The following is a 115,343-nucleotide window of genomic DNA, read 5'->3' as shown; positions in this document are numbered from 1 at the left end:
TTATATGCTGAAACAGATGGATGCAGTTTATCCATGCTCTGAGGATGGAGCAGCATACATCCGCAAATATTTTCCAGAATACTGTAACAAAGTTTCTGTACAGCGTTTAGGTACTAATAGGCATGAACAGGTATCATGTAGCAGAACTCCTATTTTTCATCTGGTTTCTTGCTCGGTGATTCGCAAAGTGAAACGTTTAGATAAAATTGTAGCAGTAATTGTTGACTTATTAAATAAAGGGTATTTCATAAAATGGACACATCTTGGAGGAGGACCTGAGTTCAATAATATAAAAAAAGTAATAACAGAGACTTTACCATCAGAAAGTTTTTGCTTGATGGGACAAATGAAAAATCAGGATATTATTAAGTGGTATATGTCTAATGCTGTTTCTTGCTTTATAAATCTATCTGATTCAGAAGGTGTGCCTGTTGCAATAATGGAAGCAATGTCTTTTGGAATACCAATTGTTGCAACAGATGTTGGAGGAAGTAGGGAGATAGTCTTAAACGGTAAAAACGGTTATTTAGTAAGTCGAGACAGTTCTATAAAGGCTATTTCAAAGTGCTTGGAAGATATAATTCTTATGGAAGAAGGTAATTATAATTCGCTTTGTAAAAATAGTTTTAAAATTTGGGATGAGCGTTCAAACGCTAAGAAACTGTATGAAATGTTTTATATACAGCTTCGCAATTTTCTGAATGAAAAATAAACTTTCATTTTGTAGTATTAAAAAAAGCAAAATATGATAGAAAGTTTAAAATTATAGGGAGAGGGAAAAATGAATCATGTAGTTGATGTGATTGTACCAGTTTATAATGTAAAAAATTATTTAATTAAATGTATAGATAGTTTGTTGAATCAGAATACAGTATGCAGCTATGGAATAATTTTAGTTGATGATGGGTCAACAGATGGCAGTGACAAAATATGCGATATATTTGCGAAAAGGTTTCCGTATATGATTAATGTAATACATAAAAAAAATGGAGGACTTTCAGAAGCCAGAAATTATGGAGTAAAATTTTCGAATGCACAATATATCATTTTTGTTGACTCAGATGATTATGTTGACGGCAGATTTATACAAAGTTTATATGATGCTTTAGTAAAAGAATCCGCTGATATGGTCGTCGCACCCATTTGTAAGGAATATGTAAATAAAGATGGTAGCATATGCAGAAGTCCTAGCCGTTATGCAAAAAAATTGATTATGAATACTAAAGAAGCATTAATCGAATTGTGTTATGAAAAGTATTATGGAAGTTATGCTGTTAGTAAAATAATAAAAACATCTATATTAAGAGAGATTTCATTTCCATTGGGGAAATATTTTGAAGATTCATTTACAATCTATAAATTTATTGCAAAATGTAAAAGAATAGTTTGCATTCCAGAGGAACATTATTATTATTTACAAAGGAATGGTAGTATACAACACCGTGAGTTTGAAACTAGGCACATGGATCTTGTATTCGCATCCGTAGAATTATTGCATTTTGCTATGAACTATAATGATGTTTCATTGACAGAAGCCGCAGAATATAAAGTGTGCAAATCTTTGCATATAACATTGCGCCATGCAATAGATACTCCTAATTTTAGCGATATATATAATTTATTGATTCCGTATTGTCGAAACTGTCTAAAAAATGTATTACATAACAAACGGGTTATATTTCATGAAAAAATAATTTTTATGTTAATGCTGTCAAATAAAAGTTTATATAAAATATTATTCAGAATAGTAAAAAGAAAGAGTGAAGAGCAATGAAAATAAAACCGCAAACTATAATGATAGTTATTATAGACTTAATTATTTTACTTTTAACATCTTTGCTTCAATTTAACATATTATTTTCTATGGTAATGATATTGTGTATTAGCGTTATTTATTTCTCGATTATTGATCTTAATAATAAAAGTATGCTCTTAGCTTTTGTTATATCTTTTTTTACTGTACTACTGGCGCGAGAAATGATGGAGGTTTTTTTTCAGTATCAAGTTGAGTCTTTTCCGGAGAAAGTTAACCAGCACACATATAGAGTGCTATTAATTAGTTTGAGTATAATTCTTTTATCTTATATGTTTTTCTATCATAGATTTAAATTAGATAATAAAAAAAATGGTCAATATGAAATGTCAATATTTTCTAAATCCGTACAAAATGTATCTTTATTCCTTTTTGTCATTTCTGCGTTATGTTCAATAGCATATTCTCTGGTTGTAGGAAGTGTTCTTATCAGTATTGGATATACAGGTACGTATACAATAGAGTTTGGAAATTATTTAAATGGCAATTTCTTATATATAATAATTAGTAAGGCAGAACAGACTACGGCCATATTTTTGTCGTTTTTCTATGCATCTATGCCGTCAAAAAGGAAATGCAGAATTGCTACCTGGTTATATATGATATATTTATGTACTACGTTGCTCTCAGGACAACGATCAACAGTAGTGCTCGGCTTTTTGTGGATTTTTATATATTATGCTTATCGGAATAAAAATGATACCGAGCAGTCATGGATTAGCAAGAGAATGCTATGTTTAATTGCATTATTAGTTCCTTTTGCAATAGTATTTTTGTCGCTCGTTTCTGCTTGGAGAGAGGGAATAAAAATATCTATAGATGGTTTATGGAATGAAATTCAAGATTTCTTTTATCAACAAGGAGTTAGTATTAATGTTATAAAACGTTCATTTCAATACGAGGCTCTATTGCCAGAAGGGAAATATTATTCGCTAGAATTTCTTTCGACTGGAGTAATTGGGAAAATTTTGGGCGCAGAACCATTTGTTGGCAATAGTGTTGAACATGCAACAAATGGTTTCAGCTTGGCACATGCGCTAAGCTATGTAACAATGAGAGGTGCTTATTTGACTGGTCGAGGAACTGGAACATCTTATATTGCGGAACTATTTCACGATTTTGGATATTTAGGAGTTGTTTTTGGCAATATTCTATATGGATATATTATTGCATCAATGTCTAAATTAAAAGGTAAAAATTTATTTATGACAGCAATAAAGCTTATCATTATTCAACAAATATTGTGGAGTCCTAGAGGTGGTTTTTCTGATTTTATTATAATATTAAATCGTCCAGCAACACTTATTGCAATATGTTTGATTTACATTATTGCCTCAATTCTTAATAGAAGGAAGGTGACTAAAGCGTCTGTAAATACAGTTCGCAGTTGGAGATGAATAAAGAAAATATTATTACTAAATCCATAAGCTGGTCATTCATATCAGAAGTAGCTGTTAAGTTTGTTTCACCAATCTCTAATATGATATTGGCAAGAATTTTATCTCCTGATGCATTTGGTGTAATTGCAATTTGTAATATGTTAATTAGCTTTATTGATTTGATTACGGATGCTGGTTTTGGAAAATTTTTGATACAACATGATTTTATAGATGAAGAAGAAAAGGAGCAATATGCAAATGTGTCTTTTTGGACTAATTTGCTAATTTCTTGTATAATTACTGTATTTATAATTTTTTTTCGTTCTTTAGTTGCAAAACTATTAGGAAATCCAGAATATGGGGATGTTATTGCTGTAGCCAGTATACAGCTTATTATTACATCAGTTTCTAGCGTACAGTTGGCATTATTTCGTAGAAATTTTGAGTTTTCCAAACTGTTTATTGTTAGAATTGCGGTGGCTTTTGTTCCGCTTTTTATCACCGTTCCATTAGCGATTTTTTTTAAGTCATATTGGGCTCTCGTTATTGGAAATTTATCAGGTGCAGCCATTAATGCTGTTTTATTAACCATTTTTTCTAGATGGAGACCCCAAATTTTTTATAAAATTTCGATTCTAGCAAATATGTTTAATTATAGTTTCTGGTCATTATGTGAAGCGTTAGCAAATTGGTGTATTTTCTGGATGGATACATTTATTGTAGGCCGTTTTTTTGGTGAATATGAATTGGGTCTATATAAGAATTCTACAAATATGGTTCAATCATTGATGGGAATGGTTTCATCAGCAGTAAGTCCTGTACTACTCTCTACATTATCCAGATTAAAAAAAATAAATAAGGATTATATGAAATCATTTTTTATAATACAAAACTTTGTTTTATGTTTAATTCTTCCTATGGGAATAGGGCTCTTTCTATATAGAAGAACGGCAACGATATTACTTTTTGGAAAACAGTGGATTGAAGCAGCTAATATTATCGGAGAATGGGGGGTGATGATGATGCTCAGCGTTATTTTTTATAGTTTGCCAGCAGAATTATATAAATCAATAGGGCTACCCAAATATCTGTTTTTATCCCAAATTATTTATTTGATGTGTATGGTTCCAATGTGTTACATTGGAGCATTGCACGGATTTTGGACAATGGTATTCTGCAGATGCTTTAGTATTGTATTTCAAATTGTTATTAGTATAGTGTTTCTTAAAATTTATTTTAAAATAAATTTACGAAAATATTTTTATACATTTTTATATCCTTGTATTGCAACCTTATGTATGACTATATTTTCTGTAATTTTTAACAGTTGGTTGAATGGAATTTTAGAAGACATACTGGGGATTGCTTTAAGTATAATTATATATCTTGCCGTACTCTTGACTGTTGCTAAGAAACAAATTAAAGAAAACTATCAATTTATAAAAACAAGAAAAATGTAATGGTTGTTGTCATTGTTAGGGGATACAAAAAATGAGAATGTGTGTTATATTGAGAAAAAGTGTGCTAAACGTAAAAGAGCAGGCAAACTCGTAAGAGTCTGCCCGTCAGATGTGTCGGTTGAAATTATTTACATCAGGATTTCTACCTGCTTTCTATAGTGGATCGGTTGTCAGGACAAAAAATTAAGATTTTTATAATAAATTGATATGATAGATAAGTCATAGGGAATAGGTGTAGGATGGTGGAATACTACCCTTTCCATATGCGTCAAACTGTATAAGACAACAACATTGCCAGATAAAATGAGAAATTTTCTCTCATCTTAACTTACTAAGAACAGTTTGTTTGCATGTGCCTGATTATATAGCTTTTCAAAGTCATTTGGCGACATGAAATTGCGATGCCTATAATCCGTTTAGTATTATAAAGAGCTTCAATATACTCGAAAATCAGACGATATGCCTGACGATAATCACGTATTTTAAACCGATTCAGCCATTCGTTTGATAAGCGTATGAAAACGATTCGATACATGCATTATCTCATGAAAGGCCTTTTTCGAGTAGCTGCACCGCAGGCTGGGGGATGTGGACAAAAAGTTGGACTCCACAAGGACTTCGAAAGGAGCTTAATTTAAAATGTATTTGCAAGAGAAAATTGATGTCTTTTTAAAAGTATATCATCAATGCGGATCGGTAAACACCATCATTCGAATCTTTGGTTATCCGACCAAGCAGGCACTTTACACATGGATAGTCAATGAAGGAGCGTCAAGTTGGAACGAAAACCCTTGAAACTGGCGAATACATCAGAGCATCCACAGCATCTGCATCCGATTTTTATCTATTACAAACTCAGATCAGAGGTATGCAGATGGAGATTGATATTTTAAAAGAGACGCTCAATGTTTTAAAAAAGATCCCGCATTGATCAGACAGCTTTCAAAAACAGGGAGAAGGAAGTGATTATCGATGCCCTGAGGAGTAAATATCCACTGCCTGATTGGTTGAATGGAGATTATGGGATTCTGGTGTTGGATTATGTGGTAGAAAATGTAAAAAGGTGGCAAAAATTATCCAGAGCTATACCGGCGTTGCCAATAAGCTGTGCAGCGGAAAATGGTGCTAGAATCTACATTAAAATGTAAGGAAGGTGTGATGAGAAATAACTTTATTGCATCAGTCGGTAAAACGGCAGTGAAAGGTTTCAGGGATAAAATCAAAGCCCTGGGGACACATAAGAAAACCGGGAACGAGATAGATATGATTGCAGTATTGCTGAATCCGACGATTAGAGGATGGATGAATTATCTTGGGAAATTTAATCAATTTGTCAGCGATGAAATATGTACTACAGTGTATTGAACGCAGACTGATAAAATGGGCAATGTGCAAGTATAAAAGCTTTCGTGGACGCAGACGAAGAGTGAAGAAATAGCTCTCGTCTATCAGAAAACGAGAGCCGGAGCTGTTTACTCATTGGAGCAGAATGTATTCGTATTGTTAAATGGATAAGAGCCGTATGAAGGGAGGCCTTCACGTGCGGTTCCGTGAGAAGTTTGAGGTAAAAGTCCTCTTATTTACTCGATTGAGAGGAAGTCGGCTGAACACCGACTCCTGCTCGATTAGTAATCATAATGAAATTATGTTGCCAACGAGATGATAATATTTAAGAAGAAATAGTGGTTTTCTCATTAATGTAGTGATAAAGTTTGATTCCTCAAAGAAGAACATGATTTAAAAATTAATGGGAAGAGTAAAAAAAGGAAGGTAAATATGTATACAAATGATTTAGATTTTCAGAAAGATTTACTTGTCCACAAGGTGTACTCGTCGTGGCAATTTATCACATATACGAGAAAAACTTAGAGATAGTTAACTATTGTTGCAATACGATAAATTCTACCATTGAAAAAATGATTGTGAAAACAACCCGATGGGAACAGGATTTATTTTCGGATTTTGTCGAGGAGACAATGTCTGATGGGCGAAAAGTAAAAAAGGTATTAGTGACTGCGGAAAACCAGCCTTCGTATGAATTGCGAGTTGAAGGAGAAAAAGTTGATTCTTAGTTTTTGTTTGACAAATTACTGAGAGATTTCTATCAATACAGTATGAATAGTTTTGATTCTATTAGACGGATTGCTGATGCGGGATTATTGGCAAATAAGGGGAAAAAGTAGACGCTGTGGATTTCCAAAGAATGTCTTCGACATTCGCACAGCAGACTTATAAAATAACTTTTCCAGAAACATCAAAATGGTTTGAAAATATTAGCGAATCTTCTGAGTTCAAGTATATTGAAGCCATTAATAATAGGACAAAGCACACAGCTGATATTGTGAATAAACTGTCAATGGGAATTTTAGGGAGCTCAAATACTACAGAGATTGGAGCATTTTTTAGAAAAGATGTTCAGCATGGTAAGAAAGAATTGGCAGATCAGTTACAGGCAACAATAGATTTTTTAAGTAAATCATGGGAAGAGTTTCTAGACTGCTTTTGTGATGAATTCCTATTGGACACATATACAGAGAATCGTGCGCATACAATCGGAGGTGTATATCAATAGAAACTGAATGATGAATCAAACTCGAATTTATCTTATGCTTTGATACAGACAGAAAATGATTTTGATAACATGCCCAATGAGATGTATGTGCTTTTGGCGCGTGAAGATGGAGATAAAGTGGCAGCTCATGTTTGTCCTTTTAAGAATATATTAATAAAGGGGAAAAGAATATTCTAGGTAGATATGTGGCTGAGGACGCAGTAGGAGAGGACTGTTTACTAGAATATAGAAAATATGTGAAGGACAAAGATATTACAGGTTGGGTTTGTCTTTTTCATGAACAGTGTAAGAATACACAATTCTATCGTAAAAATCCATTCTTTAATGTCGATATTGTGTTAAACGACGATGCTTTCTTGGCAATGTGTTCATTACCGATATGACATATCGGTATATGAGATAGCACTGCTGCGTGAGTATCATCAGAAAACAGCTTTTAGATTTGAAAATATCAGGGGATTAAAGGCCTTTATAATATATATAGAGTATTTAGATGATAAAGCGGCAAAATTATTTTCAAAAGAGCTCTATAAAGCAACACAGGAGGAGAAAGGGAACATTGCGCTCTCGGACGCATTAGCAAGATTTGTTATATTCCCAATAAGTGGAACCGGAATAGATAAATGTCTTGAACGACAAAGAGAGAATTTAAACGCTACCGCAATGAAGATTCTTCATACAATATTTTTTATAAAAGAAAGTAATAATATATATTGTGTTTTAAATTTATGTATGACGGATAACATGTCATTTTTGGTAAAAGGGTCTCAAAATATAGATTTTTATTCCGAAAAGATGCCATTAACATTGATAGATGAGAATGGAGACTCAGATACTTTGTAAATGAAGTTTGGGACATATTTTCTTCCCATTTAGATTTCAGCTAAATGGTGCAATGCAATTGGTTATGTTCTCATTATATGTAAATTCAGTATTTGCAAACACTCCCAGAGGAGGGATTGCAATTATAGTGGGATTTCTATTCCTATCATAGATCTGTGATAGGAAAACAGGGGAGAGAAAATAAGAAAGTCGCAGTAGCTGGTGCGGGTCATGTTGGCATTTCCATCACTTGAGAACGCCGAAATTGTGGTTATCGCCACGCCGACCAATTATGACAGCAAGAAGAATTTCTTCGATACTTCTGCTGTGGAAGCGGTCATTCAGTTGGTTATTGAGAATAATCCTGATGCAGTCATGGTAATTAAATCAACCATTCCGGTTGGATATACCGCCTCTGTCCGGGAGAAATACCATTGTGATAACATTATTTTCAGCCCGGAGTTTCTGCGGGAGTCCAAAGCGCTGTATGATAACCTGTATCCTTCCCGTATTATTGTCGGCACTGACGTGCAAAACGCCAGACTGGTGAAGGCAGCCAATACATTTGCCGGCCTGCTGCAGGAGGGGCCATTAAAGAAAATATCGACACCCTCATCATGGGATTTACCGAAGCGGAGGCGGTCAAGCTCTTTGCCAATACATATCTTGCCCTCCGGGTCAGCTATTTTAATGAGCTGGACACCTATGCGGAGATGAAGGGACTGAACACCCGGCAGATTATCGAGGGCGTCTGCCTGGATCCGCGTATCGGTTCCCATTACAATAACCCGTCCTTTGGTTACGGCGGCTACTGCCTGCCAAAGGACACCAAACAGCTGATGGCTAACTATCAGGATGTGCCGGAAAACCTCATTGAGGCAATCGTGGAGAGCAACCGGACCAGAAAGGATTTCATCGCGAACCGCGTGCTGGAGCTGGCCGGGGCTACGGAGCCAACAGCGAATACGACGCCAACATGGAAAAAGAGGTCGTCATCGGTGTATATCGCCTCACCATGAAGAGCAACTCTGATAACTTCCGTCAGAGCAGTATCCAGGGCGTCATGAAACGGATCAAAGCCAAAGGAGCTACGGTCATTGTTTATGAGCCGACGTTGGAAGACGGCAGTACATTTTTTGGCAGCCGCATCGTCAATGATCTGGAATCTTTCAAAGAGCAGAGTGCGGCCATTATCGCCAACCGCTATGACAGCTGTCTGGATGATGTGAAAGAGAAAGTATATACCAGAGATATTTTCAGGAGAGATTAATTGTAAAAACTGTCAATGGTATTAGAGTTGAGTTATACGAAAGATAGAAGTGTGTGATGTTTATATCTGAAGCCAGAGCAAAAGTTAGAGACGCTATCCTGTCGATACATCATTTTCCAGTTGGTATGGAATTATTCAGCGCATCTGATGAAGAGCAATGGCAGATCATCCGGACAAGTTTGTTGCATTTAAAAATCTTGTGAAAACCGGACGGATGGTAGAGTGGTGGAAGGCAACAGATGAATTAGCTCAGAAAGTGACGGTCGCGCTTTATAAGCAAATTACATGCAACGATGGAACAGCAAAAGCTACGGATGTATCAGTAACAGTAGAATTCCCCAAAGAAATATTGGCTTTTGATATAGATGATGTCAATGATATAAAAGAACCTAAGGCTCCTGAAAAGCCGCAGGATTTACAAGAGGTTGTCTATGAGAAAGCGCAAAAATCAGAGGTGGCTCTAAAAAATTTATATTCACAGTTGGAATTTATGAATGCATATTCTTCTGCAATATGGCCTACTATAACACCCACGATTTCCAGGGTTGATTTTGGCGAAAGCATAGATATTTCTGATAACGTTGTTGAGCTTGAATTGAAAGGCATTGTTCATACAAAATTTGGGTGGTTTTCTGGTATTCGAATTGTACCGATGGTGAAAGGTACATTTAAAGCGAAAGTCATATTAATGTGTGTGGAATATGAGAAGCCGGATGAAACAGAGATTACATTTGTGTGCGAGTGATGCTGGCCTATTGTAAGCACCTAATCTCCCGTACGAATTCCCAGTTTCGGATTTCTGTGCTATAATTCATAAGCAAGCATTTTGACCTATTTTTTGCCGGAGAACAAGCGTTTTACTTTATTTATGGGAAGTATCTTATGCGAGCAAAACTTATTCTAACTTGAGGAACTGGTACTGGAATGCTGCCAGAGTGGACTCTCTGACTATCGTTGGTGTCTGAGAGATTAATAATAGAATCAGTAATTGACTAATGATTAATTCATCAAGAAATACGAGGAGGTTCGATATGCCAAATAATTCATTAGAACTTAAACAATTTGTTAATGATGCTGAGTTTATAGAGAATATGAATAGGGCATTTTCTGACTTAAGAGCAGATTATGAATTATCAATGGATTCTTCTTATGAAAAGATCAAAGAGTTACAGGCGTTGCATGTGGATGTGAAAAATCATTTATCTGATTTAACAAGTTGGTCACGAAATTCCAGTGGTGTTATTTCTGGATTAAGAGGAACAGGGAAGACACATTTAATGATGTTGGCGCGAAGAAATTTAAATTCTACACTCTGGGATAGTGAGCATAATAATATATGCATATATTTGAATTTGAAGCGTTTATGCTTACCTGAGAAATTCGATCAGGATTTATTCAATAGAGTTTTTAGCGTATTTATTTACGATGAAGTTTCAAAACAATTATTAAAAATTCTATCTGAGTTGCTTGACGAGGGAAAGCTGCATAAATTTCTTTTCTTTTTTAAATCGAAGAAAGTAAAGATTAAAGAAAAATTGGAAAAAGCTATTTTAACTTTATATGAATTAAAACAGATTGCACATAGTGGTAATGAACGGTTTTCGGAGTTGGATGTCGGCTCCTTAGAGTCAGAAAATTATGAACGATCATTACATGAATTTTCTGATAATTTAAATGCAGTGTTTGCTACTGCTAAGACGAAAATTTCTCTGGACTTATCGAGTAAAATTACGGAAGAAATAGATAATAAATTAAAAACAGATAATACATATTTGCAATATCTCAATATTAAAAGTGTAAGAGAACAAATGATTTCTTTGGTATCATTATTGGAAGTAGACAGTATAACTTTTTATGTAGATGAGTGGGAAAAAATCAGCTATAATTCTGATATTCAAAAATATGTGGCTTTCTTTATTGATAGAATCATTGATACACCCATTTATTTTTGGATTAGTATAGTTCCTTATAGAGGATATTTGTATGCTCTTGATAATGGTGCGGATTTACAACACCAGATAAATCTTGATGATAGTTTGGTTTTTGAATCTTCTTTTGCGGATAGAACGCTGTGCATGAACTATTTTAAGGAGTTAATAAACAGACGTCTGAGTTATTATTTTGAAAATCCACAAATCAATTTTGATCTTTTATTTAACAACAATGCTAATTTTGAAAAATTAGTGTTGGCCAGTATGGGGAATACACGTGATTTTGGTACTATGTTATTAAAATGTTGGTCTGAATATCAGTCTTATAGAAATTCTCCATTGACTCAGGGACGACCATTTAAGTATATTTCTTTGCAAATGGTTACAGAAGCTATTAAAGAGAATGGTGATAAAAAAATTAGTAATTTAAATAATGATAATAATACTTTAGCGGTTTGGAATGATATTCTGCATTTTTGCTTGTTAAAGAAATCCAGTCACTTTGCCATAAAAGAGTCGCGAACAGAATTAGAATGCTTGAGAAAACCAGAATTTTCGAATTTAATATATCATAGGTTGCTCCATTTTAGAAAAGCACATGTTCCTACCAAGGATGGAAGATTAACAGATAAATTGTCAATTTATGCCATTAATTATGCTTGTAGTTATAATTTGCATTCTGAAAGAAAAATATCGTATATAACAGAGTATAAAACAATACATGATCGTGTTAGAAGATATATTTATCAGCCTTCAAAAGTATTGCAGGATCTTCAGATTAAAAGTGGAGAGATTTTTCCGTGTGTTAATTGTGGTGAGGCAATCAATATTAAAAGAATGATAGCGGCTTGGGAAACAAATACTTGCCCGTTTTGTGGTAAAAAGATTAGGGATGAGGTTGATTGAATTTCAGGTGAGAGGTAAATTTGGCAAACGTATCCGGGGATATTTTAGAAAATTGGATAAGTGCCCTGTTAGATGTGCTTATGAAACTGGTGCGTGTTTATTGACTATATATCTGATTAGAGTTATAATAAATCATATTGTTTGGTGATTTTTTATAAATATATGATTTATAGAATGGATAAAAATGAAATGTATACTAAAAAAGATATAAAATATTTACAGGAATATAAGAAGAAAGTAGCTAAAAATTTGGCAAGTCAATTAAATATTACAGTAGAAGTGGCTGACAAAGTTTTGAAATTACTTGAAACGGAGGATTTGCTAAGAATAGAAGCTCCCGAACCTGAAGAACGATCTGCAACGGTATTAATAACAGATAAGCGTTTGATGAAGAATGAACTCGGTATTACGAGTCATAAAGTGGGAAATATCATTTTAAATGCTTATCTGGATTGGAAAGAGTTGGCATTTGTCGTGCTTTCTTCTATTGGAACAGGAGCGGCAATGGAAAATGAACACCCTTTTTTGACAGTGGTTAATATTATGTCGGCTGTTCTTTCCGCGTCAGCTCTTACTGATATTAAAATTTCAGAAAATGGAACAGCGATTATATTAGCGCTGCAAAAACATAAAAAACATAAGGTGTATACTGCTACGGAGAAACTATGTAAGAAAGAGGCTAATGAAATACTTACGCTTTATGGATATGATGAAATGGATGATAGAACATTTCAAAATGAGATTACGAGATTAATTAAGTATCGATGCATTGAAAAGAACAATAGTATGATTCATTTGAGAGAAAAAGTGATTTCCCATTATTAATTTAGAAGAATAAATGTGGGGGAAGAGTAAGTTATGGAGAAGTTAAGTAAAAATATAAGTTTTGAAATATTGCAAGAAGAGTCTTATGAGCAATTTTTCTTGGATAATAGTTGGCTAGATAAAGATAATTTTTTTGAAGTTTGTTCGCGATATGGATTCCCTGATAATCCGCTCACGGTAGTTATTGAAGATTATTACGTGGAAGCTGCCTATAGAGATATATATTATCATTATTGGTCAAAATCGCATTTTAGTTGGCCAAGATATTGTAAAAGAATTTTTTTATTTCAAAATTCTCATTCTCAGGAGGAATTTTTTGATTCGGGGCATAGAGGTAAACTAAATGATGATTTCCTCGGAACCATTGTTGTACGCCCCGCATACTCCAGAGAAACGAATCATACATTTGGACGCACGCTTTTAAATCCATACAAAATGTTCGTTATGGATGGCGAAAACCAAAAAGATAATCCGTTTGTGTATCTGAAAACTGCAGAATATAAAGTTCATTTATTGGGAAACATTTTTATAACAAAAGCATTTCCCTTCTCAAGTCAGGACGGGGTTGCCATGAAATGTGCCGAAACGGCCATTTATGAATTATGTGATTATGCTTCTGCAGCTTCCCCTTTATTTGCCAGGGTGTTGCCAAGTGATATTCAAAAGAGGTTACAAAAGCGTTTACCGGAAAGAATTCTACCTTCGCAAGGATTGTATTGTAATGATATTTCCTATTTGTTAAGAAAATTTGGTTTTTCTCCCATGATATATGCGGGAACAGGAGATTCAGAGCGAGCAAGGGATAGCCGAGAATGTATAGAATTTCAGGATTTGAGAATTGGACTGATTGGTGATAATATGTTGTCAGAAGAGCAGATTGTTTCAGAAGAACAGAATTGGGATTATCAACATACGACTGATTATAAGTATTGGTTTCATTATTATGTAGAGTCAGCGATTCCGATTTTGGCAATTACTGCTCCAAATCAGGAGGTAAATAAGCATGCGACATTAGTCATTGGTCACGGAAAAATCAGGAAATCTATAGATGACTGTAAAATATATCAATTAGGAAAACTGCCTTGTATAGATACTGCTGAGCTTTATGACTATTATATTGTTCAAGATGATAATCAAATACCGTACTCGTTAGAGAAGATGGATCGATTTACAAAATTAGAAGACTATAAACTTGATGCTTATATTGTTCCTTTGGAAAGACATGTATTTTTAGAAGCTTCTTCAGCTATTAGTATTTGTGATACAGTGATTACTGAAGAAAATAAAATGATTGAGGAAGCTATACAATATATAAGTAGTCAATATCGCAGCTGTGCGGATAAGGAGATGGATGATGCGTTAAGGAATCAGTATTCATACTTAGTTGATGCGATGTCAATATCTGAAGACAATCCTATAACGGTGAGATATTACCTTGTTAATAGTGCGGAATATAAACAATTTCGTATCTCAACGGGGAATACAGAGCATGACAAGAAATTTTATGCCGATATACCCATGCCAAAAGCAGTTTGGATTGCTGAAATTTCAACGTATAAATTTTATGAACAGGGATATTCTTTTGCAGAAGTAGTACTTGATGCGACAGCGTCAAATCTGTCGAAAGTGAACAGTGTAATTTTGCTTAGGACAGCGCATTTCGGAGTGTACAGATTGCCAAAAGAGTCATATAATGACTTTGAGGATAAAATCAAACAGAAAAAACAACATATGGGTTTATCCCCGGTTTTTGAAATGTTTAGTAACTTTATCAATGATGAAAATTGATTTTAGCTTTGAAAATTTTGAAAAGTGTTTTGGAAGAAGGGAGACTGGGTTCCAATGAATTTGAAAAAGTCGGTAATTACCTCAATTAGAACAAGCGGTAATTTCAGTACAGATGGATTGGTGAAGCATACATCTGAGATGAACAGGAGGATAGAAAAAAATATTCAAAAAAATGAAAGGAAGATTGCACTTGGTTTGAAACGAACAAAAAGTATGCAAACCAAATGAATACAAGTAAAGGGCTGTCTGAAAAGAGACTAACGTAAAACATAAAGATTATTATATAGGACTTTCTCGCATGTCTTTGATGTATATCTTACTGGAGACACAATAATATAGGAAAGATTTGAATCCATAATTGCGTTTCGTTAGATAGACTATGAAGTTGGCATCATCTTGATGAAAACCAGGAAGTTGCTGATTACAGACGATATATATTATACAGATTAGAGTCGAATGAGCTGGATACCTATGCGGAGATGAAGGGACTGAACACCCGGCAGATTATCGAGGGCGTCTGCCTGGATCCGCGTATTGGTTCTCATTACAACAACCCGTCCTTCGGCTACGGCGGCTACTGTCTGCCAAAAGACACCAAACAGCTGCTGGCCAACTATCAGGATGTGCCGGAAAACCTCATTGAGGCAATCGTGGAGAGCAACCGGACCAGAAAGGATTTCATCGCGGACCGCGTGCTGGAACTGGCCGGGGGCTACGGCGCCAACAGCGAATACGACGCCAGCATGGAGAAAGAAATCGTCATCGGTGTATACCGCCTCACCATGAAGAGCAACTCCGATAACTTCCGTCAGAGCAGTATCCAGGGCGTCATGAAACGGATCAAAGCCAAAGGAGCTACGGTCATTGTTTATGAGCCGACGTTGGAAGACGGCAGTACATTTTTTGGCAGCCGCATCGTCAATGATCTGGAATCTTTCAAAGAGCAGAGTGCGGCCATTATCGCCAACCGATATGACAGCTGCCTGGACGACGTGAAGGATAAAGTATATACCAGAGATATTTTCAGGAGAGATTAAAAATTATAATTGTCGGCAGTTTCGGCTGCCGGCAAATTTTTTTGTCCAGAATACGTTTTGACGTATTGACAGACAATAGGACGAAAAGTATAATGATAGTAAAAATATTACACTCTTAGAAAACAACCTTCTGTTTGGCCAAGCTGCGCTAAACAGGAAAAGATGATACATCACATTTAAAGAGTCAGGAAGGGATGAGATAGAATATAACTGGTGAGGGCGCCTTTCCATAGACAGAAATAGAAGACGGGCACAAAGGGGGAAGGAGGCCATCGGGACGGAAAAGAAAAGGAATATTTTGATTGCAGATGTATCATCGGAAGGTGAGATAGCGAAGAGATATGAAAGGTACAAGGATATCATTAAGAACTTCACATTAATGTCTGATACTTTCATGAGAAATGTGTTCAAGCACATAGAGTGTGTGGAGTATGTTCTTCAGGTGATCATGGGCAGGAACGACTTGCATGTGGTGGAAAGTGTCGTACAGAAAGATTATAAGAATCTGCAGGGGAGGTCGGCTATTCTGGACTGTGTAGCCCGGGATGTCGAAGACAAAAGATATGATGTTGAGGTTCAGCAGAAGAACGAGGGGGCGTCGCCCCGGCGGTCGCGGTATCACAGCGGTCTTGTTGATATGAACACACTGGAAGCGGGACATGACTTTGACGAACTGCCGGACAGTTATGTGATCTTTGTCACGAGAGGAGACACGCTGGGATGTGGACTCCCGCTCAGTAGAATTGAACGGACGATTGGAGAGACAGGAGAGGAGTTTGCGGATGGCTCGCATATCATATATGTGAATGCAGCGATGAAAGACGAGAAAACAGAACTGGGGCGCTTGATGCATGATTTTCATTGCAAGGATGCCGATGAGATGTACAGTGAAGTGCTGGCGAGGAGAGTACGGGAATTAAAAGAAACAGAGAAAGGGGTGTATAGCATGTGCCAGGAGATGGATGAGATTTATAACGAAGGAATCATGCGTGGAGAGCAAAAAGCCAAAAAAGCCACAGCGATTTCTTTGGCGGAAATGGGTCTGCCGGTAGAGCAGATAGCCAGAGGGGTGAGGGAAAGCGTGGGAATTGTACAGGGGTGGATTGCAGAAGGGATGACAGTGTTGAAATAATCTTTCTGTGATAAAATAGTGAGGAGAAACAGTAAACCAATATCCAGGAGAGATATTTTCTGATGAAGAACTGTAAAGGCGTTATCGGCGATACAGGGATATCATTAAGAACTTCACATTAATGTCTGATACTTTCATGAGAAATGTGTTCAAGCACATAGAGTGTGTGGAGTATGTTCTTCAGGTGATCATGGGTAGAAAAGACTTGCATGTGGTGGACAGCGTTGTACAGAAGGATTACAAGAATCTGCAGGGACGGTCGGCTATTTTGGACTGTGTAGCCCGGGATGTCGAAGACAAAAGATATGATGTTGAGGTTCAGCAGAAGAACGAGGGAGCGTCGCCCCGGCGGTCGCGGTATCACAGCGGTCTTGTTGATATGAATACACTGGAGCCGGGACATGACTTTGACGAACTGCCAGACAGTTATGTGATCTTTATTACCAGGGAAGATACTTTAGGATGTGGACTTCCTGTCAGTAGAATTGAACGGGTAGTAGGAGAGACAGGCGCAGAGTTTGAAGATGGCTCTCATATCATATATGTGAATGCGGCGATGCAGGATGAAGAAACGGAATTGGGGCGTTTGATGCATGACTTTCACTGCCAAGATGCCAGTGAGATGTACAGTGAAGTGCTGGCGAGGAGAGTACGGGAATTAAAGGAGACAGAGGAAGGGGTGTATAGTATGTGTCAGGAAATGGATGAGATTTATAACGAAGGAATGATGCGTGGAGAGAGAATCGGAGAAGAACGCGGAGAGAAAAAAGCCAAGAGAGCAACGGTGATTTCTCTGGCGGAAATGGGTCTGCCGGTGGAGCAGATAGCCAGGGGAGTGAAGGAAAGTGTGAGTATTGTGCAGGAATGGCTGGCAGAGGGGATGATACCGCTGAAGTGACACACTTTCCTACATAAAATGCATTTGTATAATAAGGTAATGTTTGGTATAATCAATGCGTTTGGGAATGGATAACTGTGGATTAGGATAGGAAAATATACAGCAGACGGAAAGGGTTGTCGTTTGAGGTTTCAATTTTTATGGGAGTTCATTAAAAATAACTGTTATGTGATGTTACTGGTGTGGCTGCTTTTGTTTGTCTTTTTTAAGATGGCGGCAGCAGGGAGGGGCGGAGTGCCCCGGATCACAGGGAAAATGTATCGGTATTTTATTGGACTCTCTTTTCTTTTTTATATACTGATTTTATTGTATGTCACGATATTGAGCCGGGAGCCTTTCGCGGAGAGAAGGGTGATGCTGACTTTTTTGTGGGAGTATCGGCTGGCGCTGGCAGGAAGTCTGTTCTGGGTTTTCCAGATTCTCAATAATATCATTTTGTTTGTGCCTATGGGAGTGATGTATGGAGAGCTGGGGAGGAAAAGCAGCTGGTGGAGGGCGGTTCTGGTTGGTGCCGGAACATCTGCTATGATCGAGGGGATGCAGTTTGTGTTGAAGGCCGGGCTGTGTGAGACCGATGACGTGTTTAATAATACCATCGGGATGATGCTTGGGTATACTTTTTGGTTGTTTTGTGATAAAATATTGCGATAGTTGTTAGAGTTTTATAAAGGAGAAATACTATGTGTGGAATTGTTGGATACGTAGGGGATAATCAGGCGGCGCCTTTACTTTTACATGGACTTTCTAAGCTGGAGTACCGGGGATATGATTCTGCCGGAATTGCAGTGCGGGAAGAGGGCAGCGAGAATATCCAGATCATCAAGGCAAAGGGGCGGCTCCATGCTCTGTCGGAGAAGACCGATGACGGGCATGCCGTGGCCGGAAATTGCGGGATCGGGCATACCCGCTGGGCGACACATGGAGAGCCGTCGGAGACGAATGCTCATCCGCATTGTACGGAAGATAAGTCTGTGGTGCTGGTGCATAACGGCATCATTGAGAATTATCAGGAGCTTAAAGAGAAACTTCTGAAATCAGGATATACCTTTTATTCGGAGACAGATACGGAGATCGCAGCGAAGCTCATTGATTATTACTATAAGAAGACAGGCACTCCGCTGGAAGCGATCACCCGTTCCATGCTCCGTATCCGTGGTTCTTATGCCTTTGGTATCTTATTTAAAGATCATCCGGGAAAGATCTTTGCGGCCCGCAAGGACAGTCCGCTGATCATTGGAAAGAATGAGACCGGATATTTCATCGCTTCTGATGTGCCGGCTATCCTGGACAGTGTGCGGAACGTATATTATATCGACAATATGGAGATCGCGGAGCTGACCAGGGAGGAAGCGCATTTCTATGATATTGACCGCAATGAGGTCGAGAAAGAGCTGGTGGAGATCAAGTGGAATGAAGAGGCGGCGGAAAAGGGCGGCTATGAACATTTCATGTTAAAGGAGATCTTTGAACAGCCGAAGGCGGTCCGGGATACTATGAACGCGTATATTAAAGACGGGCAGATTGATTTTTCTGCAGCGGGGCTTTCTGATGAGATCATCGAAGGGCTGCAGAGGGTGTATATCGTGGCCTGTGGTTCTGCCTATCATGTTGGCATGGCAGCCAAATATGTCATGGAGTCTTTGAGTGATATCGCGGTGGAAGTGGATCTGGCGTCAGAGTTCCGGTACCGGGAGCCGAAGCTGATGAAGGATTCCATGGTCATTATCATTTCCCAGTCCGGGGAGACGGCGGACAGTCTTGCGGCCCTGCGTCTTTCCAAGGAGAAGGGAGTGCCGGTCCTGGGCATTGTCAATGTGGTGGGCTCCAGCATTGCCCGGGAGAGTGACTATGTACTCTATACTTACGCCGGTCCGGAGATTGCCGTGGCGACCACCAAGGCGTACAGCACCCAGCTGATTGTCTCTTACCTGCTGGCGGTGCAGGCCGGATATGTGCAGGGAGTCATCACAGAGGAGCAGTATGCGATGTATCAGAAAGAGCTGGAGACCCTGCCGGATAAGATCCAGAAAGTGCTGGATGATAAGGAGAGGATCCAGTGGTTTGCCAGCAAGTACGCCAATGCGAAGGATGTGTTCTTCATCGGCCGTGGGCTGGACTACGCCATCTGTCTGGAGGGCAGCCTGAAGATGAAGGAAGTCAGCTATATCCATTCGGAGGCCTATGCGGCCGGGGAGCTGAAACACGGGACCATCAGCCTCATCGAGGATGGTACTCTGGTGGTGGGCGTCCTGACCCAGAGCCGTCTGTTTGAGAAGACGGTCAGCAACCTGGTGGAAGTGGGAAGCCGGGGAGCCTACCTGATGGCGGTGACCACCTATGGCAATTACAGCATTGAAGATACGGCGGACTTTACGATCTATGTGCCGAAGACCGATGAGCATTTCGCCACAACCCTGGCGATCATTCCTCTGCAGCTTTTGGGTTATTATGTGAGCGTGGCCAAGGGACTGGATGTGGATAAGCCGAGAAACCTGGCTAAGTCTGTAACGGTGGAATAAAACAGGAAATGAGATTGAAGGAAGATGATCGTGCTATGAATATGTCATATTTCTCTCTTTCAGATGCGCTCCGGGCCGCTTTCGGGCCGGACGCAGAGATTGCGGGACAGAAGAGGGTCTATGGCGGCGATATCAATGACGCCTGGGAACTGCGGCTGTCCGGCGGGCAGAGGATTTTTATGAAGACCAATCAGATAAAGAATGCCCGTTTTTTTGAGACCGAGCAGCGGGGACTTGAGGCTATGCGGTCTACGGGAGCTATCGGGGTACCGGATCTTCTTGGAACAGGGATCGACCGGCAGAGAGACTTTTCCTTTCTGCTGCTTGATTATATAGACAGTGCGTCTAAGATCAGGGATTACTGGGAAGTATTCGGGCGGCAGCTGGCGCAGATGCACCGGGCGGACTGCATGGATTTCGTGCGGACACATCCGCCGGAAGAACAGCCGTCTGCCGTGGAGGAAACCAGATACGGTTTTATGGAGGATAATTATATCGGTGCTACGGTGCAGAAAAATACGCCAAAGCCCAGATGGACTGATTTTTACCGGGATTGTCGCCTGCTGCCGCAGATCCGGATGGCAGAGAGATATTTTAATCCGGGGCTGCGCAGGAAGCTGGACAGGTTCCTCAGTCATCTGGATGATTATATTCGGGAGCCGGGATTTCCTTCCCTGGTGCACGGAGATCTGTGGGGAGGAAATGTGCTCTGCGGCGGTGATGGCCGGGCGTGGCTCATTGATCCGGCGGCTTATGTGGGAGATTTTGAGACAGATCTGGCCATGACAGAGTTGTTCGGGCGATTCCCGCAGGCCTTCTATGACGCCTATCATGAAGTGAATCCCATTGATCCCGGATATCGGGAGAGAAAAAGATTGTATCAGCTGTATCACTTGCTGAATCATCTGAATCTGTTCGGCGCTTCCTATCTGGGAAGCGTGGCGGCGATTGTGGATGCATTATAAACGGAGTTTCGGCTCCGTTTTTTTTGTTCACAAAAAGTTCACAAAATAATTAGCACTCAAGGCTTGACATGGCTAATAATGAGTGTTATATTACATCTAGAACAAAGGAAGGGGATAAAAAGATAAGAAGTTGTACATGATAATCCCGGACCGGAGTTCCAGGTAACATATTGTGTGAGCACAGAGCGGAGCGGTCCGCTATGGCAGATGATGAGAATGTCGATGACCGCGAAGTGGTTTGTTCATAAATCGAATGAAGCGGATTTCAAGTATCCACTTTTCAAAAGGAAAAAGGAGCGATGATTTATGTTGATGCCTAGTATTTTTGGAGAGAATTTATTTGATGACTTTTTCGATGATTTTCCGTTTTATGATGACAGAGATATGAAGAAAGCACAGAAGAAACTGTACGGAAGAAAAGCAAATCACATCATGAAAACCGATATTAAGGAAATGAATGACGGCTATCAGCTGGTAGTTGATCTGCCGGGATTTAAGAAAGATGAGGTAAAGGTTTCTCTTGAAAATGGTTATCTGACCATTGAAGCAGCCAAGGGACTGGATCAGGATGAACAGGAGAAAGATACCGGACGTTATATCCGGAGAGAACGTTACGCCGGAGCATGCCAGAGAAGCTTCTATGTGGGCGATAATGTAACGCAGGAAGATATCAAGGCAGAATTTAAACATGGTATTTTGAAACTGTTCGTTCCGAAGAAAGAAGCGAAACCGGCTGTGGAAGAGAATAAATATATCAATATCGAGGGATAATTCATTCCACAAAATCACATACCGGGGCGGCTTCAGGGCCGCCCCGGATAATATTTCAGATTAATATTGGAGGTATTAGAGATGGATGTTTTAAAAGCGCAGAAAAGAGATATGAGCGAGAAAGCCAAGCGGTTGAGAAGAGAAGGTTACATCACTGGTAACGTTTGCGGCAAGGAGATTGAAGGTTCGATTCCGGTTAAGATGGAAAAGAAAGCAGTCAATCATATCCTGAGCAATAATAATAAAGGAAGCCAGATCATGCTGGATGTGGACGGCGAGTCTCACAATGTGCTGATTAAAGAGATTCATTTTAATGCTCTGGACAATGTAGTGGAGGAGATTGAGTTCCAGGCATTGATGAAGAATCAGAAGGTACAGTCCGTTGCAGAAGTAGTGATTGAGAATAGAGATAAGATTGATGGCGGCGTCGTTCAGGAACAGCTGGAAGAGATTGAGTACAGAGCTCTGCCGGAACATCTGGTAGAGAAGATCGTGCTGGATGTGGGTGATATGAAGGTCGGCGATGTTGTGAGAGTGAAAGATCTGGATATCGCTAAAAATGAGGCCATTGATATTCTCACAGATCCGGAGGCACAGGTACTGGCAGTCACAGCGGCAAAGAGAGAGTCTTCTGATGACGAAGAGACAGAAGACGGAGCTGCAGAATAGGCAGCCGTGCTTTTTGACGAAGACACCTGACGTCGCGCAGATGCGAAGTGTGTTTCGTTGTGGAGAATAAATGGATAAGGAAGGTGATAAGATGGCAACCAAAAGAGATTACTATGAAGTGCTTGGCGTTGGAAGAAATGCAAGTGCTGCCGAGATTAAAAAGGCGTATCGTAAATTAGCGAAGAAATATCACCCGGATACCAATCCCAACGACAAACATGCGGAGGAAATGTTTAAGGAAGTTTCGGAGGCTTACGATGTCTTAAGTGACGATGAGAAGCGGAAAATGTACGATCAGTTCGGTCATGCGGCCTTCAGTGAAGGCGGTGGCGGCAATTATGGCTACAGCCAGAATAATGGAAATGGATATCGTGAGTTCCATTTTCACAGCGGCGACGGCAATATGAACATGGATGACTTTTTCAGCGATCTCTTCGGCGGAGCGTTTAAGAATGGCGGCTTCGGCGGAGCAGATTTCCACAGTTCAGGATCGAGAGGAGCCGGTTACGGTAATTCCGGATTCCACAGTTCTAATTTCGGCGGCGGCTTTAACGGTTCCGGTTTCGGAGGGTTTGGCGGCGGCTATGGAAGCTCTGGTTTCGGAGATCATTACGGAAACGGATATTCCGGAAAGGGAGCTGATTTGAACGCCGAAGTGGAGGTTACCTTTGATGAGGCGGCCTTTGGCGGTAAGAAGGTCATTCGTCTGCAGGGCAGCGATGGCCGGGTACAGTCCTACGAGGTGAACATTCCGGCCGGTATTGAGTCCGGAAAGAGTATCCGTCTTCGCGGCAAAGGGCAGCCGGGAGTCGGCGGCGGTGAGCCGGGCGACCTGATTTTGAAAGTAAATGTAAAGGATAAACCGGGATTCCACCGGGAAGGTTCCGACGTTTACACCACGGCGTCTGTTCCGTTTACCACGGCAGTATTCGGAGGCGAAGTATCCGTGCAGACCATCGACGGAAGAGTTATGTGCAAGATTCGTCCGGGCACCCAGTCGGGTACGAAGATCCGTCTGCGGGGCAAAGGCATTGTGAAGATGGGCAGCACATCTGTGCGGGGCGATCAGTACGTCACCATACAGATTCAGGTGCCGACGAACTTAAGCAGAGAAGCACAGCGTAAGCTGAGAGAGTTTGAACAGGCTTGTAAGTCCCAGGGAAGCAGTAGCTTCGGGACGGGAAGCGCAGCGTAACAACAACAGCTTTTAAAGCGTTCACATAGATACAACCGATAAATAATAAATGATATTAATCAGATAGATTTGATGAATGTAGACGGCATGCTTTGGCGAAAGTATGCCGTTTTATTACCTTAGAGCCATTGGCCGAGATGAATACTCCGGTCGGTGGCTTTTTTGGGTGTTGAAAATATTGTTCACAAAATGTTCACAAAAAATTAGCACTCAAGTCTTGACATGGCTAACAATAAGTGTTATATTACATCTAGAACAAAGGAAGGGGATACAAAGAAGAGATACTTCTTAAGAAGCCCGGACCGGAGTTCCAAAGATAAATTTGCAGTCAAAGTGATTTTGACAAACACATTCAATAGAAGAAGGAGCGATGTTTTATGTTAATGCCTAGTATTTTTGGAGAGAATTTATTTGATGACTGGATGGATTTTTCATTCCCTGCATTTGACAGAGCTTTTTATGGAAATGGTTCCCGGAGTATGATGAAGACAGATGTGAAAGAGACCGATAAAGGTTATGAGCTGGATATCGAGCTTCCGGGTTATCAGAAAGAGGATGTGAAGGCACAGCTCAAAGACGGTTATCTGACTGTTCAGGCTGCCAAGAATGTAAATAATGACGAGAAGAATAACGAAGGTGCTTATATCAGAAGAGAACGTTACGAAGGCACCATGAGCAGAAGCTTCTATGTAGGTGAAGATGTGACAGAGGCAGATATTCAGGCGAAGTTCGAGAACGGTATCCTGAAGTTATCAGTTCCGAAGAAGGAAGCCAAGAAGGTAGAAGAGAATAAATACATCACCATTCAGTAATACGTGAAGAAAGAGTGGGGAGCCACCACACGAAGAGTGTTTGAATCATAGATAAAGATTTTCAGCAGACTTTCCTTAAAATAGCCGTCCGCCGGAGGCAGTATAAAAACTGCCGCCCGGCGGGCGGCTTTTTGTGTCTGTATAAGAATTGTCATTCGCGGATGTAGGCGCCTTTCTGTTCCCAGTGCCCCACCCATTTGGCCTGACGATTGGTTCCCTGAGGACGTTTGCCGGAGGCAATCTGCAGTGGATCGCCCACCGTCTGTTTGTTGTGGATCAGTGTGTCGTATACAGATTCATCCAGGGCGGACTTCTGAATGGTGACATTGACAACAGAAAAAGAACTGTGTATTTTTTTGACGGACAGGGCGGCTGCCTTCATGGCGGATTCCACGGCGCTGGCTGTCCCCTCGATCTTGACAACGATCATGCCGCTGTGTCCCGAATATTCATATCCTAATAATTTGACGTTGGCAGATTTGACGGCGGTATCGGCAGCCTCGATGGCGGCGGCCAGTCCCCTTGCCTCAATGAGACCAACACATTTTTTTCCCATATATTTCACCTGTTTCTGACATATCTGTCATCTGCTTTTGCTATATAGCCTTTGCTTTTGCATGCATATTTCTGCTATATGGTTTTTGATTTTATATTCACAATATCAGATATATTTATCTTAACATTTTTGTGCATGCTGTCAATGGAAATCCTTTTAAAAAAAGAGGGTTATTTTGCAAAAGAATATAGACGAGGTGTAATTAATAGAAGAAAAGATGAAAAAGAAAGGCGGGATGCAAAAGATTTTCAATAAGACGGCGGGGAAGAGGTTGACAAAAAAAACGGTACATTATATAGTAGTACCGACTGGTACTACGCATGGAAAAGAGGCGGGAAATATGCTTGATGATGGAAGAGTTTCCGATAATATTGCGCTGCTGCTGCATTTTGGGCTGACCAGGCAGGAGGCCAAGGTGTATCTGCTTTTACTGACAGAAGGATGTCTGAGCGGCTACGAAGCGGCGAAGCGGGCTGGAATATCCCGGTCTAATGCCTACGGGGCGCTGGCGGGGCTTGTGGATAAGGGCGCTGCCTATGTTCTGGAGGAGCAGTCTGTGCGTTATGAAGCGGTGCCGGTGAAAGAGTTCTGTGAGAATAAGATTCATTTTCTCAGTGAGACGGCGAAGGAGCTGGAGCAGAAGATTCCGAAGGAAATGCACCAGGAGGAGCATTATATTACCATCCGGGGCCGGAGAAATGTGGAAGATAAGATCAGAAATATGCTGCGGCAGGCGAAGGAGAGAGTGTATCTTTTTGGTACTGTGTCCACGCTGACGCTTTTCGAACAGGAGCTTCAGGATCTGGTGGGGAGAGGACGCAAGGTTGTCCTGCTTACGGAGGGGCCTTTCGAGCTGAAAGGCGCGGTGGTATACCGCACGGCCCACGAGGGAAGTTCCATCCGGCTGATCACGGATTCCAGCTATGCGCTGACCGGTGAACTGCAGGAGGAGACACGGACGGCCTGCCTGTATTCGGCCAATCCCAATCTGGTGCAGCTGCTGAAAGACGCCCTGGCCAATGAGATTCAGCTGGATGTCATGAAGCGGCAGTGATCCTGCACGAAAGCAGAGCGGTCTGAGCGGCGGTGACTGAAAGGCTGCGCACGCCAAACAGCAGTGGTCAGAGCCAGAACAGGTATGAAATGTTCACATCGAACGATAATAGAAGAATATATATGGAAAGGACAGGATAAATATGGAGAAGAAACCTTTTGTGACCAAAGAACAGCTGGAAGAGATTGTAAAGAAATACCCGACGCCATTTCATCTTTATGATGAGAAGGGAATCCGGGAGACTGCCCGGAATCTTTATAAGGCGTTTTCATGGAATAAGGGATTCCGGGAATATTTTGCGGTGAAGGCGACGCCGACACCGGCCATTTTAAAGATTTTAAAGGAAGAGGGGTGCGGAACAGACTGTTCTTCTCTGACAGAGCTGATGATGAGCGATCGCTGCGGTTTTGCCGATGGAGAATCCATCATGTTTTCTTCCAATGAGACACCGGCAGAAGAGTTTGTGCTGGCAAAGAAGCTGGGTGCCATCATCAATCTGGATGATATCACGCACATTGATTTCCTGAAAGATGCCTGCGGGATTCCGGAGAGAATCTGCTGCCGTTATAATCCGGGCGGAATCTTTTCCCTGGGAACAGATATCATGGACAATCCGGGAGACGCCAAATATGGTATGACCAAACCGCAGATTTTTGAGGCTTTTAAGAGACTGAAAAGAGAAGGTGTGAAGGAGTTCGGTATCCATTCCTTCCTGGCCAGCAATACCGTTTCCAATGAGTATTATCCTACGCTGGCGGCGATCTTATTTAATCTGGCGGTGGAGCTGAAAGAGAATCTGGATGTGCATATCGGATTCATCAATCTGTCCGGCGGGATCGGTATCCCTTATACGCCAGACAAAGAGCCGAACGATATTTTTGCCATCGGTGAGGGTGTCCGTCAGGCCTATGAAGAGATTCTGGTGCCGGCCGGCATGGGCGATGTGAAGATTTTCACGGAGCTTGGCCGCTATATGCTTGGACCGCACGGTCATCTGGTGGTGAAGACGATTCATGAGAAGCATACCTATAAAGAATATATCGGCGTGGACGCCTGCGCCTGCAATCTGATGCGTCCGGCTATGTATGGCGCATATCATCATATCACGGTCATGGGTAAGGAGAATGAGCCTTGTGATCACACGTATGATGTGGTTGGCTCCCTTTGCGAGAATAACGATAAGTTTGCCATTGACCGGAAGCTGCCGAAGATTGATATCGGAGATCTGCTGGTCATTCACGATACCGGTGCCCACGGTTTTGCCATGGGATATAATTACAACGGCAAGCTGAAGAGCGCTGAGATTCTCCTGCAGGAGGACGGCAGCACAAGAATGATCCGCCGCGCGGAGACGCCGGAAGATTATTTTGCGACAATTGAAGGATTTGACTTTTAGAATAATTGTGTAAAGATTTTGGGATATAATCGGAAGGGAAAGTTTTTTCCTTCCGATCGGCGTATATCGGGCAAAAAAAGGGGAAAAATCGGATAGTAGATTTTTCCCCTTTATATTTTTCTGATCCTATGTTTATCATTTTTAGTTTATGAAATATAATTTATCAAAACGGTAACTTCAGGTGTCGATAGTAAATTATGCGATTGAGTCAAGATGCTGCTTTATTTTCTGTACTTCCGATTCCATGACATTGAATCGGATCAGAAACATTTCTTTTTCACTTTCCATTTGCAGTATATGATCTAATTTGCGGGATAAGTCGGTATGACCTTCAGCAATAATTCTTATGTTTCTGTTTGTTTCATTTTCCAGGGTAGTTTCAATCAATGCTGCCCGGAGTTTCAGATCGTCAACATCGGTTTTAAGAGCGCTGACATCGGTTTTGAGAGCGCTGACGTCGGTTTTAAGAGCGCTTACGTCGGTTTTAAGAGCGCTTACGTCAGTTTTGAGAGCGCTTACGTCAGTTTTAAGAGCGCTGACGTCGGTTTTGAGAGCATTGACATCAGTTTTCAGATCGTCAACATCGGTTTTGAGAGCGCTGACGTCAGTTTTGAGAGCGCTTACATCAGTTTTGATGTCGGCGATCTCGGATTTGACATCATTCAGGCCAGTGTTTGTGTTTTGTACTTCGGATAAAATCATTTGTAAGAGTTCCCGTTCGGACATTGTATCACCTCTCTTTCATTTTGTGTGGGTAAAAGTACTATAACATATACTTTCACAAATGTCTATAAGATATTAATATAATTTTTTTCTGGAGGAACGGATGATATTGAGATGAAAATAGTAAAAGGTTCGTTGTGAAAAAAATATAAAAAAATATGCTGATATTTATATAAAAAGGCAGAAATGTGGTAGTTTGTTAATATGATAACAAAATTCTATTGTAATTCGTACAATTCTACACTATAATAGATGTGTATTGTGCATGTATACATGAAAACTACAGCAAAAGGTGCTGAGAGAACTATATTAACCTTGAAGGAGCAAGCTGTTGTCGGACAGCTAAAGGAGGGTTTTATGCTGGAGCAAAGTTATTATGACAAAGCGGATGAGATTATTGCGTCCCACGGGGCAAGGGAGTCCTCTCTGATTCCGATCATTCAGGATATCCAGAGTGAATATCGCTATCTTCCGCCGGAACTGCTGTCTTATGTGGCGGATAAAATCGGCATCACGGAAGCCAAGGCGTACAGCGTGGCGACATTTTATGAGAATTTTTCCTTTGAACCGAAGGGAAAATATGTCATTAAGGTCTGTGACGGTACCGCCTGTCATGTGAGAAAATCGCTGACCATTCTGGAAAGATTGTATACAGAGCTGGGGCTTTCAAAAGAAAAAGTGACCACCGATGATATGCTGTTTACCATTGAGACGGTTTCCTGTTTGGGGGCCTGCGGACTGGCGCCGGTCATGACAGTGAATGACAAGGTATACCCTTCCATGACGCCGGATGAGGCTGCGAAGCTGGTGCAGGAACTGCGTTCGGAGGAGTAGATGTTGTATATACAGACCCTGGAAAGTATAAAGGAGATTGAGAAATGAGAATCGAGAACAGAGAAGCGCTGAATCAGCTGGAAGAATATGCGAAACAGGTGATCGGGGTCAGCAAATGCAGAATTTTGATCTGTGCCGGCACGGGCTGTCTGGCGGGAGGCTCCGGCGAGATTTATAAGAAAATGTGCGAGCTGGTCAAGGGGTATCCGGATGTGTCCGTGGAGTTCGGGCCGGAGATCGCCCATGGTAACGGTCCGGTGGCAGTAAAAAAGAGCGGCTGCCATGGTTTTTGCGAGATGGGACCTTTGATGCGGATCGAGCCGATGGGTATTTTGTATACCAAGGTGTCGGTGGATGACTGCGAGGCTATTTTTGAGAGAACCATCAAGAAGGGAGATGTGATCCGTCATCTTCTGTACAAACAGGATGGTATTGAATATCAGAAACAGGAAGACATTCCATTTTATAAGAAGCAGACCCGTCTGGTGCTGAAAAACTGCGGTCATATTGATGCGGAACATATTGAGGAATATATCGCCTGCGGCGGATACCAGGCCTTTGCCAAAGCTTTATTTGACATGACGCCGTCGGAGGTGGTCGATGAGATCATGGAATCCAACTTAAGGGGCCGTGGAGGCGGCGGATTCCAGACCGGATATAAGTGGAAACAGGTGGCCGGTCAGAAGGAGAAGATCCGGTACGTGGTCTGTAACGGTGACGAGGGCGATCCGGGCGCGTTCATGGACAGAAGTATCATGGAGGGCGACCCGCACAAGATGATCGAGGGTATGATGATCGCGGCGTACGCGGTGGGCGCACAGGAAGGATATATCTATGTGCGCGCGGAGTATCCTCTGGCCATCAGTCGTCTGAAGCTGGCCATCCGTCAGGCAGAAGAGAAAGGTTTGTTGGGAGATAACATTTTAGGAACAGATTTTTCCTTCCATTTACATATCAACCGGGGCGCCGGCGCCTTCGTCTGCGGTGAGGGAAGTGCCCTGACCGCGTCCATCGAAGGAAAGCGGGGAATGCCGAGGGTGAAGCCGCCGCGGACCGTGGAGCAGGGGCTTTTCGCGAAGCCGACGGTGCTCAACAATGTGGAGACCTTTGCCAACGTGCCGATGATCATTTTAAACGGCGCCGCATGGTATAAGACCATCGGGCCGGAGAAGAGTCCGGGAACCAAGGCATTTGCTCTGACCGGAAGCGTGAAGAACACGGGACTGATCGAGGTGCCGATGGGAACCACCCTCCGGGAAGTGATCTTTGATATCGGAGGCGGTATCAAGGGGGATGCGGATTTCAAGGCGGTGCAGATCGGCGGACCGTCCGGCGGCTGTCTTATCACGCCGCATCTGGATGTGAGCCTGGACTTTGATTCTTTGAAGAAAATGGGAGCGATGATCGGTTCCGGCGGTCTTGTGGTCATGGACAGCAACACCTGTATGGTGGAAGTGGCGAGATTTTTCATGAATTTTACACAGAATGAAAGCTGTGGCAAATGTGTTCCGTGCCGGGAGGGCACGAAGCGGATGCTGGAGATTCTGGAGCGGATTGTGGCCGGAAACGGAACTCTGGAAGATCTGGATCTTCTGGAGGAGCTGGCGACGACCATCACCGACACCGCCCTCTGTGGCCTCGGAAAGAGTGCGGCGCTGCCGGTCATGAGTACGCTCCGCCTGTTCCGGGAAGAATATGTACAGCATGTGGTGGATAAGAAATGTGCGGCGAAGAACTGTACGGCGCTGCGCCGGTTTGTCATCAGTCCGACCCGCTGTAAGGGATGTTCCAAGTGTGCGAGAAACTGTCCGGTGGGAGCCATCAGCGGAAAGATTAAGGAACCTTATGTGATTGATAATTCCAGATGTATCAAGTGCGGCGCCTGTGAGAGTGCCTGCGCGTTTGGTGCCATTCACATTGAAGCGTAGGAGGGTGAGACTATGAAATATATGACGATCAACAATCGAAAAGTTGCCTTTGATGATGAGAAAAATGTGCTTTCCGTCATCCGTAAATCCGGGATCAACCTGCCTACCTTCTGTTATCACTCAGAGCTTTCCACCTACGGCGCCTGCCGTATGTGCGTGGTGGAAGATGACCGGGGAAAGATTTTTGCTTCCTGCTCAGAGGTGCCGAGAGACGGAATGGTGATCTATACCAATACGCCGCGGCTGCAGCATCACAGAAAGATGATTCTGGAACTGCTGCTGTCCTCCCACTGCCGGGACTGTACCACCTGTAAGAAAAACGGTGTCTGTACCCTGCAGAATCTGGCAAAACAGCTGGGCGTCAGCTACATACGTTTTGAAAATAACAAACCAGTGCTTCCGCTGGATGAAAGTTCCGACTGTATCGTCCGGGACCCGAATAAATGTATTCTCTGCGGAGACTGTGTGCGTACCTGCGATGAGATTCAGGGACTGGGCATTCTGGACTTTGCCTACCGGGGTTCCAAAATGCAGGTGATGCCGGCCTTCAACAGAACGCTTTCGGAGACAGACTGTGTGGGCTGCGGTCAGTGCCGGGTGGTATGTCCGACCGGCGCCATCACCATCAAACAGAATATCCATCCGGTCTGGCTGGCTCTGGCAGATAAAAATGTGCGGGTCGTGGCGCAGATCGCGCCGGCTGTCCGGGTGGCTGTGGGCGATAAGTTTGGTATTCCAAAAGGAGAAAATGCTCTTGGGCAGCTGGTGGCGGCTCTCAGGCGCATGGGCTTTGATGAAATATATGACACCAATTTCGGGGCGGATCTGACAGTCATGGAAGAAGCGAAAGAGTTCGTGGAACGGCTGGAAGCCGGAGAGAACCTTCCGCTTTTTACGTCCTGTTGTCCGGCCTGGGTGAAGTTTTGTGAGAATAAATATCCGGAGTTCAGAAAGAATATTTCCACCTGCCGTTCTCCGCAGGAGATGTTCGGGGCGCTGATCAAGGAGGAGGCCCGCCTGAACAAAGAAGATACCAGAAAGACCATGGTGATTTCGATCATGCCTTGTACGGCGAAGAAAGCGGAGATCCTCCGGCCGGAGCATTACACCGACGGTGAGCAGAATGTGGATCTGGTCCTCACCACCACAGAGATCACCCGTATGATCAAGGAAGCCGGCATTGATCTGGCGCAGATGCCGTCAGAAGCTCTGGATATGCCGTTTGGACTGTCCTCCGGCGCCGGCGCCATCTTCGGAGTTACCGGCGGCGTCACCGAGGCAGTGCTCCGCCGGCTCATTGACAGCAGCGCGGTGGAAGATCTGGAGAAGGTCAGTTTCACCGGAATCCGCGGAACGGAAGGCGTCAAGGAGGCTGTGGTGGATTTCCACGGAAGAGAGCTGAGGCTGGGAGTGGTCAACGGACTGCGCAATGCCGATGAACTTCTGAAAAAGATCAAAGCCGGGGAAGAACATTTTGATTTTGTGGAAGTTATGGCCTGCAAACGGGGTTGTATGGCCGGCGGCGGTCAGCCGGTACCGATCGGACCGAGGACCAAGGCGGCCCGGTTTGAGGGGATTTACAAGATTGACAACGCGGCGCAGATCAAGCGCTCCAACGAAAATCCGATCATTCAGAACCTTTACAATGGTTTCCTGAAAGGCAGGGAGCATAAGCTTCTTCATAATGAATGGTAAATATGATATGATAAGCGGGGAGCAGAGACAGACTGCTCCCTGTTTCAATATGCAGATGACGGAAAGGGGACAGGAAATGCGTGAGAACTTGTTGACCGTTGTGGAAGCGGCAGAGATTTTGAAAGTAAAGAAAAATACCGTTTATGACATGATAAAACGGGGGGATCTGAAGGCCTCCAAGCTGGGAAAGCAGCTCCGTATCCGTCAGGAAGATCTGGATGAGTATATTCAGTATGGCGGCAGAAAGCCGAACGAAGAATCTGCGGGAAACCGCGATGGACGTGGCCGGTATCCGGCCGGGGGATATGGAGATGCGCCGGTGTCCTGGAAGAACCGGGAAAATGCAGCGGATGCAGTTTTTCGCTCTTCCCCGGGACAGGAGACAAAAGGCCGGGACAGCGGTATGCTCATTATCTGCGGACAGGATATGGTCCTTGATCTGCTGGCGGACCGCCTGAGCCGCCATCCGGAAGGATGCCCTGCCCTTCGTTCGTATAAGGGAAGTTATAACGGCCTTTACGCCATGTATCAGGGACAGGTGGATGTGGCGACGGCTCATCTGTGGCATGGCGCCACAGACAGTTATAATCTGCCTTATATCAGCAGTATGCTGCCGGGCACCGATGTGGTGGTGGTCCATATGTTAAAGCGTAAAGAGGGGTTCTATGTAAAAAAGGGAAATCCCAAAAACATCCGGACATTTGAAGATCTGAAAAGAGAGGATGTGCGGATTGTCAACCGGGAGCCTGGCAGCGGTGCCCGGGTGCTGATGGATGAGAAGCTGCGGACCGGTCACATCCTGACCAGTGAAGTGCGGGGATATCATGATATTGTCAATTCCCATCTGGAGGCAGCGGCTGCGGTTTCCAGGGGAGAAGCCGATGCGGCTCTTGGAACGGAAAAGCACAGCCGGCAGGTGGCGGGGATTGATTTCGTTTTTCAGCAGGAGGAATCCTATGATATGGTTTTCCGCAAAGAAGATTTTTCCAGACCGGCATATCAGACCCTGATGTCCATTCTGCGGTCAAAAGAATACCAGGATGAGGTGTCTGCCCTGGGTGGATATGATGTGACCGGAATGGGAGAGGTAATCTACTCCGATTAGATTTTTATTGAGTTTTTATTGGTTTGTCTGTATAATAAAAAAGAATAAAACGTAATAAAACAATATAAAACGTGATTAAAAGGAGAAAATAATGAAGAAAGGTACTCTGATGAAAAAATGTATGACCGTAGCTTTAAGCGCAGCTCTTGTCATGGGAATGGCCGGATGTGGTTCTTCCGGTTCTGACAGCGGCAGAGGACAGGATGCCAATGAGGCGGCGGGAGCAGAGCATGCTCAGAAGAGTACGGCGGCGGAAGGAAGGGCCGGCGGGGACACAACCCTGCTTATTGCGGCGGCAGCCAGCCTGGAAGCGGTATTTGAAGATCAGCTGATCCCGATGTTTGAGGAAGCCAACCCGGGTGTTACCGTGGAGGGCACCTACGCCAGTTCCGGCGATCTGCAGCAGCAGATTGAGTCCGGACTGGAGGCGGATTTGTTCATGTCAGCGGCCACATCCAATATGGACACGCTGGTGGAGGAAGGTCTGGTGGATGAGGCGTCCGTGGTGGATCTTCTGAAAAATGATGTGGTTCTCATCGTGCCGGAAGGCGTGGATTCTAAAGTGACAGGGTTTGAAGATCTGACCAACGCCGATGTGGTTGCCATGGGAGATCCGGAAAGTGTGCCAGCAGGAAAATATGCCCGGGAGATTCTCACCGGCCTTGGTATCTATGATGAGGTGGCGGAGAAAGCCAGCTTTGGAAACAGTGTCACAGAAGTTCTCACCTGGGTCGCCGAGGGAAGCGCCGATGCGGGAATCGTGTATTCCACAGATGCCCTGACGGAGAACAGCAATGGCGATGACAAAAAGGTGACTGTTTTGGCAACGGCGGACGATTCCATGATGCAGACGCCGGTCATTTATCCGGTGGGTATCACCACTGCCACTACGAAAAGAGAAGCAGCCCGGACCCTGGAAGATTTCCTGCAGAGCGGGGAAGTCATGAACATTTTTGTGGAGGCTGGATTTACGGCTGATCATTAACAGAGATAGAACATAGCGGAATTTATTTTTGAGCGTAAAAAGATGAAACATAAATACATTGTAGTAGAGAGGAATGATCGATATGGATTGGTCACCGGTAATCATTTCCTTAAAAACGGCTTCCGCCAGCATTATCGTCACATTTTTTCTGGGGGCGGCCATGGCGGAACTGGTATTTCGTATACAAAATAAAAAGTTAAAAATGATTCTGGACGGTCTGTTTACACTGCCTCTTGTTCTGCCGCCGACGGTGGCCGGATTTTTTTTGTTGTACATTTTCGGAATCCGGAGGCCCGTGGGAAAGTTTCTTCTGGATTACTTCGCTGTAAAGATCGCATTTTCCTGGGAAGCCACGGTGCTGGCGGCGGTGCTCATCTCCTTTCCGCTCATGTACCGGGCGGCCAGAGGTGCCTTTGAGCAGGTGGATCCGGATCTGCTTGCTGCGGGACGAACCCTCGGGATGTCCGAGTGGAACATTTTCTGGAAAGTACAGTTTCCGGTGGCGCGGCCCGGGATTGTGTCCGGCGCGGTGCTGGCGTTTGCCAGGGGACTTGGGGAATTCGGAGCCACAGCCATGATCGCCGGAAATATCAGCGGAAAGACCAGGACGCTGCCACTGGCCGTCTATGCCGCGGTGGCTTCCGGTGACACCCGGGAGGCGTCCGGTTATGTGGCGGTTCTGGTGGGAATTTCATTTCTGGTCGTGATTATGATGAATTATTTTTCTATGAAAACTCCGGACAGCGGCCGGACATAAGGAAGAAAGCAGGAAGATATGGCAATTTCAGTACATATTAAAAAACGGTTGAAAGATTTTGAATTAAATGTAGCGTTTGAGCTGGAGAGCGGATGTATGGGTCTGCTGGGAGCGTCCGGCTGCGGAAAGAGCATGACGCTCAAATGTATCGCGGGTATCGAGACGCCGGATTCCGGCAGGATCACCCTGGATGGCCGGGTGCTGTATGACTCAGAAAAGAAAATCAATGTGTCTCCCCAAAAGAGAAAAGTGGGGTATCTTTTTCAGCAGTACGCGCTGTTTCCTCATATGACCGTCTGGCAGAATGTGGAGGCCGGCCTGTCCGGCGCCAGGAAGAAATTTGCTTCCCAAAAAGAAAAAAATGATTATATCATGGGTCTGCTGGAGCAGTTTCACATACCAGAGCTGGCGGATGCTCTGCCGGTACGGCTCTCCGGCGGTCAGCAGCAGCGGGCGGCTCTGGCGAGGATCATCGCTTCCGACCCGGATATCCTGCTTCTTGATGAGCCGTTTTCTGCCATGGACAGTTATCTGCGGGAACAGCTGCTGCAGGAGATGAAGGCGATGCTTGCCACCACTTATCAGAAAGATGTGCTCATGGTTTCTCACAACCGGGACGAAATCTATCAGATGTGTCCGAAAATGGCGGTAATGCGCCCCGGGGCCATCGAGATTGCCGGCAGTACAAGAGAACTTTTTCGGAATCCGCTCACCCTGGGAGCGGCCAGGCTCACGGGCTGTAAGAATCTGTCCCGGGCGGAAGTTCTCGGCCCCCATGAACTGTACGCAACGGACTGGGGCGTGAAGCTTCGGGTGAAAGATGTCATCGCGGAAGATATCACCCATGTGGGATTGCGGGCCCACGATTTTGAGACAGTTTCCGGGCCGTTTTCCGATGACAGGGATAATGTGATGAAATGTGCGCTGGAAAGAATCACCGAGGCGCCTTTTGAGATTTATCTTATATTGAAAAATGTTTCTTCGGAAAATGCTGACGGGAAGAACGTTTTTATGAAAAATACCGGCCAACCGGGCATTTCTCCGGAGAGTACCGGGCGGGCGAATCATTCTTCAGGAGAAGAGGAGCTGCATCCCATCTGGTGGAAGCTGTCCAAAAAAGAATGGGAAGAAATGCATGAAAAAATTCCGGAGGAAATTTACTTTCCGCCGGAAAAGATCATATTGCTGAAACAGTAGTTAAATCAGATGAAAATGTTTTAAGGCAAGATAAATGCCGTCCCGGTCCACCCGGGTGGTCACATAGGAAGTCTTGCCCAGCACATCCGGATAAGCGTTGCCCATGGCGATGCTGTTTTTCACATGCTGCAGCATGGACAGATCATTGGCGCTGTCACCGAATACATAGCAGTCATCCAGGGATGCGCCCAGATGTTTAGTCATGAAGTCAATGCCTGTGGCTTTGGAACAGTTCTTCGGGATCAGCTCATTGAAATGATAGTCTCCCATGGGTTCTCTCTGCACGCAGGTAAAATATTGCTCGATGGCCTTTAAAAAGTTGTCGAAATCACTGTCTGCATCGCTGAACGCCACAAATTTATCAAAATCCATCTCCGGATCTTCAAAATTACGCACGGCATTGGGCGTATTGGAGGTGGCGTAGACATCCCGGATGCCCTGGAGTGGCGGGATCAGTGTGGCGGAATCGTCAAAGAAACAGGAGGAATGTCCTTCGAAAGCGCCGTGCATGCGATTTTCTCTCAAAATATCTTTCAGGCCAAACCGTACTTCATCAGGGAGACGGTTGTGGAAAAGGGATTCTCCCTGAAAGATCACCTCTGTGCCGCATCCGCATATGTAACCGTCAAAGGGAAACTCTTTAATTGCCTCCGGCATAAAAGAATAGGTGCGTCCGCTGTTGATAAAAAGATAGTGCCCGTTGGCCTGGGCCTGTCTGAGGCCCTGGATGGCGCTTTCCGGGATATATCCGGGAATCCCGCCGGCCAGCAGCGTGCCGTCAATATCAAAAAATAATAATTTTCTATCCATCATAAACTCCTTTGTATACAAAATTTAAGACTGTTCCGGCTTTTGCCGATATGGCGCCGACGGCCGCTTTTGTCATAAAGCAGAAAGCATGCCCCGGGCGTCGGCGGATGCCAGAGACTTATTATAAAAAAGAACAGCGGAAAATGCAAGAGGCGGCGCGTTTGCCGGACAGTATATTTTTGCGGCCTGCCAATCCCTGTCTTGGCGGACGATAGCAAATATGTTATGATATATTCCGACGCAGTTGTACGCGGTGAAGCGTATAATATCATGCAGATCATGCACAGAAAGGAAGAAGTAGTATGGCAAATCCAGTTGTAACGATCACAATGGAAAACGGCGATGTGATGAAAGCGGAACTGTATCCGGAAATTGCTCCTAATACAGTCAATAACTTTATCTCTCTGGTAAAGAAGGGGTTCTATGACGGGCTGACCTTCCACCGTATTATCAAGGGATTTATGATTCAGGGCGGATGTCCGCTGGGAAACGGCACGGGCAACCCGGGCTACAGCATCAAGGGCGAGTTTAGAAGCAACGGTTTTGATAATCCGCTGAAACACGAGGAAGGCGTGCTTTCCATGGCAAGGGCGATGATGCCGGATTCCGCCGGTTCTCAGTTCTTTATCATGCATAAACCGGCGCCGCATCTGGACGGTGAGTACGCCGCTTTTGGAAAGATTATCGAAGGTATGGATGTGGTGGACAGAATCGCCTGCGAAAAGACGTTTGGGGATTCTCCGTATCACAAACAGGTCATGAAGACGGTGACCGTGGATACTTTCGGAGAGGAATATCCGGAACCGGAGAAAATCGAACGCTGAGAGATGACCGGCTGTTTGCCGGTTTAATGGGGAAAAGCGTAAAATTAAGAAAGGATCCTGCAAAGCAGGATTCTTCGCCTGCGGCGGGTCGCTTCAGCGACATCTTCCAATCCGCTGCAGTGCGATCCTCGCGGAGCGTTTTTTATTTCATAGAAAACACAGTTTTCCATGAAATAAAAAAACGGGGCAGGGAATGACTTTCCTGTCCTGTTTTGAATTTATATAAAGATCCGGCGGAGGGGCAGCGGGTGATGGTTAAGGGATACAAATGAGATGCTGTCGGGCCTGCGATCTTGTTATCTGTATGAACTTGTGCGGTAGCTGCGTTAGCGGCCGTTGATGATAAATGCGGAAATAGCATCTGTCACATAGGCTGCATTTTCATCGTTATAAATATTCAGGTGTAAAGGACGTGAGATATCCAGACTGAAAATGCCCATAATGGACTTCGCATTTACTCTGGAACAGCCGGATACCAAATCAAAACGGCCGTTATACTCATTGATGATTTTAACGAAAGCCTGAATCTTGTCTAAAGAATCAATGTTGACGGTAGCTGTGGTCATTGTTCTTCCCTCCGTGTGCCGCAATCCTCAAAATCAGTTGTATGTGTCTTCTAACGGAATATTCTTAAAATCTGTTATCTGTTTCGTAAAAAACATGTCTTTTTTATCCTCGTTCTGTCGTGTGCAGATGAGGTGTTCTTCAAGGAACGATTTTATGTTATCACTTCGAAAAAAAAAATCAAGATGGAAAAAATAACATAATTTTTTTTGCCGGGCATAGGATAAATAGGAAAAGTGACGAGAAATGGAAGCGGATATATGGGAAATTTGCAATATCAGCAGGCCGGTGAGAGGGACTGCGCCAATGCGGCCATAGATGAGAACTATCAGAATTATCTGATCGATTATCTGTTGGACGGAGGCTCTTTTCTGGAAAATTATCCGGATCTCTGTCTGGATCCCGTGGGATATAATCAGGCCATTGCGTATATGTATCAGCCGGGAGACTTTACCGGGGAGAGAGAAGATATTGATTATAATAAAGTGCCCAGGGTGTATGGGCTCATGGATTCCCGGGAGCTGGAAGCGGCCGGGGTGACGAGAGTGCGGCTGTCTCCGCAGCTGGGGCTCCGAGGCCAGGGGACGCTGGTCGGCATCATTGATACGGGGGTGGATCTGACCAGCTCTTTTTTTCGCTATGAAGACGGAGGCACTAAGATTGCCGCCTACTGGGATCAGGAGGATCAGGAAGGGAAAAAACCGGCGGGATATTCCTTTGGACGGGAATGGGACAGGGAGGAGATTGACCGGGCGCTGGAGGAGGAACCGAGAATACTGCCCCGGGATGAAAACGGACACGGCACTTTCCTGGCAGCCGTAGCGGCCGGCAGGGAAGATGAGGAGGCAGGATTCTCCGGGGCGGCGCCGGATAGTGAGCTGGTGGTGGTAAAGCTGAAACGCCCGAAGCAGTATCTGCTGGATTTTTATTCCATCCGGGATGACGTGTGGGCCTGTCAGGAAGACGATGTGATGCTTGCCATCCGGTATGTGCTGGATACAGCCACAGCGCTGCAAAGACCGGTGTCCATCTGTCTGGGCATCGGCACCAATCTGGGCGGACACGGGGGCAACGGCAGTCTGGAGCGGTACATTTCTCAGATTTCCCTGCTGCCGGGGATTTCCGTTCATATCGCTTCGGGAAATGAAGGGATCAGCGGGCATCATTTCCGGGGAAATGTACCGCAGGATCAGGAGTTTGAGACGGTGGAATTCAATGTAGCAGACGGTGAAAATGGATTTATCATGGAGTTGTGGGGCGACGCTCCGGTGAATTTCTCAGTGGGACTGATCTCGCCGGGAGGAGAAAATGTGGAGCGGATTCAGCTGAAACGCAATGAATTCCGGAACATTCGTTTTTTCCCGGAAAATACTGTTCTGCAGATCCGTTCGTTTGCGGGGGAGACTGTCGGCGGAGAGCAGGTGATCCGGATGAATTTCCGCAGTCCGTCCGCGGGATTGTGGCGGCTGCAGGTTTACGCCCGGGGAACCGGAAACCGGACCTTTAATCTCTGGATGCCCATTACGAATTTTCTCCGGGAAGAGACATTTTTTGTGAGTCCGGAGGCCTCGGATACCCTGACTTCTCCCGGAGATGCTTTTTACGGAATCACCTATGTGCCCTATGAGGTGAATACGGAGAGCCTGTATGTCCGTGCCAGTCAGGGGTATACGAGGGATGGCAGGGTGAAGCCGGATCTGGCGGCGCCGGGGGTCAATGTGCATATTCCGGCGCCGACGGCCGTCCGTCGTCCGGAACAGGACGGAGCGCAGGAGTCCGGCGGCAGCCGCCGGGAGGTAAGCCGCAGCGGAAGCAGTGTGGCCGCCGCCTTTGGAGCGGGCATCGGGGCGCTGATGCAGGAGTGGGCCATTGTGAAAGAAAATGATTTATCATTAAATGGGCAGAATATGCGGTTTTATCTGATTCAGGGGGCGGTGCGTTCCGGCGCTTATGAGTATCCCAACCGGGAGTGGGGATATGGGATTGTGAATCTGTACGATGCTTTTTTGTCCATGCGGAGGTGAGAGAAGGCATAAAGCAAATGCAGAATCCTGAGAATGTGGCGGGGTGAATGTGCTGGATAAAAAGAGACCGGAGCGATCAGGTGGAATTGAAGAAAAATATGGTGGCGGATTTTTGTGAAATCATTTATAATTCCTGTGGATAAAAGAAGCCGCGGCAGCGGCAAAACCGGAGGAAGTTCATATGGACACAAGGGGAAAGATTTTGCAGCAGCTCATTCACGTGGGTGAGCTGCTGCTTACCAATGGCGCGGAGGTAAAGCGCGTGGAGGAGACCATCGTCCGGATGGGAAGGGCTTATGGGGCGTCGGAGACCGATGTCTTTGCGATCACGTCCAGTATTGTGGTGACGATCACTTTTCCGGACGGAGAGATGCTGACCCAGACGAAACGGATCCGCTCCTCGGGAGATACGGATTTTACAAAGATTGAAGAACTGAACGCGCTGAGCAGGCGGTGCTGTGCGCATCCTCTGCCTGTGGAAGAATTGACGGCGGAGATAAAACGGATCAGAGAGTTCCGGCAGGGAAGACTGTATTTTTATTGTGGAAGCATGCTGGCCGCCGGCAGTCTCGCCATGTTCTTTGGAGGAAATGCCGCCGACGGGGCCATGGCGGCTCTGGTGGCGGTGCTGATCTGCGCCATGCAGAGACGGCTGGCGCCTCTTTGTATGAATAATGTGATTTTTAATCTGATCGTCTCTTTTGTGACCGGGACGATCATCTGCCTGCTGGCCGGGTTTCTGCCGGTGCATGTGGACAAGATCATGATTGGAGACATCATGCTGCTGATTCCGGGTCTGGCCCTGACCAATGCGGTGCGGAATGTTCTGATCGGAGATACGATATCAGGTATTATGCGGCTGATCGAATCACTGTTGTGGGCAGGCGCCCTGGCCTGCGGATTCATGGGCGCGGTCTGGATGACGGGGGTGTGAGAAGATGATGGAAATGATGGCGGTAAAAACGGTGACGGCGTTTGCCGGTTCCCTGGGATTTGGGATGATATTTAACATGAAACCGAGACATCTGCTGACAGCGGCGGCAGGAGGAATGCTGGACTGGATTCTCTATTATTATCTGGCGGCCTTTCTGGATGGTATTTTTGTACCCTCCGTCTGTGCCGGGATGTTTTCTGTGCTGTACGGGGAAATTCTTGCCAGAGTCCGGCGGTGTCCGGCCAACCTGTATGTGATCACCACTCTGATCCCTCTGATTCCCGGAGGTTCCCTCTATTATATGATGAGCAACGCGGTGAGAAACCGGTGGGCGGTGAGCCGCGGCTACGGCTCGGAGCTGGTGATGTACGCGCTGGGACTGGCAGCGGGTATCTGTCTCATGTCGGCACTCTTTGATCTGATACATAAAATTCTGCATCTTTGTGTTCAGAAGGCGTTGACAAATAAAAAAGCCGGTGCTATTATCACAAACGAAGAACAAAGCAAAAGCGATGACGGAAAAGAGTAGTTTACCGGGAAGCATCCAGAGAGAACGGCAGCTGGTGGAAGCCGTTTATGTGGAACGTTTACGAAAACCATTCCAGAGCCGCAGCGCCGAAGACTGACGGCGGAGAGGAATATCTGCCGGAGAGCGGGGAGCTGTCTGAGGGCAGACAGGAAGACCGCGGAGAGCCTGCCGGAGCAGGACAGATTGGTAAGCGCTGACGTACACCTGCGTTAAGGGTTAGGATTTGTCAGAATCTGAAGTGAAACATAAAGGTGGAACCGTGCGATACGCACCCTTGGAAGACATATGGATCGTGTCTTTCCGGGGTGCTTTTTTATTTCATAGGAGATTGCATTCCTATGAAATAAAAAACGCTCCGCGGGGAGCGCACTGCGGCGGATAGGAAGATGCCGCTTTCGCGACCCGCCGCAGGCGCGAGAGTTCTGCCGGGCAGAACTCTCTGTTATTTTCAGGAAATTTAAAAGGAGATGCATATTATGAAAGTATTATTGAGAGACGGACAGGTCATGGATGGAAAGTTTGAACAGGAGGAGGTAAAAAAGGCCTTCTGGCATACCAGCTCCCATGTGATGGCCCAGGCGGTAAAACGGCTGTATCCGGACACGAAATGTGCCATCGGACCGGCCATTGACAATGGATTTTATTATGATTTTGAGTTTTCTTTCCCGTTTGCGGAGGAACATTTAAAAGCGGTGGAGGAAGAAATGCGCCGCATCGTAAAAGAAAATCTGCCGCTTTCCGTGCGGGAGGTAAAAAAGGCGGACGCTCTTTCCTACATGGAGCAGCAGAAAGAAGATTACAAGGTGGAAATGATCGAAGAACTGCCGGATGAGGAGACGATCACATTTTACCAGCAAGGAGAATATGAGGAATTCTGCAGCGGCCCGCATATTACAAATACAGGAAATATCAAGGCGTTTAAACTCTTGTCTCTGGCCGGCGCTTACTGGCGGGGAGATGAGCACAACAAAATGCTCACCCGGATTTACGGAATTTCTTTCCCGAAGGCTTCCATGCTGGATGAGTACCTGTTTATGATCGAGGAAGCAAAGAGAAGAGATCACCGGAAACTGGGCAAAGAACAGGGGTTATTCTTCTTCTCTGACAAAGGGCCGGGCTTTCCGTTCTTCCTGCCGAAGGGAATGATTCTCAAAAATGTACTCATTGACTACTGGAGAAAGATTCATGAGCGGGAAGGGTATCAGGAGATTTCCACGCCGATGATTCTGGAGCGGAGCCTCTGGGAGACTTCCGGTCACTGGGATCACTACCGGGAAAACATGTACACCACAAAGATCGATGATGTGGACTTTGCGGTGAAGCCGATGAACTGTCCGGGCGGTATGCTGGTCTACAAGATGGAGCCTCATTCCTACCGGGAGCTGCCGCTGCGCCTTGGCGAGCTGGGAACCGTGCATCGTCATGAGAAATCCGGACAGCTTCACGGTCTCATGCGGGCAAGATGTTTTACGCAGGATGATGCCCACATTTTCATGACGCCGGATCAGATGCTTTCCGAAATCCAGAATGTAGTGCGGCTCATTGATGAAGTTTATACTGGATTTGGTTTCGAATATCATGTAGAATTGTCTACAAGACCGGAAGACAGTATGGGAAGCGACGAAGACTGGGAGATGGCAACGGACGCTCTCCGTCAGGCCATTGAAAATATGGGTATGGATTATGTGGTCAATGAAGGAGACGGCGCGTTCTACGGCCCGAAGCTGGACTTCCATCTGAAGGATTCCATTGGAAGAACCTGGCAGTGCGGTACGATCCAGCTGGATTTCCAGCTGCCGCAGCGGTTTGAGGCGGAATACATCGGAGCCGATGGAGAGAAATACCGTCCGATCATGATTCACCGGGTTGTCTTTGGTTCCATTGAGCGGTTCATCGGTATCCTCATCGAGCATTACGCCGGCAAGTTCCCGCTGTGGCTGTCTCCGGTGCAGGTGAGAATCCTTCCGGTATCAGAAAAACATGCGGAATATGCCAATGAGGTGCTTCGTCAGCTGAAAGCAAAAAATATCCGTGCGGAGCTGGATGAGCGCAATGAGAAGCTTGGATACAAGATTCGTGAGGCGAGACTGGCCAAAGTACCGTACATGCTCATTGTGGGAGCCAAGGAAGAAGAACAGCAGATGGTTTCCGTGAGAAAACGTGACGCTGAAAATGACAAACAGGATCTGGGTATGATGGGACTTCAGGAGTTCTGCGAAGCTCTGGAAGAAGAAGGACTGACCCGCCCTGCGGCAAAGCCGGAAAACAAATAAAGCACGTTCGTGTGAGAAAAAGAGTGGAGCAGCTGGCAAAATACAGGCAGCAGCGGGTAAAAACGGAAATGTGAAAAGACAGGAGAGTATCAGAATGAAGATCATAGTCTGTGATGATGAAAAATATATCTGTGAAGACCTGGAAAAACGTCTGAGGGAATATTATCAGAGTCTTGACGTGCTGATTCTCTCCGTCTCTTCGGGCGAAGAGCTGCTGCGGATGATGGAGCGGGAGCCGGAAGAGGCCGCCTGCATTTTCCTCGATATTGAGATGAAGGGGATGGACGGGCTGGAGACGGCCCGGCGTCTTCGGGCAGATTATCCGGACCTTCCTGTCCTTCTTCTTACCAGTCACACGGAGCTGGCCATGGAAGGGTACGAGGTGCAGGCTTTTCGCTTCCTGGCGAAGCCTCTGCGGCAGGAAAAGCTGGTGGAAGCGCTCCGGGCGGTGGAGCGGAGCTCTCTGACGGCGGCCCGTCATAAGCTGAAGATTCCCACCGGGGACCGGGAAGTGTATGTGGATTGTGAAGATATTTTCTATATAAAGAGTGAAAATGTTTATTTGAATATTCTGACAGAGGGAGAAAGCCTTTTGATGCGGGGACGGATGAAGGATCTGTTCGCCTCTCTGCCGGAGGATTCCTTTTTTCAGATTCACCGGAGTTATATCGTGAATCTGTCTCATATCTGTTCCTTTGACGGGAAAAATGTTTTGATGGAGGATGGCGGAACGCTGCCGGTCAGCGGCCGCCGGAGAGAATTGTTCCGGGAAAAGATGACCCGGTATCTGCGGGAGAAATGATATGCCGTTTATGGATATTTATGAAATGTTCAGCGGGAGTGTGATGCTGCTCTCGATGATTTTGTGTTACCATTACATTTATATGGAGCCGGGATTTGCACGAAAGCGGAGTACGTATCTGTTTGGCGGAAGTGTTCTGGTGTTTCTCATAGGTTTCAGACTGGTTCCCGGCAGGCCGGAGGCGGCAGGGGTCCTGTGGCCCCTGGCCTTTTTTTGTCTGTATGTGTTCCTTACCCGGAAGGAAAGACGGCTGCGGGGCATGTTCCTTTTCCTGCCCATTTCCGGTTATCTGTTTATGCTGGTGGCGGCCAGCACCTCGCTTTATTGTGTGTTTACCGGAGCCAAAAGCAGCGAGGGATTCACCTATGCCATGGATGTGGCGTTTTGTCTGGCGCTGCTGGTATTCTGGAGGAGAGGCCGCCGTTTTCGGAAACAGCTCAAAAGTCAGTGGGAATACCGCAGGCTGAGCCGGGGCGAACGGTGGCTGTTGAACCTGGGCGGCGTTTTTGTATTCTTCATGGCGGTGGTTTTGATCGGCGTCATGGAAAATGTGTCGGGATATGAACTGGGCGGCGGCTGGCGCATTTTGTTCCTGATGACGGGAAGCATCAGTATCGCTCTTTTGGCTGTGGCGGTGATCGCCTTTGTGATGCAGGGAAGCAAAAAGGAATACTATCAGAGAGAGGCACAGCTGACAGAACGATATCTGAATGCGGAGTTGGAACATTTCAAAGCGTACCGCCAGGCGCAGCAGGAAGTAAGAAGAGTGCGCCATGACATGAAGAATCATTATGCGGTTCTGTCCGTGCTGGCCGGGGAGGGGAAAAATAACGAGATTCGCGATTACCTGGCGCAGCTGGGAGAAGAACTGGCCCGCAGCGAGGTGGGGATTCAATGTGGCAATGACATTGCCGACGCCATTTTAAATGAAAAGAACCGCAGGGCCGGAGAATTGGGAGCCGTCATGGAAGTGGAAGGCAGGCTGCCGCAGGACTGCGGTGTGGAGATGCTGGATATCTGTACGATTTTTTCCAACGCCCTGGATAATGCGCTGGAATATCTGGAACATTCAGAGCTGGAAGAAAAGTGGATTCGGGTGAAGATTGCCGGGCAGGGAAATATGTGGCTGTTCCGGTTTGAAAATCCGGTACAGGGCGATGAAAAGATATTGGCGGCCGGGACTACCCGTAAGGGCGACGCAGACTGGCATGGTTTTGGCATTATGAATATGGAAAGAGCCGCGGAAAAATATATGGGGCATATCGAAAGAAATGTCAGTGAAGGCGTCTTCACTCTGGAGGCGGCGCTGTTTACCACAAAACAGGATCCGTTCGCAACAAAATAAGGGCCGTTCACAACAATTCCTGCCTGTGCCGGGAGAATATATCATATACTGCAGACAAGAACAACACACCCTGATAATGACAGGCGGGGAGAACGGAGGCAGTATATGAAAGATAAGAATGTAACAGAAATAAAAATACGATCAAAGAAACAGCATATGAAAAAACATATCAATCATGTGATGCGCGGAGTTTTGCTCTATAATATCCTCATTTTGCTCGTGGTGGTGGGGGACATGATCGCAAAGACCGTCATGGTGCTTGTAAAGCAGCCGGCCGGAGCACAGCAGGATGCCGCGGTGGACGCGCTTTTGAAAGAACTTCTGCATTCCGGCAGTTCCAGTATCCTGGCTGTTCTCATCGGAACGGCGGTTCTGCTGCTGTATTTTCGGAGAGATCATCTGCTGAGACCGATGTTCGCGGCGGGGAAAATGCCGCGGGCAGGGAGATTTATCGAACTGCTCTGCTTTATGATGACGGCGCAGGTGCTGTTTTCTCTGATGGCAGCGGGCGCCGAGGCGGCGGCCAATCAGCTGGGTTACAGCATGATGAGTTCCATAGAGACGGCCACGAAAACCAGTCAGACCTTGTCCATGGTTTTGTATGCCGGAATCTTTGGGCCGGTTGTCGAAGAGATCATCTATCGGGGCTTTGTCATGAGAAGTCTGCAGAGATACGGCAAGACTTTTGCCATTCTGGTATCGTCAGCAATATTCGGACTGATGCACGGCAACTTGCTCCAGGGAATCTTTGCGTTTCTGGTGGGCCTGGTCTTTGGATACGCAGCCATGGAATACTCCATCTATGTTTCAATGGTTCTGCATGTGATGAATAATCTGCTGTTTGGAGATATGTTTACACGGCTGTTGAAAGGAATGCCGGAGAGCGGCCAGCAGCTGGTGTATGTCCTTGTGATCGGCGGGCTGTGCGTGGCAGGATGTGTTCTGCTGGTACGGCACCGGAAGCGTATTGCGGCGTACTTCAGCCGGAACAATACCTCGCGGAAATATTATGTGTATGCTTTTACGGCAGTGTGGATGCTGCTCTTTATCGCCATGGAGATCCTGACCATGACGGGCGGCATTGAGCGGCTGACTTAAAATAAATGGTTTGGAAGTATCGGAAAGTTCCGGGAATATCCCGGGACTTTTTTGCCGGGAAATGAATCCGGCTGGTTTTTTCTATATTGTTGTGGTATTATCTAAAAATGCCTATGATGGAAAAAGAGAATATTTACAGAAAAAAGGAGAACAGTGATGGTGAATAAAAATGTAAAACTGGTGGCTGTGGATATGGATGGAACTTTGCTGGACAGCGGGAAGAACGCTCCGGCAGATTTTGAGAGCTGGGTGCTGTCCCATCCGGAGATCCAGACGGTGCTTGCCAGCGGCAGACAGTATGCGACGCTCAGGGATATGTTTCCATCTCTTAATGAGTGCCTGATGTATGTGGCTGACAACGGCAGTTTTGTGTTTAAGCAGGGAAAGATGATCTACAGCAATGCGATATCTGAGGAAGATATCCGTTGGTGTATTGAATATTTTGGAGCCATGCCGGGGCTGGATCTGATTTTGTGCGGAGCGAAGGCGGCGTACATGAAGCATAGTTCCGGATTGGCGGAAGAAAACGGACGTATGTATTATCACAGCCTTGAGTTTGTGGATTCGCTGGAAGAGTGTATCGGAAAGGATATCATCGCAAAGATTGCTGTTTTTATAGACGAGTATAGGGCAGAAGAGGTGTATAACAGCCTGTCGGGCATCCCGGAGACCATCGCAGCGGTACTGTCCGGCGACAGCTGGATCGACGTGGCCAACCGCTCGGTAAGCAAGGGCTCCGCCATGGAGGCCATTGAGGAGAGTCTTCATATAAAGAAGGAGGAATCCATGGCCTTTGGGGATTACCTCAATGACTACGATCTTCTGTTGAGCTGCGGGGAAAGCTACGCCATGGAAAATGCGCATCCGAAGTTGAAAGAGATTGCAAAATATATCACCGCCTCCAATGATGAAGACGGTGTCATGAAGATCCTGCGGCAGATTCCGGCTTCCGTGGAAACGCCGCAGGTATAAATGGCGGATATGAATGGCAGAGATAAACTGCAGACACCGGTTATTCTGCCATGGACTGCTGCCGGAACGGGCGGATACCGATTACTCCGCTGAATCAAAGACTTTGATATAACCGCCGTCGGAGGCGGCGCCGTTATAATACATAGCTTTGTCCATTTTTGTGCACGGGAACATGAATTCCATCACATCGCTTAAGTCGGTGATGGTGATTCGGTTCCCGTTATTTTTCCAGTTTTTGTCCACCGGGTCGTAGACCAGGACCTTGCCGTTGGTGAGCACTCCAAGGAGCACCATAGTGTGATAGGAATTGGTCCAGCGGGAACTCTTTTTGCCGGTTTTATTGCTCTTCTGGCGGACTTCAAAGATGACCGGATTGCCGGTTTTTAAATGACTGAGGATGTCGGCGGAGGCCTCTTCGTCGGAAGAATAGGTGCGGACATAATCCACAGTCACATCATGTTTTTCCAATATGGAACTGATACCATACATGGAGAGCGGCATCTGCTTTGGCAGAGAGCGCTCTTTATGTTCGCGGTTCCAGGCATCCGGGTTGACGGTATCCTTTTCCGGACCGTCGATGACTTCATTTGGTAGTATGCCGGCGTAGTCCGGATTGTAAGCGCCCAGTACGGAGGTCAGAGAACAGGTGGCGCAGCCGTGCCAGGCCAGATAATTCTCATATTTTGGGTAGTTGTGGGCGTTCTGTTTGTACAGACGGTAGGTTCGAGTGCTGCCGCGGGCGGTGAGAATGGAAAAATCACAGGCATTGCCATCGTAGTCCCGGGTCACCACGTTGACGGAGACGGAATCGCTGCTGTCTCCGCTGGTGCAGGTGATGACAGCGGAACCTTTGCCGCGGGCGGTGATTTTCCCGGAGGTATCCACATCAGCTACGCTGCTGTCGCTGCTTTCCCAGTGGAGAGATGCCTTCCTGGCGGCGGAAAGATCGCCGGACAGTGTCAGCGTGTAGGAATCATCGGGTTCCATAAAAAGCACCTGATCAGAAAGTTCCACAGGAATGGAAGCTTCCGGCTGCCCGGTTGTGCCGCTGTTTTTCTGTCCGCTGTTTTCAGCGGCGTCGGATACCGTCACACGAAGGCTGTGAAAGCCTTCCACCGTGTTGTACAAGATTGTGGCACTGCCGGCGGACCGGGCGGTGATGACGCCCTCCGGAGTGACGGATGCCGTGGCGGGACTGGAGCTTAAACAGGAAAAAATCATCAGATGCGAACTCCCCGGAATACTTCTCGTCTCCTCTGTGGTCATGGCCAGAGGTTCCGCCTGGGAAACCTGAGAAACTGCCAAGGATGAAGAAGCCGGGGAAATCTGAGATTGTGCAGTAACAAAAAAGCCCGGCTGGGCGCCGGCAAAAAGGATACCGGCGGACAGCAGGCATAAAAAACGTTTTGGTATTCGAAACATATAAACTCCTTATTCGTAACCATTCAGCTTTAGCGCCTCTTTCGCTCTGGCGGCGTATGACTGAACGGCTGCCCTTATTCTGCTATTTCAACATGAATATTGTTCCGGGTCAGGATATCTGCGATCTCCGCAGAGATTCCGGAATCAGTACAAAGAGTGTCTATATCGGAAAAGGTGGACTGGATGACAACGCCCTTCTGAGAGAACTTGCTGGAATCTGCCAGAATGATGGTCCGGTTGGCGGAGTTAGCCATGTATTTCATAGTCTCCACCCGCATCAGATCGTCGCAGGTAAAACCGGCATCCGGAATAAAACCGTCGGTGCCCACAAAAAACTTGTCCACGAAAAACTCTTTGGCACATTTGCGGACAAGGGGGCCGACCATACCCTGGTATTCTTTCTGATATTCTCCGCCCAGCAGGATGACCTTGCGTACCGGCATCTCCCGGATACGGATGGCGATGTAGGCGGAATTGGTGATGATGGTGATATCCTTTTTCAGCTTCGCCAGCTGTTCGGCCAGCAGGGCGCAGGTGGAACCGGATTCCAGCATGACAGTCTCCCCGTTGGAAACCATTTCCGCCGCCTTGGTGGCGATTTTCAGCTTGGTGTCGTAGTTGATCGTCAGGCGGGTATTGATATCGTTTGCGTTCTTGATGAGCGCATATCCATGTTCACGGGTCAGCAGTCCTTCGTCTTCCAGATGATCAAGATCCTTGCGGATGGTGACCTGGGACACGTCAAGAAGCTCAGCCAGACGGCTCACTTCAATCTTTTGATAAATGTTTACCAATTTTATGAGTTTGGACTGTCGTTCTGTCATTTGAAACACCTCTTTCTTTCTAACAGAAGTATATCATATCGAATCAAAAAGGAAAAGAGATATTTATCTTATTTTTCTCTTTCTTTCCTATAGATGCAAACTGTGATAAGATATCTGAGAAAGAAAAGAACATCAGAAGAGACAGAGGATATTTGAAAACAGAAAATACTGACAGACGAGGAAGGAGAATACCATGAAAACAACGGATAAAAGAAAGAGAGAGATCCTGGAATCTCTGCGGGGAGGACTGGTGGTATCCTGCCAGGTGCAGCCGGAGGATCCGATCTATACGAAAGATATGGCGGTGAAGATGGCGGAGGCCGCCAAATGGGCCGGTGCCGTGGGTATCCGGGCCAACACCCCGGAGCAGATCCGGCAGATCAGGGAGGCGGTGCAGCTGCCGGTGATCGGATTGTACAAAATATGGAATGAAGATACCGGCGTTTATATCACACCGACTCTGGAAGCTGCAAAAGCGGTGTGGGAGGCCGGGGCGGATATTATTGCCATGGACTGTACCGGGAGGCTGACCCACGAGAAGACCATTGCCTGGAAGCTGCTGCCGCAGGTAAAAGAAGCGATTCCGGAGGCCATCACATTTGCAGATGTGTCCAATTATGAGGAGGCCAAACGGGCAGTGGAGCTGGGGGCGGACATTGTGGCGCCGACTCTCTGCGGCTATACAGACTACACGCAGGACCGGCCGTGTCCGGATTACCGGGAGTTTGCCCGCATGTGCCGGGATTTCGGTCAGGATGTGTATATGATGATGGAAGGGCATCTGAACACACCGGAGGATGCCATGAAATGTATGTATCTGGGCGCCCACGCAGTGGTGGTGGGCAGTGCCATCACGAGGCCGCATCTGACTGCAAAGCGGTTTGTGGATTTGCTGCGGCGTTATGAGGATGACGGAGACGATACCTCAGAACAGTGATCCGATCTTTCAGAACTGCAGAGCCGGCGGCGGATGTCCGGGAAACGCATATATTTTAAAAACAACAAGGATATAATTCTTGCGGGGAAGAAAAGAATTCGGTATAATAAATGCAGATGAAAAAGATGAGCAGAAAGCGAGATGAGGCAGATGAGCCAGGCAAAGGTGGACAAACAGAAAGAATATAAAAAGAACCGCAAAAAGATTATTGCCAAGGAGAAAAGAAAGAGCAGAGCAGTCAAGTGGATCGGGTATCTGTGTCTGATCTGCATTATCGGCGGAGTCGGATTCTCTTTTTACCAGAAATTGAACCCGGCACCGGAAGACAATACCAGTACCTTTTATAATCTGATTGCGACTGATAATTACGGAATACTGCATCCGACTTTGTCAGAGTAGGTATTTGCGCGGATGAGATTCCGCCTGATCAGCACTGCACACCGGGCCCCGAAAGGCGGCCTGCCAGGATATCCGTTCTGAATCCCGGAAGATTCAGGACGGATTCTTTTACATTTGAGAAAAACAGGAGGTGAAGCCGTTGGCGTTTACACATTTGCACGTGCATACGGAATACAGTCTGCTGGACGGCTCCAGCAAGATCAGTGAGCTTCTGCCCCGGGCTAAGGAACTGGGCATGGACAGCCTTGCCATCACGGACCATGGAGTCATGTACGGTGTGATCGATTTTTATAAAAAGGCAAAAGAAGTGGGAGTGAAGCCTATTCTCGGCTGTGAGATCTATGTGGCTCCCGGCTCCCGTTTTGACCGGGAGCAGAGCAGAGGGGATGACAGATATTATCATCTGGTGCTGCTGGCGGAGAATAACCAGGGATACAAGAACCTGATGAAGATCGTCACCCGGGGCTTTACGGAAGGATACTACTATAAGCCGCGGGTGGATTATGAGATCCTGGAGCGGTATCATGAGGGGATCATCGCGCTGAGCGCCTGCCTGGCGGGTGAGATTCCCAACAAGATATTAAAGGAAGATTATGAGGGTGCCCGGGCTGCGGCACGGAGAATGAACGAGCTGTTTGGACAGGGCAACTTCTTTCTGGAGCTGCAGGATCACGGACTGCGGCAGCAGACCCAGGTGAATTCGGTGATCATGCGCATGTCCAAGGAGCTGGATATCCCGCTGGTGGTCACCAACGATGTGCATTATATTAAGGAAGAAGATGCGGTGCCTCATGATATTCTCCTGTGTATCCAGACCGGAAAGCTGGTCACCGACCAGGACCGGATGCGCTATGAGGGGGGACAGTTTTTCCTGAAATCAGAAGAGGAGATGCAGAAGGTCTTTCCTTATGCGAAGGAGGCGCTGGAGAACACCCACAAGATCGCGGAGCGGTGCAATGTGGAGATTGTTTTCGGAGAGCAGAAGGTGCCGAAGTTTGATGTGCCGGAAGGGTATGACGCGTTTTCTTATCTGAAGGAATTGTGTGAAAAAGGGCTGGTGAAGCGTTATGGCGACCCACCGCCGGAAGATTTGAAAGAGCGTTTGGCTTATGAGCTTGACACCATCAAAAATATGGGGTATGTGGATTACTTCCTTATTGTATGGGATTTTATCCGGTTTGCCAAAAGTCAGGATATTGCCGTGGGACCGGGACGGGGATCTGCGGCGGGAAGCATTGTGGCCTATTGTCTGGAGATCACCAATATCGATCCCATTCGGTATCAGCTGATTTTTGAACGTTTTCTGAATCCGGAACGTGTGTCCATGCCGGATATTGATATTGACTTCTGCTATGAGCGGCGGCAGGAAGTCATTGATTATGTGTATGAAAAATATGGCAAGGACAAGGTGGTGCAGATCATCACCTTTGGTACCATGGCTGCCCGTATGGCGGTGCGGGACGTGGGACGGGTCATGAATATTCCGTATGCGCAGGTAGATAAGGTGGCGAAAATGATTCCTATGGAGCTGGGGATTACCATCGAAAAGGCGCTGAAGCATAATCCGGAGCTGCGGCAGGCTTATGAGGCCGACGAGGTGACGAAGAATCTGATCGATATGTCCATGCGTCTGGAAGGACTGCCGAGACATACCTCCATTCACGCTGCCGGCGTGGTGATCGGTTCAGAACCGCTGGATGAATTTGTTCCTCTCTCCAGAGGCGCCGACAATGTGATCACCACTCAGTTTACCATGACCACCATCGAGGAGCTGGGACTTCTCAAAATGGATTTCCTGGGTCTGAGGACTCTGACGGTGATCCAGGATGCGGTGCGCATGGTGGAGAAAAAAAACGGACAGCCGCTGGATATCAATGCCATCGACTATGATGATCCGGAGGTTTACGAGATGATCGGTCAGGCTAAGACAGACGGTGTGTTCCAGCTGGAGAGTGCCGGCATGAAGTCTTTCATGAGGGAGCTGAAGCCGGGCAATCTGGAAGATATCATCGCCGGCATCTCCCTGTACCGGCCGGGGCCGATGGATTTTATTCCGAAATATATCAAAGGAAAGAATAATAAGGACAGCATTCGTTACAGCTGTCCGGAGCTGGAGGAGATACTGGAGCCGACCTACGGCTGTATCGTCTATCAGGAACAGGTCATGCAGATCGTTATGAAACTGGCCGGCTATACCCTGGGCAGAAGCGATCTGGTGCGCCGTGCCATGTCCAAGAAAAAGGCCGACGTGATGGCCAAGGAGCGGGCGAATTTTGTCTACGGCAATGAGGAAGAGGGCGTGGAAGGCTGTATCAGGCGGGGAATCCCGGAGGATGTGGCTAATCATGTGTTTGACGAGATGATTGATTTTGCCAAGTACGCCTTCAACAAATCCCACGCTGCCGCCTATGCGGTGGTAGCCTATCAGACAGCGTGGCTCCGCTGCCATTATCCACTGGAATTTATGGCGGCGCTGCTGACCTCGGTGATCACCAATCCAAAGAAGATCACGGAATATATCAACACCTGCCGGAGCATGGGCATCGGGATCTTGCAGCCGGATATCAATGAGGGAGAGAGCGGATTCTCCGTTTCCGGCAACGCCATCCGCTATGGCCTGAGCGCCATCAAGAGTCTGGGAAAGAATGTCATCGATGTGATGATCGAGGAGCGGGAAGCTCACGGAAAATACCGGAATCTGAAAGATTTCATGGAGCGTCTGACCTCGAAAGAAATCAACAAGCGGACTATTGAGAACCTGATCAAGGCGGGCGCCCTGGACAATCTGGGAGCCACCCGGAGACAGATGATGATGGTATACGCCTATGTGCTCGATGAGGTCACCAGAGAAAAGAAAGAAAATATCACGGGACAAATGTCGCTGTTTGATTTCTTTTCGGAAGAAGAAAAAAAGGAATACGAAATCCAGTATCCGGATGTGGGTGAATTTGAGCAGTCCCAGAAGCTTGCTTTTGAGAAAGAAGTGCTGGGTATATACGTAAGCGGACACCCTCTCCAGGACTATATGGCGTCCATGGAGAAGCAGATTACCGCCAAAACCACAGATTTTGAGCCCGATGAGGAAAGCGGACTGGCGGTGGTCAGAGACGGACGCAATTATATCGTGGGCGGTCTGATTTCAAACGTAACGGTTAAACTTACCAAAACGAATCAGAATATGGCCTTTGTGACTCTGGAAGATCTCTATGGAACAGTGGAAGTCATTTTGTTTCCGAGAGATTATCAGAAGTACAGAGATCTGCTGGTCATGGACACGGCCGTGTATGTGAAGGGAAGAGCTTCTGTCTCTGAGGAAAATGGCAAGCTGGTGGCGGAGTTCGTTATTTCCATGGATCAGGTTCCAAAGGAAATATGGATCCAGGTACAGAATATCGGATATTTTCAGGAGAAACAGAACATGCTGTATGATGTGATACGTCAGCATCCGGGAGAGCGGGAAATCCTTATATATTCCCGTGAAGAAAAGGCGGTGAAGCGGCTTCCGTCCTACGAAAATCTCTCCGGAGACGCGGAGGTGCTGCGGGAACTTGAGAACATTTTTGGAGAAAAAAATATAAAGCTTATTGAGAAGAGTATTGAAAAATTCCAGAAAAAGAGATAATATGACAAGTGAAAAGCCGGATGTATTTTCCAGTCATCCGGTTTTTCTACAGAATTTAATTTAGGGAATACACAAAGTTATGGAGGTAATCTATGAGTAAGACAAGTGCAGTAGACACAATTGGTATTTTGACAAGTGGTGGAGACGCATCTGGAATGAACGCGGCGATCAGAGCTGTTGCAAGAACCGCATGGGACAGAGGCGTAAAAGTAAAGGGCATTAAACGTGGCTACAGCGGTCTGCTGAACCGTGAGATTTTTGATATGGACAGAACCTTCACCGGAGATATTATTTCCAGAGGTGGTACAGTACTTTTCACAGCAAGATGTGAAGAGTTCAAACAGGAAGAATACCAGAAAAAGGCAGCAGAGATTCTTCATGAAGAGGGCATTGACGGACTGGTTGTCATCGGCGGAGACGGTTCCTTCCGCGGCGCGCAGAAGCTGGCGCAGCACGGTGTGAACACAGTCGCTCTTCCGGGAACCATCGACCTGGATATCGCCTGTACAGAGTATACCATTGGTTTTGATACCGCGGTAAATACTGCAATGGAAGCCATTGACAAGATCCGTGATACTTCCACATCCCATGAGAGATGTTCCATCATCGAGGTTATGGGAAGAAACGCAGGTTACATCGCTCTGTGGTGCGGAATCGCATCCGGTGCGGAAGATATTATCATTCCGGAACGTTTTGACGGTAACCGTCCAAAACTGGAGGCAAAACTGATCGACAGCATTCTGGAAAAGAAAGCTCTTGGAAAGAAACATCATCTGATCATCAATGCAGAGGGAATCGGACATTCTTACGGTATGGCAAAACGTATCGAGCAGGGAACCGGCGTTGAGACAAGAGCAACGATCTTAGGCTACATGCAGAGAGGCGGCGCTCCTACAGCAAAGGACCGTGTATATGCTTCTTACATGGGAGCACTGGCTGTTGACTTATTATGTGCCGGCGCTTCAAACCGTGTGGTAGGTTACAGAAACGGCCAGTATATCGATTACGATATCGAGGATGCTCTGGGCATGGCAAAAGACGTGGATGAATACGAATTCCAGATCGCCCAGGTACTGGGAAGATAGGCATCGTATCGAAGAGATACCACCATATCAAGGCAGCGCATCATCAAAGAGGCGCTGCAATATTAAAGATAGCATATCGATAGAAAGATAGTATATCATTGTAAGAAATAACATGTAAAATAACATGTAAAAAGAGGCTGTTTACACAGAGTGCAGCCGGAATCTCCGGTTTGCTGCACTGTGAAACAGCCTCTTTGATATCTCTGGTGTTATGCGGTAATGGTAAGGGAACGTCTGATGATCCTGACGATACCATCCCGGTCAATGGCGAACGGATAGGTGGACAGTTTGGAAGTGTTGGCCATGACTTTATCTGCGTAGAGATCACATTCTGCTTCTGTGATGGTCACGGTGCCGAGAATCTTACGCAGGAAGGCGCCCAGATCATCGGTGGAAGGAAAGCCCAGCAGCGAGAGGACCCGGTTGACATCTTCCGCATTATTGCGGGCGTACTCGTCCATGTAGGCGGCGAGGAAAATGCCGCAGGCCATTCCGTGAGGAACGCCCTGATTGTAAGTGATCTCATAGCTGATGGCATGAGGCAGGGATGTGGACGTCTGGGCGATGGCCATGCCTGCCACGGTGGAAGCCAGCATGAAGGTTTCCCGGTCCGCGTCGGACAGCAGGTCCGCAGGAGTCCGGTCTTTTTCAGACAGTGAGGAAGGAACAGCGTCCGGTCCGGCGGAAATCTGTTCCAGGACCGGGACGAGTTTGCCCCAGAGACTCAGGCCGTACTCGGAAAACATGTGATTATATACATTTGCTTTGGTGTGAAGACGGCTCTCCACGCAGTGGGCGAGGGCGTCCACAGCCGTGTGGATGATCAGATTGCTGCTGGCGGAGGAGAGATATTTGCCATCCACCAGAGCCAGTTTTGGATAAATGTTATGGCTGATACTCTTTTTCGTCTTAAAAGCGTGCCGGGTCAGCACGGCGTTCGGGGTGACTTCGGAACCGGTACCGCAGGTGGTCGGGATGGCGACGACCGGCAGCGCTGTCAGCTCTTTGGATTCGTAGAGGCATCCGGCGTCCTCCTGTGGATTGGCCATGAGCAGGGCGATGGCTTTGGCGGCGTCCAGCGGGGAACCGCCGCCGATGCCGATGACGAAATCCGCCTGAAAGTCTTTTCCGATTCCGGCAGCTTTGGTCACGGTCTCCACGGAAGGGTTTTCCTCAATATCATTATAAATGAGATATGGAACGGAAGCTTCGTCCAGAATGGAGAGAACATCGTCCAGGGAGCCGTTGGCTTTGGAGGAATGTTTTCCGGTGATGATGAAAGCACGGCTTCCGTAAGAGAGCAGTTCATTTTTATGATTTGCCACGCAGTCTTTTTCCAGATAGACGCGGGTTGGAGCAAAAAATTGCATAGATGATTCTTCCTTTCTTTTTTTTGCCTTATTATAACATACACAAAGCGGATGCGCGTGCGTATTGCGGATTTTCCGGCAAAAAAGATCCAGGTATGCCGCCAGCGTATCTGCCGCAGGGCGCACGCTCCGAAGGAGTTTTCATCTGCGCGCCTCTGCGATCCGCCGGAGGCTCAGCTTTTACCAGGGGAGCACCCCGGCTGAAAGTTGTTCATTCGTGAACTTTCCGTGTTTTTGTGATTTTCGACTTGCAGTATCGATGATTTATGTTATGATGGTACAAGGGCCGGAAGGCCATTGAAAAAAGGGGTATCAATTATGAATAAAAGAGAAACTATTTTGGCACCGTCCATTTTATCAGCAGATTTCACTGATCTGGGACGGGATGTGATTACTGCCGTGGAAGCGGGGGCACAATATATACACATTGATGTGATGGATGGAATGTTTGTTCCGCAGATTTCTTTTGGAACACCGGTCATCAAGGCGCTTCGGCCGATCACCGATGCGGTTTTTGACGTGCATATGATGGTGGAAGATCCGGGAAGATATGTGGAAGAGTACGCGCGTCTGGGCGCCGATATCATTACCGTTCACGCGGAAGCCTGCACGCATCTTGACCGGGTGATCCAGCAGATCAAGGCCTGCGGGAAGAAGGCGGCGGTTTCCCTGAATCCGTCCACATCGCTCCATGTTCTGGATTATGTCCTGGAGGAACTGGATATGGTTCTTCTCATGACGGTGAATCCGGGCTTTGGAGGACAGAAGTACATTTCCTACTGCGATGAGAAGATCCGCGCGCTGCGCGCCATGATCGACGAGAAAGGACTGTCTGTCAAGATCGAAGTGGATGGAGGAATCAATGCTTCCAATGTAAAGAGACTGTCAGAATGCGGCGTGGATATTTTTGTCTGCGGCTCGGCGGTCTTTGAGGGAGATATCACAGAAAATATGAAAAAAATCATGGAGCAGCTGGCCTGAGTGTGAAGGAGCGGGCGGATCATCCATCCTATGCCCGGAACCATTGCCCTCATTCAGGGGAAAAGCTGTGACAGGGGGAGCGGCTGTATCCGCTCATATAGAGAAAGAGAGGTAAAGAGAAATGAGTGAATGTACACATGACTGCAGTTCCTGCAGCGAAAACTGCGCAGAAAGGCAGAGCAGCCCGGAAGATTTCCGTGTAAAACTGAGCGAAGGAAGCTCCGTAAAAAAGGTAATCGGCATTGTGTCCGGAAAGGGCGGCGTGGGTAAATCCATGGTAACTTCCCTGCTTGCCTGTGCGACCATGCGGGAAGGATATAAGACAGCGATCCTTGACGGCGATATCACAGGACCTTCCATTCCGAAGGCGTTCGGCGTCCATGAGAATCTGGTGGGAAATATCGACGGTCTGATCGTTCCGGGTTCCACAGCCATGGGTATTGATATGGTTTCTGTCAACCTGCTTCTGGCCAATGAGACAGATCCGGTCATCTGGAGAGGACCGGTCCTTGGCGGAGTGATCAAACAGTTCTGGGGAGAGACCCTCTGGCAGAACATTGACTATATGTTTGTGGATATGCCTCCGGGAACCGGCGATGTACCGCTGACTATTTTCCAGTCTCTGCCTCTGGATGGCATCATCATCGTGGCTTCCCCGCAGGAGCTGGTGGGAATGATCGTTGAGAAGGCCGCAAACATGGCAAGAATGATGAATATCCCGATTCTCGGTCTGGTGGAGAACATGAGCTATGTGGAATGTCCGGACTGCGGCAGAAAGATCTATGTCTTTGGCGAGAGCCATATTGATGAGATCGCGGCCCAGTATCAGGTTCCGGTGCTGGCAAAGATTCCGATGGATCCGGAACTGGCGGCTGCCTGTGATGCAGGAAAGATAGAATTTACAGAAAGAGATTATATGAAGGATGCGGTGAAGCTGCTGGAGAACCTGTAAAGTACCTGTCAGCCTCTGGGAAAGAAGGTGTCAGTGTATACGGCAGCATGCCGGCGTCTGGGGAGAGGATATGCCGGCATACAGCCGCATCATGGAGGAATGAAGAGGAATAAATGAATAATAATAATCAGAATAACGACCCCAATAAAAAGAAGAACCTGAAATCAGCGTTGATTATGCTGGTGATCTGTCTGGGGCTTACGGTGCTTTTTTCGACGGTGATGAACCGTTACCGGAACGGCGAGCAGGAAAAAATCACCTATGATGAATTTGTCGACATGCTGGACAAGAAGGAGATCAAGAGTGTGACGCTGACGGACAGCCGGGTGCTCATTGAGCCGAAGAAGCAGGAGAATCCGCTGGTGAAGACCGTATATTACACGGTGGTCTTTCCGGATTCCGAGCTGACCAACCGCCTGCTGGCGGCGGACATTCACTTTGAGAAGCAGGACGACTCCGGTTCGTCCCTGATCACACAGGTTGTAGTGGGATGGCTGCTTCCGTTTGCGCTCATATATGCCATGATGTTCTTTGTGATGCGCGGTATCGGAAAGGGCGGCGGCATGATGGGCGGCGTCGGCAAGAGCAACGCCAAGGTATATGTGGAGAAAAAGACCGGCGTCACATTTGCGGATGTGGCGGGACAGGATGAGGCGAAGGAGACCCTCTCGGAGATGGTGGACTTCCTTCACAATCCGGGTAAATATACAAAGATCGGTGCCAAGCTGCCGAAGGGAGCTCTTCTGGTGGGCCCTCCGGGAACCGGTAAGACCCTGCTGGCCAAGGCGGTGGCCGGTGAGGCCAATGTGCCGTTCTTCTCTCTGAGCGGTTCGGACTTCGTGGAGATGTTCGTCGGCGTCGGCGCGTCCCGTGTGCGTGACCTGTTTAAGCAGGCCCAGTCCATGGCGCCTTGTATCATTTTCATCGATGAGGTGGACGCCATCGGTAAGAGCCGTGACACCGCTTACGGCGGAGGAAACGACGAGCGGGAACAGACGTTGAACGCCCTGCTGGCGGAGATGGATGGTTTTGATTCTTCCAAAGGTCTTGTGATCCTGGCTGCCACCAACCGTCCGGAAGTCCTCGACAAGGCGCTGCTTCGTCCGGGACGGTTTGACCGGAGGGTCATCGTGGAGCGTCCGGATCTGAAAGGCCGGATCGAGACGCTGAAAGTACATGCGAAGAACGTGCTCATGGATGATTCCGTGGACTTTGAGGAGATTGCCCTGGCAACCTCCGGCGCCGTGGGATCGGATCTGGCCAACATGGTCAACGAGGCGGCTCTGGGAGCCGTCAAGGCGGGACGTTCTGTGGTGACCCAGCAGGATCTGATGGAAGCCGTGGAAGTGGTCATCGCCGGTAAGGAGAAGAAAGACCGGATTCTCGGCGATGAGGAGAAACGGATCGTGGCATACCACGAGGTCGGTCACGCTGTGAGCATCGCTGTGCAGAAAAAGACAGAGCCGGTGCAGAAGATCACCATTGTGCCAAGAACCATGGGCGCTCTGGGATACACCATGCAGATGCCGGAAGAAGAGCGTTATCTTATGAGCAAGGAGCAGATGCTCAGCGAACTGGTGGGACTCTTTGGCGGCCGCGCGGCGGAGGAAGTGGTATTTAACTCCGTGACCACCGGCGCTTCCAATGATATTGAGAGAGCCACCCAGATTGCCCGTGCCATGGTAACCCAGTACGGCATGTCCGATACATTCGGGCTCATGGGACTGGAATCTGTGCAGAGCCGTTATCTGGACGGCCGTCCGGTGATGAACTGTTCCGACGCCACCGGAGCGCTGATTGACAAAGAAGTGCAGAAGATTCTCAAGGAGGCCTATGATAAGGCCCTGGCGATCATCCGGGAATACCGGGATGCCATGGACGAGATTGCGGCCTTCCTGCTGGAGAAGGAGACCATCACCGGCAAAGAGTTCATGAATATCTTTAACAAATATAAGAAGACTGAGCCGGAGAAAGCGCCAGCTCTGCCGGAAGAAACAACAGGCAGCGACGGCGCAGCACAGGAAGCCGTGGAAGACGCTGCGGCCTGTGAGGCATCCGGCGGAAAAGAGAACGCGCCGGAGGTGCAGGAAACGGCAGATAAAGTACCGGCGGAACCGTCAGCAGAAGCTGAGGTGCCGGCAGATGCAGAACTGCCAGAAGAAAATGCACCGGCAGCGGAACCGTCAGTATCTGAGACGGATATCCCTTTCAAAGAAGAATAATTGAAAGACAGGCAATGCCGGCGCCAGAGGCCGCCGACGGAAGTCTTTTCGGACTCCCGGGAATCCATTCGTGGATTTCCGGGAGTTTTTGTGATATGATACCAGAAGTCTGATCATTTGGGAAAGGAGGCAGCTATGTTTGACATACAGGAAGAGCTGAAAAAGCTCCCGGCCAAACCCGGCGTATATCTGATGCACAATGCCCAGGACGAGATTATCTATGTGGGCAAGGCGCGGATCCTGAAAAACCGGGTGCGGCAGTATTTTCAGAGCAGTTATAAGCGAAGTGTGAAAATTGAACATATGGTTTCTCATATCGCATATTTTGAATATATTATCACGGATTCGGAACTGGAAGCGCTGGTGCTGGAGTGCAACCTCATCAAGGAACATCGCCCCCACTACAATACCATGCTCAAAGATGATAAGAGCTATCCTTATATCAGGGTTACCGTGCAGGAAGAGTATCCGCGGATTCTTTTCTGCAGAAATGTAAAGAGGGACAAATCGAAATATTTCGGTCCGTACACCAGCGCCGGAGCGGTGAAGGAAACCATCGAGCTGATGCATAAGGTATACAAGATCCGAAACTGCAACCGGATCCTGCCCCGGGATATCGGGAAGGAGCGGCCGTGCCTCTATCACCAGATCAAGCAGTGCGACGCGCCTTGTCAGGGGTACATTTCCAAAGAACAGTACCGGGAGAATGTGGAGCAGGCACTGCGGTTTCTGAACGGCGATGACAAAAAGATCCTGCAGGATCTGGAAGAGAAGATGATGGCGGCGGCCCAGGCCATGGAGTTTGAGGATGCGGCGGAATACCGGGATCTGATCAACAGCGTAAAGCGCATCGGAGAGAAGCAGAAGATCAACGACACCGGCGGTGACGACCGGGATATCATCGCCCTCGCGAAGGCGGGCGACGAGGCGGTGGTGGCCATCTTTTTTATCCGGAACGGCAAACTGCTGGGACGGGATCATTTTCATATGGGCGGCATCGGGGACAGTGAGAAAAGTGAGATTCTCATGGATTTCGTCAAACAGTTCTACATGGGGACGCCGTTCATTCCCCGGGAGATCCTGCTGCAGGAGGAAGTTCCCGATACGGAGATCCTTGAGAAATGGTTGTCAGATAAGCGGGGCGGAAAAGTGAGTTTTCTCACGCCAAAGCGCGGTACCAAGCATAAGATGATGGAGCTGGCATACAAGAATGCCCAGAATGTTCTCATCAAAGACAGTGAGAAGTTAAAAAGAGAAGAACACCGTACCATTGGCGCTGTCCACGAGCTGGAACAGCTCCTGGGCATCCGGGGCTTAAACCGCATGGAAGCCTTCGATATTTCCAACACCAACGGATATGAAAATGTGGCGTCCATGGTGGTATTTGAGAAGGGAAAAGCGAAAAAGAGCGATTACCGTAAGTTTAAGATCCGGACGGTGGCGGGACCCGACGACTATCGTTGCATGGAGGAAGCTCTCACACGCCGGTTCTCCCATGGAATCCGGGAGAAGGCGGAGCGTTCGGAAAAGGGACTGGACCAGAATCTGGGCAGTTTCACCCGGTTTCCGGATATTCTCATGATGGACGGAGGCAAAGGACAGGTCAATGTGGCGCTGCAGGTACTGGAAAAGCTGGGGCTTTCCATTCCGGTCTGCGGCATGGTGAAGGATGATTTTCACCGGACCAGAGGACTGTATTACAATAATGAGATCATACAATTTCCGAAGAATTCTGAGGCGTTCCGGATGATCACCCGGCTGCAGGATGAGGCCCACCGTTTTGCCATAGAATATCATAAGAGCCTTCGGAGCAAGGGACAGGTCCATTCGGTCCTTGATGATATCAAGGGAGTCGGCCCGGCGAGACGGAAAGCGCTCATGCGCTATTTTAAGGACATTGACAAGATCCGGCAGGCTGCGCCGGAAGAACTCATGAAGGCGGAGGGGATTACCGCCAGGGTTGCCGGTGAAATCTTTTCGTTTTTTCATGAAAGGGACGTTGTAAAAGAAGAACAGCCTGTGATAAAATGATACCAAAGGTTCAGAAAGTCATGCTTTCATGCGTACATGAAAAAGCATGACTTTGGAACCTGCTCAGACATGAGCAGGAAGCCCGGCAGGGCGGAGTGCGAATGGATAAGAGGATTGCGGGAGCACAGAGTGCGGAGCAATCCGCAGGTATCATTGACAAAGTTATAATTGCGGGGACAGGATAAATAAAGAAGAATAATCTATAAAGGAGCATGGCATGTATAAAGTAACATTAACGCAGATTATCGAAAAAATGGAACTGAAGAATCTCCTGCCGGATATCGATACGGACAGTATCGATATCAATCAGTCGGGCGTGAACCGGATCGCACTGCAGCTGGCAGGATTTTTTGAGCATTTTGATTCCGAGCGTATTCAGGTCATCGGCAAGGTGGAATACGCCTATCTGGAGCAGTTTGATCCGGAACATATGATCCCAATCTATGAGAAGATCTTCGAGAGCAAGATTCCGTGCATCATCTTCTGCCGGGGACTGGAACCGAGCGATACGATGCTGGATATGGCGGAGAGAGCCGGCGTGCCGATCCTGATCACATCCATGACTACTTCTGATTTTATTGCCAGCGCTGTACGGTGGCTCAGTGAGCAGCTGGCGCCGCGTATTTCCATCCACGGCGTGCTGGTGGATGTGTACGGCGAGGGTGTGCTGATCATGGGCGAGAGCGGTATCGGAAAGAGCGAGGCGGCTCTGGAGCTGATCCGGAGAGGACACCGTCTGGTATCCGATGATGTGGTGGAGATCCGCAAGGTCAGCAATGACACACTGATCGGAACCTCACCGGACATCACGAGACATTTCATTGAGCTCAGAGGTATCGGTATCGTGGACGTAAAGAGCCTGTTCGGTGTGGAGAGTGTGATGCTCAATTCCTCCATCGATATGGTCATCCGCCTGGAAGACTGGAACCGGGAGGGCAATTATGACCGTCTGGGTCTCGATGAGGACTATATCGAGTTCCTTGGCAACAAGGTGGTATGTTATTCCATCCCGATTCGTCCGGGCCGGAATCTGGCGGTCATCGTGGAATCGGCAGCGATCAACTTCCGTGCCAAGAAGATGGGCTATAATGCTGCACAGGAGCTTTACAACCGTGTGACCGGCAGCCTGAAAAGAACCCAGGACGAGAATGAGCAGGAATAAAGCCTGAGTTCAAAAAGCCGGAGACCGGCAGAAAAAGTAAGATAGTAACTATTCAGCCATCACTTCGGATTCTTGTTTTTTTGCCTTGAACAGCGCATGGCTGAATAGTTACATAATATAAAATATGAGAAGGAGAACCATTATGAAAAAATATGCGTTTGGAGCAGATATCGGGGGAACTACAGTGAAGCTTGGACTCTTCACCACAGAGGGCGAACTTCTGAAGAAATGGGAGATTCCCACAAGAACCGGCGAGGAGTACGACATCCTGCAGGATGTGGCAGATTCCTGCTGCGGAATGATGGATCAGAAGAATCTTGTCCGGGAGGATTTCGCCGGCATCGGCATCGGTGTGCCGGGACCGGTCCGGGAAGACGGCTCCGTGGATGTCTGCGTGAATCTGGGATGGGGCAAAAAACAGGTCAGAGATGAGATGGAAGCAGCCCTTGGCATGCCGGTGGCTGTGGGAAATGACGCCAATGTGGCAGCCCTCGGCGAGATGTGGCAGGGCGGCGGCAAAGGCTATGAAAATGTTGTGATGGTCACTTTGGGAACCGGGGTCGGCGGAGGGATCATCGTCGGCGGTAAAATGATTTCCGGCGCCCATGGCTATGGCGGAGAGATCGGACATATATGCATCAACACCCATGAAACGGAATACTGCAACTGCGGAAAAAGAGGATGCCTGGAACAGTATGCTTCCGCCACAGGAATCGTCCGTATGGCGAAGAAGGCGCTGGAAGCTTCTGAGGAGGACAGCGTTCTGCGCAAGGCAGATTCCCTGACGGCAAAAGATGTGCTGGATGCGGCGAAGTTCGGCGACGCCTTTGCGGTGAAGCTTACGGAAGATTTCTGCCGGAGACTGGCAAGAGGGCTGTCTTTTGTATCCTGCGTGACGGACCCGGATATCTTTGTGATCGGCGGAGGCGTGTCCAAGGCGGGAAGCATCATCACAGAAACCGTAAAGAAATATTTTGACGGCTATGTTTTCGGTAGTCAGAAAGATACAAAATTTGGTCTGGCAACTCTGGGAAATGATGCGGGAATCTACGGTTGTGCGAAATTGATTACAGAAACAGGAAAATAATTTGGCGATTTATATAAAGGCAGGCACGAAGTCTGCTTTTATTTTGTGTTTTTTAAACATTGTACTTCCCATGGAATTAGAGTATGATATAGTATATAACTACATATGGTATGGAAAATATCATTTTCCTCAACCGAATCGGCTTCCATCAGGGAAGACTGCCAAATGTATTTATAAATAGGAGATACTATGATACAACAGGAATTCTATCAAAAAATAAAAAAACGGCTTACAGCAGGAACCCTTTTGGAACGAGAGCCTATGAGCAAGCATACCAGCTTCAGGATCGGAGGACCGGCGGACATCTTTGTTCAGCCGGCTGATGTTGATGAACTCTGGGATGTCATTCGTCTGGCCCGTGAAGAGAAGGTTCCGTTTTTTATTGTAGGCAATGGAAGTAATTTACTCGTATCAGACGAGGGATTCCGTGGGATGATTCTTCATACGGGAGGCCTTCGTGATATTTCCGTGGAGGGAGAGGTGATTTACGCCCAGGCGGGAGCGCTGCTCAGCAGTGTTGCCAGACAGGCGTTGGAGCACGGACTGACCGGAATGGAGTTCGCGGCCGGAATACCTGGTACTCTCGGCGGCGCGGTATGTATGAATGCCGGCGCTTACGGCGGAGAGATGAAAGATATTCTCATGGACGTGGAAGTTCTTACCCCGGAGGGGGAACGTCTGGTGCTCCCGGTGGAGGAATTGGAATTATCCTACCGGCACAGTGTCATTTTTGAGAAGGATTACGTTGTGTTGGCAGCGCACATCCGTCTTTCAAGGGGGGATAAAACACAGATCAGAGACAGAATGGATGAATTGGCAGGGGCACGAAAGGCAAAGCAGCCTTTGGAATACCCGAGCGCCGGAAGTACATTTAAACGTCCGGAAGGTTATTTCGCCGGAAAGCTGATTCAGGATACCGGATTGAAGGGATATACCGTCGGTGGGGCTCAGGTTTCTGAGAAGCACAGCGGTTTTGTCATCAACCGGGGAAATGCCACGGCGGAAGAGGTTCGCTTCCTGATCAGACAGGTGCAGAAGAAAGTGAAGCAGCAGTTTGATGTGGAGATGGAACCGGAAGTACGCATGCTGGGATTTACAGATACAGAGGTGAAAAAGTGAGGTTTGTAATTGTTTCCGGAATGTCCGGAGCAGGAAAGAGCACAGCCCTCCACATGCTGGAGGACATGGGATTTTTCTGTGTGGATAATTTGCCGGTGGCCCTTCTTCCGAATTTCGGACAGATCGCATTTGACCGCAAGGTGGATGTGAATCAGGTGGCCGTCACGGTGGACATCCGCAGCGGGGACGCCTTAAAAGGGCTGTCCGAGCAGCTGGAAGTGCTGAAGGAACTGGGGATTCGTTATGAGATTCTCTTTCTGGACGCCGATAACGCAACCCTTGTGATGCGTTACAAGGAGACGAGAAGGACCCATCCTCTTGCAGGGGAAGGCCGCGTGGAGAACGGCATCCTTCAGGAGAGGGAACGCATTTCCTTTATTAAGAAGCAGGCGGATTACATCATTGATACTTCTTCGCTGCTTACCCGGGAACTGAAGCAGGAACTGGAAAAAATATATGTCAAAGAAGAGAATTACGGCAATTTTATCGTTACATTTCTTTCCTTTGGCTTCAAATACGGCATACCCGCTGATACGGATTTGGTGTTTGACGTACGTTTTCTGCCAAATCCCTACTATGACCCGGATTTGAGAGCTTTAACCGGCAACGATCTGGAGGTGCAGGAATATGTCCTCGGATGTAAGGAGGCCCACATTTTCCTTGATAAGCTGGAAGATATGCTTAAGTTTTTGATTCCGCTTTATATGGATGAGGGGAAATATCATCTGATCGTGGGCATTGGCTGTACCGGCGGCAAGCACCGCTCTGTTACCATGACCAACGCAATTTATCAGAGGATGAAAAAGCTTCCGTACAGCGTCCGCATGGAGCATCGCGATATTGCCAACGACCAGCGTCGGAAAGAAAAATAACAGGGAGGCAGATGCGGAGATGTCATTTTCTTCAGATGTGAAGGAAGAACTGGTTCATCTGTCGGGTCATGAACTGCATTGTGTTGTGGCGGAACTGGCGGCGGTCATCAGTTTCAGCGCCAGGGTGCACTGCTCAGAGAGCAGCGGATATCTGATCGCTCTGGAGACAGAAAATATTGCAGTTGCCAAACGATTTTATCTGCTTTTGAAGAAAGCGTTTCGTTTTCAGCCCAAAGTGGTGGTGTCACAGCATGAGAGCGGGAAAAAGAGTCATATCTTCGCCATATCGGTGGAGGGAGCGGCAAACGTTCTGCAGGTATTAAAGACTACAGGTCTCATGAATAACCGGGGTCAGATGGACGAGGAGGAGTATCTGACGGATAACCCGATTCTGCGCAGAACATGCTGCCGGAGAGCGTTCCTGCGAGGGGCCTTTCTTGCGGCCGGCTCCGTGACAGACCCGGAGAGAAATTATCATTTTGAGATTACCTGTGTGGACGGACGGAAGGCGGAACAGCTGAAAGATTTTATGCAGTTTTTCGGACTGGAAGCCAAAATCGTACTCCGGAAGAAGTATCACGTGGTATATCTGAAAGAGGGTTCCATGATTTCGGATGCCCTCAGCATCATGGAAGCGCATGTCGCCATGATGAAGTTTGAGAATATACGTATTGTAAAGGATGTGCGAAACTCCGTAAACCGGAGAGTGAACTGTGAGGCGGCCAACATAAACAAAACGGTTTCCGCCGCACGCAAACAGATAGAAGATATCGAATATATCAGGAAGACTGTCGGATTAGATAAATTACCGGAGAATCTGCGGGATGTCGCCTACGCCAGGCTGGAAGAGCCGGAGGCGGCGTTGAAAGAGCTGGGGGAGATGCTCCATCCGCCCGTGGGGAAGTCCGGTGTGAATCATAGATTAAGAAAGCTGGGCCAGATGGCGCAGCATTTAAGAGAGGGTGGACGCATTTAGAATCCTCCCATGACAGAGGTACTGACATAAATGGCTTTTTTACAGGCTGTCCTTTAGGATACCGCGGAAGACATGTTTCTCTGTGGATGAAAAAGCCGGGCAGACAGCATATTTTTCAAAGTAGGAGGTAAATAATGATTACGAAAAGGATGGAAATAAAAATTCCAACAGGTCTGGACCCTAGCACCATCGCGTTGTTTATACAGACGGCAAGTCAGTATGACAGCCGGGTATATGTAGAAGTGGAAAATAAGAAAGTCAATGCCAAGAGCATCATGGGAATGATGACGCTGGGATTGGCGGCCGGCGAGGAAATCACCGTGTCAGCGGCCGGTGACGACGAGCAGCAGGCGATTGAACATATAGAGAGATATCTGAATAATGAGATAAAAGCTCAATAAAAATGCCGTGGGAGAGTATCTCCCGGGCAAAGTGTATATAATAAAAAAGACGGCAGAGTTCTTTGGTTTGATGACTCTGCCGTCTTTTTTGTGTGGCGCAGTTTGGCGGAAAGGGGCTTCTCAACAACAGTTTTGCTGCCGTCGCTTTTATTCCGCCAGCGCCGACAGACCATAATAACTGTAAAGAAGTTTTTCGTCCATGGAAAGCAGTGTCCACTGTCCGTGATCGATGCCGAAGACGATGGTGCCGTCGGTTTCCGTCATGGGAGCGGATTCCCGGAAATCATCGTACAGGGACGAGAACAGATTACTGTCCTCCTGTTCCTCATTCTCTTCCTCGTGTCCGTGTCCGGAAAAAATAGAAGAGAAGAGATCCCGCAGGCTGTCCCAGAACGAGGAGCCGGAGACACTATTCTCAATCTCACCGGCGATGGTTTCAGGAAGGGTGGAAAAATCTGTGTTTTCCGTGTGGACGGAAACCGTGCAGCGATTGTAGCTGGTCTGGGTGCCGGTGATGGTATAGCTGGCAGACTGGAGAATCTCATCGCACAGCTCATCGGTGTCAATATCAATGCCGGCGGCATCCAGAATCCCGTCGACCTGATACTCTTCCAGAGTGTCGTTGACATACTCTCTGATATAATCCCGGATGTTTGGATTCTCCTGCAGGGCTTCCGGCAGATAAGCCGGGTCAACGGAGGAGAAATCCATACTTTTGGCCATGGTAAAAATTTGTCTGACCGCATCTTCGCACCGGCCCGTGACCTGATGAATATAGTAAAAATATCCTCCGGCGCCGGCGGCAGCGAGAATAATAAGGATCAGAAGAACCAGAAGGAGCCTCCGGCCTTTCTTTTTTGATTTATGGGTTGCGCCGTCCGGAGAACCGGATTCCGGTATCTCCTGGTTTGATTTTTTCCGGCGGGAGGGATGGGAGTCGACCGGCGTATACCGGGCGTTGCTCAATGGCTGTCCACAGGAAGGACAGATGGTCTCGTTCTCCTCATACGGCCGGCCGCAGTTTGGGCATTTCATGACAAAACCTCCTTATAAATAAAGCTCTCGGACTTTGGTAATTCTTACTGTCACTGAAATAAGGTATGGAAAGTATAGAGAAAAATGACGCCGGTGTCAAGAACCGTCTTTTTTTGTAATTTGACGCAGGCCATATGACATTTGTCATATAAAAGACATGACAATTTTCAGCAAGACAGGTGACATTTGTTATGTGCATTCGGGAAAAGAATCTGCTATGATGTTTCAGACATAAATGAAAGAAAACTTTAAGATTTTCAGGCGATATTAAATTTTGGACTGCTTTTGTGAGTGAAACAGAGCGGTTCTGGGCAAAGTAAGACAAAAGGAGGGTTGCGAATATGATTTACACTGTTACATTTAATCCGGCGCTTGATTATGTGGTATTTCTGGATCAGCTGAAGCTGGGCGATATCAACAGAGCCACCAGAGAATCCATTTTTTATGGAGGAAAAGGAATCAACGTTTCTACTATATTAAATACCCTCGGCATGGAGACGACAGCCCTGGGATTTGTGGCTGGATTTACGGGAAAAGCCATCGAAGAAGGCCTGGCGGCCCAGGGGATGCATACAGATTTCATACATCTGCCGGAAGGAAATTCCAGGATCAACGTGAAGGTAAAACACGGGGATGAGACGGAAATCAACGGACAGGGCCCGGTGATCACACAGGAGGCCATCGATGCTCTTTTTGAGAAATTACAGGCGCTGGGAGAAGATGACATCCTGGTACTGGCAGGAAGTATTCCAAATACTCTGCCGGAAGATATTTATGAGAGAATTCTTGCGGCGCTTTCCGGAAAGAAAATCCGGACTGTGGTGGATGCCACAAAGGATCTTCTGTTAAATGTCTTGAAATATCATCCGTTTCTTATCAAACCGAACAATCACGAGCTGGGAGAGATGTTCGGTACGGTCTGTGAAACAAGGGAAGATATCGAACATTACGCCGGAGAGCTGCAGAAAATGGGCGCGCGCAACGTGCTGATCTCCATGGCCGGAGACGGCGCCATCCTGATCACAGAAGACGGTGAGACCATTCAGATGGGAACACCGAAGGGAAAAGTGATCAATTCCGTGGGAGCGGGCGATTCCATGGTGGCTGGTTTTGTGGCCGGCTATCTGAGAACCGGAAGTTATAAAGAAGCCTTAAAGAATGGAACGGCGGCGGGCAGCGCCACCGCATTTTCCGAGGGACTGGCTTCCCGGGAGATGTTCGAGGAAATGCTGGCGCAGCTTTAGGCGGCATAACCTTGACAGATAATACAAACCAGATAACAGGGGAAAATACGTAGTAATGCATGGCGGTATGTTTGCAGTACAGGCGAACGTACCGCCCATAAAGTCATGAAAAGAAGGAGAATGATTATGAGAATCGTTGATTTATTGAAAAAAGAAGCGGTTGTTTTAAATGCAGATGTCTCCACCAAAGATCAGATGCTTGATCTGCTCATTGACCTTCACAGCAAGGTTGGAAATATTTCCGACAAGGCAGAGTTCAAGAAAGGGATTTTGAAAAGAGAATCTGAGGGACCGACCGCCATCGCGGATGGAATCTGCATTCCGCATTCCAAAAACAACGCAGTGAAACAGCCGGGTATCGCAGCGATCACTGTACCGCAGGGTGTGGACTGCGAGGCTCTCGACGGACAGCCATCCAATCTGTTTTTTATGATCGCGGCTCCGGCAGAGGGTTCTGACGTTCATCTGGAAGCGCTCTCCAGACTGTCCACCATTTTGATGGACGGGGAGTTCAGAAATAAACTGCTCACCGCAGAAAATGTTGATGCTTTTCTGAAGGCCATCAATGAAAAAGAAGCAGAGAAATATCCGGAAGAAGAAGCCGCAGAGGCTCCGGCAGAGGAACCGGCATCAGGCTACCGGGTGCTGGCGGTTACCGCCTGTCCGACAGGTATCGCCCATACGTATATGGCTGCGGAGGCCCTGGAAGAGAAAGGAAAAGAGATGGGAATCCCGCTGAAAGCGGAGACCAACGGTTCTTCCGGAGCAAAAAATGTACTGACAAAAGAAGAAATCGAGGCCTGCGACGGTATCATCATCGCGGCGGATAAAAATGTGGAGATGGCCCGTTTTGACGGAAAACTGCTCCTGAAAGTCAAGGTTTCCGACGGTATCCATAAACCACAGGAACTGATCGAAAAAATAGTGAATGGAGAAGCTCCGGTCTATCATCATAAAGGCGGAGCGAGTGCCTCTGCCGGGGAAGAAGGAGAAGGAGTCGGCCATCAGATTTATAAACATCTGATGAACGGTGTTTCCAACATGCTTCCGTTTGTCATCGGCGGCGGTATCCTCATTGCCATCGCCTTCCTGCTGGATGATTACAGCATTGACCCGTCCAACTTTGGTATGAACACACCGGTGGCAGCCTTCTTTAAGACGGCCGGCAATGCAGCTTTCGGCTTCATGCTGCCGATCCTTGCCGGATACATCGCCATGAGTATCGCGGACCGGCCGGGATTGATGGTCGGCTTCGTGGGCGGTTATCTTGCCAACGCCGGAACCACTTTCGCATCTGCGTTTGATTCCAGCATCAGCGTGATTTCCGGAGGATTCCTGGGTGCTCTGTTTGCAGGTTTCGTGGCAGGATATCTGGTATTGCTCTTAAAGAAAGCGACAGAAAAACTTCCGGCTTCCATGGACGGTATCCGTCCGATGCTCATTTATCCGGTGATCGGACTGCTGGGCATCAGCGTGATCATGCTGGCAGTAAACCCATTCTTCTCCTGGCTGAATCAGCTGTTGTCCAACGGACTGAATTCTCTGGGCGGAGTAAACTCCATTGTTCTGGGTCTGGTGGTAGCCGGTATGATGTCCATCGACATGGGCGGCCCGTTCAACAAAGCGGCTTACGTATTCGGTACAGCAGCGCTGGCATCCCAGTCGGACAGCGGATACATGATCATGGCAGCGGTTATGGTCGGCGGCATGGTTCCTCCGATTGCCATTGCCATCGCATCCTGGGTATTTAAAAATAAATTCTCTGACAACGACCGCAAGGCAGCTCCGGTCAACGCCATCATGGGTCTCTGCTTTATCTCCGAGGCAGCCATCCCTTACGCAGCCGGCGATCCGCTTCATGTAATCCCATCCTGCGTGATCGGTTCCGCAGCGGCAGGAGCACTGTCCATGGCGTTTAAATGTACACTGATGGCACCTCACGGCGGAATCTTCGTATTCCCTGTGGTAGGCAATGCGCTGATGTATATTGTGGCGCTGCTGGTCGGTTCCATAATCGGTGCGGTACTGCTGGGAGTTTTGAGAAAACCAGTGGCAAAATAGAATCTTCTCTATAATCTAACCTTAAATATAAATTCTGTAATTGAAATCCGGAATGCTGGAGGCACAGCGTCCGGAGAGAGGCAGCACAGTTTTACCATATGTGCTGCCTCTTTTTGTTATCCGGAAGAATTGACCAACAGGCGGTTTGATTTTATAATAAGAAACATAAATTTTCGTAAATGGTAAACTTTTATATGGTAAATGAGAGGGAGAGGTGAAGAAGGCAGGGAATGCGGAAAATAAAAGAAAAGTACCGAAAACTCTTCTGGGTATTTCTGGCCCTGGTCAATCTGGCTGTGGTGGGGACAGTGGTATCCATACATATTTCCGGTAAAGATTATTCTGTGACCCAGAAGGAAAATGCCCGTCTGATCGGACTCAGTTATATGACCATGAATAACGCGTTCTATAAGATCATGAGCGAAGAGATCAATGCGAGGATCGAGGCGGAAGGGGACCGGATGGTCATGAGAGATCCGGCCCTCAATGCGGAACGGCAGATCACGCAGATTGAGGAGATGCTTTCCATGGGGATTGATGTGCTGGTGGTGACTCCGGTGGATTCAGAAAAAATCGTGGATGTCCTTCGAAAAGCAAAAGAGCAGGGAGTCCGCATTGTGGTGCTGGATACCGGAGTGGCAGATCGGGAGGTGGTGGACTGTACCATCACATCGGATAATTATGGCGCGGGGGCCATGGTGGGCAGTTATTTTCTTAAGCAGCATAAAAAGGCCCGGGTGGTTGTCATGACCCATCAGGTGGCACAGTCGGGCAGAGACCGGGTACAGGGATTCCTGGATACGGTGGAGGGACAGCCGGGTATTGAGATCGTAAAAACCATTGAGTGTGAAGGACAGACAGAGATTGCCATGCCTGGCATGCAGGAAGCCATCGCCGGGGGAACAGATTTTGACACGGTCTTTTGCCTCAATGATCTGGCAGCGGTGGGCGTCATTGCAGCCCTGGAAGAAAAAGATATGCTGGATACGGTGGATGTGTACGGTGTGGACGGCTCCCCGGACGCAAAAGCGCTGATCCACGAGGGGATGATGGAGGCCACGGCAGTGCAGTTTCCTTCTCAGATCGGCGGCAAGGCGGCGGACGCCATTTACCGTCTTCTGGACGGAGACAGTGTGGAGAAGATGACGCTGGTTCCGGTGAAACTGATTGACGGAGAGAATGTGGAAGCATTCGGAACGGATCGCTGGCAATAGACGGCAGGCACCGGAGGTGATACATGCCGGCGGCGGCAGATAGCGAAGACCGGTGAAAATCCGCTCAGTAGGAACCGAAGAAGGAGCAAAATGAAGAATGCCGGCACGAAGGAGGAAGGCGCGGTGGCAAAACGACAGATATCAGATTATGTTCTGATTGTTATGAAAAATGTAAATCTGCTGATTATTTTGTTTCTGGCGGGCATTATGGCAGCCAGTCTGCACGGGTATGCCCAGGCAGGAACCGCCATGGAGTTTATGAGGGCGGCCCACGGATTTACCTGGGAGGGATGGAAGATCATAGTCATGGCAGCGGGACTTTACGGAGCCTGTCTGCTGGTGATGTACATACAGAGCGAGACAGCAGCGGCGCTGCTGGTGAAGGTGTGCATAGAGATTCTGCTGGGGTTTCTGGTGAGCTATCTGCTGGGCTTCAGCTACATGGGAGTGATTCTGCTGGTGCTGGCGGATACCATGAAATATTTCCCGAAATCCCGGATCAAGTTCTCGGTGGCGGTGGTGATCTCGCTATTTTATCTGTTTATCAATTATGAGTTCATGTCCGTGTATTTTGATGTGATTCCGCTGTCCGTCTATCTGGATTATTATCAGAGCGACGCCCGGGCGCTGATGTCGGGAATGCAGAATGCGCTGAACGCACTCAATACATTTATTTTTCTGGTATATATGATATCGCTTTTGTGGGCGCAGTTTGACGAGAAAGAGAGGATCCTCTCCCTGAACCGGCAGTTAAACGAGGCCAACAGTGAACTGCAAAAGGCCAATGTACAGCTGGAGCAGTACGCGGAGGAAAAGGAGCAGATGGTGGCGACCAGAGAGAGAAACCGTCTGGCCAGGGAGATCCACGATACCCTGGGGCATGCGCTCACCGGCATCATCACCGGTACGGAAGCCAGCATCGCGCTGATGGATGTGGCGCCGGATATGGCTAAAAAGCAGCTGAAGGTGATCACGGAGGTGGCCAGGCAGGGTATCACCGATGTGCGCCGCTCTGTGAAGGCACTGCGGCCGGACGCGCTGGAAAAATATGATCTGGAAAAGGCCATATCCACCGTTGTGGAGGATATGCGGACGGTGGCTCACATTGACATTGACTACCACTGCAGCACTTCCCTGAATGGGTTTAACAACGATGAGGAGGAGATCATCTACCGGATCGTACAGGAGAGCATTACCAATGCCATACGGCACGGGCATGCCACGGCCATTCAGATTGATATCAGCCGGAAATACGGCACGCTCATTGTCCGGATCCAGGATAACGGAGAGGGCTGTGCGGACATAAAAAAAGGGTTCGGCCTGCATCACATGGAAGAACGCCTGCAGCTACTGCAGGGCACACTGCGCTATAACGGAGAAAATGGCTTTACTGTGGAAGCGCATATTCCGATCCGCTGGGGAGAGAACGGGGAGGAAGATATCAAAGGAGGAGGAAAATAAAAAATGATTAAAGTACTGATTGCCGATGACCAGGAGCTCATGAGACAGAGCCTTCAGATTATTCTGGGAATGGAACAGGATCTTGAGGTGATTGGAGCGGTGGAAAATGGAACCGAAGTCATCCGCGCTGTGCGGAAAGAGAAACCCGATGTGATTTTGATGGATATCCGGATGCCGGAGATGGATGGGGTTGTCTGCACGCAGATCATCAAGGAAAATTATCCGAATATCCGCATCATCATCCTGACTACCTTCGATGATGATGAGTACGTTTTCAATGCCCTCAAATACGGGGCCAGCGGCTATCTGCTGAAGGGAATCTCCACCAAGGAGCTGGCGGAAGCCATCCGGAAAGTGTATCATGGTACCGCTATGATCAACGAAGATATCGCCTCCAAGGTGCTGCGTCTGTTTTCCAGGATGGCTCAGACCAATCTGGCCATTCAGGTGGATGAAAAACAGACGGCGGATTTAAAGCCGACAGAATGGCACATCATCGCGCTGGTGGGCCGTGGGATGTCCAACAAGGAAATCGCCGGGAAACTGGGCTTGTCTGACGGCAGTGTGCGCAACAGTCTGAGTGCCATCTTAAGCAAGCTTGATCTGCGGGACCGTACTCAGCTGGCTATCTGGGCGGTGCAGACAGGGGCGGTCAATCGGGACATGGAGGATAAAATGTGAAAGAGAAAATAAAACGCAGGAAGAATCTGATTCTGGGTGTTCTCTGTGGTCTGATCTGTCTGGGAGTGTGGATCCTGTGGAACGGGATCGACCGCTCAATGGATGCGGCGGACCGGAATACTCTGACCATCGGTGTGTTTTCGGACAGCTACTGGAACGTGCAGAACGGATATTCTTACCGGATCGTGGATGACGCCATTGATGTCTTTGAGAAAGAGCATCCTGGCGTGACAGTGGATTATACCAGCGGCATTCTGAAGGAGGACTATTCTGAGTGGCTGGCAGAAGAACTGATGTCAGAAAATGCGCCGGATGTATTCTTTGTTCTGGGAGATGATTTCAGCAGTTTTGTGGATGCCGGGGCACTTAGGGATCTGACGTCGCTGATGGACGGAGACGAGGATTTTGACCGGGATGCCTTTTATTCTTCCGCTCTGGCCTGTGGTTCCTACAGTGGAAAACAGTACGCCCTTCCTTTTGAATGTGCGCCGAAGCTGATGTTTGTCAACAAGACGATACTGGATAATGAGGGGATCCCCATGCCGGACAACGACTGGACATGGGAAGAGTTCTATGACATCTGTCGGGCGGTCACCAAAGATACAGACGGAGACGGGCTGACAGACCAGTTTGGAGAAATCGGATATACCTGGGCAGAGGCGCTGGAATCCAACGGCATCCGGTTGTTTGATCAGAAAGGGACCGAATGTCATCTGACGGAACCGGGCGTGGAGGCCGCGATTGATTTCATAGAAAAGCTGGGCGGGCTGTCTGACGGATATGATGTCTCAGAGAGAGATTTTGATCTGGGAAATGTGGCGTTTCAGCCCATGTCTTTTTCGGAATTCCGCGCCTATCAGCCGTATCCGCTGAGCGTGAAGAAATATTCTGGTTTTCAGTGGGGCTGTATCCCTATGCCATCGGGCAGCCAGGGGGACAATATTTCCACCCTGGATACGCTGCTCATCGGTATGAACAAGAAGACCACTCATGAGGCGTGGGCCTGGGATTTCATGAAGATCCTCACCAGTGAGCCGGAGATACAGGCGGAGATCTTTGATTATTCGGAAGGGGTATCGGTGCTCCGTTCCGTGACGGAATCGGAACAGACCCTCCAGAGTCTCATTGAGGATTCCGGCAGTGAGGAAAGTCTGAATCTCTCCATTTTGAGCAAGGTGGTGGAGAAATCTCTGGTCTCCATCCGCTTTCCGGGGTATCAGGAAGCGGAAGAACGGGTCAGCCAGGCTGTCAATGCTATCATAGAGGGAGATGGCAACATCAATATGGAGCTGATTATCTGGAACAGAGAGATCAACCGCTTTCTGGAAGAGCAAAATGACGGATAAATGCATAAAAAGATGCTAAGTATAAAAACTTGTTGTAAGAAAATACAATAAAAATTACATTTTTCATAAGGATTTCTGACAAATGTAACATAATATCCATGACGCTTGTGAGATGAAACAGGCGTCTTTTTTTTATATACTTTTATCAAAGCTACAGGAAAGAGAAAGGGTGAAAAGCTATGAAATATGTATTTCTGGTCAGCCATGGCGAGCTGGCCCACGGCATGCACACAGCCCTCACAATGTTCGCGGGAGAGAACAGAGATGACATTCTCTCCGTGGGACTGAAAAATGGAATGGGCGCCGATGCATTTGCGGAAGAAGTAAAGAAATGCCTTTCGGTGACAGGCAGTGATGATGAGATCCTGCTGTTTGCCGATCTGGTGGGCGGTTCCCCGCTGACCACTGCGGCCAATGTGGTGGCGGAAATGGGACTTCTTGACCGGACGGTGATGTGCGGAGGAATGAATCTGCCGCTGGTTCTCAGTGCCGTTGTGATGAAGGACGACACGGACACAGAGGAGCTTATCCAGTCACTGCTTCCAGAGGCAAAGGACGCCATCAGACGTTTTCAGATTTCCGGAGAAGAACCGGAAGAAGAGATTTAATACAAAGAAGAGAGGATTCAAGGAGGAAAAAGAAATGGCAGTATCATTTATTCGTGTGGACGACCGTATGATCCATGGACAGACTTGTACAAGATGGGCGCTGGAGTACCCTTGCGACGGACTGATCGCAGTCAACGATACCGCGGCAAAAAATCCGGTGCTGAAAGCCGCTTACAAGAGTGCCAGCGGAAAGAAAACCTTTGTGTGGTCTCTAGAAGATTTCAAAGCGAAATCAGACAAGGTCATAAAAAGCAAAGATAATTATTTCCTGATCACGAAAAATCCGGTGGATATGAAAAAAATCCTGGTGGACCAGGGATTCCAGCCGGGTATCCATACGGTGATCATAGGACCGTGCAACGACAGGCCGGGAGCGACGAAACTGGGAAATAATCAGTCCATCACCCAGGAAGAAGCCCAGGCGCTGGAAGATATCATGAATGCCGGATACGAAGTGGAGTTTGCGCTTCTTAAAGAGGAGGCAATCGGAAACTGGAAAAAATTCCGCGGACAATTTGGATTTAACTAGGGAGGTACACGGTCATGGAAATTAGTTGGATACAGGCGATATTACTTGGATTATGTGCCTGCCTGTCCAGTATGCCTGGTATGGGAGGTTCATCAATTGGTAACTATACATTGGGAAGACCACTGGTCGGAGGTCTGGTCTGTGGTCTGATTCTCGGAGATATCACCACCGGAATTCTGGTGGGATGCGCGATGCAGGTGGTATACATCGCTCTGGTAACGCCGGGCGGAACGGTTTCCGCTGACGTGAGAGCGGTCAGCTACATCGGTATTCCCCTTGCCATGGCGGCGCTCAGCAGTTATGGACTGGACGCAGCTACATCAGAGGGAACCGCTCTTGCCACTTCGTTCGGTACCATGGTAGGTACGCTGGGAACCGTATTATTTTACGGAACAGCCACCATCAACCTGGTATGGCAGCATATCGGCTGGAAGGCGGTGGAAAAGAGACAGTACAAGAAATTGTATCTGGTGGACATGGGACTTCCGTGGATTTCCCATCTGATCTGCTCTTTCATCCCGACTGTGATCATGTGTAAACTGGGAGCCGATGTGGTTGAGATGATCAAGACCGCTCTTCCTATGGACGGACTGGCAATGAAAACACTGTTCACCGTAGGTTCCCTTCTTCCTTGCGTAGGTATTGCGATTCTGTTAAAGCAGATCGTGAAGAAGATGACAGATTTCATTCCATTTCTTTTTGGTGTCGTTCTGGCGGCATCCATGGGAATCAATCTGGTTTCCGCAACGGTCATTGCGGGAATGTTCGCAATCATTACCTATAAACTGAAACTGCTGCTTCTGACGAAAAACAGCGGCGGGGCTGACGACGACGATGAGGAGGAAATATGATATGGAAAAGAAATTATCCAAAAAAGCGCTGAGCAAATCTTTTCATAACTGGTACTACGGCCATCTGACCTGTTTCTCTCAGGAACATATGCAGACCTTCGGCTACCTGTGTGCCATGCTTCCGCTGGTGGAAGAATTATACGACAATGAAGATGACAAGGCAAAAGCCATGAATACATACACTGCTTTCTTCAATACAGAACCACAGCTGGGTTCCGTGATCGTCGGAATCACAGCCGGCCTGGAGGAAGCGAGAGCAAGCGGGCAGGACGATGTGGATGAGGAAACCATCAACGGGCTTCGTGCCGGTCTCATGGGCCCGATCGCCGGCATCGGCGATTCCCTGGTTGTGGGAACGGTGATCCCGATCCTTCTCGGTATTGCCATGGGTATGTCCACAGGTGGTTCTCCGCTGGGCGCCATTTTTTACATTATCGTGTGGAACCTGTTCGCGTACTTCGGTATGAAGTTCATGTATTTCAAAGGATATGAGCTGGGCGGAAAGGCTGTTGATTTCCTGATCGGCGCCCAGGGCGAAGCGCTTCGTGACGCCATCACTACTTTGGGCGGCATCGTTATCGGTGCGGTATCCGCCACCTGGGTAAGCGTAAAAACTTCTCTGGAACTGATCAGCGCGGAAACCGGAGAAGCCTATGTGGTATTGCAGGATCAGCTGGATGCCGTATTTCCGGGACTTCTCACGACATTATTTATCATCTTCTGCTGGTTCCTGATGGCGAAAAAGCAGATGTCTCCGATCAAGGTCATGCTCCTTCTGGTGGTCATCGCCTTTGTGGGCGTACTGGTAGGATTCTTCGATCCGGGTCTGGCTTACTAAAATAAATGAAATCATTAAAGCTGCAACATTGATATTGAGGGATAGAAAAACGGAGGGAACACCATGAACGCTCTTGAAAAAAGAAATCTTACAACGGAAGCTAAAATGCAGACAGAAGCTCTGAAAAAAATCAATCGGTGGAAAATGATCGCCATGGCGATTTCCACATTGGGTGTGGCGCTGGCCTACGCAGGTTTCGCCGGTCTCATACAAACTCCTCTCCTGGGCGTTCTCGGTGTTGCCGTGACCGTCATCTCAGTGGCAGCGGCCCTGATTTTCAATCTGGGGTTGAAAAATGGCAGAAGAAATGTTAAAAAGATGCTGCAGATATTGGAAGGAGATTTAACATCATGAAATATAAACTCATATGTCTGGACATCGACGGGACGCTGCTGGACAACGAAAAGAACCTGCGGCCGGAGGTGGCGGAAGCCGTCCGCAGAGCCGCTTCTAAAGGAGCGCGCATCGTGCTCAATTCTGCCAGAATGCCCGCAGGCGTGGAACCTATCGAAAAAGAACTGGGAGTATCCTGCATAAAAATATGTGACGGCGGTTCCTATATTCTGGACGGCGATACATGCATCAGCGCCGAACATTTCAGCACGGCATCCATGGAGGGGATCTTCCGGCAGTGCGCCAGGAAGAATCATCTGAATCTGTGGATTTTCCATGACAGAGACTGGTATGTGACGGGCATGGATGACCGAATTGAAAAAGAGATAGAAATTATCGGTTATCATCCGCAGATCATGAAAGTGGAAGAGCTGGCCGGCCGTTGGGACAGAGAAAACACCGGACCCAGCAAGCTGCTCATTCATGCCAGACCGGAGCTCATCAACCAGATCAAAGACGAAATGGCAGAAAATATCCGCCGTGGGATCTGGCCGGATATTTCCATGGCCAAATCCGCAGATTTCTTTCTGGAGATATTCCCGGGAGATATCGACAAGGGTTCTGTGCTAAAAAAGGTCTGCGATATCCTGCACATTTCTCTTGATGAGACTGTCGCCTTCGGCGACCATGAGATGGATATCCCGATGATCCAGACCGCAGGCCTTGGCGTCGCCATGGGAAATGCGGTGGACGAACTAAAACAGATCGCCGATCACATCACCCTGTCCAACGAGGAGGACGGCGTTGCAGTTGCTCTTGACAAAATAATGGCAGGGGAATTATAGTCTTAACAAGTACAAATTTTCACAAGGAGAGACTATATGCTTGTTCCAAAATATTATGAAGATCTTACAACCCTTCATCTGAATACCATGCCGAACCGGGCTTATTATATTCCCGCTTCGGCTTCCATGAATACGGCCGGAGAGAAACGAAACTGCTCCGACCGTTTTGTGCTGTTGAACGGAAACTGGAAGTTCCGTTACTACGAGAGTATTTATGATCTGAAAGAGAAGTTTTTTGAGGAAGGATTCCCGGCGGCGGACTTTGGTGAAATCCCGGTGCCCGGTGTGTGGCAGAATTACGGATACGACCGGCATCAGTACAGCAACATCCGTTATCCGTTTCCTCTGGACCCGCCTTACGTGCCCCAGGACAATCCGTGCGGCGCATATATTCACCGGTTTGATTATGAGCGGCGGCAGGATGCTCCGGAGGCCTACCTTAATTTTGAGGGTGTGGACTCCTGCTTCTATGTGTGGCTGAACGGCGTTTTCATCGGATACAGTCAGGTGTCCCACTGTACCAGCGAGTTCCGGGTGACAGACCAGCTGCGCGATGGAGAAAATGTGCTGGCGGTTCTGGTGATGAAATGGTGCGACGGCAGTTATCTAGAATCCCAGGATAAATTCCGCATGAGCGGCATTTTCCGGGATGTGTATCTGCTGCTGCGGCCGGAACAGGGCATCTTTGATTACTTTGTGAAGGCGGTGCCGGAAAAAGACGGGCGGACAGCATCGGCACCTGCTAACGCGGCACAGGCGGAAGAACGGCAGGCAGAAGGAAAGATGGAATCTGACGAAAAGACTGGTTCTGCATCCGGCGGAATTTACTGTACAGGTCAAATTGACATTACATTCAAATTTTTCGATAAGATGATTCCGGTCACCTGTCGTCTGCTGGACGCCGGCGGCAATCTGGTGGCAGAACGACAGACGACAGATGGACGCCTGCATATGGAAGTGGAGCATCCGCATCTCTGGAATGCGGAAGCCCCATATCTTTACACGATGATTTACGAGACTGTCTGCGGAAATGCCCGGGAAGTGATCACCGACCATATCGGTTTCCGGGAGATTCACATAGAAGGAAATGTATTATATATCAACGGGCAGAAGATAAAGTTCCACGGTGTCAACCGTCATGACAGCGATCCGGTGACGGGCTTTGTCATCCGCGAGGAACAGATCATGAAAGATCTGCGCCTCATGAAGGAACATAACATTAACGCCATCCGCACCAGCCATTATCCCAACACGCCGCATTTTTATGAACTGTATGACCGCCTGGGATTTTATGTCATCGACGAGGCTGACAACGAGAGTCATGGCACCAGCGCCCGGTATATGGAAGCAGAAGATTGGGACACCCAGAGTCTGCGCTGGAACGAAATGATCGCCGATAACCCGGATTTCACGGAGGCCACCGTGGACCGGGCACAGCGCTGTGTGGAGCGGGATAAAAACCGCCCGTCGGTGGTCATCTGGTCTATGGGTAACGAGTGTGCCTACGGCTGCACCTTCGAGGCGGCCCTGGCCTGGACGAAACAGTTTGATGATACCCGTCTGACCCATTATGAGAGCGCCCGTTACGTCTCCGGCATCCGAAAATACGATTACGATAATCTGGATCTGTACAGCCGTATGTATCCGTCTCTCGCTGAGATGAAAGAGTATCTGGAAGAGGACGGGCGCAAACCGTACATTTTATGTGAATACTGCCACGCCATGGGCAACGGCCCGGGGGATCTGGAAGATTACTTCCAATTCATGGAACAGTACGATGGTGTGTGCGGCGGTTTCGTGTGGGAATGGTGCGACCATGCCATCGACAGAGGAACCACGCCGGACGGCAGGAAAGTTTATGCCTACGGAGGCGACAGCGGCGAATTCCCGCATGACGGAAACTTCTGCATGGACGGACTGGTCTATCCGGACCGCCGGGTCCACACCGGCCTTCTGGAATACAAAAATGTGTACCGCCCGGCGCGGGTGGTCTCCTATGACCAGAACAGCGGCCAGCTGTGCCTTCATAATTATATGGATTTCACCAACCTTAAGGATTACCTGCACCTTTCCTGGAAACTGCTCTGTGACGGCGTGGAAATGGAAGAGGGAATGATTAACGGTGCGGGATCAGTGAATCCTGGCGCAGAAACTTGTAATACCGGCGCAGGTCAGGAAATGTCGGATGATACCTTCAACCTGGCGCGTTCCTGCTGCCTGGACATCCCTCCTCACAGCGAAGGCAGCCTGTATCTGCCCGTGCATGTTCCGGAACGGGGGAAGGCAGCGCTCCTGCTGTCTTATCATCTGACAGAAGAGGCGGCCGCCCGGCAGGAAATCCTCCCGGCAGGCTGCTGCCTTGGCTTTGATGAGATTCCGCTGGAAACTGCGGATAATGTGAATCAGACAGCCCGGGCAATATGGGAAGGAATTCCGGCAGGGATATTGGGAGAGCGTCTGAAAAAAATGCGGAAAGGCCATCCGGCTGTCCCGGTGGCGGTGAAAGAAGACGACAAAAATGTGGTTCTGCGGGGTGCGGACTGGCGCTATGTTTACGATAAGAGAACCGGTATATTTTCAGAGATGGTATATCACAACCAGAATCTTCTGGCAAAGCCGATGGAATATAACATCTGGCGGGCACCCACAGACAACGACCGCAACATCAAAAAGCAGTGGATTCGTGCCGGATACGACCGGACGATCAGCCGGGCGTACGAGACGAAGATACACTGTGCGGGACAAAAGGCAGATGGTGAAGGACAGAAGCCAAATGACGGGGGACAGATAAACGAAGAACTTCCGGCGGGAACAGTCGCGCTGGAGAGTCAGCTTTCCCTGTCAGCTGTCTATTTGCAGCGGATCCTCAACATCCAGGCAAGGTGGATCATTTATCCGGACGGGCACCTCGATGTGCGTCTGGACGTGACCCGCACGCCGGAATTCCCGTTCCTGCCACGATTTGGCCTGCGGCTTTTCCTGCCAAAATCCATGACAGAAGTTACCTACTGCGGCATCGGCCCGAACGAAAGTTACGCCGACAAGCGGCAGTCCGGCTGGCACGGACGTTTTGAGACCAGCGTCCGGGCGCTCCACGAAGACTATATCCGCCCGCAGGAAAACGGCGCTCATGATGACTGCGACTATGTGATCGTGGAAAATAACAGTCTCTCCTTTGCGGTTGCGGCAGTTTCGGCCATCGCTGGAAAATCCGCCGTGCAGAAAGACACATTTTCCTTCCAGATATCCGAGTACACCCAGGAAGAACTGACAGCGAAAGCTCACAACTATCAGCTGGAAAAATCTCCGTATACCGTTCTCTGCCTGGACTACGCCCAGAGCGGCGTCGGGTCAGGCAGCTGCGGACCGGAGCTTCTGGAGAAGTACCGGCTGGATGCAGAACATTTTGTGTTTGAGCTGGGACTTCGGGTGAGGGAGAAGTTTTAAAAGAATATTGTGAAGATACAGAAAAACCACTCCGGGACTTTGGAATAGCAGCGGAGTGGTAATTCTAATTTCTGCCTTTGTGAAAGGGACGCCCCTTTTGCGGGCAGTTTTCTATTATCTCACCGGACGGCACACAATTGCTTCTTCGGATATTTTTCTAAGTTCCCGTGGGGCAGATCCGTCGGAGAGGAAATAATGTCCGTCTTTGTCGACGATGACGGCGCTTTTTTGTCCATCCATATAAAAGATCATGTAATCATTTTTATAAATGTGATAAAAACCTTCCTGTAATATCACATTATTGATATTATACCACTGGAACCTGCCGGATCTTCCTTCATCAGAGGAAGGAGGAATCACAGCAATATATTGTGCGTCATCGAGAGAATTACTCTGGTATGTGCCAAAGAAATGGGAAGGGGTGTCGTTTTCACGTTGATGCGTGAGGGATGCATTGTCGGCAGGAATCAATTGTATCAGTACACTGAATATGAAAATACAGATAACAGCAGCTATCGTGATATAGATAATCTTTTTACGTGTAAGCAATGTATCTACTCCCCCTTCCGACAGGTGATCGCAGCCGGCGATATTTTCAGAATCTTTTCCGGATGCCGTAACGATAGCGTCAGAGAATCATCTGTGAGATAGTAGTTCCCGTTTTGCCGGGTGATGGATGCAATCTGTCTGCCGCCGGCAAAAAGGATGATAGATTCATTTTTGTCAATGCGATAATTTCCTTCGTGGAGGATCACGTCATCGGTGGTATACCACTGAAAATGCAGTTCCCTGTCTGCTCCTGTCCGGGAAGGCGGGAGGACGGCGATGTATTCGATGTCGCCGGGCAGCTCCCGCTGGTAAGTGCCGGCAGCGTCAATGATGATTTTTTTCTTTTTTTCAGACATAATCATTCCTTCTTTCGGACGTTCATCTGAACGATGTTTGCAGATGAAAACCGTTCAGTAATGGTACTTCAAGTATATAATACAAAGAGAAAAATGGCAAGGGTCCGCTGTGATCTGAAAGAAATTCGTGATAGGGATTTTGGGATTATTTTGCCGGCACCCATTGCATCCGGACGTCTTTTGGGAGTATAATAATCTATACCAGCAGATGTGTCATTGTCTATGCGGATGTATATCGATCATGTAGATGTGTGTCGATCATCCGGATGTGCATTGATTATGCGGATATGTTATCGATCCGCCGGATGCGCGGTCAGTCATGGGTGTCTGCCGCGCGGCCAAAACGGTGCAGACTAGCGTACAGGACACACCGGAATAAAATGGATGAGGAGGTAATCTTTGTGGAAAAGGCGATAAATGTTGCCCGGTATATTTATACGGAATATAAAAAGCTGTCGGGGAAGAATCTTGATGAGATGAAACTGCATAAATTGCTCTATTTTACTCAGAGGGAATCTCTGGCCATTACGGGAGAGCCGATGTTTCCGGAAGAGTTTGAGGGATGGAAATACGGCCCGGTATGCCTGGAAGTGAGAAAGAGATTTGCCAGGGAGGCGGGAATTCCCGGCGGTGTGGGAAACTTTGATATGGACACCATGGCGATTTCACTGGCCAGCGCATATATTGCCAAAAATATTATTCTGCAGTATGGTTCCTGTGAGGCGGGAAAGCTGAATGAATTGTCGCTGGGAGAAATGTCATGGAAAAATGCACGGAAAGGTCTGGGACCGGAGGAAGAAGGAAATACCAAGATGCGTCTGGAGGATATCAAAAAAGACGCGGAGAAGGTCAGACCATATGATTCTGTGTGGGATATGTATTACGATGAGTTTGAGGATGCGGAGGATATTCAATGATAGGAAAGGCGTACGTTTCCACCTTTAAATATTATAATAACCGGACGCATCGTCTCGATTTTAAGAACAGGCCGGTACTGATCATCGGTCAGGCGGACAGCACGGATTATGTGATTTTGCCTGTATCCAGGGTGACGAATCAGAATAATCTGGATCATCATTACGATGTGGTTCTGGAACCGGAGCAGGTTCCTCTGCTGCATTTGAAAGAGCGTTCCTTTGTCAGAACTCATAAGCAGTCCATTGTGAATGCAGGGGAACTGACCAGGGAGATTGTTGATTTCAGAAAGGAATATCCGGATATTTACCGGACGATCATTGCCAGAATGGAGGAGTTTCAGAAGAATCTGGTTGTCAATGCGTTACATAAATAGAAAGAACAGCGTTCCTTTAAGATTATCTGAGGGACGCTGTTTTTATTGACTTTGCAGGAATATATTACTATAATATCAATATGGATATTTGTAGTTATTTCGGTTTTATACGACAGCATGTCTGAGAGTGGACCGGAGAGTGTCAGACAGAAGAAACGGGGGACATTATGGAAAAAATATCTTTACAGGGAGTGAAGAATGCCCGGGACCTGGGAGGTATCCGTACAGCGGACGGAAAGGTTATCCGGAAGAAACACCTGATAAAAAGCGGCCAGCTGTTCGGAGCTACGCCGCAGGATATGCAGACGTTGAGAGATGAGTATCAGGTGAAGCTGATCGTGGATCTGCGGACCCAGACAGAGCGGACCAGGTATCCGGACCCGGAGATCAGAGGTATCTCGAATATATGGAATCCTATTTTTAAAGAGGATATCCAGGGAGCCAGTGTATTTACTCCAGGGGAGAAAGAGATTCTTGAGAAGCATCTGAAGGCATTGTTTATTTTGAATCATTGTTCGGATAAGATGGAAGATGCCGCTGTGGAAGCGGTGCGGGAGATGGTTCAGAAAGAACAGTTTGATCCGGAAGCGTATATGGCACGGATCTATCATAAGTTTGTGAATAATCAGGTGATCCAGAAGCAGATCAAGCAGTTTTTCTCTTTGTTGGTGAATCGCAGGGGAGGCGCTGTGCTGTGGCACTGCGGAGCCGGCAAGGACAGAAGCGGTATCTGCTGTGCATTGCTTTTATATGCGCTGGGTGTGCCGAAGGCAGATATCATCGAGTATTATGCTGCGACAGAAGAGTCTTCAGAGGATGCGGTGGAGTACATTTTAGAGAAGTTATTCCCTGCTTCAGTTCCGGGGAACGACCGGTATCAGGAGATCGCCCGGAAGATTTTTGGGAAGAAGACCTGTTACATAGAAGCATTTTTCAATGCCATTGAGAAGGATTATATCAGCGTGGATAACTATCTGCAGAAGGCTGTGGAGCTGCATGTGGACAACATTGTTAGATTGAAGACATTATATCTGAAACCATAAAGTACGAACAGAGAAAAGCCAGGATGCCGAAGCGGTGGTGTGTCCATGGCTTTTCTTTGTCTTCAGAGAGTGTTACATGGAACAGGGGGTGGAGAAATGAGATACGAGATTGGTCAGGTGTTAAAGAAAGACCAGGTTATGAAACTGGTTTTTGGTAAATGTTCTGTGCCGAAGCAGATACTGGGCAGACATCTGGTGGCCGGCGGACAGGTAATCGCGGCCTGTCATCCCAATGCGGTCCGCATGAGGCTTCTTGCGGAAGACGGAAGTGTTTATGAGATGGATATGGTGGAGAGACAGCCGGTTTTCGCCTTATTTTTACCACACAGAGAAAGATTTGCTTATCAGCTGGAAATGTATTTGCGCAGCGGGGAGAAGATCGTTCATTATGATCCGTACAGTTTTCCGTGTCAGATTACGGAAGAGGAGGAGAGAGAGTTCCTCCGCGGCAGATGGCGGAATGCATATCATAAAATGGGATGCCATCCCATGGAGATCGACGGCGTGAGAGGAATGTACTTTGCGGTGTGGGCGCCGCATGTGCAGTGTGTCAGCCTGGTGGGGGATTTTAATCACTGGGATGGACGGCTGTGTCCGATGAACCGCATGGCCCACTGTGATATTTATGAGATATTTCTTCCGGGAGTGGAGGAAGGGACAGGGTATCAGTATGAGGTAAAGACCACAGAGGGGAAAATATGGCGTGTGGCAGATCCTTATGGCGTTGCCAGAGAGTTCGGGAAAATATCTAAAATGTTGAATGTGAAGAGCTTTCCATGGGAAGACAGCGACTGGATGGAAAAACGGCGCCGAGCAGATCAGAGGAACACACCGATGGTTATTTACAATATTTTAAACCGGGAGCCGGAGGAGATTGAGGCTGTTCCGGTGGATGTGTTTACCCATGTTCTCATCAGCAAAAAAGGCGGCAGGGATATTCTGGGGTACAGAGTATATTCCGATGGCGGTGATTTTTTTGTACCCCCGGCCGGCGGAGAGGACCCGGATGATTTCCGGAGAATGGTGCAGAATGCCCATCGGAAAGGCATCGGGGTGCTGCTGGAAGTTTCTCTAGAGTCCATTTCATGTGAAAAACCAGAGGTGACAGATTTTCTGTTATCCAATCTGTTGTTCTGGATGACAGAATACCATATTGATGGGTTTGTATTTGGGGAACAGGCGGGAGACAGCCGGTCCTGGGATGACAGATTCAATAATATCGAAGTGAAAGATGAGGCAAAAGAAACGAAGGTTTCTCTGGATACGGAGAGCCGGAGAGCGATGCTTCGCCAGGCCATGGGCATGATCCGTGAGGAAGCGCCGGGAGTCATTATCATTTCCGATGAGCAAAACCTCATAAGACCGGACGGGGCCGTGTCGGACATGGAAGATAAGTTATTTGATTTTTCCTGGAATTTTAATATAAAATGGAGTCTGGATGAATATCTGTCCTGTGATTCTGCCGGCCGGAGGAGGGATCATTTCAAATTAACACTTCCTCTTCAGAAATCCGGGCTGGGACGTTCTCTTCTTTTGTTGGATTATAAAAATATGAACAACCTGTACCAAACTTCGATTGACAAGTCGGAGGAGGTTTATTATGATATGTTATCAGAGGCAAAATTGTCTTATGCGTTTCTGACAGGCATACCGGGAAAGAAGATTCTTTCCGATGATGTCAGAGATGACAAAATCAAAAACTATCTGCACAGACTGCTCAGGATGTATCGTACATACCCGTCCCTGTACGAAGGCGGGGAGGGCGAACAGGTTTTTGAATGGGTCAATGGAATGGATGCGGTTTCTTCCGTCATCAGTTTTATCAGGAAGTCTTCAGCCAGTGAGGAACATTTCCTGTTTATCTGTAATTTTAATACAGAAGCATTGATCTCCTACCGGGTCGGCGTTCCGGCGTTCGGCAGATACCGGCTGCTCATGAGCAGCGATGCGGCAGAGTTTGGAGGAAAAGGACGTTTTGTGAATCAGCATCCGGCTGTCATCCGGCAGCCGTGTGATTTCAGGCCATATTCCATGACGGTTTCCCTTCCGCCGGAATCCGCATTGATTTTTGGCTTTGGTCCTGCATTTCACAGTATTTAGCAGAGACAAAAAGGAAAGGTGTGAGAGACGATGAAAGATGATTGTTTATTTTGTAAAATAGCCAGAGGAAAAATTCCGTCAGCGACGGTTTACGAGGACAGCCATTTCCGTGTGATTCTCGATGTGAATCCGGCGACGAAGGGACACTGTCTGATCATTCCAAAGGAACATTTTGATAATATTTATGACCTGGATGCAGAAACAGCGGGCAAGCTGTTTTCACTGGCAACCTGCATCGCCCGTGCCATGAGAGATGCACTGGGATGTGAGGGCCTGAATCTTGTTCAGAATAACGGGGAGATTGCAGGACAGACGGTATTCCATTTCCATCTGCATCTGATGCCGCGTTATAAGGATGATGATGTACAGCTGGCATGGACGCCGCATGAGTCCGAGGAAGCACAGCTGGAAGAAATCCGTGCAGCCATCAGAAAGGCTATATAAATATAGAGAATATCTGCAGCCGCTGTCCCGGCAGGCGGAATTGGAGCGGCGCAGACCCGGAATGCCGGGGAATATGCATTAAGATAAGGAAAGAAAGGAAAAGAGCATGGGAAAGATTGATTTTAAACCGGGAAATATGTTGTATCCGCTTCCGGCGGTTCTGGTAACAGTGAGGGACGCCGAGGGCAGAGATAATGTGCTTACCATTGCCTGGGTGGGCACGGTATGCACGAATCCGCCCATGCTCTATATTTCTGTCCGCCCGGAGAGGTACTCGTACCGAGCGCTGAAAGAAACCGGCGAATTCGCGGTGAATCTGACCACGGCCTCCATGGCGAGAGCGGTGGATTACTGTGGTGTCCGTTCAGGAAAAGATGTGGACAAGTTTCAGGAGACCGGTCTTGTCCGGGGGGAAGCGGCCAAGATCAATGTTCCGGTCATAGAGGACAGCCCGGTGAACATAGAATGCAGAGTCAGAGATGTTCTTGAGCTGGGCTCTCATCATATGTTTCTTGCCGATGTGGTTCATGTGACGGTGGATGACCGCTACATGGATGAGAAAGGAACTTTTCATCTGGAGAAGTCCAATCCGCTTGTGTATTCCCACGGGATTTATTGTGATATTGGCAATTTTATCGGAACATTTGGCTATTCTGTCAGAAAGAGAAAAAAGAAAAAAAGATAAATGTATTGTTTTTACAAAATCTAAATTATGAATTTACAAAAGGAAACATTCTTGATATAATGAATTATTGATTGTATCTGTATTCATACAGTGTATTCATACAGAGGAAGAAGATGAAGTTCCGCTTTATCTTTTTGGAAAGAAATCAGAGGATATGACCACGGTCTCAGAGGCCGTATGATGAGTTTTGGATTGATAGATTGACTGCATAGTTTGGGCAGATTGTCATATCCGGGGAGAGAAAGATACGCCGGCCCGGCCAGCAGAGATTGAGTGAAACAGATAATTAGTTTTGGTTTGATATAGATATAGAGGTGCGAGAATGGAACAATATATTATTAAGGGTGGTACTCCGTTAGTTGGTGAAGTGGTAATCGGAGGTGCCAAGAACGCAGCACTGGGAATTTTGGCGGCAGCCATCATGACAGACGGGCAGTGTCTCATCGACAATATGCCGAATGTCAGAGATACGAATGTTTTGCTCCAGGCTATGGAGCAGATCGGGGCCACAGTGGTCCGCAAGGGAGATAATGAAGTTTTAATCAGCGGAAAATATATCGATTCCAGCGGAGATCTGCTGGTAGATAATGAATATATAAGAAAGATTCGGGCGTCCTATTATCTGATTGGTGCTCTTTTGGGCAAATATAAAAAGGCAAAGGTTGTCCTTCCGGGCGGATGTGAGATCGGAAGCAGACCAATCGACCAGCATATCAAGGGATTCCGTGCGCTGGGCGCCGAAGTGAAGATTGAGCATGGAATCATCATCGTTGACGCAGAGGAGCTGCGGGGCAGCCACATTTATCTGGATGTGGTATCTGTCGGTGCGACCATCAACATCATGATGGCGGCATCGCTGGCCCATGGCAACACCATTATTGAGAACGCGGCCAAGGAGCCGCATATCGTGGATGTTGCCAATTTCTTAAACAGCATGGGCGCCAGCATTAAGGGTGCAGGAACGGATGTGATTCGAATCAAGGGCGTGGAGAAGTTTCATGATACCGAGTATTCCATCATTCCGGATCAGATTGAAGCGGGAACCTTTATGATGGCCGCAGCGGCCACCAGAGGAGATGTTCTGATCAAGAATGTCATTCCGAAACATCTGGAAGCCATATCCGCCAAGCTCAGCGAGATTGGCGCAGAGGTTGAGGAATCTGACGACGCGGTGCGCGTCGTGGCAACCCGCCGGCTGAAGCACACCCAGATTAAGACTCTGCCATATCCGGGATTTCCTACGGATATGCAGCCGCAGATTGCAGTAACCCTGGGATTGTCCAAGGGAACCAGCATTATTACGGAGAGTATTTTTGAGAACCGGTTCCGCTATGTGGAGGAGATGCGCCGTATGGGTGCCAACATAAAGGTGGTCGACGGTAATACGGCGATTATTTCCGGTGTGGAGAAATACACGGGAGCGACCGTGGAGACGCCGGATCTTCGTGCAGGAGCGGCCCTCGTGATTGCCGGACTGGCAGCAGAGGGATATACAACGGTGACGCAGATTGGCTATATTCAGAGAGGTTACGAACGTTTTGATGAGAAGTTGCGTGCTCTCGGCGGTCTCATTGAAAAAGTGGATTCCGAGAAGGACGCCAACAAGTTTATTTTTAAGACCGGAACGGTCAGCTAAGGAGTGAAAGAAAATGGAGAGAGTGTTGTTTACTTCTGAATCCGTAACAGAAGGACATCCGGATAAGATGTGCGACCAGGTTTCAGATGCTATTTTAGATGCATTGATGGAAAAAGACCCGATGAGCCGTGTGGCTTGCGAGACAGCAATGACCACAGGTCTGGTTCTGGTCATGGGAGAGGTTACCACCAATGCTTACGTGGATATTCAGAAGATTGTCCGCGATACAGTCAAAGAGATTGGATATACCAGAGGCAAATATGGTTTTGACGCTGAGACCTGCGGTGTCATCGTTGCTCTGGATGAACAGTCTCCTGATATTGCCATGGGCGTTGATAAGGCTCTGGAGGCAAAGGAGAATAAAATGTCCGATGAAGAGCTGGAAGCCATCGGTGCCGGCGACCAGGGTATGATGTTTGGTTTTGCTACCAACGAGACAGATGAATATATGCCTTACCCGATCGCTCTTGCTCATAAGCTGGCAAGACAGCTTACCAAGGTGAGAAAAGACGGCACACTGCCGTATCTTCGTCCGGACGGCAAGACACAGGTAACTGTTGAATATGATGAGAATGGAAAACCGGCCCGTCTGGATGCAGTGGTTCTTTCCACACAGCATGATCCGGATGTGACACAGGAACAGATCCATGAAGATATCAAGAAGTATGTTTTCGACGCCATCCTTCCTCAGGATATGGTGGATGAGGACACCAAGTATTACATCAATCCGACCGGACGTTTCGTGATCGGCGGACCGCACGGTGACAGCGGACTGACCGGACGTAAGATCATCGTAGATACCTACGGTGGATATGCCCGTCACGGCGGCGGAGCATTTTCCGGAAAAGACTGTACAAAGGTAGACCGCTCTGCAGCTTACGCAGCAAGATACGTTGCAAAGAATATCGTGGCAGCCGGCCTGGCAGATAAATGTGAGATCCAGTTATCTTACGCTATCGGTGTGGCACAGCCGACTTCCATCATGGTAGATACTTTCGGAACCGGTAAGTTATCAGAGGACAAGCTGGTGGATATCATCCGCGAGCATTTTGACCTCCGTCCGGCAGGCATCATTAAAATGCTTGATCTGAGACGTCCGATTTATAAGCAGACAGCTGCTTACGGACATTTCGGACGTAATGATCTGGATCTTCCATGGGAGAAACTGGACAAGGTGGATATGCTGAAAGCATATCTGGCGTAAGGCAAAGCAGGATTCTTTCTTGATCCGCTTATGATAATTTGAATAATGAAAACAGACTTCCTGCTGTTGGAGAGCGATTTCCGCGGCAGGAAGTACTTTTTTGTTTACAGAAATTTGGCATTACATAACAGGAGTTAAAAAATGGGAAAATACAAATTGGCTGCTTTCGATATGGACGGAACTCTTCTGAATTCCGGAAAACAGATATCAGATACCACAAAAGAAATGATCCGCCGGGCGGCGAAGGAGGGAAAAATTATCGCGCTCTCCACCGGAAGAGGACTGGCGGAGCTTTACGAATATCTGGATCAGGTCCCGGAAGTGCGGTATCTGGACTGTACCAGCGGTGCCATGGTATATGACTGCCATGAGAAGAAAGTCATTGCCCGCCGGGCTATTGCAGTTCCGCATATGAAAAAAATTCTGGAAATCGCCCGTCAGAAGGATGTGATGATTCATTTTCTCTCCACCCGCTCCATCGTGCAGAAAAGCAAGCTGGAGGAGATGGAAGACTACTACATGGGAGTCTATAAGCCGATGTTTGAGACGGTGGCCGACCAGTGTGAGGATATTTATCAGTTTTATATGGATCATCCGGTACCCATGGAAAAATGTAATATTTATCATCACACAACGGAGGAGCGGGCGATCACGGAAGAGAGAATCAAAGCGGCAGATCTTCCGGTGGTCATGGTTCACTCGGAAGTGACTTCTCTCGAGATCACGGCGGAGGGAGTCAACAAAGGGGCCGGGCTGCTGGCGCTGTGCCGTCATCTGAATATTTCCCCGGAGGAGACTATCGCTGTGGGGGATGCGGATAACGACAGGGAAGTGCTGCAGGCGGCCGGCCTGGCAGTGGCTATGGGAAACGCGTCAGAGCATATCAGAGCGATGGCCGATGTGGTGGTGGCAGACTGCGATCATGACGGATGTGCGGAAGTCATCGAAAAATATCTGTTGTAAAATTTCAATAAATTCCCCTCTTTTTCCTTTACGAAACGCTCCGGGAATGGTATAATGCCCGCAGAGCTGGCATTATACCTGCGCATAATGCGATTTCTGCGGGACCGCAGAAAGTCGCTGCGCATCCGCCGGAGGCAGCATGACCGCATGGCGGTCATGGTATAGTTGTAACGGCAGCTTTATGGATGGTATTCGGAAGAAACCATACCGCGTGCAGCACAGATAAATATTGAGCTTATATCCATGGGAATGAGACTCGGAGCGTCACTTTGCGAAAGTAAGGTGATAAGATGCATACAGGAATTATAGGCGCAGGGAAGGTTGGATGTTCCCTGGCCAAATATTTTATGTTACATGGCCTGAGTTTATCAGGCTTTTTTGATGCCGATAAAAAGGCAGCTGAGACAGCGGCGGACTTTGCCGGGACAGATTTTGAAGAGAAACTTGAAGATTTGGTCAGGAAAAGCGACGCTCTGTTTTTAACAGTTCCGGATGGACTGATTACCACTGTGTGGAATCAGATCAGGGAACTTCCCATTGAAGGTAAATATATTTGTCATTGCAGCGGTGCTCTGTCTGCAGAGGATGCCTTTCCCGGCATAGCGGACAGAGGAGCCTTCGGATATTCTATCCATCCGCTCTTTGCGGTCAGTGACCGGTTCCATTCATACAAAGAGCTTTCAGACGCATATTTCACAATTGAAGGAGACAAACGACATCTGGAAGATGTGAAAGAGTTCTTCCAGTCTTTCGGCAATCCGGTACGTCTCATCCGGGCAGCGGATAAGGTCAAATATCATTGCGCGGCATCCATCTGCAGCAATCAGGTGATTGCTCTCATAAAAGAGAGCCTTGATCTGATGGGGGACTGTGGTTTTGATGAGGAAAGCGCGTTGGCGGCCCTTCGGCCTCTGATCGCCGGAAACGTCAATAAGGTTCTTGCGGACGGCTGTGTTTCCAGTCTCACCGGGCCGGTGGAACGGGGAGATGTGCAGACTGTGAGGAAGCATCTGAATTGTCTTGAGGAGAAGGACAGGAAGCTGTATGCGCTGCTGTCAGAAAAACTGCTTTCTGTGGCAGGACAAAAGAATCCGGACAGGGATTACAGTGCCCTTGAGGCGCTCCTGCAGGAGGTCTGACAATGTCAGAGCAAATGTACCGGATACGAAAAAGCATCCGGAAAAAGGAAAAGAATTCGGGAGGTATTGAATTATGAAGAACACAGTGACGACATTTCAGCAGATGAAAGAAAAAGGAGAAAAGATTTCTATGTTGACGGCCTACGATTATTCCACGGCGAAGCTGGTGGATGAGGCCGGAGTGAATTCTATCCTGGTGGGGGATTCTCTGGGAAATGTCATGCTTGGCTATGAGGACACCATCGCCGTGACGGTGGAAGATATGATTCATCACGGCAAGGCAGTGGCAAAAGGAGCAAAAAATGCGCTGGTTGTCGTAGACATGCCGTTTCTGTCCTATCAGACATCGGTCTATGACGCGGTGGTCAACGCAGGGCGCATCATGAAAGAGACCCACTGCGGAGCTGTCAAGCTGGAAGGAGGAGCAGTGGTCTGTCCGCAGATTAAAGCCATCGTTGATGCCTCTATCCCGGTGTGCGCCCATCTGGGACTGACTCCACAGTCCATCAATGCTTTCGGCGGATTTAAAGTTCAGGGAAAAACAGTGGAAGCTGCGCAGAAGCTCATTGACGACGCCAAGGCAGTGGAAGAGGCAGGAGCCTTTGCGGTGGTTCTGGAGTGCGTTCCGGCGAAGCTGGCAAAACTGGTTTCTGAATCTGTTTCTATTCCAACTATCGGAATCGGGGCAGGAAACGGCTGTGACGGACAGGTGCTCGTCTATGCCGATATGCTTGCTATGTTCTCTGATTTCTGTCCGAAGTTTGTGCGCAAATTTGCCAACGTGGGAGAGATCATGAGCCAGGCATTTAAAGATTACGATGCCGCTGTAAAAGACGGCTCTTTCCCGTCAGAAGAACATACCTACAAGATTGACGAGGAAGTAATTGAGAAACTGTATTGATGTGCTGCGCCGGGACTGTGGGCGCGGAAACAGTGAAAAAGAGTCAGTAAAACAAAGCAGGAGGAAGTTATGCAAATCGCTTATACCATAAAAGAAGTAAGAGAACAGGTGAAAGCCTGGAAAAAAGAGGGGCTCACTGTCGGTCTGGTGCCGACTATGGGCTATCTTCATGAAGGACATGCCAGCCTCATCAAAAAGGCGGTGGAAGACAATGACCGGGTGGTTACCAGCATCTTTGTGAATCCCACCCAGTTCGCACCGACAGAGGATCTGGAGTCTTATCCCAGAGATCTGGAAAAGGACAGCAGACTCTGCGAGTCCCTGGGAGTGAATCTGATTTTCCATCCGGAACCGGAAGAAATGTATGCGCCGGATTTCTGTACCTGGGTGGATATGGATGTGCTGTCCAAGACTCTCTGCGGTAAGAGCCGCCCGATCCATTTCCGCGGCGTCTGCACGGTGGTGAGCAAACTTTTTAACATCGTCACACCGGACAGAGCCTACTTTGGACAAAAGGATGCCCAGCAGCTGGCCATCATCCGTCGTATGGTCCGTGACCTTAACATGGATATCGAAATCATCGGATGCCCGATTGTCCGGGAGGAAGACGGGCTGGCTAAAAGCTCCAGAAATACATACCTGAACGAAGAAGAGAGAAAGGCGGCCCTGGTGCTCAGCCAGTCCATCTTCCTCGGACAGAAAATGGTGCGGGAAGGAGAGACAGATGCAGCCAAAATCAAGGCGGCCATGACAGAAAAAATACAATCCGAGCCGTTGGCCCGCATCGATTATGTAGAAATCGTGGACGGACTCTCCATGCAGCCGGTGGACACCGTTAAGTCTCCAACCCTGGCCGCCATCGCCGTCTACATCGGAAAAACTAGACTGATTGATAACTTTATTGTATAATGAGCCATGCAGCTACGGGCATATGGCTAGCCCTCGTGCTTGCACGAAAGGGCGAGACATATGTCTGGAGCTATAGGGCGAATGCCCTAACCGAGATGAGCAAAGCGAATCGAGGTGCATGGCGGGAGCCGATGCGCCAGGGAAGAGAAGGCGAATGCCCTAACCGAGATGAGCAAAGCGAATCGAGGTGCATGGCGGGAGCCGATGCGCCAGGGAAGAGAAGGCGAATGCCCTGACCGAGATGAGCAAAGCGAATCGAGGTGCATGGCGGGAGCCGATGCGCCAGGGAAGAGAAGGCGAATGCCCTGACCGAGATGAGCAAAGCGAATCGAGGTGCATGGCGGAAAGGAATATTCATGCAGATCAATATGTTAAAAGCAAAGATCCACCGCGCCACCGTAACTCAGGCGGAGCTTGATTACGTGGGCAGCATTACAGTGGATGAGGATTTACTGGACGCCGCCGGAATTTTAGAATATGAAAAGGTCCAGATTGTAGATATCAATAATGGAAATCGTTTTGAAACATATACCATCGCCGGAGAACGGGGAAGCGGCGTTATGTGCTTAAACGGCGCTGCGGCAAGATGCGTCAGCGTCCATGATAAGATTATCATCATGGCCTATGCAGATCTGACGCCGGAGGAAGCGAGAGAACATAAGCCGACGGTTGTTTTTGTGGATGACAAAAATGCCGTTCACCGCATTACCAGCTACGAAAAGCATGGCCGTCTGTGCGATATGGAATGATTTGAAGTAAAGGAATGCAGAAAAGATGTTAAAAGGAAAAACAGTCGTATTAGGAGTGACAGGCAGCATTGCTGCCTATAAAATTGCCAATCTGGCAAGCATGCTTGTGAAGGCACACTGTGATGTGCATGTGATTATGACAAAGAACGCAACGAACTTTATCAATCCGATTACTTTTGAGACGCTGACCAATCATAAATGTCTGGTGGATACCTTCGACCGGAATTTTGAATTTCAGGTGGAACACGTGTCTCTGGCGCAGAAAGCGGATTTGATGATGATTGCGCCGGCTTCTGCCAATGTCATTGGCAAGGTGGCCCATGGCATTGCGGATGACATGCTGACTACAACCATCATGGCCTGTTCCAGCAAGGTGATTTTTTCTCCTGCCATGAATACGCATATGTATGAGAATCCAATTCTGCAGGATAATCTTAAAATATTGAAAAAATATGGATATGAGATTGTGGACCCGGCGGTGGGCTATCTTGCCTGCGGTGATACGGGAGCCGGCAAGATGCCGGAGCCGGAGACCCTCTATCAGTATATTCTGCGGGATCTGGCCCGCGAGAAAGACCTGAAAGGTCTGAAGATTATGGTGACGGCGGGGCCGACCCAGGAATCCATCGACCCGGTGCGCTATATCACGAATCATTCTTCCGGCAAAATGGGATATGCCATTGCCAGAAATGCGATGCAGAGGGGAGCGGATGTCACTCTGGTATCCGGTCCGGTTGCCCTTGCTCCGGTTCCGTTTGTCCGCACCATACCGGTGACCACCGCTCAGGAAATGTTTGAGGCAGTCCGTGATAATCTGGACGCTCAGGACATTTTGATCAAATCTGCCGCAGTGGCGGATTACCGTCCGTCCCAGGTCAGCGAAGAAAAGGTGAAAAAGTCTGACGGTGAAATGAGTATTGAACTGGAGAGAACACAGGATATTCTCGGATATGTGGCCAGGCACCGCCGGGAAGATCAGGTCATCTGCGGTTTTTCCATGGAGACTCAGAATATGCTGGAGAATTCCCGGAAAAAACTGGACAAAAAGAATCTCGATATGATTGCGGCTAATAATTTAAAAGATGCCGGAGCGGGATTTGCCACCGACACTAATCTGATCACGATCATTACAGAGAAAGAGGAGAAGGCGCTGCCGCTTCTGACAAAAGATGAGGCGGCCCATGAACTGCTGTCTTATATTTTGCGCTACAGGAGTGACAGATCCAATACTGCCGGGAAATAAAAAAGAGATGAAGAGGAAGGTCCGGAGAGTCCATGCGAAGGTTCCGATAAAAAGGTGTTCCGGCGTTTTATAAATTGTCTGATTTAATTATACAAAAAAAGATACTAATTTCGGAAATTATAGCAAAATAGTGCGATGAATGCGGAAAATGAATAAACAAATTATGAAAATTCAGAAGAAAAAAGTTGGATGATATGTTATAATATACTGTGTTGCCGGGAATTGCAGGAAAAATGAAAGCAAGGTGCATGGAGACAATATTATGGAACATATTTTAATTATCGATAATGATACTTCCGCAACAGAGCTGGAACGCGATTATCTGGAGATTAATTCTTATAAAGTGACAATTGAAAAGAGTGGCGTATCCGGATTTCAGAGAGCCTTGCAGGATGATATTAATCTGGTGATCACAGAATTGAATCTGGATGATTTAAATGGATTCGAATTATGCAGAGAACTTCGGAGCCGGCGGGATATACCGATCATCATCGTCTCTTCCAGAGGCAGTGAGATCGATAAAGTAAGAGGTCTGGGAGTGGGAGCGGATGATTACGTGACCAAACCTTTTGCTCCCAATGAACTGATAGCGAGGGTGAAGGCGAATCTGAACCAGTATAATCGGCTGGTCAAAAAGGGAAACCAGAAGAATGACTGCATTGTCCTGGATCAGATCCGGATTGACAGGACAGCGAGAAGGGTTTCTGTATGCGGAGAGGAAATTGCATTTACCACAAAAGAATTTGATTTACTTGTATTTTTAGCTTCCCATCCCAACAGAGTATTTTCCAAAGAGGAACTATTCCGGGAAGTCTGGGGAATGCATTCCATCGGAGATGTGGCAACGGTGACAGTACATATCAAAAAGATCCGGCAGAAGCTTGAGAAATACGCAGGAGCTTCTAATCTCATCGAGACTGTGTGGGGGGCTGGATACCGGTTTCAGATGTCCGGTTCCATCAGAGTACAGGGAGCAGAGTAACACAACAGCTTTTCTGATGCGGGAAACAGCACAGAATGGCTGTTTTCCCCGTTCAGGGGGGAGAATAAGTCAGAAAGAATATTTGAAAAAGAAAGGTATTTTCTCTCTGGAGAGAGAAACAGGTGTCAGGATGCTTGGAAAGAAGAAGATTCCCATTGTGTTTGAAGATGACAGCCTTCTGGTATGCGAGAAACCGGCGGGAATGCCGGTACAGTCGGATACCAGCGGAAATGTAGATGTGGAAACATATTTAAAGCATTATCTTTTTGAGAAGCAGGAGGGAGACGGAGAACCGTATCTCACGGCAGTACATCGACTGGACCGTCCGGTGGGAGGTCTGATGGTGTTTGCGAAGACAAAAGAAGCAGCGGCGGAGCTGAGCAGACAGATTCAAAATCATGAATTTGAAAAATGCTATCAGGCAGTGGTCTGCGGCGCACTGCCGGAAGAGTTTGGAACTTTTGAAGATATGCTGCTGCGGGACGGGAAAACTAACACCACCAAGGTGGTTCCGGCGGGCACGAAGGGAGCAAAACACGCGGTGCTTGACTATGAGATGATCGATCAGATTGAGACCCGCGACGGTATCCTTTCCTGGGTGCTGGTTATTTTATATACAGGAAGGCATCATCAGATCCGGGTACAGTTTGCTTCCCGGGGGATCGGATTGTACGGGGATACCAAATATAACCCGAAATATCAAAAGACAAAGAAGAAATATATGCAGCTTGGTTTATATTCCACCAGGCTGGCATTTCATCATCCTGTAACCGGTGAGGAGCTGGTCTTCAAAACAGAGCCCCGGGGTGAGGCGTTTGAGCTGATGGATGTGGAGGCATATTAATGTCTCCTTTTTTTATTTCACAGGAAATTGCATCCCTGTGAAATAAAAAATGTTCCTGGAGGATCGCACTGCGGCGGATTGGAAGATGTCGCTTTCGCGACCCGCCGCAGGTGAAGAATCCTGCTTTGCAGGATTCTTATTGACAAAAATCCGTGTGTATTCTAAAATAAATCGGTATATTTTATGTGATAATTTAACGGTTATTGACAAATAAAAGAGAGTGCAGGAAAGGAAAGAATTATGGCCAAAGAAAAGAAGCTTGTGGAAGCGATTACTCCAATGGACCAGGATTTTGCCCAGTGGTACACGGATGTAGTGACCAAGGCAGAACTGGTATCTTATTCTAATGTAAAAGGATGCATGATCATCCGTCCGAGAGGTTATGCGATCTGGGAGAATATTCAGAAAGAGCTGGACAGAAGATTTAAGGAGACCGGCGTGGAGAACGTATATCTGCCGATGCTGATTCCGGAGAATCTTCTCCAGAAAGAGAAAGACCATGTGGAAGGTTTTGCGCCGGAAGTGGCATGGGTAACGCAGGGAGGAGAGGAAGAACTGTCAGAGAGATTATGTATCCGTCCGACTTCTGAGACTCTGTTCTGCGATCATGTGAAAGACATTGTACATTCTCACAGAGATCTGCCGGTGGTATATAATCAGTGGTGTTCTGTGCTTCGCTGGGAGAAGACTACCCGTCCGTTCTTACGTTCCGCAGAGTTCTTATGGCAGGAAGGACATACTTTCCATGCAACTCCGGAAGAGGCAGAGGAGAGAACAGAGCAGATGCTCAATGTGTATGCTGATTTCTGCGAGGAGATTCTGGCGATCCCATTAGTAAAAGGAAAGAAGACCGAGAAGGAGAAGTTTGCCGGTGCGGAAGCTACCTACACCATCGAAGCGCTGATGCACGACGGAAAGGCGCTGCAGTCCGGTACCAGTCATAACTTTGGTTCTGGTTTTGCGGAAGCCTTCGGTATCCAGTATGCTAACAAAGAGAATAAGCTTTCTCCGGTTTATGAGACTTCCTGGGGTATGTCCACCCGTATTATCGGCGCGATCATCATGGTACATGGTGATGACAGCGGACTGGTTCTCCCTCCGAGGATCGCTCCGGTACAGACGATGGTCATTCCGATTCAGCAGAAGAAGGAAGGCGTGCTTGACAAGGCGTTTGAGATCCGCGATATGCTGAAAGGTGATTACTCCGTGAAAGTGGACGATTCTGACAAGTCCCCGGGATGGAAGTTCAGCGAGCAGGAGATCCAGGGTATCCCGACCCGTATTGAGATTGGTCCGAAGGATATCGAGAAGAACCAGGCGGTTATTGTCCGCCGTGATACCCGCGAAAAGATTGTGGTATCCATCGACGAGCTGCCGGTAAGACTGGGCGAGGTTCTGGAAGAAATGCAGAAAGATATGTATGATAAAGCGAAAGCGCATCTGGATGCCAACACCCATGTGGCTCACAACTGGGATGAGTTCCAGGATCTCTTAAATACGAAGCAGGGATTCATCCGTGCTATGTGGTGCGGTGACAGAGCCTGCGAGGAAGCCATCAAGGAAGAAACCGGTGCTACCACCCGCTGTATGCCGTTTGAGCAGGAAAAACATTCCGATGTGTGTGTACACTGCGGCAAACCGGCAAAATGTGAGGTATACTTCGGAAAGGCTTACTAAACAGAAGCTGTCTCTGAAGACGAGGAAAGGAATCGTCTCCCTCGGCGGGAATACGATTCACAACAGATAAAGAATAAAAGACTGCTGCAAAGCATGCTGTCTGTAAAAATATCAGAAATACATTTGATATTTTATGCAGTTTGCTTTTGCGGCAGTTTTTTTTATTTTATGAAATATTTCATTGGACGAGGCCTTTTATTCTTTGCCGGTTCTTAGGTATTGAAAGAATTTCCTCTGTTGTGGTTTCAAATAAATTGTGCTATACTAACGAAAGTTGGAATATTTTTTAGTATGAATTTGGTTATTTTTACCTTGCGTTCGCGGGACGGCGCGGGGCTATTTGTGTCTATTTATGAATAGAATATGTTATTCAAAAACACAATATTGTCATGAACAGGAGGGTTGCTATGGACTCAATCATCAACAGACTGACAGAAATTGAGGAGACTGCGTCTTCCATTGTGGAACACGCCGAGGAGGAAAAGGCGGTTCTGGACAAAGAATATGACGAGAAGCGCCGGAATTTTGATGCGGAGCTTTCTGAGAAGACCAGGGAACGTATCCAGGCCATCCGTGATAAACTGGACCGGGATTCCTCGGAGATTCTTGACGGCGGGAATGGCGCCGGCGGCAGAGAGATTCAGGCTCTGCGTCAGGAGTACTCGGAGCGGCATACGGAGTATGCCAGGAATATTTTAAAACGGATTACCGAGGTGTAGCCTATGGGAAATTTACTTGCTTACAGCGGGATCGTGACCAAGGTACGGGCCATGGAGGGCAAGCTGCTCAAACCAAAACAGTTTGAGATCATTGCCGGTCTTGGGAGCGTGCCGGAAATTGTGGAATATCTGAAAAAAAATACGGCGTATGCCGATGTGCTTGACACGCTGGAGGAGGAGCAGATCCACCGGGGAAATATCGAGAAGGTTCTGGTGCAGTCGCTGTATCATGATTATACAAAACTCTACAGGTTCAGCGGACAGAAGCAGAGACGATTTATGAAGCTGATCATGAAATCTTATGAGATCGATCTGATCAATTATTGTCTGAGGATCGTCATAAATCGTTATAAACAGCCGTTTGACCTGGCATACAAACAGCCGTTTTTTGACCGGTATTCCCAGATTTCTATTGAGAAGCTGATCACGTCCCGGACTACGGATGAGCTGGTGGAGAATTTAAAGGGAACGGAGTATTATGAGCCGCTGAATAAGCTGAAGGATTCGCAGAACGTGACGCTTTATGATTATGACCTGACATTGAATCTCTATTATTTTACTTCTATATGGAAGGAACAAAAGAAAGTGTTAAAAAAAGGAGATCTGGAGCTTTTTATGAGAGACTGCGGTTCCAAGATTGATATGCTGAACATGCAATGGATTTACAGGGCGAAGAAATACTATAATATGAAGCCCGCCGATATTTATCTGCTGCTGATTCCCATTCATTATAAGCTGTCCACGGACAGTGTCAAAGAGATGGTGGAAGCGCCGGGACTCAATGAATTTCAGGCGGTGGTGGACAAAACAACCTACGCCCGCCATTATAATTTCCACCAGAATCTGACCATTGAACAGATGTATGCGGACTGTCTGCATTATCTGTATACTGTGGACCGAAGGCGGAGCCCCTACTCCATTGCGGCGGTGAACACGTATCTCTTCCTGAAAGAGGAAGAAATCAATAAGCTGACGACAGCCATGGAATGTGTACGGTACAGTCTGAGCCCTGGCGAGACGCTGGCATACGTGGGAGGTAGAACACAATGATTGTAAAGATGAAGTTTGTAAATATATCCGGGCCCCGGAATGATATTGACCGGGTGACGGATCTGTATCTTTCCCGATACGAGATACAGTTGGAATCGGCTCTGTCAGAGCTTAAGACCGTGGATAATCTGAGGCCCTTTATGGAGATCAATCCTTACCGCGATGTTCTCAAAAAAGCGGAGGAATATGTCGGGTATCTTCCCGATGCGGAAAGTGTGGAGCCGGATACATCCATGGGCCTTGACGATATGTTTGAGGTGGTGCGGAAGGCAGGAGAAGACTATCAGTCTGTGCAGGAGAAAAAAGAAAAATTAAAAAAACGCAGCGATGAGATCCGGGCAAAACAGCGGGTGATCGCTCCTTTCCGTCCTCTGGACTGCAATCTGCATAAAGTACTTCATTATAAATATATCGTCTATCGCTTCGGGCGCATTGCCGTTGAATTTTATCAGAAAATGCAAAAATATCTGATGGACGATCTGGGTGCGATTTTTGTGGAGGGCCAGCGGGATGACAGCTATGTGTACGGCGCGTATTTTGTGGCGCCGGCAGAGTCCCAGAAAGTGGATGCTGTATTCCGGTCTCTGCATTTTGAGAAAATCGAGCTGAAAGATGAATTCGAGGGGACACCGGAGCAGGCTTACCGCTCTTTGGACAGGGAGGCGGATAAGATTGCCCGGGAGCTTGACGATCTGGATAAACAGGCGGGGGAAATGCTTCAGAACAGAGCCCCGCAGCTCATTGCCGCCAGAAATCGTCTGGAAGAGCTGTCCAATAACTTTGATGTCCGCAAACTGGCGGCCCGCATGGAAGATAATAAGGAAGATTACTATATTCTCTGCGGATGGATGGCGGAGGACGATGTGGAAAAGTTTGAAAAGGAGATTCAGGACGATGATAAGGTTTTTGTGGTGGTGGAAGACGATCATGACGCCTATTTTGGCGAGCCGCCGACGAAACTGGAGAATCCAAAACTTTTCAAACCTTTTGAAATGTTTGTGCAGATGTACGGACTTCCGGCTCACAATGAACTGGATCCGACTCTGTTTGTAGGGATTACTTACTCTCTGATCTTTGGTATCATGTTCGGCGATGTGGGGCAGGGACTCCTCCTGCTCATCGGAGGGGCTCTGATTTATCATTTTAAGAAAGCGCCGCTGGCAGGTATCATCGCCACGGCGGGAGTGTTCTCCACGATTTTTGGTTTTGTATTCGGCAGTATCTTTGGATTTGAAAATATCATAAAACCCCTTTGGATCCGGCCCATCGACAACATGACCACGCTGCCTTTCCTGGGAAAGCTTAACACGGTGTTTGTGGTGGCGGTGGCCTTTGGAATGTTTCTGATCATTTTGGCCATGGTGCTCCATATCATCAACGCTCTGCGGGATAAAGATATCGGCGGCGCCTGGTTCGATGCCAACGGGGTGGCGGGACTTGTCTTTTATGTGGCGGTTGTAGTTACGATTGTTTTGTTCTTAACAGGCAATCCGCTGCCGGCGGGAATCGTTATGGCAGTGATGTTCGGGATTCCGCTCCTGCTCATTTTATTTAAGGAGCCGCTGACCCGTCTCATACGGAGGCAGACCGGAAAAATGGAAGAGAGCAAAGCAATGTTTCTGGTGGAAGGTTTTTTTGAAATGTTTGAGACATTGCTCAGCTATTTTTCTAACACCATATCCTTCATCCGTATCGGGGCGTTTGCCGTCAGCCATGCCGCCATCATGGAAGTGGTGCTGCAGCTGGCAGGAGCGGAAAGCGGTAATCCCAACTGGATCGGTGTGATCTTCGGCAACCTCTTTGTCTGCGGATTTGAGGGACTGATCGTCGGCATCCAGGTGCTGAGACTGGAATATTATGAAATGTTCAGCCGTTTTTACAAGGGCAGCGGCCATGCCTTTACTCCATATACCAATAAGAAAACCAATAAAAAGTAGGAGGTCCTATATCATGACAGTAGCAACTAAGATCGTATTAATCGCAGCCTTACTCTTAAGTATTGTTCTTCCGTTTTGTTATTTTTATCTGGGAGAGAAATGTAAAAAACGTTATAAACGGACGCTGGGCGTCAACACGGTATTCTTCTTTGGAACCCTGCTCATCGCCATGGCGGTGATGTTCAGTGGACATCCGGTAGAAGCCGCAGAGACAGCAGCCGCATCCTCCGCAGGCCTTGCCACCGGTCTTGGATATCTGGCGGCGGCCCTGGTAACCGGCCTTTCCTGTATCGGCGGCGGAATCGCTGTGGCCAGCGCGGCCAGCGCAGCTTTAGGAGCTCTGAGCGAAGATTCCAGCATCCTTGGTAAATCGCTGATTTTCGTAGGCCTGGCGGAAGGTGTCTGCCTGTACGGTCTGATCATCTCCTTTATGATCCTTGGTAATCTGTAACACCAGGCTCCAGAAAGTCATGCTTTCACGCTGGCGTGAAAAAGCAGGACTTTGGGAGCCGCTCCCGCATGAGCATGGAGCACGAAGTGCGGGAATGCGAATGTGGGAAGGATTGCGGGAGCACAGAGTGCGGAGCAATCCGAGGTGTTACAGTATATGGAAGCAGGCGGAACAGAGCCGCTCCCGCATGAGCATGGAGCACGAAGTGCGGGAATGCGAATGTGGGGAGGATTGCGGGAGCACAGAGTGCGGAGCAATCCGAGGTGTTACAGTATATGGAAGCAGGCGGAACAGAGCCGCTCCCGCATGAGCATGGAGCACGAAGTGCGGAGCAATCCGAGGTGTTACAGTATACGGCAGCGGGCGGAACAGAGCCGCTCCCGCATGAGCATGGAGCACGAAGGAGGCGATATCTATGAAAATGTATCTCATCAGCGATAACGTGGACACATATACAGGTATGCGTCTGGCAGGCGTGGACGGCGTGGTCGTCCATGAGAGAGAAGAACTCCGGGAAGCGCTGGAAAGTGTGCTGGCGGACAAAAGTGTCGGTATCGTTCTGCTGACGGAGAAGTTCGGAAGGGAGTTTCCGGATATCATTGATACCTTTCGTCTGGAGCGGAAATTACCGCTGCTTGTGGAGATACCGGACCGGCACGGAACCGGAAGGAAGAAAGACTTTATCACATCCTATATCACTGAAGCCATCGGGCTGAAGCTGTGAAAACGGGGATGTATCATCATACATTTTAAACGATAAGGAGGGATTCCTCTTGACTTTGGAAGAAAAAATTGCGCATCTGCAGACCTCGTCCATGGAGCAGGCCCGGGCGGAGGGAAACGCCATCATAGATTCCCACCGGGAGATGCTGGAGAAAGAACTGGCGGACCATAAAAAAGAGGCGATGCATCAGTCGAAGCTCCGGATCATGGAAGAAAAAACAAAGGCGAAACTGGCATTGAATCAGACCAGGGCAAAGTATCAGCTGGAGCAGAAGAGACGACGGGGAAAAGTACAGCAGGAGCTTAAGGATAAGATATTTCATGAGGCCAGACAGATGGTCGATGCATATATGAAGACAAAAGAATATGATGAATTTCTGGTGAAATGTATCCGGCAGGCCGAGAAATACGCCGGTGATGATCTGGTGACCATATACATTAACGCATCTGATGAGGGAAAACGCGGGGAGCTGGAAGCGATGACCGGTGTGTCTCTGACGATCAGTAAAGAGGATTTCATCGGGGGAGTGCGGGCAGTGATCCACAGCCGGAATATTCTGATCGATCATTCTTTCCTGACACAGCTGCGGGATGAGTATGAGAAGTTTTTACTGGGAGGTGACGGCGTTGCTTAAGACCGGAACAATCTATGGAATCAACGGCCCTGTCGTCTATCTGAAGGGAAATACCGGGTTCCGCATGGCGGAGATGGTTTATGTCGGCAGCCAGAAGCTGGTGGGAGAGGTCATTGCCCTCGATAAAGACCGGACGACAGTGCAGGTATATGAGGAGACCACAGGTCTCCGCCCGGGCGAAGAGGTGGTGGCCAGCGGCAACGCTGTGTCAGTCACCCTGGCGCCGGGGATCCTCAATAATATATTTGACGGTATCGAGAGACCGCTGGAGCGGATTGCCGATTCGGCGGGAGCTTTTATTACCCGCGGTGTCAGCGTGGATTCCCTGGATCGTCAGAAGAAATGGGAGACGCATATCACGGTGGAAAAAGGACAGTATCTCCACGGTGGGGATATCATCGCGGAGGTGCCGGAGACCCGGGCCATCGTTCACAAATGTATGGTTCCTCCGGACCTGGAAGGTACGGTGACCGATGTGGTGCCGGACGGCGGGTATACCATTGATGAGACTCTGGTGGTTCTCCGGATGTCGGACGGGTCTGAGCGAAATCTTACCATGACCCAGCACTGGCCGATCCGGACCGCAAGGCCCTGCCATCACCGGTTTCCGGTCTCGGTGCCGCTGGTGACCGGGCAGCGGATCGTGGACACCATGTTTCCCATCGCCAAGGGAGGCACGGCGGCCATTCCCGGAGGATTTGGCACGGGAAAGACCATGATGCAGCATCAGATCGCCAAATGGGCCGATGCGGATATCATTATTTATATTGGCTGCGGAGAGCGGGGCAATGAGATGACACAGGTGCTGGAGGAGTTCAGCGAGCTGACGGACCCGCGGAGCGGGCAGCCGCTGATGGAGCGGACCACACTGATCGCCAACACCTCCAACATGCCGGTGGCGGCCCGGGAAGCAAGCATTTACACGGGTCTGACCCTGGCGGAATATTATCGGGATATGGGCTATGACGTGGCCATTATGGCGGACTCCACTTCCCGCTGGGCGGAAGCGCTCCGGGAACTTTCCGGACGTCTCGAGGAGATGCCGGCGGAGGAAGGGTTTCCGGCGTATCTGGCTTCCCGGCTGTCAGCCTTTTATGAGAGAGCCGGCATGATGCACAATCTCAACGGAACCAACGGCTCCGTCACCATCATCGGAGCGGTTTCTCCCCAGGGAGGAGATTTCTCTGAGCCGGTCACACAGAACACCAAACGGTTTGTCCGCTGTTTCTGGGGACTGGATAAAAGTCTCGCCTACGCAAGACATTTCCCGGCCATTCACTGGCTTACCAGCTACAGCGAATACCTGAACGATCTGAGTCCGTGGTACCGGGACAATGTATCGCCGCAGTTCGTGGAATACAGAAACCGTCTCATGGCGCTCCTCAATCAGGAGAGCAGTCTGCTGGAAATCGTCAAACTGATCGGAAGCGATGTGCTGCCGGATGATCAGAAACTGATCCTGGAGATCGCCCGGGTGATCCGGCTGGGATTTTTGCAGCAGAATGCCTTTCATAAGGACGATACCTGCGTCTCCATGGAAAAGCAGTTCCTGATGATGGATACCATCTTATATTTGTATAAACTGTCGCGGACACTGGTGTCCATGGGACATCCGATGTCTGTGCTCAAAGAAGAAAAAATATTCGACAAGGTCATTGCTATCAAGTACGATGTGCCAAATGACCGTCTGGAAATGTTTGCGCAGTACCGCCGGGATATCGACGCATTTTATCAGCGGGTACTGGAGAAGAATGCATAAGGAGGGACCGGTATGTCAATTGAATATTTAGGATTAAGCAGTATCAATGGCCCTCTGGTCGTGCTGGAAGGCGTGCAGGATGCGTTTTTTGATGAGATCGTTGAATTTGTCATAGATGGCTCCGAGAGGAAAATCGGACGAATTGTGGAACTTTATGAAGATAAGGCGGTCATTCAGGTGTTTGAGGGAACAGAAAATATGTCTCTGACCAACACCCACACAAAACTGACCGGTCATCCCATGGAGATCGCGCTGTCTCCGGATATGCTGGGGCGGACCTTCAACGGTATCGGACAGCCCATCGATGACTTGGGCCCCATTGTCTCCACCCTGAAGAGAGATGTCAACGGTCTGCCGTTAAACCCGGTCTGCCGGGAATACCCGAGAAACTATATTCACACCGGAATCTCCGCCATCGACGGACTGACCACCCTGATCCGGGGACAGAAGCTGCCGATCTTTTCCGGCAACGGTCTGCCTCACGATCAGCTGGCTGCCCAGATTGTAAAACAGGCGTCTCTGGGCGAAGACTCCGACGAGGAGTTTGCCATCGTATTTGCCGCCATGGGCGTTAAACATGACGTGGCGGATTTCTTCCGGCAGACCTTTGAGGAAAGCGGCGTGGCGGACCATGTGGCGATGTTTTTAAACCTGGCCAACGATCCGGTGGTGGAACGTCTCATCACGCCGAAGGTGGCTCTGACCGTCGCGGAATATCTGGCCTTTGAACAGCACATGCATATCCTCGTCATTCTGACGGATATGACATCCTTTGCCGAGGCCATGCGTGAGGTATCCTCCTCCAAGGGAGAGATTCCCAGCCGGAAAGGTTTCCCGGGGTATCTGTACAGTGAGCTGGCCGCCATCTATGAGCGGGCAGGCATCGTGCGGGGTGTGGATGGTTCTGTGACCCAGCTGCCGATTCTCACCATGCCGAACGATGATATCACGCACCCGATTCCCGATCTGACCGGTTATATCACTGAGGGACAGATCGTGCTGGATCGTCCGTTAAACGGCCAGTCCATTTATCCGCCGATCAATATCCTGCCGTCCCTGTCCCGTCTGATGAAAGACGGCATCGGCGAGGGATATACCAGGGAAGACCATCAGGATCTGGCCAATCAGCTTTTCTCCGCTTACGCCAAAGTGGGAGACGCCAGAAATCTGGCCTCCGTCATCGGTGAGGATGAGCTGTCGCCTATTGATAAAAAATATCTGGAATTCGGAAAAGAATTTGAGGAAAGATATATCGGCCAGGGACCGGAAGAAAACCGAAGCATGGAAGAAACCCTGGATCTTGGATGGGAGCTTCTCGGAAAACTGCCGCGGGAGGAACTGGACCGGGTGGATACAAAGCTTCTTGATAAATACTACAAACCGGCGCCGGAAGAGTAAAGGAGGGATTTTATGGATCCACGTACATTTCCCACCAAAGGTAATCTGATGCTGGCGAAGAATTCGCTGGCCCTTGCCAGACAGGGCTATGATCTTATGGACCGGAAGCGAAATATCCTCATCCGGGAGCTGATGGATCTGATCGACGAGGCAAGGAGCATTCAGGAGGAGATAGATTCCACGTTTACCTATGCCTATCAGTGCCTTCAGAGAGCCAATATCGAAAACGGCATCAGCATGGTGGAACAGCTGGCCTACACGGTTCCCATCGAAAATTCCATCACCATCCAGGTGCGCAGTATCATGGGAACGGAGATCCCCCATGTGAAATACACGCCGGACGCCGGCATGCCTACCTATGCGTTCAGCACAACCCATGAATCCATTGATGTGGCAAAAGAGGCGTTTCGAAAGGTGAAAGATCTGACCATCAAACTGTCCATGGTGGAGAACGCGGCTTACCGTCTGGCCACCAATATTAAAAAGACCCAGAAGCGCGCCAACGCGCTGCAGAATATTACGATTCCAATGTACACATCGCTGGTTTATACGATCACCAACGCGCTGGAGGAGAAGGACAGAGAAGAGTTTACCAGGCTGAAAGTGATCAAGCGGATGAAAATGAAGGAATAAATTAAAATGAAGAAATAAATTATAAAACATCAGCCCTCAGAGGGGCAAATAACAGGGAGCCGATGCAATCTGGACGGACAGCATTGTGATATGCTCCCTTCTGGGTAGACAAGTGAAATAATAAAAACTTGTCACTTAGGAGGGAGTATATTTTATGCCTAAAAAGAAAATATCTGTTGAAGATAAGCTATATGCTGTA

At 47.8% G+C, this 115,343-nt stretch carries 108 protein-coding genes and 2 pseudogenes (1 of these 110 running past the window's edge); 100 read left to right on the top strand and 10 right to left on the bottom strand.

All coding sequences use genetic code 11. The features are described from left to right. From B5E53_RS07875 to B5E53_RS07765, 26 genes and pseudogenes are all read left to right on the top strand, one after another. A protein-coding gene (locus tag B5E53_RS07875; RefSeq protein WP_162611845.1) for a glycosyltransferase crosses the window boundary here: on the top strand, positions 1–712 show its 3' portion. It extends 560 nt beyond the left edge of the window; the window shows 712 of its 1,272 coding nt (coding positions 561–1,272); its start codon lies beyond the left edge, outside the window; the stop codon is at positions 710–712. Between the two features lie 69 nt (positions 713–781). After that, a complete protein-coding gene (locus B5E53_RS07870; RefSeq protein WP_087313838.1) occupies positions 782–1,774 on the top strand; it encodes a glycosyltransferase family A protein in 993 nt (330 codons plus the stop codon). Next, on the top strand, positions 1,771–3,210 hold the full coding sequence (locus B5E53_RS07865; RefSeq protein ID WP_087313836.1) for an O-antigen polysaccharide polymerase Wzy family protein: 1,440 nt from the start codon (positions 1,771–1,773) through the stop codon (positions 3,208–3,210). Before B5E53_RS07870 ends, B5E53_RS07865 begins: the two co-directional genes overlap by 4 nt. After that, positions 3,207–4,652 (top strand): lipopolysaccharide biosynthesis protein, encoded by a 1,446-nt coding sequence (locus B5E53_RS07860; protein WP_140401462.1) that lies wholly within the window; start codon positions 3,207–3,209, stop codon positions 4,650–4,652. Before B5E53_RS07865 ends, B5E53_RS07860 begins: the two co-directional genes overlap by 4 nt. Positions 4,653–5,412: 760 nt before the next feature. Beyond that, complete coding sequence (locus B5E53_RS19200; RefSeq protein WP_162611844.1) at positions 5,413–5,583, top strand: hypothetical protein; 171 nt, start codon at positions 5,413–5,415, stop codon at positions 5,581–5,583. Positions 5,584–5,614: 31 nt separating this feature from the next. Next, complete coding sequence (locus B5E53_RS19195; protein WP_162611843.1) at positions 5,615–5,800, top strand: hypothetical protein; 186 nt, start codon at positions 5,615–5,617, stop codon at positions 5,798–5,800. Between the two features lie 10 nt (positions 5,801–5,810). Next, entirely contained in the window at positions 5,811–6,017 is a 207-nt protein-coding gene (locus B5E53_RS19705; RefSeq protein ID WP_242963574.1) for a group II intron maturase-specific domain-containing protein, read from the top strand. Between the two features lie 470 nt (positions 6,018–6,487). Next, a complete protein-coding gene (locus tag B5E53_RS19190; RefSeq protein ID WP_162611842.1) occupies positions 6,488–6,724 on the top strand; it encodes a hypothetical protein in 237 nt (78 codons plus the stop codon). Between the two features lie 131 nt (positions 6,725–6,855). Next, complete coding sequence (locus tag B5E53_RS07845) at positions 6,856–7,224, top strand: hypothetical protein (RefSeq protein ID WP_087313831.1); 369 nt, start codon at positions 6,856–6,858, stop codon at positions 7,222–7,224. Positions 7,225–7,572: 348 nt separating this feature from the next. Then, entirely contained in the window at positions 7,573–8,067 is a 495-nt protein-coding gene (locus B5E53_RS07840; protein WP_087313828.1) for a hypothetical protein, read from the top strand. A 231-nt stretch (positions 8,068–8,298) separates the two neighbouring features. Beyond that, positions 8,299–9,316 (top strand): annotated as a pseudogene (locus B5E53_RS07835) (nucleotide sugar dehydrogenase); the annotation flags it as partial. Between the two features lie 157 nt (positions 9,317–9,473). Then, entirely contained in the window at positions 9,474–10,061 is a 588-nt protein-coding gene (locus B5E53_RS07830) for a hypothetical protein (protein ID WP_087313826.1), read from the top strand. A gap of 286 nt (positions 10,062–10,347) precedes the next feature. Then, positions 10,348–12,153, top strand: a complete 1,806-nt coding sequence (locus B5E53_RS07825) for a hypothetical protein (protein WP_087313824.1) — start codon at positions 10,348–10,350, stop codon at positions 12,151–12,153. 174 nt (positions 12,154–12,327) lie between these two features. Continuing rightward, positions 12,328–12,978, top strand: a complete 651-nt coding sequence (locus B5E53_RS07820) for a hypothetical protein (protein WP_140401460.1) — start codon at positions 12,328–12,330, stop codon at positions 12,976–12,978. Positions 12,979–13,011: 33 nt separating this feature from the next. Continuing rightward, positions 13,012–14,766, top strand: a complete 1,755-nt coding sequence (locus tag B5E53_RS07815) for a hypothetical protein (protein ID WP_087313820.1) — start codon at positions 13,012–13,014, stop codon at positions 14,764–14,766. Positions 14,767–14,820: 54 nt separating this feature from the next. Then, complete coding sequence (locus tag B5E53_RS19185; protein ID WP_162611841.1) at positions 14,821–14,994, top strand: hypothetical protein; 174 nt, start codon at positions 14,821–14,823, stop codon at positions 14,992–14,994. A 227-nt stretch (positions 14,995–15,221) separates the two neighbouring features. Beyond that, positions 15,222–15,803: pseudogene (locus tag B5E53_RS07810) on the top strand (UDP binding domain-containing protein); the annotation flags it as partial. 298 nt (positions 15,804–16,101) lie between these two features. Next, complete coding sequence (locus B5E53_RS07805; RefSeq protein WP_343215612.1) at positions 16,102–16,935, top strand: hypothetical protein; 834 nt, start codon at positions 16,102–16,104, stop codon at positions 16,933–16,935. Positions 16,936–17,071: 136 nt separating this feature from the next. After that, positions 17,072–17,833, top strand: coding sequence for a hypothetical protein (locus B5E53_RS07800; protein WP_343215611.1), 762 nt, complete (start codon positions 17,072–17,074; stop codon positions 17,831–17,833). A gap of 123 nt (positions 17,834–17,956) precedes the next feature. Further along, positions 17,957–18,484 (top strand): VanZ family protein, encoded by a 528-nt coding sequence (locus B5E53_RS07795; RefSeq protein ID WP_087313816.1) that lies wholly within the window; start codon positions 17,957–17,959, stop codon positions 18,482–18,484. Positions 18,485–18,513: 29 nt separating this feature from the next. Then, a complete protein-coding gene (gene glmS, locus B5E53_RS07790) occupies positions 18,514–20,352 on the top strand; it encodes a glutamine--fructose-6-phosphate transaminase (isomerizing) (RefSeq protein ID WP_087313813.1) in 1,839 nt (612 codons plus the stop codon). Positions 20,353–20,387: 35 nt separating this feature from the next. Next, positions 20,388–21,317, top strand: a complete 930-nt coding sequence (locus tag B5E53_RS07785; RefSeq protein WP_087313811.1) for a fructosamine kinase family protein — start codon at positions 20,388–20,390, stop codon at positions 21,315–21,317. Between the two features lie 306 nt (positions 21,318–21,623). Then, positions 21,624–22,088, top strand: a complete 465-nt coding sequence (locus tag B5E53_RS07780) for an Hsp20/alpha crystallin family protein (protein WP_087313809.1) — start codon at positions 21,624–21,626, stop codon at positions 22,086–22,088. Positions 22,089–22,169: 81 nt separating this feature from the next. Then, positions 22,170–22,757: a 50S ribosomal protein L25 gene (locus B5E53_RS07775; RefSeq protein ID WP_087313807.1), complete on the top strand. Its 588-nt coding sequence runs from the start codon at positions 22,170–22,172 to the stop codon at positions 22,755–22,757. Between the two features lie 91 nt (positions 22,758–22,848). Beyond that, on the top strand, positions 22,849–23,952 hold the full coding sequence (locus tag B5E53_RS07770; protein WP_087313885.1) for a DnaJ C-terminal domain-containing protein: 1,104 nt from the start codon (positions 22,849–22,851) through the stop codon (positions 23,950–23,952). A 377-nt stretch (positions 23,953–24,329) separates the two neighbouring features. Then, positions 24,330–24,764, top strand: a complete 435-nt coding sequence (locus tag B5E53_RS07765; RefSeq protein WP_087313806.1) for an Hsp20/alpha crystallin family protein — start codon at positions 24,330–24,332, stop codon at positions 24,762–24,764. Here the strand turns inward: B5E53_RS07765 and B5E53_RS19180 are convergent. Continuing rightward, positions 24,758–24,919: a hypothetical protein gene (locus tag B5E53_RS19180; RefSeq protein ID WP_162611840.1), complete on the bottom strand. Its 162-nt coding sequence runs from the start codon at positions 24,917–24,919 to the stop codon at positions 24,758–24,760. The genes B5E53_RS07765 and B5E53_RS19180 overlap by 7 nt on opposite strands. Further along, positions 24,916–25,320, bottom strand: coding sequence for a BMC domain-containing protein (locus tag B5E53_RS07760; protein WP_087313804.1), 405 nt, complete (start codon positions 25,318–25,320; stop codon positions 24,916–24,918). The genes B5E53_RS19180 and B5E53_RS07760 overlap by 4 nt, the downstream gene beginning before the upstream one ends. Positions 25,321–25,660: 340 nt before the next feature. On the opposite strand from B5E53_RS07760, the gene B5E53_RS07755 reads away from it, so the two are divergent. The 10 genes from B5E53_RS07755 (at position 25,661) to B5E53_RS07710 (ending at position 36,994) form a co-directional block, all read left to right on the top strand. Further along, positions 25,661–26,374 carry a TrmB family transcriptional regulator gene (locus tag B5E53_RS07755; protein WP_087313883.1) on the top strand — a complete coding sequence of 238 codons (714 nt, stop codon included), beginning with the start codon at positions 25,661–25,663 and terminating at the stop codon, positions 26,372–26,374. Between the two features lie 142 nt (positions 26,375–26,516). Beyond that, positions 26,517–27,770, top strand: coding sequence for a diaminopimelate decarboxylase (locus B5E53_RS07750; RefSeq protein WP_087313802.1), 1,254 nt, complete (start codon positions 26,517–26,519; stop codon positions 27,768–27,770). Positions 27,771–28,094: 324 nt separating this feature from the next. Beyond that, positions 28,095–28,466, top strand: a complete 372-nt coding sequence (locus tag B5E53_RS19175) for a hypothetical protein (protein WP_162611839.1) — start codon at positions 28,095–28,097, stop codon at positions 28,464–28,466. Positions 28,467–28,850: 384 nt separating this feature from the next. Further along, complete coding sequence (locus B5E53_RS07740) at positions 28,851–29,327, top strand: NAD(P)H-dependent oxidoreductase subunit E (RefSeq protein ID WP_087313800.1); 477 nt, start codon at positions 28,851–28,853, stop codon at positions 29,325–29,327. 44 nt (positions 29,328–29,371) lie between these two features. Further along, positions 29,372–31,255: an NADH-quinone oxidoreductase subunit NuoF gene (locus B5E53_RS07735; protein WP_087313798.1), complete on the top strand. Its 1,884-nt coding sequence runs from the start codon at positions 29,372–29,374 to the stop codon at positions 31,253–31,255. A gap of 12 nt (positions 31,256–31,267) precedes the next feature. Further along, positions 31,268–32,950 (top strand): [FeFe] hydrogenase, group A, encoded by a 1,683-nt coding sequence (locus B5E53_RS07730; protein ID WP_087313796.1) that lies wholly within the window; start codon positions 31,268–31,270, stop codon positions 32,948–32,950. Then, the gene (locus B5E53_RS07725; protein WP_087313794.1) at positions 32,940–34,055 is read left to right on the top strand and encodes a helix-turn-helix transcriptional regulator; all 1,116 of its coding nucleotides are present in this window, start codon (positions 32,940–32,942) and stop codon (positions 34,053–34,055) included. Before B5E53_RS07730 ends, B5E53_RS07725 begins: the two co-directional genes overlap by 11 nt. 91 nt (positions 34,056–34,146) lie before the next feature. Then, a complete protein-coding gene (gene modA / locus B5E53_RS07720; protein WP_140401459.1) occupies positions 34,147–35,040 on the top strand; it encodes a molybdate ABC transporter substrate-binding protein in 894 nt (297 codons plus the stop codon). Positions 35,041–35,122: 82 nt separating this feature from the next. After that, positions 35,123–35,797, top strand: coding sequence for a molybdate ABC transporter permease subunit (gene modB, locus B5E53_RS07715; RefSeq protein ID WP_087313792.1), 675 nt, complete (start codon positions 35,123–35,125; stop codon positions 35,795–35,797). An 18-nt stretch (positions 35,798–35,815) separates the two neighbouring features. Next, positions 35,816–36,994 (top strand): ATP-binding cassette domain-containing protein, encoded by a 1,179-nt coding sequence (locus B5E53_RS07710; RefSeq protein WP_087313790.1) that lies wholly within the window; start codon positions 35,816–35,818, stop codon positions 36,992–36,994. Here the strand turns inward: B5E53_RS07710 and B5E53_RS07705 are convergent, their stop codons facing one another. After that, on the bottom strand, positions 36,995–37,807 hold the full coding sequence (locus B5E53_RS07705; RefSeq protein ID WP_087313788.1) for an HAD family hydrolase: 813 nt from the start codon (positions 37,805–37,807) through the stop codon (positions 36,995–36,997). Between the two features lie 299 nt (positions 37,808–38,106). On the opposite strand from B5E53_RS07705, the gene B5E53_RS07700 reads away from it, so the two are divergent. After that, positions 38,107–38,628, top strand: a complete 522-nt coding sequence (locus tag B5E53_RS07700; RefSeq protein WP_087313786.1) for a peptidylprolyl isomerase — start codon at positions 38,107–38,109, stop codon at positions 38,626–38,628. Between the two features lie 326 nt (positions 38,629–38,954). On the opposite strand, the gene B5E53_RS07695 is transcribed toward B5E53_RS07700, so the two are convergent. Further along, positions 38,955–39,194 carry an HPr family phosphocarrier protein gene (locus B5E53_RS07695; RefSeq protein WP_087313784.1) on the bottom strand — a complete coding sequence of 80 codons (240 nt, stop codon included), beginning with the start codon at positions 39,192–39,194 and terminating at the stop codon, positions 38,955–38,957. Positions 39,195–39,452: 258 nt separating this feature from the next. Between B5E53_RS07695 and B5E53_RS07690 the strand changes: the two genes are divergently transcribed. The 9 genes from B5E53_RS07690 (at position 39,453) to B5E53_RS07655 (ending at position 49,169) form a co-directional block, all read left to right on the top strand. Beyond that, positions 39,453–41,216, top strand: a complete 1,764-nt coding sequence (locus B5E53_RS07690; protein WP_087313782.1) for a S8 family peptidase — start codon at positions 39,453–39,455, stop codon at positions 41,214–41,216. A gap of 181 nt (positions 41,217–41,397) precedes the next feature. Beyond that, positions 41,398–42,150, top strand: coding sequence for a threonine/serine exporter family protein (locus B5E53_RS07685; RefSeq protein WP_087313780.1), 753 nt, complete (start codon positions 41,398–41,400; stop codon positions 42,148–42,150). A gap of 4 nt (positions 42,151–42,154) precedes the next feature. Continuing rightward, the gene (locus B5E53_RS07680) at positions 42,155–42,679 is read left to right on the top strand and encodes a threonine/serine exporter family protein (protein WP_087313778.1); all 525 of its coding nucleotides are present in this window, start codon (positions 42,155–42,157) and stop codon (positions 42,677–42,679) included. 47 nt (positions 42,680–42,726) lie between these two features. Continuing rightward, entirely contained in the window at positions 42,727–42,876 is a 150-nt protein-coding gene (locus B5E53_RS19170; protein ID WP_162611838.1) for a hypothetical protein, read from the top strand. Between the two features lie 279 nt (positions 42,877–43,155). Beyond that, complete coding sequence (gene thrS / locus B5E53_RS07675) at positions 43,156–44,952, top strand: threonine--tRNA ligase (protein WP_087313776.1); 1,797 nt, start codon at positions 43,156–43,158, stop codon at positions 44,950–44,952. 94 nt (positions 44,953–45,046) lie between these two features. After that, the gene (locus tag B5E53_RS07670) at positions 45,047–45,754 is read left to right on the top strand and encodes a LytTR family DNA-binding domain-containing protein (RefSeq protein ID WP_087313774.1); all 708 of its coding nucleotides are present in this window, start codon (positions 45,047–45,049) and stop codon (positions 45,752–45,754) included. A gap of 1 nt (position 45,755) precedes the next feature. After that, positions 45,756–47,099: a sensor histidine kinase gene (locus tag B5E53_RS07665; RefSeq protein WP_087313772.1), complete on the top strand. Its 1,344-nt coding sequence runs from the start codon at positions 45,756–45,758 to the stop codon at positions 47,097–47,099. Between the two features lie 105 nt (positions 47,100–47,204). Then, positions 47,205–48,197: a type II CAAX endopeptidase family protein gene (locus tag B5E53_RS07660; RefSeq protein WP_087313771.1), complete on the top strand. Its 993-nt coding sequence runs from the start codon at positions 47,205–47,207 to the stop codon at positions 48,195–48,197. A 156-nt stretch (positions 48,198–48,353) separates the two neighbouring features. Further along, the gene (locus tag B5E53_RS07655; RefSeq protein WP_087313769.1) at positions 48,354–49,169 is read left to right on the top strand and encodes a Cof-type HAD-IIB family hydrolase; all 816 of its coding nucleotides are present in this window, start codon (positions 48,354–48,356) and stop codon (positions 49,167–49,169) included. Between the two features lie 81 nt (positions 49,170–49,250). Here B5E53_RS07655 and B5E53_RS07650 read toward each other — a convergent pair whose 3' ends face one another. Further along, entirely contained in the window at positions 49,251–50,591 is a 1,341-nt protein-coding gene (locus B5E53_RS07650) for an Ig-like domain-containing protein (protein ID WP_087313767.1), read from the bottom strand. 74 nt (positions 50,592–50,665) lie between these two features. Further along, a complete protein-coding gene (locus tag B5E53_RS07645; protein ID WP_087313765.1) occupies positions 50,666–51,415 on the bottom strand; it encodes a DeoR/GlpR family DNA-binding transcription regulator in 750 nt (249 codons plus the stop codon). Between the two features lie 193 nt (positions 51,416–51,608). Here B5E53_RS07645 and B5E53_RS07640 point away from each other — a divergent pair, with 193 nt between their 5' ends. The 4 genes from B5E53_RS07640 to pfkA all read left to right on the top strand — a co-directional run bounded on the left by B5E53_RS07640 (position 51,609) and on the right by pfkA (position 57,458). Continuing rightward, positions 51,609–52,352 (top strand): N-acetylmannosamine-6-phosphate 2-epimerase, encoded by a 744-nt coding sequence (locus B5E53_RS07640; protein ID WP_087313763.1) that lies wholly within the window; start codon positions 51,609–51,611, stop codon positions 52,350–52,352. A 141-nt stretch (positions 52,353–52,493) separates the two neighbouring features. Continuing rightward, entirely contained in the window at positions 52,494–52,751 is a 258-nt protein-coding gene (locus B5E53_RS07635; protein WP_087313761.1) for a hypothetical protein, read from the top strand. A gap of 139 nt (positions 52,752–52,890) precedes the next feature. After that, entirely contained in the window at positions 52,891–56,373 is a 3,483-nt protein-coding gene (locus B5E53_RS07630; RefSeq protein ID WP_087313759.1) for a DNA polymerase III subunit alpha, read from the top strand. A gap of 92 nt (positions 56,374–56,465) precedes the next feature. After that, positions 56,466–57,458: a 6-phosphofructokinase gene (gene pfkA, locus B5E53_RS07625; protein ID WP_087313757.1), complete on the top strand. Its 993-nt coding sequence runs from the start codon at positions 56,466–56,468 to the stop codon at positions 57,456–57,458. 209 nt (positions 57,459–57,667) lie between these two features. Here the strand turns inward: pfkA and B5E53_RS07620 are convergent, their stop codons facing one another. Continuing rightward, on the bottom strand, positions 57,668–58,828 hold the full coding sequence (locus B5E53_RS07620; protein WP_087313755.1) for an iron-containing alcohol dehydrogenase family protein: 1,161 nt from the start codon (positions 58,826–58,828) through the stop codon (positions 57,668–57,670). Positions 58,829–59,146: 318 nt separating this feature from the next. Between B5E53_RS07620 and rpe the strand changes: the two genes are divergently transcribed. The 10 genes from rpe to B5E53_RS07565 all read left to right on the top strand — a co-directional run bounded on the left by rpe (position 59,147) and on the right by B5E53_RS07565 (position 70,631). Beyond that, entirely contained in the window at positions 59,147–59,809 is a 663-nt protein-coding gene (gene rpe, locus B5E53_RS07610) for a ribulose-phosphate 3-epimerase (RefSeq protein WP_087313751.1), read from the top strand. A 121-nt stretch (positions 59,810–59,930) separates the two neighbouring features. Continuing rightward, a complete protein-coding gene (locus B5E53_RS07605) occupies positions 59,931–60,761 on the top strand; it encodes an Mrp/NBP35 family ATP-binding protein (RefSeq protein ID WP_087313749.1) in 831 nt (276 codons plus the stop codon). A gap of 113 nt (positions 60,762–60,874) precedes the next feature. After that, positions 60,875–62,983, top strand: coding sequence for an ATP-dependent zinc metalloprotease FtsH (gene ftsH, locus B5E53_RS07600; RefSeq protein WP_087313747.1), 2,109 nt, complete (start codon positions 60,875–60,877; stop codon positions 62,981–62,983). A 135-nt stretch (positions 62,984–63,118) separates the two neighbouring features. Continuing rightward, positions 63,119–65,014, top strand: a complete 1,896-nt coding sequence (gene uvrC / locus B5E53_RS07595; protein ID WP_087313745.1) for an excinuclease ABC subunit UvrC — start codon at positions 63,119–63,121, stop codon at positions 65,012–65,014. A gap of 217 nt (positions 65,015–65,231) precedes the next feature. Then, positions 65,232–66,176: an HPr(Ser) kinase/phosphatase gene (gene hprK, locus B5E53_RS07590; RefSeq protein WP_087313743.1), complete on the top strand. Its 945-nt coding sequence runs from the start codon at positions 65,232–65,234 to the stop codon at positions 66,174–66,176. A 142-nt stretch (positions 66,177–66,318) separates the two neighbouring features. Continuing rightward, positions 66,319–67,263 carry an ROK family glucokinase gene (locus B5E53_RS07585; RefSeq protein ID WP_087313741.1) on the top strand — a complete coding sequence of 315 codons (945 nt, stop codon included), beginning with the start codon at positions 66,319–66,321 and terminating at the stop codon, positions 67,261–67,263. Between the two features lie 189 nt (positions 67,264–67,452). Then, positions 67,453–68,382, top strand: coding sequence for a UDP-N-acetylmuramate dehydrogenase (gene murB / locus B5E53_RS07580; RefSeq protein ID WP_087313739.1), 930 nt, complete (start codon positions 67,453–67,455; stop codon positions 68,380–68,382). Then, entirely contained in the window at positions 68,379–69,254 is an 876-nt protein-coding gene (gene rapZ / locus B5E53_RS07575) for an RNase adapter RapZ (RefSeq protein WP_087313737.1), read from the top strand. Before murB ends, rapZ begins: the two co-directional genes overlap by 4 nt. A gap of 19 nt (positions 69,255–69,273) precedes the next feature. Next, positions 69,274–70,230 carry a DNA-binding protein WhiA gene (gene whiA / locus B5E53_RS07570; RefSeq protein ID WP_087313878.1) on the top strand — a complete coding sequence of 319 codons (957 nt, stop codon included), beginning with the start codon at positions 69,274–69,276 and terminating at the stop codon, positions 70,228–70,230. A 134-nt stretch (positions 70,231–70,364) separates the two neighbouring features. Beyond that, positions 70,365–70,631, top strand: coding sequence for an HPr family phosphocarrier protein (locus B5E53_RS07565; RefSeq protein ID WP_087278394.1), 267 nt, complete (start codon positions 70,365–70,367; stop codon positions 70,629–70,631). A gap of 147 nt (positions 70,632–70,778) precedes the next feature. Here the strand turns inward: B5E53_RS07565 and B5E53_RS07560 are convergent, their stop codons facing one another. Further along, positions 70,779–71,666 (bottom strand): TFIIB-type zinc ribbon-containing protein, encoded by an 888-nt coding sequence (locus B5E53_RS07560; protein WP_087313735.1) that lies wholly within the window; start codon positions 71,664–71,666, stop codon positions 70,779–70,781. Positions 71,667–72,007: 341 nt separating this feature from the next. On the opposite strand from B5E53_RS07560, the gene pfkB reads away from it, so the two are divergent. From pfkB to B5E53_RS07495, 13 genes are all read left to right on the top strand, one after another. Then, positions 72,008–72,910 (top strand): 1-phosphofructokinase, encoded by a 903-nt coding sequence (pfkB, locus tag B5E53_RS07555; protein ID WP_087313733.1) that lies wholly within the window; start codon positions 72,008–72,010, stop codon positions 72,908–72,910. 126 nt (positions 72,911–73,036) lie between these two features. Further along, entirely contained in the window at positions 73,037–74,971 is a 1,935-nt protein-coding gene (locus B5E53_RS07550; protein ID WP_087313730.1) for a fructose-specific PTS transporter subunit EIIC, read from the top strand. A gap of 230 nt (positions 74,972–75,201) precedes the next feature. After that, positions 75,202–76,185 carry a sugar ABC transporter substrate-binding protein gene (locus B5E53_RS07545; protein WP_087313728.1) on the top strand — a complete coding sequence of 328 codons (984 nt, stop codon included), beginning with the start codon at positions 75,202–75,204 and terminating at the stop codon, positions 76,183–76,185. Positions 76,186–76,275: 90 nt separating this feature from the next. Continuing rightward, positions 76,276–77,646 carry a sensor histidine kinase gene (locus B5E53_RS19700; protein ID WP_087313726.1) on the top strand — a complete coding sequence of 457 codons (1,371 nt, stop codon included), beginning with the start codon at positions 76,276–76,278 and terminating at the stop codon, positions 77,644–77,646. A gap of 3 nt (positions 77,647–77,649) precedes the next feature. Next, on the top strand, positions 77,650–78,327 hold the full coding sequence (locus tag B5E53_RS07535; RefSeq protein WP_087313724.1) for a response regulator transcription factor: 678 nt from the start codon (positions 77,650–77,652) through the stop codon (positions 78,325–78,327). Next, positions 78,324–79,673: a sugar ABC transporter substrate-binding protein gene (locus B5E53_RS07530; RefSeq protein WP_087313722.1), complete on the top strand. Its 1,350-nt coding sequence runs from the start codon at positions 78,324–78,326 to the stop codon at positions 79,671–79,673. The genes B5E53_RS07535 and B5E53_RS07530 overlap by 4 nt, the downstream gene beginning before the upstream one ends. Positions 79,674–79,852: 179 nt before the next feature. Beyond that, the gene (locus B5E53_RS07525; protein WP_087313720.1) at positions 79,853–80,281 is read left to right on the top strand and encodes a PTS fructose transporter subunit IIA; all 429 of its coding nucleotides are present in this window, start codon (positions 79,853–79,855) and stop codon (positions 80,279–80,281) included. A gap of 34 nt (positions 80,282–80,315) precedes the next feature. After that, positions 80,316–80,810 (top strand): PTS sugar transporter subunit IIB, encoded by a 495-nt coding sequence (locus tag B5E53_RS07520; protein WP_087313718.1) that lies wholly within the window; start codon positions 80,316–80,318, stop codon positions 80,808–80,810. A gap of 14 nt (positions 80,811–80,824) precedes the next feature. After that, positions 80,825–81,661, top strand: coding sequence for a PTS sugar transporter subunit IIC (locus B5E53_RS07515; RefSeq protein ID WP_087313716.1), 837 nt, complete (start codon positions 80,825–80,827; stop codon positions 81,659–81,661). Between the two features lies 1 nt (position 81,662). Beyond that, the gene (locus tag B5E53_RS07510; protein WP_087313714.1) at positions 81,663–82,499 is read left to right on the top strand and encodes a PTS system mannose/fructose/sorbose family transporter subunit IID; all 837 of its coding nucleotides are present in this window, start codon (positions 81,663–81,665) and stop codon (positions 82,497–82,499) included. A gap of 63 nt (positions 82,500–82,562) precedes the next feature. Beyond that, positions 82,563–82,853 carry a hypothetical protein gene (locus B5E53_RS07505; RefSeq protein ID WP_087313712.1) on the top strand — a complete coding sequence of 97 codons (291 nt, stop codon included), beginning with the start codon at positions 82,563–82,565 and terminating at the stop codon, positions 82,851–82,853. After that, the gene (locus B5E53_RS07500; RefSeq protein WP_087313710.1) at positions 82,850–83,677 is read left to right on the top strand and encodes a Cof-type HAD-IIB family hydrolase; all 828 of its coding nucleotides are present in this window, start codon (positions 82,850–82,852) and stop codon (positions 83,675–83,677) included. The genes B5E53_RS07505 and B5E53_RS07500 overlap by 4 nt, the downstream gene beginning before the upstream one ends. 36 nt (positions 83,678–83,713) lie before the next feature. Further along, positions 83,714–87,124, top strand: a complete 3,411-nt coding sequence (locus B5E53_RS07495; RefSeq protein WP_087313708.1) for a glycoside hydrolase family 2 TIM barrel-domain containing protein — start codon at positions 83,714–83,716, stop codon at positions 87,122–87,124. Positions 87,125–87,238: 114 nt separating this feature from the next. On the opposite strand, the gene B5E53_RS07490 is transcribed toward B5E53_RS07495, so the two are convergent. Together B5E53_RS07490 and B5E53_RS07485 are read right to left on the bottom strand one after the other, a co-directional pair. Continuing rightward, on the bottom strand, positions 87,239–87,673 hold the full coding sequence (locus tag B5E53_RS07490) for a hypothetical protein (RefSeq protein ID WP_087313706.1): 435 nt from the start codon (positions 87,671–87,673) through the stop codon (positions 87,239–87,241). Positions 87,674–87,678: 5 nt separating this feature from the next. Next, a complete protein-coding gene (locus B5E53_RS07485; RefSeq protein WP_087313704.1) occupies positions 87,679–88,029 on the bottom strand; it encodes a hypothetical protein in 351 nt (116 codons plus the stop codon). Positions 88,030–88,430: 401 nt separating this feature from the next. On the opposite strand from B5E53_RS07485, the gene B5E53_RS07480 reads away from it, so the two are divergent. The 27 genes from B5E53_RS07480 (at position 88,431) to B5E53_RS07345 (ending at position 115,144) form a co-directional block, all read left to right on the top strand. Next, positions 88,431–88,946 (top strand): type II toxin-antitoxin system antitoxin SocA domain-containing protein, encoded by a 516-nt coding sequence (locus tag B5E53_RS07480; RefSeq protein ID WP_087313702.1) that lies wholly within the window; start codon positions 88,431–88,433, stop codon positions 88,944–88,946. Further along, positions 88,943–89,320, top strand: coding sequence for a hypothetical protein (locus B5E53_RS07475; RefSeq protein WP_087313700.1), 378 nt, complete (start codon positions 88,943–88,945; stop codon positions 89,318–89,320). The genes B5E53_RS07480 and B5E53_RS07475 overlap by 4 nt, the downstream gene beginning before the upstream one ends. A gap of 167 nt (positions 89,321–89,487) precedes the next feature. Further along, entirely contained in the window at positions 89,488–90,363 is an 876-nt protein-coding gene (locus B5E53_RS07470) for a tyrosine-protein phosphatase (protein ID WP_087313698.1), read from the top strand. A gap of 96 nt (positions 90,364–90,459) precedes the next feature. Beyond that, entirely contained in the window at positions 90,460–92,463 is a 2,004-nt protein-coding gene (locus B5E53_RS07465) for an alpha amylase C-terminal domain-containing protein (RefSeq protein WP_162611837.1), read from the top strand. A gap of 30 nt (positions 92,464–92,493) precedes the next feature. Further along, positions 92,494–92,907, top strand: coding sequence for an HIT family protein (locus B5E53_RS07460; protein ID WP_087313694.1), 414 nt, complete (start codon positions 92,494–92,496; stop codon positions 92,905–92,907). Between the two features lie 106 nt (positions 92,908–93,013). Beyond that, complete coding sequence (locus B5E53_RS07455; protein ID WP_087313692.1) at positions 93,014–93,592, top strand: flavin reductase family protein; 579 nt, start codon at positions 93,014–93,016, stop codon at positions 93,590–93,592. A 322-nt stretch (positions 93,593–93,914) separates the two neighbouring features. Then, positions 93,915–95,228 carry a UDP-N-acetylglucosamine 1-carboxyvinyltransferase gene (locus B5E53_RS07450; RefSeq protein WP_087313690.1) on the top strand — a complete coding sequence of 438 codons (1,314 nt, stop codon included), beginning with the start codon at positions 93,915–93,917 and terminating at the stop codon, positions 95,226–95,228. A gap of 13 nt (positions 95,229–95,241) precedes the next feature. After that, on the top strand, positions 95,242–96,432 hold the full coding sequence (metK, locus tag B5E53_RS07445) for a methionine adenosyltransferase (protein ID WP_087313688.1): 1,191 nt from the start codon (positions 95,242–95,244) through the stop codon (positions 96,430–96,432). 141 nt (positions 96,433–96,573) lie between these two features. Next, positions 96,574–97,395 (top strand): Cof-type HAD-IIB family hydrolase, encoded by an 822-nt coding sequence (locus B5E53_RS07440; RefSeq protein WP_087313686.1) that lies wholly within the window; start codon positions 96,574–96,576, stop codon positions 97,393–97,395. A gap of 290 nt (positions 97,396–97,685) precedes the next feature. Then, complete coding sequence (locus tag B5E53_RS07435; protein ID WP_087313684.1) at positions 97,686–98,534, top strand: Rossmann-like and DUF2520 domain-containing protein; 849 nt, start codon at positions 97,686–97,688, stop codon at positions 98,532–98,534. Between the two features lie 73 nt (positions 98,535–98,607). Continuing rightward, positions 98,608–99,435 carry a 3-methyl-2-oxobutanoate hydroxymethyltransferase gene (gene panB, locus B5E53_RS07430; protein ID WP_087313682.1) on the top strand — a complete coding sequence of 276 codons (828 nt, stop codon included), beginning with the start codon at positions 98,608–98,610 and terminating at the stop codon, positions 99,433–99,435. 69 nt (positions 99,436–99,504) lie between these two features. Further along, positions 99,505–100,344, top strand: a complete 840-nt coding sequence (gene panC / locus B5E53_RS07425) for a pantoate--beta-alanine ligase (RefSeq protein WP_087313680.1) — start codon at positions 99,505–99,507, stop codon at positions 100,342–100,344. A gap of 356 nt (positions 100,345–100,700) precedes the next feature. Beyond that, positions 100,701–101,093, top strand: coding sequence for an aspartate 1-decarboxylase (gene panD / locus B5E53_RS07415; RefSeq protein WP_087313676.1), 393 nt, complete (start codon positions 100,701–100,703; stop codon positions 101,091–101,093). 25 nt (positions 101,094–101,118) lie between these two features. Beyond that, the gene (gene coaBC / locus B5E53_RS07410) at positions 101,119–102,336 is read left to right on the top strand and encodes a bifunctional phosphopantothenoylcysteine decarboxylase/phosphopantothenate--cysteine ligase CoaBC (protein ID WP_087313674.1); all 1,218 of its coding nucleotides are present in this window, start codon (positions 101,119–101,121) and stop codon (positions 102,334–102,336) included. A 262-nt stretch (positions 102,337–102,598) separates the two neighbouring features. Further along, the gene (locus B5E53_RS07405) at positions 102,599–103,318 is read left to right on the top strand and encodes a response regulator transcription factor (RefSeq protein WP_087313672.1); all 720 of its coding nucleotides are present in this window, start codon (positions 102,599–102,601) and stop codon (positions 103,316–103,318) included. An 82-nt stretch (positions 103,319–103,400) separates the two neighbouring features. Next, positions 103,401–104,162 carry an RluA family pseudouridine synthase gene (locus B5E53_RS07400; protein ID WP_343215610.1) on the top strand — a complete coding sequence of 254 codons (762 nt, stop codon included), beginning with the start codon at positions 103,401–103,403 and terminating at the stop codon, positions 104,160–104,162. Between the two features lie 240 nt (positions 104,163–104,402). Continuing rightward, a complete protein-coding gene (gene proS, locus B5E53_RS07395; RefSeq protein WP_087313670.1) occupies positions 104,403–105,839 on the top strand; it encodes a proline--tRNA ligase in 1,437 nt (478 codons plus the stop codon). Between the two features lie 407 nt (positions 105,840–106,246). Next, the gene (locus tag B5E53_RS07390) at positions 106,247–106,558 is read left to right on the top strand and encodes a hypothetical protein (RefSeq protein WP_087313668.1); all 312 of its coding nucleotides are present in this window, start codon (positions 106,247–106,249) and stop codon (positions 106,556–106,558) included. A 3-nt stretch (positions 106,559–106,561) separates the two neighbouring features. Further along, complete coding sequence (locus B5E53_RS07385) at positions 106,562–107,608, top strand: V-type ATPase subunit (protein ID WP_087313666.1); 1,047 nt, start codon at positions 106,562–106,564, stop codon at positions 107,606–107,608. Next, positions 107,605–109,545 carry a V-type ATPase 116kDa subunit family protein gene (locus tag B5E53_RS07380; RefSeq protein ID WP_087313664.1) on the top strand — a complete coding sequence of 647 codons (1,941 nt, stop codon included), beginning with the start codon at positions 107,605–107,607 and terminating at the stop codon, positions 109,543–109,545. Before B5E53_RS07385 ends, B5E53_RS07380 begins: the two co-directional genes overlap by 4 nt. 13 nt (positions 109,546–109,558) lie before the next feature. After that, positions 109,559–109,996, top strand: a complete 438-nt coding sequence (locus B5E53_RS07375; protein WP_087313662.1) for an ATP synthase subunit C — start codon at positions 109,559–109,561, stop codon at positions 109,994–109,996. Positions 109,997–110,140: 144 nt separating this feature from the next. Next, positions 110,141–110,437 carry a hypothetical protein gene (locus B5E53_RS07370; protein ID WP_162611836.1) on the top strand — a complete coding sequence of 99 codons (297 nt, stop codon included), beginning with the start codon at positions 110,141–110,143 and terminating at the stop codon, positions 110,435–110,437. Next, positions 110,412–110,720 carry a V-type ATP synthase subunit F gene (locus tag B5E53_RS07365; protein ID WP_087313658.1) on the top strand — a complete coding sequence of 103 codons (309 nt, stop codon included), beginning with the start codon at positions 110,412–110,414 and terminating at the stop codon, positions 110,718–110,720. The genes B5E53_RS07370 and B5E53_RS07365 overlap by 26 nt, the downstream gene beginning before the upstream one ends. Positions 110,721–110,775: 55 nt before the next feature. Beyond that, a complete protein-coding gene (locus B5E53_RS07360; RefSeq protein WP_343215609.1) occupies positions 110,776–111,354 on the top strand; it encodes a V-type ATP synthase subunit E in 579 nt (192 codons plus the stop codon). Then, a complete protein-coding gene (locus B5E53_RS07355) occupies positions 111,347–113,113 on the top strand; it encodes a V-type ATP synthase subunit A (RefSeq protein WP_087313656.1) in 1,767 nt (588 codons plus the stop codon). The genes B5E53_RS07360 and B5E53_RS07355 overlap by 8 nt, the downstream gene beginning before the upstream one ends. 12 nt (positions 113,114–113,125) lie before the next feature. Beyond that, entirely contained in the window at positions 113,126–114,511 is a 1,386-nt protein-coding gene (locus B5E53_RS07350; protein WP_087313654.1) for a V-type ATP synthase subunit B, read from the top strand. A gap of 12 nt (positions 114,512–114,523) precedes the next feature. Next, on the top strand, positions 114,524–115,144 hold the full coding sequence (locus tag B5E53_RS07345; RefSeq protein WP_087313652.1) for a V-type ATP synthase subunit D: 621 nt from the start codon (positions 114,524–114,526) through the stop codon (positions 115,142–115,144). The last annotated feature ends 199 nt before the right edge of the window (positions 115,145–115,343 follow it).

This window comes from Eubacterium sp. An11, from assembly GCF_002161065.1.
Lineage (GTDB): Bacteria > Bacillota > Clostridia > Lachnospirales > Lachnospiraceae > Anaerobutyricum > Anaerobutyricum faecale.
This window is presented reverse-complemented; position numbering and strand designations above follow the sequence as displayed.

Bases quoted from the DNA above. Each gene is read 5' to 3' on its own strand.
- B5E53_RS07730 (WP_087313796.1), top strand. From the start codon at position 31,268: ATGAAATATATGACGATCAACAATCGAAAAGTTGCCTTTGATGATGAG.
- B5E53_RS19185 (WP_162611841.1), top strand. From the start codon at position 14,821: ATGAATTTGAAAAAGTCGGTAATTACCTCAATTAGAACAAGCGGTAAT.
- modA (WP_140401459.1), top strand. From the start codon at position 34,147: ATGAAGAAAGGTACTCTGATGAAAAAATGTATGACCGTAGCTTTAAGC.
- B5E53_RS07510 (WP_087313714.1), top strand. From the start codon at position 81,663: ATGGAAAAGAAATTATCCAAAAAAGCGCTGAGCAAATCTTTTCATAAC.
- B5E53_RS07680 (WP_087313778.1), top strand. From the start codon at position 42,155: ATGATGGAAATGATGGCGGTAAAAACGGTGACGGCGTTTGCCGGTTCC.
- glmS (WP_087313813.1), top strand. From the start codon at position 18,514: ATGTGTGGAATTGTTGGATACGTAGGGGATAATCAGGCGGCGCCTTTA.
- B5E53_RS07780 (WP_087313809.1), top strand. From the start codon at position 21,624: ATGTTGATGCCTAGTATTTTTGGAGAGAATTTATTTGATGACTTTTTC.
- B5E53_RS07380 (WP_087313664.1), top strand. From the start codon at position 107,605: ATGATTGTAAAGATGAAGTTTGTAAATATATCCGGGCCCCGGAATGAT.
- B5E53_RS07845 (WP_087313831.1), top strand. From the start codon at position 6,856: ATGTCTTCGACATTCGCACAGCAGACTTATAAAATAACTTTTCCAGAA.
- B5E53_RS07825 (WP_087313824.1), top strand. From the start codon at position 10,348: ATGCCAAATAATTCATTAGAACTTAAACAATTTGTTAATGATGCTGAG.
- B5E53_RS07870 (WP_087313838.1), top strand. From the start codon at position 782: ATGAATCATGTAGTTGATGTGATTGTACCAGTTTATAATGTAAAAAAT.
- B5E53_RS07560 (WP_087313735.1), bottom strand. From the start codon at position 71,666: ATGAAATGCCCAAACTGCGGCCGGCCGTATGAGGAGAACGAGACCATC.
- hprK (WP_087313743.1), top strand. From the start codon at position 65,232: ATGTATAAAGTAACATTAACGCAGATTATCGAAAAAATGGAACTGAAG.
- B5E53_RS07475 (WP_087313700.1), top strand. From the start codon at position 88,943: ATGATAGGAAAGGCGTACGTTTCCACCTTTAAATATTATAATAACCGG.
- B5E53_RS07485 (WP_087313704.1), bottom strand. From the start codon at position 88,029: ATGTCTGAAAAAAAGAAAAAAATCATCATTGACGCTGCCGGCACTTAC.
- modB (WP_087313792.1), top strand. From the start codon at position 35,123: ATGGATTGGTCACCGGTAATCATTTCCTTAAAAACGGCTTCCGCCAGC.
- B5E53_RS07440 (WP_087313686.1), top strand. From the start codon at position 96,574: ATGGGAAAATACAAATTGGCTGCTTTCGATATGGACGGAACTCTTCTG.
- B5E53_RS07365 (WP_087313658.1), top strand. From the start codon at position 110,412: ATGAAAATGTATCTCATCAGCGATAACGTGGACACATATACAGGTATG.
- B5E53_RS07700 (WP_087313786.1), top strand. From the start codon at position 38,107: ATGGCAAATCCAGTTGTAACGATCACAATGGAAAACGGCGATGTGATG.
- B5E53_RS19175 (WP_162611839.1), top strand. From the start codon at position 28,095: ATGACCTTCAGCAATAATTCTTATGTTTCTGTTTGTTTCATTTTCCAG.
- B5E53_RS07670 (WP_087313774.1), top strand. From the start codon at position 45,047: ATGAAGATCATAGTCTGTGATGATGAAAAATATATCTGTGAAGACCTG.
- B5E53_RS07500 (WP_087313710.1), top strand. From the start codon at position 82,850: ATGAAATATAAACTCATATGTCTGGACATCGACGGGACGCTGCTGGAC.
- B5E53_RS07550 (WP_087313730.1), top strand. From the start codon at position 73,037: ATGAGAATCGTTGATTTATTGAAAAAAGAAGCGGTTGTTTTAAATGCA.
- B5E53_RS07520 (WP_087313718.1), top strand. From the start codon at position 80,316: ATGGCAGTATCATTTATTCGTGTGGACGACCGTATGATCCATGGACAG.
- B5E53_RS07760 (WP_087313804.1), bottom strand. From the start codon at position 25,320: ATGGGAAAAAAATGTGTTGGTCTCATTGAGGCAAGGGGACTGGCCGCC.
- panC (WP_087313680.1), top strand. From the start codon at position 99,505: ATGCAAATCGCTTATACCATAAAAGAAGTAAGAGAACAGGTGAAAGCC.
- B5E53_RS07405 (WP_087313672.1), top strand. From the start codon at position 102,599: ATGGAACATATTTTAATTATCGATAATGATACTTCCGCAACAGAGCTG.
- B5E53_RS07620 (WP_087313755.1), bottom strand. From the start codon at position 58,828: ATGCAATTTTTTGCTCCAACCCGCGTCTATCTGGAAAAAGACTGCGTG.
- B5E53_RS07860 (WP_140401462.1), top strand. From the start codon at position 3,207: ATGAATAAAGAAAATATTATTACTAAATCCATAAGCTGGTCATTCATA.
- panB (WP_087313682.1), top strand. From the start codon at position 98,608: ATGAAGAACACAGTGACGACATTTCAGCAGATGAAAGAAAAAGGAGAA.
- B5E53_RS07820 (WP_140401460.1), top strand. From the start codon at position 12,328: ATGGATAAAAATGAAATGTATACTAAAAAAGATATAAAATATTTACAG.
- B5E53_RS07840 (WP_087313828.1), top strand. From the start codon at position 7,573: ATGCTTTCTTGGCAATGTGTTCATTACCGATATGACATATCGGTATAT.
- murB (WP_087313739.1), top strand. From the start codon at position 67,453: ATGATACAACAGGAATTCTATCAAAAAATAAAAAAACGGCTTACAGCA.
- B5E53_RS07535 (WP_087313724.1), top strand. From the start codon at position 77,650: ATGATTAAAGTACTGATTGCCGATGACCAGGAGCTCATGAGACAGAGC.
- B5E53_RS07450 (WP_087313690.1), top strand. From the start codon at position 93,915: ATGGAACAATATATTATTAAGGGTGGTACTCCGTTAGTTGGTGAAGTG.
- B5E53_RS07665 (WP_087313772.1), top strand. From the start codon at position 45,756: ATGCCGTTTATGGATATTTATGAAATGTTCAGCGGGAGTGTGATGCTG.
- B5E53_RS07565 (WP_087278394.1), top strand. From the start codon at position 70,365: ATGATTACGAAAAGGATGGAAATAAAAATTCCAACAGGTCTGGACCCT.
- B5E53_RS07735 (WP_087313798.1), top strand. From the start codon at position 29,372: ATGAGAATCGAGAACAGAGAAGCGCTGAATCAGCTGGAAGAATATGCG.
- B5E53_RS07390 (WP_087313668.1), top strand. From the start codon at position 106,247: ATGGACTCAATCATCAACAGACTGACAGAAATTGAGGAGACTGCGTCT.
- B5E53_RS07460 (WP_087313694.1), top strand. From the start codon at position 92,494: ATGAAAGATGATTGTTTATTTTGTAAAATAGCCAGAGGAAAAATTCCG.
- B5E53_RS07585 (WP_087313741.1), top strand. From the start codon at position 66,319: ATGAAAAAATATGCGTTTGGAGCAGATATCGGGGGAACTACAGTGAAG.
- B5E53_RS07635 (WP_087313761.1), top strand. From the start codon at position 52,494: ATGAGGCAGATGAGCCAGGCAAAGGTGGACAAACAGAAAGAATATAAA.
- pfkB (WP_087313733.1), top strand. From the start codon at position 72,008: ATGATTTACACTGTTACATTTAATCCGGCGCTTGATTATGTGGTATTT.
- B5E53_RS07725 (WP_087313794.1), top strand. From the start codon at position 32,940: ATGAATGGTAAATATGATATGATAAGCGGGGAGCAGAGACAGACTGCT.
- B5E53_RS07705 (WP_087313788.1), bottom strand. From the start codon at position 37,807: ATGATGGATAGAAAATTATTATTTTTTGATATTGACGGCACGCTGCTG.
- uvrC (WP_087313745.1), top strand. From the start codon at position 63,119: ATGTTTGACATACAGGAAGAGCTGAAAAAGCTCCCGGCCAAACCCGGC.
- B5E53_RS07515 (WP_087313716.1), top strand. From the start codon at position 80,825: ATGGAAATTAGTTGGATACAGGCGATATTACTTGGATTATGTGCCTGC.
- B5E53_RS07465 (WP_162611837.1), top strand. From the start codon at position 90,460: ATGAGATACGAGATTGGTCAGGTGTTAAAGAAAGACCAGGTTATGAAA.
- proS (WP_087313670.1), top strand. From the start codon at position 104,403: ATGGCCAAAGAAAAGAAGCTTGTGGAAGCGATTACTCCAATGGACCAG.
- B5E53_RS19705 (WP_242963574.1), top strand. From the start codon at position 5,811: ATGAGAAATAACTTTATTGCATCAGTCGGTAAAACGGCAGTGAAAGGT.
- B5E53_RS07655 (WP_087313769.1), top strand. From the start codon at position 48,354: ATGGTGAATAAAAATGTAAAACTGGTGGCTGTGGATATGGATGGAACT.
- B5E53_RS07505 (WP_087313712.1), top strand. From the start codon at position 82,563: ATGAACGCTCTTGAAAAAAGAAATCTTACAACGGAAGCTAAAATGCAG.
- B5E53_RS07545 (WP_087313728.1), top strand. From the start codon at position 75,202: ATGCGGAAAATAAAAGAAAAGTACCGAAAACTCTTCTGGGTATTTCTG.
- B5E53_RS07815 (WP_087313820.1), top strand. From the start codon at position 13,012: ATGGAGAAGTTAAGTAAAAATATAAGTTTTGAAATATTGCAAGAAGAG.
- B5E53_RS07375 (WP_087313662.1), top strand. From the start codon at position 109,559: ATGACAGTAGCAACTAAGATCGTATTAATCGCAGCCTTACTCTTAAGT.
- B5E53_RS07525 (WP_087313720.1), top strand. From the start codon at position 79,853: ATGAAATATGTATTTCTGGTCAGCCATGGCGAGCTGGCCCACGGCATG.
- B5E53_RS07640 (WP_087313763.1), top strand. From the start codon at position 51,609: ATGAAAACAACGGATAAAAGAAAGAGAGAGATCCTGGAATCTCTGCGG.
- B5E53_RS19700 (WP_087313726.1), top strand. From the start codon at position 76,276: ATGAAGAATGCCGGCACGAAGGAGGAAGGCGCGGTGGCAAAACGACAG.
- rpe (WP_087313751.1), top strand. From the start codon at position 59,147: ATGAATAAAAGAGAAACTATTTTGGCACCGTCCATTTTATCAGCAGAT.
- B5E53_RS07770 (WP_087313885.1), top strand. From the start codon at position 22,849: ATGGCAACCAAAAGAGATTACTATGAAGTGCTTGGCGTTGGAAGAAAT.
- B5E53_RS07645 (WP_087313765.1), bottom strand. From the start codon at position 51,415: ATGACAGAACGACAGTCCAAACTCATAAAATTGGTAAACATTTATCAA.
- B5E53_RS07470 (WP_087313698.1), top strand. From the start codon at position 89,488: ATGGAAAAAATATCTTTACAGGGAGTGAAGAATGCCCGGGACCTGGGA.
- pfkA (WP_087313757.1), top strand. From the start codon at position 56,466: ATGAGTAAGACAAGTGCAGTAGACACAATTGGTATTTTGACAAGTGGT.
- B5E53_RS07695 (WP_087313784.1), bottom strand. From the start codon at position 39,194: ATGACCACAGCTACCGTCAACATTGATTCTTTAGACAAGATTCAGGCT.
- B5E53_RS07765 (WP_087313806.1), top strand. From the start codon at position 24,330: ATGTTAATGCCTAGTATTTTTGGAGAGAATTTATTTGATGACTGGATG.
- B5E53_RS07495 (WP_087313708.1), top strand. From the start codon at position 83,714: ATGCTTGTTCCAAAATATTATGAAGATCTTACAACCCTTCATCTGAAT.
- B5E53_RS07830 (WP_087313826.1), top strand. From the start codon at position 9,474: ATGGCAGATCATCCGGACAAGTTTGTTGCATTTAAAAATCTTGTGAAA.
- thrS (WP_087313776.1), top strand. From the start codon at position 43,156: ATGAAAGTATTATTGAGAGACGGACAGGTCATGGATGGAAAGTTTGAA.
- B5E53_RS07750 (WP_087313802.1), top strand. From the start codon at position 26,517: ATGGAGAAGAAACCTTTTGTGACCAAAGAACAGCTGGAAGAGATTGTA.
- B5E53_RS07605 (WP_087313749.1), top strand. From the start codon at position 59,931: ATGAGTGAATGTACACATGACTGCAGTTCCTGCAGCGAAAACTGCGCA.
- B5E53_RS07435 (WP_087313684.1), top strand. From the start codon at position 97,686: ATGCATACAGGAATTATAGGCGCAGGGAAGGTTGGATGTTCCCTGGCC.
- B5E53_RS07660 (WP_087313771.1), top strand. From the start codon at position 47,205: ATGAAAGATAAGAATGTAACAGAAATAAAAATACGATCAAAGAAACAG.
- coaBC (WP_087313674.1), top strand. From the start codon at position 101,119: ATGTTAAAAGGAAAAACAGTCGTATTAGGAGTGACAGGCAGCATTGCT.
- B5E53_RS07740 (WP_087313800.1), top strand. From the start codon at position 28,851: ATGCTGGAGCAAAGTTATTATGACAAAGCGGATGAGATTATTGCGTCC.
- metK (WP_087313688.1), top strand. From the start codon at position 95,242: ATGGAGAGAGTGTTGTTTACTTCTGAATCCGTAACAGAAGGACATCCG.
- B5E53_RS07865 (WP_087313836.1), top strand. From the start codon at position 1,771: ATGAAAATAAAACCGCAAACTATAATGATAGTTATTATAGACTTAATT.
- B5E53_RS07385 (WP_087313666.1), top strand. From the start codon at position 106,562: ATGGGAAATTTACTTGCTTACAGCGGGATCGTGACCAAGGTACGGGCC.
- B5E53_RS07690 (WP_087313782.1), top strand. From the start codon at position 39,453: ATGGGAAATTTGCAATATCAGCAGGCCGGTGAGAGGGACTGCGCCAAT.
- B5E53_RS19170 (WP_162611838.1), top strand. From the start codon at position 42,727: ATGTGGAACGTTTACGAAAACCATTCCAGAGCCGCAGCGCCGAAGACT.
- whiA (WP_087313878.1), top strand. From the start codon at position 69,274: ATGTCATTTTCTTCAGATGTGAAGGAAGAACTGGTTCATCTGTCGGGT.
- B5E53_RS07775 (WP_087313807.1), top strand. From the start codon at position 22,170: ATGGATGTTTTAAAAGCGCAGAAAAGAGATATGAGCGAGAAAGCCAAG.
- B5E53_RS07710 (WP_087313790.1), top strand. From the start codon at position 35,816: ATGGCAATTTCAGTACATATTAAAAAACGGTTGAAAGATTTTGAATTA.
- B5E53_RS07685 (WP_087313780.1), top strand. From the start codon at position 41,398: ATGGACACAAGGGGAAAGATTTTGCAGCAGCTCATTCACGTGGGTGAG.
- B5E53_RS07785 (WP_087313811.1), top strand. From the start codon at position 20,388: ATGAATATGTCATATTTCTCTCTTTCAGATGCGCTCCGGGCCGCTTTC.
- B5E53_RS07345 (WP_087313652.1), top strand. From the start codon at position 114,524: ATGGATCCACGTACATTTCCCACCAAAGGTAATCTGATGCTGGCGAAG.
- B5E53_RS07455 (WP_087313692.1), top strand. From the start codon at position 93,014: ATGGGAAAGATTGATTTTAAACCGGGAAATATGTTGTATCCGCTTCCG.
- ftsH (WP_087313747.1), top strand. From the start codon at position 60,875: ATGAATAATAATAATCAGAATAACGACCCCAATAAAAAGAAGAACCTG.
- B5E53_RS07650 (WP_087313767.1), bottom strand. From the start codon at position 50,591: ATGTTTCGAATACCAAAACGTTTTTTATGCCTGCTGTCCGCCGGTATC.
- panD (WP_087313676.1), top strand. From the start codon at position 100,701: ATGCAGATCAATATGTTAAAAGCAAAGATCCACCGCGCCACCGTAACT.
- B5E53_RS19200 (WP_162611844.1), top strand. From the start codon at position 5,413: ATGAAGGAGCGTCAAGTTGGAACGAAAACCCTTGAAACTGGCGAATAC.
- B5E53_RS19180 (WP_162611840.1), bottom strand. From the start codon at position 24,919: ATGACAATTCTTATACAGACACAAAAAGCCGCCCGCCGGGCGGCAGTT.
- B5E53_RS07800 (WP_343215611.1), top strand. From the start codon at position 17,072: ATGAGAAATGTGTTCAAGCACATAGAGTGTGTGGAGTATGTTCTTCAG.
- B5E53_RS07350 (WP_087313654.1), top strand. From the start codon at position 113,126: ATGTCAATTGAATATTTAGGATTAAGCAGTATCAATGGCCCTCTGGTC.
- B5E53_RS07755 (WP_087313883.1), top strand. From the start codon at position 25,661: ATGCTTGATGATGGAAGAGTTTCCGATAATATTGCGCTGCTGCTGCAT.